Here is a 114,736-nt window from a genome sequence, read left to right as displayed (position 1 = left end):
TGCCGTGAAGGCTGGCTTGCTTAAAGGATACAGCGACAATACGATCCGACCAAATCAAAATGTCAATCGTGCTGAAATGATTACGATTCTCGTCCGTGCTCTTCAGCTTCCGTTGGAAAAAGACCCTGTTCAGTACTCTGACAAAAATCAAATCGCTTCCTGGGCTTTGCCTTATGTACAAACAGCAGTGAAGCATCAGTTGATAAACGGACGTACGGGAAACCGTTTTGCACCACTCGATAACGCAAGAAGAGATGAGGTTGCGGCTGTTCTCTACCGAATTCTTACATCAGATGACACAGTTGAGGATACAGAAATCCCAACTGATGATCCTTCAAATAATACAGAAACAAATTGATTTGCCTGAACAAGAAGTTTGCCTCGCCATGTGCGAGGCTTTTTCTATTTTCATCAAACTTTCACTATTCTCTCGTAAACTTCCTTCATAAGCAAAACAAAGGAGGTTTTGGTAGATGAAATCAAAATGGATTAAGGGTTTGCTGTTCCTAGTAATAGCAATTCTTATCGTTGGAGCTGTAAAGGCAACCATGTTTTACGGCAGTGGGCATCCTTATATGAAACAAATGACGGGTGAATTTAGCCAACTTCAGCAAAAGTTTCATAGTGGTATGGATCAAGTAAGTCCACGAATGGAAATTAGAGGCCAAATGCACGATGGTAAACATCAGATCAGGAAGCAACCTGATGGGCGAGAACACCATTTCGCTGGAAAAGGTCATAGGGGTGGATTTTGGCTAGGCTCCCTTCTAACCATTGCATTCTGGGGAGGTTTGCTGGTTCTCGCTATTGCGTGGTTTAAGAAAAGAAAACAGAAACATGCGGGAAGCAACTTTGCTTTGGAATCACTTTCAGCCGTTCAAATTCCAAGCCAAACTGGAACAAATGCAACATTCTTAGACCAATGGGAAAAAGAGAACACCCAATTAAAGGAGGACAAATAATATGGGAATCTGGAACCGAGTAAAAAACATTGTATCATCGAATACACACGAATTACTTGATCAATTGGAAAACCCGACGCAAAGCTTGAATCGTTCTATTCGCGATCTGGAAAAAGAGATTGAGAAAGGGCAACAGGCGCTGGCAACTCAGCTTTTTCTGGAAAACAAACAAAGGGCATTGATACTAGATGCAGAGCAAGTAATCGCCAAACGGGAACGTCAGGCAGCGCTTGCGGTTGAACTGCAAGATGAACAGGTTGCCAAAATTGCCTTACAGGAGAAGATCCTGCAAGAGAAGAAGAAAACCATTTATCAGGAACAATTCGATGTGATTCAGAATCATACCACACAACTGCAAGAAAAATTGGTTCAGCTTTCTGGTACGCTTGAGGACTGGAAACATAAAAGGCTGTTGCTGGTGTCCAGAGCCAATGTCGCTAAGTCAGTAAGAGAAATTTCTCATACCATTCATTCTTTTTCACCAGAAGATGTCGCAAAGGAATTTGCCATTGTGGAAGATCGTGTGCTATTTCTGGAAGCTAGATTAGAGGCAGCTCAACGATTGAAATCTTCTACTAACTATTATGTCGATCATGCTGTAAGTGGAGAAGTGGAAGAAGAGTTGAATCGACTAAAAGAGGCGAAGAGCACAAACGAACAATAAGAACATACAGCTAAAAGGAAAAAATACCCCAAACGATTCGTCGTCTGGGGTATTCCTATTTCGAGTGTCGAAGCCAATTCATAATAAATCTTTCATTGCAGCTACAAAGTGCTCAAGGGCTTCTTGTGTACCAACTGAAACACGAAGAAATGTCGGAGCACCTTCCACTGTACGCACTACGACGCCTTTTCTGGCAAGCAGATTAAACAGCTCACTTGCATTGCGCCCCGTATCCAGGAGGACAAAATTGGCTTGGGAAGGGGTATAGGTGATGTTTAATTCTTTTAGCTGTTCGTAGAGGTATTGTTTTCCCCGCTCATTCCATTCGACACATTTTTTCAGATATTCCTCATCCTGCAAGCTTGCTAATGCTCCTGCCTGAGCTACTGAACTAATTTGGTACGGTGTACGGATCCGATTAATAAATCCGACGATATCCAGAGAAGTGACCAGATAACCAATGCGTGCACCTGCCAGTCCATACGCTTTGGAAAAGGTTCGGATTACAAGTATTTGAGGATGCTTTTCTACCAGTGACGCTGCGGACGAATAATCAGCAGCCGTAGCATACTCTCCATAGGATTCATCCACTGCCACGATGACTGACGATGGGAGACTTTCCAAGAAGCGAGTCAATTGCACCTCGGTAAAGTATGTTCCTGTGGGATCAAACGGATTCGGCAAGACGATGATCTTGGTTTGTTCGGTCACTCGCTCTCGTATTGCAGAAAAATCGATGGACATCTCGGCAAGCGGAACCATGATTGGAACAGCACCCATGGAAAGGGTAAAGCGTTTGTACCAGTTGGTGGTGAGCTCTGGAATGATCACTTCATCTCCTGCTTCCAGAAATGTTTCTGCCACTAGCTGAAATCCACCTTCTGCTCCAGTAGATAGTACGACATGGCGAGGGTCAAGGTTCACTTTTCGCCCGATCATTCCTCTAAGTGCTCGTGCTGTAGCATCGGGATACAGATTCATGGACCCAATCACTTCAGTCATTGCTGTAATGGCTTTGGGGGATGGGCCGCTTGGATTTTCATTGCAGGACAGCTTGTAAACTTCTTTTAATCCGACCATTTGCTTGATATCTTGAATGGGAACGTCTGCCAGACCAGGAAATTGTGGTGGGAGAGCAACGATGGCGCTTCTCGCCTGAACGGTATCCAACACGACTTTCAACTCCTTGTGATTTAAAATAGCTATGACCATGATAAGAATAATTCTTACTCATTGTTGTGAGACCCATCACAAACGAGCCAAATTTGGGAAAAACCTCTTACTCATATAATTCCTCGGCTAATTTCTCCAACATGCCCCTATCCAGGATTTCAACAGATTTTCTCGTCTTCCGAATGGCGCCTTGCTTCTCCAGGTTCACAAACGTCCGTAGCAGATGACGATAACTCGTTCCTAACAGCTCAGAAACTTCGGTTAAGCTGTCAGTAAAACTTTCGTGACTGGGATCATCGTGAGCAAGGATATAGCTGGCTAACCGATTCTCCAATGGGTACAAAAGATTTATCGAGCTGATCTTTGACAGACGAAAAAGCTTGTCTCCAAGGCTTAAGCACATAAAGCGCAAGAAGGCAGGATCATCGATCATCTGTTTCCGGATGATATCCATAGGAATCGCCAGACAATACGTATCTTCGATGACCTGAATATTGGAATTGGCGTGGTTCATGTAAAGGAATTCGATATCTCCAATGACTTTTAATGGCTTGTAGAACTGAATGAGCAACGACTTGCCATTTTTTAATGTTAAATACACCTTTGCCTTTCCTTCGATCAGGAAAAAAAGGTACTCCAGATTCTCATCCGAGCGACAGATATGTTCACACTTTTTATAGAGAAACAGTTTGATGTGTTCGAGTAGATTCGCATGTAAAAACTCATCGATTCTCAATTTGGTTACATAATGAGAGATTTTTCTTGCATCTTTTACTTCGATCAAAGACGAGGGCCCTCCTTCGCTAACGAGTGATCTGGGTTTCATTATATGACATATGTCCTAATTGATGTTGAAGAAGTTGTGTTAGTGTCAAATTACTGATTTTGAAGTGAGGAGGACAATATGAATAAGGTTTATGCTGCATTTATCGGTTTTTTAATAACCTGCATGATCACTTTCAATGGAGTGTTAGCCAGTTACGTAGGCTACTATTTATCCATTGTAATCATCCATATGGTAGGTCTGGCCGTTGTGATCTGCTTGTTGCTTGTGACAAAGTCCAAAGTCAAACTAACGAGAAGCACACCATTTTATCTCTATCTTGCCGGGGCATTGGGTGTCGGTATGGTTTTGTTTAACAACCTTAACTTTGTTCATCTGGGTGTATCGCTGACGGTTGCTTTAGGTTTATTTGGGCAATCAGTTGCTTCGGGAATCATCGACCACTTTGGGCTGTTTGGGATGAAGCAGAACAAGTTTAATAACCAAAAGCTCTTTGGCATGTCTTTGGTAGCAGCAGGAATATTTTCCATGGTGATGTTCTAAGAAGGAGGGAGAACTTGATGTATATCGCAATGGCTCTCTTAACGGGCGTACTCGTAATCATGTCCTTTATTATCAATTCAAATCTGGCAAAACAAATCGGTGTGTTTCAAGGGACGTTAATTAACTATATTGTCGGATTGATCTGTTCTGTAATTGTGTGGATTATTGCCAGTGGTACCGAATCAGTGAATCTTGGATTGTTTGGCAATGTTCCGATGTGGGCTTTTATCGGTGGTGGAGTAGGGGTGATGATTGTTGTCATCTCCAATATCTTGATTCCAACCATCCCCGCAGTCTACTCGACACTCCTGATCTTTATTGGTCAACTATCGACCAGTGTGGTAATCGATTATTTCGCTGGGAATGAGGTTACAACAGGAAAAATCGTTGGCGGACTGCTGATTCTGAGTGGGCTATTCTATAACTTCATGATCGATAATCGTGCAACCAAGCAAGTAAAAGCTACCTCTCAGGCACCAACCGGATAATCTTGTCATCGCCTTGCATGATTTGCCCTCGTCCGTCCCGATTGTTTGTAAGCAGATAAAGTGAACCATCTGGGCCTTCCACGACGTCTCTGATTCGACCAAGCGTGTCTTGGTAGAATGAATGGATAGACTGAATGGAAGGTTCTTTTCCACTGACAAATTGGATTTTCAGCACCTGTTCTCCTCGTAAATTGCCTACTAACAGTTGATCCTGCCAAACTCCTTTGCTAGCGAATGTCATTCCTGAAGGTGCCCATGTAGTAGTGCCGCTTTCTACAAGTGGGGATTCCATACCAGGACGTTTTTCTGTTCCTCTTATAATCGGCCATCCGTAATTGGCGCCGGCTTTAATCAGATTGATTTCATCGTGTGCTTGGGAACCGTGCTCTGAGCTGTAAAGATTACCTGTACGATTACTCCAGGCCAATCCTTGAGGATTTCGATGACCATAACTGTAGACTTGCGAGTTTGGAAACGGATTATCTTCAGGAATTGTGCCGTCCAGATTCAGCCGAAGAATTTTTCCAGCAAGACTTGATAAATTCTGTGCCAAACCAGAGTTCCCTGAATCTCCAGTAGTAATATACAAACGCTGGTCTGGACCGATTTTTAGCCTTCCGCCGTTGTGAATCGTACTTCCGGGGATTCGATCAAGGAGTACTTTATCGATGGATGACCGGTTATTTTGTTCACGGAGGCGGAGGACACGATTGTAGATTATTCCTTGATCGATATAGCTGTGGTAGGCATACATATAGTGGTTTTGTGCAAAATCAGGGTCAAGTGCAAGTCCCAACAAGCCACCTTCTCCTTCACTGACAAATGGCGAGGGAAAGCTGATAACAGGTTGCGGAAGCACTTTTCCAGCTTGAATCACCTTGATTGTTCCTGGTCTCTGTGTAAAAAAGATACGACCATCTGGTGAAAACGCCATTTCCCAAGGCACATCGAGGTTAGTAGCCACAACTTGTGGTGTGAATGGAATCTTTTCATTCGGTAAAACGAGCGGTTGTTGCGCAGGTGCTTGATCGAATGAACCATTTAGTGGCTTTTCCATGGATGCTTCAGTATTGCAACCAGTGCTCACACCAGATAATAACAGTAGCAACACAACCAAAAATCTGCTCAAACTGATTCAACTCCTTTTGGATTATCCCTACACCTACTATTGACATTTTTGAAGTGGCAAAAAATAGTCTTTGTCTGGAAAGATGGTACATGAGGATAAGTATGTTACAATAATACTAAAATTTCCCAAGCAGGTGTGAACATGACCGTAGATGAAGTGATGCAAAAACTGAAAGAGCTGGGATCGGAACAGACGAAAAAAACGTTTTTCAATCACGGAGCTACAGAGCCGTTTTTTGGAGTAAGAGTGGGCGATCTGAAAAAACTGGTGAAGTTTGTGAAAAAGGATCAGGAATTAGCGCTTGCCTTGTATCAAACAGGGAATCACGATGCCATGTACCTGGCAGGACTCTCTGTTGATCCGAAGAAAATGACCAAAGAAATTCTTCAGGACTGGGTGAAAAAAGCCTATTGGTACATGCTTGCGGAGTATACGGTAGCAAGCGTCGCTGCGGAGAGCACCTTCGCAATTGAATTGGCTCGTGAATGGATCCAATCAGAGGATGAAATCATTGCGACATGTGGCTGGAGCACCTATTCAAATTATCTATCGATTACACCAGACGAAAAACTGGACTTGGGTGAGATTCGAGTGCTTCTGGATCAGGTGGAGCAAACCATCCATCAGGAAAGAAATCGTGTGCGATACACTATGAATAACTTTGTAATTTCTGTTGCTGCGTATGTAGTCGATTTGCATGAAAGAGCGACTGAAGTAGCAGAGCGAATCGGAAAAGTCCATGTCAATGTTGGTAATACCGCCTGTAAAGTACCACTGGCCACGGAATATATTAAAAAAATCGAAGCAAGAGGGAAAATCGGCTCAAAAAGAAAGACTTGTATCTGTTAATAGCTATACTGAAACAATGGGGGAGGAAATCATGGACAAAGAATTAGTGATTACTCATGAATGTGATCCAGAAGAGAGTACTTATATTCGAAATAAATTGATAGAGTTTAATAACTCAAAAGTATCACCAGAATTAAGCAAGACTCCTGTCGAATCGGTGGGACTGTTAATCAAGGGCGATAACGGTGAAATTTTCGGTGGCTTAACAGGTATGATCTATTGGAATCATTTGCGTATCGATATTTTATGGGTAGATGAAAGTTTGAGAGGAAAAGGGTACGGCAAAAAGTTGCTAGATACTGCAGAAGAGGTTGCACGAAGCAAAGGATGCACGCTAATCACTCTCGATACGTTCAGCTTTCAAGCTCCCCAGTTTTATCAATCGCAAGGGTTTGAGATTTTTGGTACACATGAAAATTTTCCAGAAGGGTTTACCCATTACTATTTGACAAAGAAGCTAGAGTAGATTGTTTGGGAGGTATTTATGACTCAATTATACCTGACTCGTCATGGAGAAACCGAGTGGAATGCCCAAAAAAGAATGCAAGGACGCTTGGATTCTGCGTTAACGAAGCATGGCGAAGAACAAGCGAAAAGGTTGGGACAAAGACTTCACACCCATCCACTGGATGTCATCTATTCCAGTACAAGTGGACGAGCTGTGCAAACCTCTCAACTAATTAAAGGGGAAAGAGACATCCCTATCATTTTGGATGCAAATCTGCAAGAGATGAGTTTTGGCCGATGGGAGGGGATGACCTACCATGAAATTCAATCGAACGATGAACCAAATGCATCTCAATACAACCATTTCTGGAACAATCCGCATTTGTTTGAGCCATTCAATGGTGGAGAAACGTTTTCCGATGTTGAACAAAGGGTGCTCACTGTAGTCAAAAGGATTGTTCAGGAGAACTACGGGAAGTCCATATTGCTTGTCTCCCATGCTGTTGTGATCAAGCTTATCTTGGCTTTCTATGAAAAGACTGCTCTCGAAAAATTGTGGGAAGGTCCGTTTTTATACGGTGCCAGTTTAAGCCACATTGATTTTTCAGACCCAGAAGCTCCAAAGGTGATTCTCTACGGAGATTCATCTCACGAAAGAAACACCATCGACCAGTCGTGATGGTGTTTCTTCTTTATCTATTAATCGGATGCAACTGTGCCTAAGCTTTCGCCAAAAAATCTTCTAGCTGATCAAATGTTCCAGAAAAGCCTTGCTGCATACTTGCATGCATGTCCACAAAGGTTTTGAGCTCGTCTTTGTTTGCGTTTAAAGGATACCCTTTCAAAGTGAGAATCGTCTTGTTGTCTCGTTCAACCAACGTCAATGTATTGAGAACCTCCAACGGCCAAGTAGGGCTGAACGGAGAACCAACGATGTTGGCTTCCTTGTCCGAGAAAGAACTGACATAAACCAGTTTTTCTGGTGCAGTAATTTCACGATAAACAAACTTGCCCCACAATTCAAGCCCATCTGGTGACTGCAAATGATAATGAAAAACGCCGTCCGGACGAAGGTCAAATGCAGCAATGATTATTGAGAAGCCTTTTGGGCCCCACCATTGCTTCAAATTCTCAGCATCTGTCCACGCCCTGAAGACAAGTTCACGAGGTGCATCAAAGGTGCGAGTGATGACAAATTCGCCTTGTTTCTCGTTTGATGTGTTGTTGAATGCAGTATTGTGTTCCGTCAAATTGATTCCTCCTTGGCTGTTCGGAAATACTTACATACTCATGTCTTACTATACTCAAAATGCAAATCGCTTACAATAAATTGCAACCGATCACTAGTTTGGCAAAATAGTTAACCGAAAAAGAAAATTTTAATTAAAATAGGCTGATTTCAGAATAGTTGATATACTATAGAAATACTTAACATTATTTATGCTTCAAGAATGGTGGTCTCATCTGTGCCGATAATAAATGAATGGAAACACAATTTACATGGATACAATCGAAATATTAAGCTGTTTTTCATCTTTAACCTGCTTTGGAACACAGGATATGGTGTGTTCGGAGTGATTTACAACTTGTATATTAAAGCATTGGGTTATGAGCAGGCAGCGGTCGGGAATGTGGTTGCGATGACTGCTCTGGCTTCTGCGATCAGTTTGGTGCCTGCCGGATTACTGAGCGATCGGTTGGGGCCGAAACGTGTGGCCTTGGTCGGTCTGGTGTTCGCAACGATTACGCTTGGTTTTCGGGCCGTTGTGACGAGTGAATCGGGCTTGGCTACGACGGCATTTGTGAGCGGATTGTTCCTGGCCTTGCTTACCGTTACCGGGGTTCCTTTTCTGGCGGAAAATTCAAAGTTGGATCAACGTGTCCATTTGTTCAGCTTTAATATGGCCCTCATGATGATTGCCAACTTTCTGGGCAATGTAGGCGGTGGAGCACTCACGGATTTGCTGAATATTGGTTTTGGCTTCACAGAAGTAGATAGCCTGCGGATAACCTTGCTCGTCGGAGTCGGAATAGCTGCCATTGGGATAGTCCCGGTGACGATGTTTGGTCAATCCACGGGGGATGCAATTGAAAAACAGGAGACTCAACCAATTCTCACTCTTTTCAAAACACATCGAGAGTCATTGAAGACGATTGGCTGGTTTACACTGTTGGCGCTAATGACCAGCTCTGCTGGCGGATTGATCGTTCCTTATTTAAATGTGTATTTTGCGGATCGATTTGACGCATCCAAAACATCGATCGGCTTGATCGTCTCACTGGGCCAAGCGGCAACTGCCATTGCATACCTGATCGGTCCTGCTATTGCCCGGAAACTGGGAGAAGTGAAGGCTGTCATTGTCCTCCAGCTTTCGTCCATTCCTTTTTTGTTGCTGACGGCTTTTACGATGAATTTTTATGTGGCTTGTGGAGGGTTTCTGTTCCGGCAGGCCCTGATGAATGCAGCTAATCCATTTCATACGTCGATCAAGATGGCACGAGTGGATCGTTCCATGCGTGGACTCGCAAACAGTGCAGGGGATGCGGCATTTAACCTGGGTTGGTTTATGGTTGCTCCGGTCAGTACCTATCTGGTTCATACCTACGGATCGTACTGGGGATATGCCTATGCTTTCAGCCTGACTGCGACGATGTATTGCATTGTATCGAGTCTGTTTTATATTTTATTTCGCAAGGAGCCGAAAACCCAGGACAAGGGGGTAAATAGTGAATCTTAGTGGGTCTAAGCAGTTAGATAAACGGCAAATCATCACTGGTCTACTCCGAGTGTTTTTCTTTCTTTACTTGCTGTTTTATGCTGTGCTTTTTGCAGGATATTTCGTTTTTGTCGGAATCGTTCACTCATCATTTAGCTTGATCAGTGTTCCGGCGACGATCTTGCCTTATCTTTTTTTGCTCAGTTTGCTTTGGGTACTATGGAAAGGCAAAACAGTAGAAGAACGACAAGCAGCAAGAAAACGAATAAGAATGGTCTCCATCTTGGGGCTGATTCCTGTCGTTTTGTTGTTGGTTGTCCTTGGAAAAAACGAGGTTGAAACAACCTTTGATCCGATTCGTTGGCAAACGCAGCACGACATGAGAGTGTATATGGTAGATGACATGCTGGCAAAACATCATCTGATTGGCCTTCATAAAAAAGAAGTCATTCAATTGTTAGGAGAGACAAAAGCTTGGGAGTACTTTAAAGAAGATAACAACATCGTTTACTATCTGGGGCCAGAACGAGGCCTTGTGCGAATCGATAGTGAATGGCTGGTCATCTGGTTTGACGCTCATGAAAAAGTCACTTCCTATGAATTAAAAAGAGATTAAATCCTGTTGAACATTTCAGCTAATCCATAATAAAGGAGACAACCATGAAAAACTTTGAACAAATGCTTGATCGATATGCCAAACTGGCTGTTCAGGTAGGTGTGAATATTCAGCCGGGGCAGTCACTGATGTTGACTGTACCCATCGCTCATGTCAAATTTGCACGATTGATTGCCAAGTACGCCTACCAGGCGGGAGCTAAACACGTACATATTGATTGGTATGATGATGAGTTAACCCGTTTGACGTACGAGCTTGCACCGGATGAATCGTTTACTGAGTATCCACAATGGAAAGCAAACGGATACGAAGAATTGGCAGAACAAGGAGCTGCTTTCCTTCACATCCGGGCGACTGACCCCAAACTACTCGAGGGGATTGACCCTGTTCGCATAGCCAATGCCAGCAAAGCATACAAAGAAGCTGTATCCAATTTTCGCAGCAAGATCATGTCTGATCGGGTATGCTGGTCCTTAATCGCAATCCCTACACCAGCATGGGCAGCGATGGTTTTTCCTGAATTAGACGAATCGAAGCAAATGGATGCCATGTGGAATGCTATATTCAATATGGTACGGCTTGATCAGGAAAACCCGGTGCAGGCATGGAAAGATCATCACCAATTCTTAACTGCGAAGGCTGATTACTTAAATAAGAAAAAGTATCGCCTCCTTCAATACCGTGCACCAGGTACTGACCTCCAGATTGAACTTCCTCCCGAGCATCTATGGACTGGAGGGGGAAGTATTAGCGAAACAGGAACACTGTTCATGGCCAATATGCCCACAGAAGAAGTGTTTACGGTTCCCTTGAAAAATGGAGTAAATGGGACAGTTCGCAGCTCAAAACCGTTAAGCTACAATGGAGTCCTCATTTCAGACTTCTCTTTTACATTCCGGGATGGTCGTATTATCGAGTTCTCAGCGAAAACTGGGTACGAGACGCTTCTACAATTAGTGGATACAGATGAAGGTGCAAGATATTTGGGAGAGGTCGCTTTGGTCCCGCATAATTCTCCGATTTCATTGATGAATCGCATTTTCTACAACAGCCTGATCGATGAAAATGCTTCCTGTCACTTGGCGATTGGAGATGCCTACACCATTTGTCTGGAGAACGGAAGAGACTTGACACCAGAAGCGGTCAAAGCAACAGGAATCAATTCCAGCCTGGTTCATTGTGATTTTATGATCGGATCAGAAGAAATGGATGTTGATGGTGTGACGGCAGAGGGTGTTGTCGAACCGATCTTCCGCAAGGGGCAGTGGGTATTCTAAACGTAGAGGTAAGTTTAGTGCCTTAATGCACTAAATTTACCGGAGCATCGCTAAAGAAGGATTCGACTGCCGCTTCGAAAGGGCTTCAATAGAAGCTTTTCTTTTCTTCCTTTGAAGGGAGTGCTTGAAGTCAGATGGAAGAGCAACGCACGATATTACTTGCAGATATGAATAGTTTTTTTGCAAGCTGTCATCAGAGTGAGGATTCACAACTCCGTAATAAACCGGTAATCGTCGGTGGAGTGTTGAACAGACCCACTCAGGGGCTGGTTATTGCGGCGAGCTATGAGGCGAAACAACGTGGTGTCTACACGACAATGTCCGTCTACGAAGCACTAAAGCTTTGCCCGGATGCGATAGTAGTACCGAGAAATCATCCGTTATACAGTAGCTATTCGAGTAAAATTATGTCTTTCCTCCGGTTGATTGGGGATACAGAAGTTGCTTCAATCGATGAGGCTTATGTCGATATCACGGCTCGCATCAATGAGGGCGAGACAGCATTGGCGATCGCCAGGTATATTCAACGGACATTATGGAATAAAATTCGTATACCCTGCTCCATCGGGATTGGGCCGAACCGAATCATTGCGAAAATGGCTTCTGAGGTCAAAAAACCGTATGGATATGTCGAGATGGGCATCAAGAAATTCTGTACGTTTTATTATCCGCAGCCCATCGACAAGTTGCATGGGTGCGGGAAGAAAACAGCCGAAAAACTGAACAAGATGGACATTCACACCATTGGTGATCTAGCAAAGGCTAATCTCCTACTAATGAAAAACCTGCTGGGTTCACGAGGGGAAATGCTTGTTCGTTCGGCCAATGGTATTTCTTCCAGTCGAATTAATACAGAACGGGAGAAGGGGGACAAGACAATCGGGAAGGAGTCTACCTTTCGGGAAGCGATTTCCGACCCCGATGCTCATTTGAAGTTGGCAGAAACATTGATTGAGCAACTGGTAAAGCGACTCAAAGCGAAATCACGAAAGGCGAAAACCATTTCGATTGTCTATAAGAAGGAGCGAAACGGCAGCTCATTTTCAAAAAGCTTCACATTGCCCAAGCCGACTGACTCAGCAGAAGAGATGAATGAAATCGTTCAAAAACTGTATACGGAGAACCTTTGGGAGATTCCTTTGTTCCTTTTTGGGGTTCGTTTATCCAATATTGAGGATGTTGTTTATGAACAACTCACTTTGGATGACTTTCATAAAATGCTATAGTGGCGGTTGCTTTCCTGTTTGAGTGGTGCAGAAGTAGTACATACTGCAATCAGGGGGTGCGGATATGTTCGTCCAAATCGCAAATAATCAGGAGAGTGGGTCCCAAGACATCTTTGTACTGGGTGAAAAGTTGCTTCGTGACCAAGAGGGAGTGTACCTACTCCCAGGTCGATTAATCTCAGGGTTGAAGGCAGAGGATTTACCATCGGGATTCCCATTTGGACTACTGGATCAGCTTCCTTCTGGCATTGGTTTTTATCGTGAAGATTCTGTGAAGGTCAGTCGAACCGGAATAAAACAAAGCTTGCACGTGCAGGTAACAACGACATATGTGCGTGCAGAGTGGGATGGTCTCTATTGTGTAGTGTCTACAATGGATACGAGACGTAGAGTGCTGGAAGATGCAGAAGAGTATGTTCTCGAGCAATTCTTGGTCAACGAACAAAAATGTGTACTTGCTTATTCGTTTCATTTTCCATGCGATAAGGAACAAGATCTGGAAGCAGTCATGGAGATGATCGCTGAGCGTGTAAGATGGGTTGAAGAGAAAGGAAATGAACAATTATTGTTTCGTACCTTTCATCCAAAAATACAATAGCACTTGGTAAATAGGCAGGTAGGTAGTGGGGGAGTACTTCAGAATCACTTTCCCACTGCCTTTTTTTGTTGAGGTCCCATGGCTAAAAAATGCTAGGTGGCGAAGACTATCTTTACTGAAAAATGATAAAATCCAGCCTAAGAGAAAGAAAGATGCTCCAATAGCCTGAGGTAGGTAAATATATCTATTGGAAATGCTAAATTTATCCAATTTTCACAAAGTAAAATCCTGATTAAAAATTTTTTATTATATCTAAACTAGATCATTGGAGAGATTTTCATGGGTTCGAAATTTAAGCTAAGAGAACGATGTCGAATAATATGCTAGGACGTAGAATGAAGCCAAGAGATCAGTCGACACGGCAACACTCGCTGAATCTCGATAAAGGCAAAGCTGATGAAAATCAGTGACGCAAAGCTAAAGGGGCTAAGGTGTTTAGGAGAAGCCTGACACTATGCCAGCCAGTTACCGAAAGATTACGGGTGTAGAATATATCTACTAGCAACCCCGCTTTCGGTATAGGCGGGGTTACTCTATGTCTAAAAGGAGGTGCACACCACATGCTGATCAATCTGTCGAACAATCAAATTCTGGCTAGTCAGATCGGACAAGCCTACACCTTCCTAGGAAGGTTGAAAGGGTTAATGTTCACGAAAGAATTGCCGACAGGTTGCGCTCTGCATATTCGACCCTGCCGATCGGTGCACACGTTTTTCATGAATTATTCCATTGATGTACTGTATCTGAATGCCGACTTGAAAATCGTTGCGATTGATGAGCAACTTCGTCCGGGAAAAGTTGGCCCAATCTATGCAGATGCAGTGTCTGTTATCGAACTTCCAGCAGGAGCAGCTCGTCAAACAGAAACTCAAATCGGACATTTCGTCCAACTACGACCATGAATGGATAAGGAGAGAAAGTCATGATGAACAAATTCAAAGGTTTGCTTGTAGAAGAACAAGGTCAAGGTATGACAGAGTACGGGCTAGTACTCGGCATTATTGCAGTGGCAGTAGTTGGAGCACTTGCAACGCTTCGTGGAGAAATTATCGAGATGTACAACAACGTAGTTACTCTAGTAACAAACCGTGAAGATGGTGGCGGAACACCGTAAACTCTAAAACGCAAAAAACTGCCAACGATCAACTTACTTCAATTCACCTAAAATCGACTACTTAAAGGAGAGTTTACTCATGATGAACAAATTCAAGGGCCTATTGGTAGAAGAACACGGACAAGGTATGACAGAATACGGACTCGTACTTGGAATTATCGCAGTGGCAGTTGTCGGAGCACTCGCAACGCTTCGTGGAGAAATTATGGAAATGTACAACAACGTAGTTACTTTGGTAACCAACCGTGAAGATGGTGGCGGAACACCGTAGTAAACCTCGATCAGAAAGCGAGTGATACCCATGCTTGCATCATTGCAACGTTTGTTCATGGACGAGCATGGACAAGGGATGACAGAGTACGGAATTGTGCTTGGTTTTCTCTCCATAGCGGCTTTGATTGCATTAGGCAGCTTGCGTACTGAAGTTGTCGAAATGTTCAGTAACATAACGAATGCACTAATCAGTCGTGATGGTGACGGCCCACAAGTATAGCAATTATTGATACCCTTCCATACAGAGGGCAAAAGATGGTGGCCTTGCGTGATGAACGTAGGGCCTCTCTTTTAACCAGGGGGTTCGGATAGGGGATCCAGGAGGAAATCAGCATGTTGCTTAACGGAGCACTCCTTTTGATTCTTTGTATCTGTTTTATCACCGACGTAGCGAATCGCAAAATTTATAATAAAGTCGTTTTTCCAGGCATTATTCTTGCACTTATCATTCATTTTTTCTCAGATGGATGGGCTGGACTGGGCTTTTCTGTCGGTGGATTTGCCATCGGATTACTACTCTTGCTCATTCCGTATTTATTAGGTGGTATGGGTGCAGGCGACGTAAAGCTGCTGGCATTAATCGGAGCATTCAAAGGGACTATATTTGTAGTTACTACGGCCATATACATGGCATTGCTCGGTGGACTCATCGCATTACTCATACTGATGGTGAAACGAGGGATCGGAAACAGTATTCGTTCCTTGATTATTAATTTCTGGTGTATCCGCAATGGTTGGATCTTGCCTTTTCGCACGGACAAAAGCGCTCTTGCGACAACTTATCCGTACGGTGTAGCTATTGTGGGAGGTGCCTTAATTACCTTGTATGCAAAGGGGATGGAGTACTTATGGTAAAGGATGAACAGGGGCAGTCCATGGTCGAAATGGCACTCCTTCTGCCAGTTATGCTTCTATTACTGGCCGGAATTTTTGACTTCGGCAGAGTGTTCTACTCCTATGTTCACCTGCAAATGGCTTCACAGGAGACAGTTCGTCTGGGTGGCCTGGGTAAACCAGATGCAGAAATCATTTCATTCGCCCGAAACTATGTTCATATTGGCGAGACCGATTTATTACAGGTTCAAGTGAGTCCTACACAAGAAACAAGAACGCCAGGGGGATATGTCACTGTCACTCTTGTGTATCCGGTGGAATTGATGACACCGGTTTTATCCAAGCTTTTTCCCTCACCTATCATTCTATCAGCCAATTCTACGATCAGGGTGGAGTGAGTAATCGATGATTTCATTTTTCAAAGGTCTCCTAAAACAGGAAGAAGGAAATGCGGTTCTTCTCATATCGCTGTCCATGGTGGCACTTCTGACAATGGTTGGGCTTGTCATCGATGGAGGCAATCTCATGTTAAACAGGGCAAAACTGCAAAAAACCGCCAATGCCGCTGTACTTTCAGGTGCACAGGAACTGACCAATACAGAATTAAAAGTAAATGAAGTAATACAAACCATTTTAAGAGAGCACGAAGAAGAAGATAGTTTGCAAGACATTGTAGTGAGTATGGAAGATAAAGTTTCCATTGATCTGGAAAAGCAGGTACCATTAACCTTCTCACGACTATTCGGGAGAGAGACCGCACCTGTTTCGGCACATGCAGCGGCTGAACTGGGAGTGATGGGTCGAGCCAAAGGGGCAGCTCCCTTGGGTATAGATGAATCAATCGAGTTGGAGTATTTCAAAGAGTATAAATTGAAGGTTGATCAGACGGATGTTGATCAAGGTTACTTCGGAGTCCTTGCCTTAGGTGGCACGGGTTCAGAAACCTATGAAGAAAATCTGCGTCACGGGTACCAAAATGAAATCAAAGTAGGCGACGTGCTGGATACACAAACAGGAAATATAGCAGGTAAGACAAGGACAGTGGTGCGTGAGCGTGTAAATGGGTGCTCGGAAAACCCTCGTGATGTAAATGATCGGGATTGTTCACGAGTGATTTTGATTCCTGTCTATGAGGCGTTGGGTGACCCGGACAAACAATTAAAAAGCGTTCGGGTAAAAGGCTTTGCTTATTTCTACATTACGGATCCGATGAGCGCAACGGATACGGCCATCACAGGAATGTTCATCAAACGTGCCGGAACAGGATTCACGAAACCAGACAGTGTTGCACACGGTGCATTTAGCATCAGACTAACAGAGTAGGTGGAAACTATGAGATCCAAAATTATCCTCTTTGTAGCATTAGTTATGGGTGGAATAACAACGTTCCTCTTCTTTCAATACATGAAGCAATACGATCAGGAAGCACTCATAAATGACAGTATGGTGGATGTCGTAGTGGCAGGGCAACCTATCAAGGAAAATGAAAAGCTGAGCAATGGTACGGTGAAGGTTGTCAAAGTACCAGAGAAAGGATTGCATCCAAATGCAATTCGTAGTTTGGGAGATATCAATGGAAAGTTCGCAACGGCTGATTTGGAGACGGGAGAGACACTCCTCAGCCATCATGTGAAAACACAGGCAGAAGAAAATTTGTTTGTCTCCAGAAAAGTAAAAGATGGCTTTCGGGCTGTTTCGGTCGGAGTCAACATCGTGCAATCCGTCTCCAACCTGATTGAGCCAGAAGACACCGTGGATGTCGTATTTAGTGAACATTACAAAGAAGGCAATGAAACCCGTGTAAGAACAGAACAGATTTTATCCAATGTACGTGTGCTGGCTATTGGACGCCGAATTGTAGAGACAACGGGTACAGAAGAGTATGTGGAATACAGTGCAGTAACGCTAGAGCTGCAGCCAAATGATGCAGTGAAACTGATCAATTCAGCAGAGCGAGGAAACATTCAATTGTCCCTCCATACTCGAGTAACGCCGTCTGTGAAGAGAGCGGTTCCTAAGGCGACACCTGCGACCAGTTCCACTCCGAGTCAACCAACCACCCGCAAATAGGGAAGGAGGGAATACCCATGACGAGCAATCAACAGGAAATAAACGATACTAAGAAAAGTAAAAGAGGTGAAATGATTGCTGTCTGCAGTGCCAAAGGTGGCGTTGGTAGAACGTTGCTCAGTGTCAATCTGGCGGTAGCACTCTGCAAGAAAAATATTCAAATCGGCGTAGTAGATGGTGATTTCCAATTCGGTGATGTCAGTTTAGCGATGGATTTACATTCTACTTTTACGATAAAAGATGTCGTGGAAGAAATTGATCGTCTCGATGAATTCAGTCTTGCCAGTTACCTCAGTACCCATGAAAGCGGGGTAAAGGTTCTTGCGGCTCCAGAACGACCGGAATATGCAGACCTGGTAACTGATCAAATGTTGCGGCAAGTGATGGATTTGCTTTTGTTGCAACATGATTATGTAGTCGTAGATACGGGTGTCGGCTTGCAGGAGCGGACACTGGGAATTATTGAAAAGGCGGATCAGATTCTGGTCGTTACCAATTTGGAGATGGCAACGTTGAAGAATACGAAGCTGATGCTCGAAACCCTCGATATGTTGGGACTGCGTGAGAAAGCCCGAATCATTATTAACCGTTCAACGATGGAAAGTGTCATTCAGGCGGCAGATGTACCCGATATTTTGGGGGAAGAAGAGCCGATCTTTATTCCCAATGATTTCACCATCGCCTCTCAATCGTTAAATATTGGAATCCCGTTTGTCATTAATCAAGCGAAAACCGAATTGGCCAAGTCCATTTACAAGTTGGCAGAACAGTTGTCCTCCCGCAGAGAAATTACCTTAATCAAGCCCAAATCCCCTTCCATCTTTTCCAAACTATTCAGCAAGAAACGGGTTAAGGAGGGAACCACATGAGTCTGCTCAATAAAATACAAGCCAAGCATCAAGAGAAACAAACAGACCCTAACCTGATAGAAAATGAGGACGATTTTGTTGATAGAGCGCCGAAGAAAGATTTAATCAGCACGTATAGGGAGTCCAAAAGACAGGAGACATCCCCCAAGCCCAAAGTCCGCTCGGCACCCAATGACAAGCATCAGGAACTGAAAAATCTGATGCATAAACGCATCCTGAACGAATTAAAAGATGACAATGTTGAAGAGATTATCCCCAAGCTGGATGCACTTGCCATCGATATTATCAAAGAAAACGAATCGTTCCGAGGGAAGATCGATCGAAAACGGGTTGTCGATGAATTAATCAATGACTTGACTGGCTTTGGGCCGATCAATCCGCTCTTACTAGATGAAGAAGTATCGGAAGTCATGGTAAATGGCCCGAATCAGGTCTACATTGAGCGCAGCGGTAAAATTGAATTGACGAACATCCAATTCCGGGATAATGAGCATGTCATGAACATCATCGAGAAAATCGTAGCACCTATTGGTCGAAGAATTGATGAAAGCAGTCCCATGGTGGATGCGAGGCTGCCGGACGGTTCTCGTGTAAACGCCATTATTCCGCCACTCGCATTGAATGGCCCAACGGTGACGATACGTAAATTCTCCAAAGATCCGTTTACCATCGAAGATTTGATTGGTTTCGGCACACTGACCAAAGAGATGGCAACTTTTTTGGACGCGTGTGTAAAAGCCCATTTGAACATTTTTGTCAGTGGTGGGACGGGGTCTGGTAAAACGACAACCTTGAATGTTCTGTCCAATTTCATTCCGAACGATGAACGGATATTAACCATAGAAGATGCTGCCGAATTGCAACTGGGGCAAGATCACGTTGTCTCTCTGGAATCTCGCCCGCCTAATATTGAAGGAAAAGGCGGAATCACCATCCGAGACCTGGTACGAAATGCCCTGCGGATGAGACCAGACCGCATTGTAATCGGGGAGGTACGTGGCGGTGAGGCACTCGATATGCTGCAAGCGATGAACACCGGTCATGACGGTTCACTTGCTACAGGTCACTCCAACAGCCCGAGAGATATGATCTCCCGTCTCGAAACAATGGTTCTAATGGCTGGTGTCGAGCTGCCCGTCAAAGCGATTCGTGAACAAATTGCTGGTGCGGTAGATGTCATCATTCAACAATCCCGTCTCAAGGACGGAACTCGCAAAATTGTCAATATCACGGAAGTGCAAGGATTAGAAGGCGATGTCATCGTCTTGCAAGATATTTTCTCTTTTAATCAGCAAGGGGTAGACAGTCAGGGGAAAATCATAGGCAAGCTGGTTCCTACCGGAGTACGTCCGAAGTTTTATGAACGACTCGAGTCTTCCGGCATCCAGATACCGACAAGCGTCTTTATCGAAGAGGAGGAATGGTAGGAATGAAATATTTCATTCTGGTCTTATTTCTCTTTACGTCCTACTTGCTTTTCATTTCAATTTTGCAAATGGTCTTCTTGTCCGATCGCAGACTGACCAAGCGAATGAAGCATTATCTTGATTTGCAAGCAAGCAAAGGACTTGATCGCAAGAAGTTCAGTTTGCTTGTTCAGATGCAAATCACCAAACAGCGAATCCGTACACAATTTTTGACCAAGGACAAGAACCAAAAAATCGAAACGATGCTAAGACGTGCCGGAGTACCGATCAAACCGGAGGAATACGTGCTTTTTCAATGGATTTCAACTGCTTTAGTTGGTGGCATTCTGTTTGTTGTTTCAGGCAATATCGTCGTTTTGTTGATCGGGGCAGGCTTGGGTTTCATGATGCCTAAGTGGTATATGAAGAAAAAAGAAAGAGAACGTATCCAACAGTTTAATGAAAGCCTCGCCGATATGATTACGACCATTGTGGGCTCCTTGCGTGCCGGGTTCAGTTTCCCTCAAGCGTTGAAAACCGTTGTCGAAGAAGCGTCTTCTCCCATTAAAGAAGAAATGGAAACCGTCCTCAAAGAAATGCAATATGGCAGCAGCATTGAAGACTCTTTGCATGATTTGAAAGAACGCATGCCCAGTGAAGACTTGGAATTGATGATCCAGGCGATTTTGATCCAACGACAAGTAGGAGGTAACCTGGCAACCGTTTTGGACAAGATTGTAGAAACGATTCGTGATCGAACGAAGATTCAGCGTCAAATTGTCACGTTGACCGCACAAGGTAAATTGTCGGGTATTGTTATCGGTTTGCTCCCGTTAATCCTTGGTTTTGTCATTTACCTGATTGAGCCGGATTATATTGGTACGTTGTTCTTGCATCCCGTGGGTATCGCCATGATGGGTGGTGGATTGATTTCAGGAATTATCGGATTTGTACTCATCCGCAAAATAACGACGATTGAGGTGTGATTTTATGCTATACATCAGTTTTTTCTTTACCTCAACACTTCTCGTCTATGCACTGATCGTGATGAAAGGGGAAAGAAAGCAGCTAGTAAAAAGGAGAATTTCCACCTTCTTTTCCGACAAGGAGGATGTTGTATACACCAATCCTTTAGAAGAAGAAGCGGAAAAAACGCCATCTCTGTATAAGCGGTTCTTCCTGTTTGGCTGGCGGAAGCTAAAGAGAATCTTTCGTCGAAACATGCAAAACGAAAAGGAAGCAAAGTTGGAAATGAAACTGCTGCAAGCAGGGAATCCGTTTGGGATGACACCTGTAGAGTACCGGTTGTTACAGATTGCTTTCCTGCTGTTGTTTCCGTTGTTTTCGTGGGGATATGCCGCATTACTGCAAATAGGTGCTGGAGTTACCTTTCTTCTCATCGCAGTTAGTATTGTCTTTGCCCTTTATTTTCCGCGATTTTATATTCATCAGAAAATCAAAACACGCAATTATCTGGCATTGAAAGAGCTGCCAGATGTCCTGGATTTGTTAACCGTCAGCCTGGAAGCTGGGCTTGGGTTTGACTCGGCATTGAGCAAACTGGTATCCAAAAAGCAAGGCGTCCTCTCACAGGAGTTCCATCGGTGTCTGGAAGAAATACGACTGGGTAAAACAAGACGGGAAGCTCTCTCAGGCGTGCGAGAACGAGTGACGCAGGAAGAGATCAAGGTATTGATCAGCAGCATCCTGCAAGCGGAGAAATTGGGCATCGGGATGGTACAAGTACTGCGCATTCAGTCGGCGGAAGTGCGTGACCAACGCAAGCAAAGAGCCGAGGAGGAAGCGATGAAAGCACCGATAAAAATGCTTTTTCCACTGGTACTGTTCATTTTCCCCAGCTTGTTCATCGTTCTTTTAGGGCCAGCGATTATTTCGTTCATTCAGGCGTTTAAATAAAATTTGCCAAATGTACAAAAAGATGTAGACTAGGAAAATATAGTTCTGCATCTTTTTTTGCTGTAAAGAAACCAAAGCTTATACGAAAAGAGGGATCAATATGATAATTGATGTTTTTCAGGATACGGTTTGCCCTTGGTGCCGAATCGGCAAGAAGCATTTGCTGGATGCCATTGCGACGTGGAAAGGGGAGGAAATAACGATCAGGTATCGCTCGTTTTTTCTCGATCCAACCTTGCCTGCTGAGGGTCGTCCGTTTCGGGAAACGATGGAGGCTACCAAAGGCGGGAAGCAAGTCGTTGATCAGATGATTCACCATGTGACTGAGGCAGGTAGAAGATCTGGCGTCACGTTCCATTTTGATCATGTGGCAAAGATGCCTAACACTTACAAATCACATACCGTAATCAAGCTGGCATCTGATGATCAAGCTACCCGACTAGTAGAAGCGTTTTATCAGGCGTATTTCGAAGATGGATTGGACATCGGGGATACAGACATTCTGGTTTCCATCGCGACAACTGTAGGACTCGATGCAACTGAAGTTCGAAATGCGATTGAATCAGATGAGAAGCGTGATGAAATCCAGGAAGACCTCGATCTTGCACAACAGCTTCAAATCACTGGAGTGCCGTTTTACGTCTTGGATAATCAGTTAGCCTTATCCGGTGCTCACCCTGTAGAAAATTTTCATAAAGCATTCGAACAGCTTCAAGATGAAAAAAATCAAAATGATTAAGCGAGTTTCTACGTATTAATAGGTAAATACGTTTGGATAAAGGGGTTCAAAGAATGACAGAACAGAGTGTGAATAGGGAACAAGACAAGAAAATGGGCTTTGTTGTTGCAGGATTGTTACTAGGAATTTTGATTGCCTCCATGGATAATACGATTGTGGCAACTGCGATGGGTACGATTGTGTCAGAGTTGGGCGGACTTGATAAGTTCGTCTGGGTCACTTCTGCCTATATGGTCGCTGCGATGGCGGGGATGCCGATTTTTGGCAAGCTGTCTGACATGTACGGGCGCAAATGGTTTTTTCTCATGGGTTTAGTCGTGTTTTTGCTCGGCTCCATCCTCTGTGGCATGGCTCAGAACATTGTTCAACTGAGTATTTTTCGCGCCATTCAAGGGATTGGCGGAGGTGCATTGATGCCGATTGCCTTTACGATTGTATTCGATATCTTCCCACCTGACCGAAGAGGGAAAATGTCGGGGTTGTTCGGTGCGGTGTTTGGATTATCCAGTATTTTTGGGCCACTTCTCGGCGCATACATTACGGAGTATATTGACTGGCGCTGGGTATTTTATATCAACTTGCCATTAGGAATTATCTGTTTTTCACTCATCTGGTTGTTTTATAAAGAATCACCAGTACATACGAAACAAAAGATTGACTGGTGGGGTGCGATCACCATGGTTGGGGCTGTTGTCAGTCTGATGTTTGCACTCGAGCTGGGAGGACACACGTATGCCTGGGATTCAGGAGTGATTCTTTCGTTGTTCCTGTCGTTTGCTGTACTGTTTACTGCGTTTATTATGATTGAGCGCAGGGCAGAGGAGCCAATTATTTCGTTTGCTATGTTCCAGCAGCGACTGTTCGGTACGAGTACATTTGTCTCTTTGTTCTACGGAGCATCGTTCGTCGTTGGCACAGTATACATTCCGATCTTTATCCAAGGTGTACTTGGTGGGTCAGCAACCAACTCAGGACTGATTCTCTTGCCGATGATGCTGGGAAGTGTAGTAGCCAGCCAAACGGGCGGTATGATTGCATCGAAAACCAGTTATCGCAATACGATGTTGATCTCCGGTGTTTTCCTGATCACCGGACTGTATCTGCTCAGTACGATCTCACCTGCAACGACTAAAACAATGATAACGATTTATATGATTATTACAGGTATGGGTGTCGGCTTTTCCTTCTCTGTACTCAGCATGGCATCGATTCATCATTTCGACATTCGCAAGCGTGGATCGGCTAACTCGACCAACACGTTCCTTCGTTCGCTGGGGATGACACTTGGAATTACGGTTTTTGGGATTATGCAACGCAATATTTTTACTCGTGAATTATCGGCCACAATGGGAGGGGCAAGTCAGGGATCACCTATTAGCGATGACCCTCGTGCCTTGCTATCACCGGAGACTAGAGCTCAGATTCCTGCACCCGTGCTCGAGAAGATCACAGATGCACTATCGACTTCCATCGCACAAACCTTCCTGTGGACATTGGTACCTGCCGTTATTGCGGTTGGCATCATTTTGTTCATGAGTAAAGAAGGATTGGGAGATTTAAGAAAAGCAGACAGTCGGGCATAATCTGATCGAAGTATCCACTTATCTTTCGTCGTAATAGATAGTAGAATAGGACAGGAAGAACGATTTTCAGGAGATGACGATATGGACGACGTTATGAAACCAGTGAGCTTTCAACAGATCACAGAAAAGATGCAAAACTACCATCCTGGAATCCTCGGCGAGCAACATTGCCAGAAGTTCAGTGTACTCATCCCCATCCTTCGTACACCGGAGGACAAATTGGTTATTCTGTTTCAAGAACGTGCACATACACTCAGGAGTCAAGCGGGAGAAATCTGTTTTCCAGGTGGTAGGTGGGAGCAGACGGACGCATCCTACTGGGCGACAGCACAAAGAGAGACAAGCGAAGAATTACAGATTCCCATTGAATCCATTCATTATCTGGGGGCATTGGATAAGCTGGTCTCCCATGCCCAACTCATACTGTATCCGTTTGTCGGAATGCTGCAAAATGTAGGTGAAATTCATCCCAATCCTGCAGAAGTAGAGCGGATGATTCCGATTGAACTCGACGTTCTGCTTTCCCTGCAACCAAAAGAATTCAAAGTTGCAATGAAGCCAGAGCCAGGAGAAGATTACCCGTACCACCTCATCCCGAATGGAGAGAACTACGCCTGGCGACAAGCAAAGATTCCTCACTACTTCTATGAGTACGAGGGTGTGACGATCTGGGGACTGACCGCTAAAATTTTGCATCACTTCCTGGAAGTTATCCGCAAATAACATAACCGCTAGAAATGAAAAAAGACCTCTTAGGGTCTTTTTTGCTTTTTAAGGACAAATCCCTTATCTCTCCAAAGAATAAAAACAGTCGTTTACCAGCATGCCGTTGATTTCTGTGCTTTCGGGTACGATTTTATCCAGGGTCATTCCGGCCTTTTCCAATACACGGCGTGATGCGATATGCTCTTCAGAACAAACCGCCGTAAACTTTTTGAAACCAAACGTATCAACTGCATAATCAATCACCAGTTTGATGACTTCGGTAGCATAACCCTTGCCTTTGTACGCTTCTCGAATGATGAAGCCAATTTCCGCAGTGAGGTTTTCACGGTTCCGGGTACAAATGCTGATCAAACCAACTTCATTTCCAGAAGGAGTTTCGCGGATGATCCAGGTTAGCCAATGGGTAGATTCTAGACTCCACGGAGCGAGTTCCTTATCAAAGTTAAGGCGGATTGCTTCATCGCTCATCGTGGTTCCGATGTGTTTCATAAGTGTCGGGTTTGTGTAGATGGAGCGGATCAGTTCCCAATCAGATGAAGCAAGTTTTGTGAGTGTCAGGCGAGGGCTAAGGATTGGATTATTCATGGTATTCTCCTTTGGGGGAAGTGAGTTCAAAATTTTCCAATAATCTTCTTAGAGTTTAGCATGCCTATCAAGTGAGCTCAATTGTTCTGAGAAACTACTGTTCAGAGAAGATAAAGACATACATTCAAATAAAGTATTAAACCGAAAAAATTAGTAATTGATTGGAGTTATTGAACTAATTGAAGAAACCCCTACCTTTTTAATAAAGGGTAGGAGTTGGAGTGCAAGCAACTTCATCAATAAATCTGGGATCGATTCCGTAAAACACCCAATAAAATCCATTCCATCTATAACCCGAAATTTCACCGTACTCTACTCGTGTTGGATAAAACCAAAACCTATCCCCATTGATGAGCCAAACAAAAGTGTATTCGTACAAACAATCTACTATATAAGAACTAGATGGTTTAGGTGGGATAGACCTTGGAGGCGGTGATGTTGGTGCCTGTGATGGATACACCATTTCGTTTCACTCCTTCGTATGTTTTTCTTCAGTAGTCTATTCCGAAAAAAAAATTCGGACATATGAAGGAGTGTACAAAAACGCCTAAAGGCGTCCTCCTAGGTGTATTTTTGAGGATCAATCTCACCAGTCATCAGAAGGACATCAATTTCTTCTTTTGTTAATTCAACTGTGACTGTCTTTTCTGACATGTGAACAAACCTCCGATTACGATTTTTATTCTTTGATTATACGTTTGCACGTTAGAGTTAAACTATTAACGATCTCTGAAGTATAAAAAGAAAGGTAATAGAAAATGTCCCGAAAATTCGGGACATAGAAGTTCAACCTTATGTCGGCTTCACTACAGGCAGGCGTGGCTCTAAAGGTCTATTTCTTTCCTCTAGCATCGTTTGAGTATCATCAACAGGATCTTCTGCTGCAAAACTTACACCCGGCAGGATAAAAGTGAGAACTAGAACAGAGAATAAAATCTTTTTCATAATAATCACCTCCATTTGTTAAGTACATAGAGAAAATAACATTTATTCCCATAATGCTCTGTAGTGCATATTACAAAATAAAACCATATTTTTGCAGTCAGGGAGAAAGTGAATGAAAAGCAAAGGGGATCACCGCTTAATAAAAGAGAAATTCTGTTGATGGAAATACTTTAAAACAAAGCTCAAAACCTGCTTCTGTGACGAAATGCTGAGCCTTCTTTAGAAATTGCTCTGCTATCTCAGGAAGGTCATGAGCAAAGTAAATCATAAAACTAATGTTTCTACCTTTAGCTTGTGAATATGTTTCGAAAATTTCTCCACTTTCGACAAAAGCAAGATATGAGTTCAGTTTTTCTTGTAACAAATACAAGTGAAATAACTCATCTTCCCAATCCAAATGGTCTGAGATAGTCAAAATACAATTACCGGTTTGATTGTCTATACCTATTAAATCAATAACTCTGGTTTGCTCAATCGTCATTAGTTCTCACCTTTAGCAAAGCTTTAGTAGATTCCCATCAACATCAGCTTAACATAATATGACTTGTGATAAATTGACTTATTCAGCTAAAGGGAATCTATAGTTCAAAACGGTTGCCGTAGAAGCAACCGTTTTCCTGTTTCTCAACTATTAGGAAGTAATTTGGAATAAACATTTGATTTAGCACAGTTTCAATTTTGATAAATAGGCTATTTTGTTCCGAAGAAAAAGACAAATGAAAATACTAACCATCCCAGTGCAATAGAGCCCCACAAGACATCGGTTTCATATTTTTCACCTTATTATTGTTTTGAGAATGGTTGTAAAGTTAACGAAAAACCATATTGCAATAAATGGATTGAGATAAAGTGCTAAAAATGCGATGTATAAAAGAATTTTAATATTTATTCTATTGGCTATGGTTGTTGTAGGTTGTTCAACTAGTAAATCCGTTATAAAACCAGAAGATGTCGACAAAATAAAAATTGAGCTAAGAGATTTGGATGAAACTGATAAACAACTTGTTTATTCCTTAGTATTGAAAAACAACAGTTCTCATGTTATCAAACAAAATTCAGTTTACATGGGATACGAAGTTAAAATTGATAACGGAACAAAAGGAAGTAACTTTTTATTTAAAGCACAAGGAAATAAATTAGATATACAGCCCAACGAAGAAGTCGGATTAACTGTTCTTGTCCCCAAAGATGAATTGCCATCCCAAGAAAAGTTTTATAAAAATATACTTTCTTTTGAAATCAGTGGATTCTTGAACGAAGTTAAGCAAGAAAACAGTTTCGGCAAAGGGCAATCAATTAATATCAACAAATAATTATCTAGAATAAGTCGTGAATCAAGAAAGAGCAGGACTCAATCTCTCAGAGCCCAGCTTTTTCCACCTGCTTCAAATAATTTTGACAGTGAACAATAAACTCTGCGGCCACTGGTGAAACGTACTGATAGTCACGTACGACCAGCACAAGATCACGTGTTATGGCAGGTCGTAGGGGTACAGCCGTTACTTTTGGCAATACCTCCGGAATGTACAGTTCAGGCAGTATGGTGACTCCGACTCTTTCTTGCACCATGGAGAGGATCGTGGCCGGGTCCCTTACTTCGAAGGTGACATTCGGTGTAATCCCATGTTCTCGAAGTAGTTTTTGGATGCTGCAATCTTTAACCATGATAAAGCATTTACCCTTGAGTTGGTCGAAAGTGAGAAACGGTTCGTGCTTCAGCGGACTATCGTTTGAAACGAACACCTTCATTCGATCCTGAAGCAACGGAAACGCCTGTAGCTCTTTGTCAGGCATGGTAGTAAAGCCGACATCTACTACGGAGCCAGAGATCCAGTTGTGTATCTCTTCGTAGCTCCCCTCAAACAAGACAATCTCAATCTGAGGAAACAGCTTCCGAAACGAACCAATTAAACCAGGAAGCACCTTAGCGGAAACGCTAGGAATGGCGCCTATGCGAAGTGTTCCCGTTTCCAATCCCAAGGAAGCTAGTGATTCCTCTCTCATGCAAGAAGTAATATGCAAAATTTCTCGTGCGTGCTGAATCATCCTTTCACCGATGTAGGTCGTGGAGATGCCGCCCCTGCTACGGTGAAACAGCAAGATTCCCAATTCCTTCTCCAGACTGTTGACCATCTGCGACACCGCCGACTGGGTAAACCCCAAAAATTCTGCCGCTTTAGTAAAACTTTTGTGCTCCGATACTGCAATCAGGACTTGCAACTGCGTCAGTGTCATGTCTCCTCCTTAAACCATTAGAAAATACTAATTAATTACATAATAAAGCATAATTTTACTTACTGTATACTGCGCCGTATACTCTACCTTGCAAGCAGTGAATCAACAGGTAAAAGGGAGAGGAATATTTCATGCATCCTGAGTGGAAGAGAATCTGTAATGAATTTATCCATGCAACATCTTACGCTGTCGGCGATTTGGAAAAAGGTTGGGCTGCGAAGTACGACTTTTCCAAAGCTCCGCCTACGTATTTGCGATATGAAGACGCTATTGTGCATATCCCGTTGGGAAAACCGGACTTTCCAGCAACTCCGGATCTCTGGGAACTTCTGAAAAACCGCCGTACCAAGCGTAATTTCACCAATGAACCACTTTCTTTGAACGAATTAAACATACTGCTCTGGGGAACACAGGGAATCACTGCAAATATGGAGGGTTATCAGCTTCGGACAACGCCTTCCGCTGGAGCCCTGTACCCCATTGAAACCTACCTACTGGTGAATAACGTGGATGGGTTGGAAAAAGGTCTGTATCACCTAGATGTAGAGCGCTGGACCTTGGAAGGGTTAAAACTAGAGGACGTATCACAGGTCGCCTATCTGTTTACAGAGGAACAGGAGATGACTCGCCGTTCCGCTGTTAACTTTGTTTGGACTGCTGTGGTTGGACGTACAGAAGATAAGTACAAAGAACGGGCGTATCGGTACATATGGTGGGACGGGGGTCATGTCGCACAAAATCTTCACACTGTCGGGAACGGGTTGGGATTGGGAGTAGCCACCATCGGCCATTGGTTCGACAAAAACATGAACGAGTATCTGAATATTGACGGGACCAGTCATCTCTCGGTTTTGATGGCATCCGTCGGCAAAATAACCGGAAAAGGTTGGAAGCACGATAGACGACCTAGATAAGTAGCGTAAGGAGAAAATGATATTACTTACGCTAGTTGGACAACATTTGGCTTAAGTTAATCCTTAGCTATTTCCATTAGCTATAATTTATAAATTGATATTAGATTAGTTATTCAATTATTGGGAATCAATAGCTCATAGGAAGCCGGACAATCGGCTGCTTTTCTTCGCTTACGGGTAGTTAGTTTGAGTAGACCAAGATAAATTCATGCTAATATTAGGTAAATTGGGATGTTGGGGGACTAAGTATGAGAAAAATTACACTCGCCAATGGGCACACAGTAGAAGTGGAGTGCCTAAGTTGTGCAGTAACTGGTGGATTAGTTGAACCAACTGGGGGTGTAATTTACGAAGATGAGTATTTCCATACTCATCAGGATGTGGCTTATCCTATCCCCGGTTTGGTTATCTTAGCATCAAAGCGACATTTTTATTGTATGGATGAATTAAATGAGGAAGAATCCCACAGGTACATACAACTAATACGAAAAATTCGCGAGGCTCAAAGAGCAGAACTCGGAATTGAACACGTTTATTATTTTTACAATGAAGATACTTCACATCATTTTCATCTTTGGATGGTTCCACGGTATGACTGGATGAAGCAATTCGGTAAGTCGGTTGAGTCTTTAAGACCAATACTGCTCCATGCAAGAAACTCTATGAATGATGGTGAGAGTATAAAGTATGTAATTAATTGCATAGAGAGGTTGCGAAAAGCTTTGTTAAGCTAACGAGGATCGATAGCGCAATAACGTGATAAGTAGGCGGCCATCACACGCAATCCGAGGATGGCCGCTTTTTTTAAGACATATTTGCCAGAAGCTCTTCAAGACGATCCATGGTCTGTTCGGCACCTGGGACGGCATATGTTTTCACCTTATCGAATACAGCGGCAGTTTCTTCAAAAACTGTGCTATAAGTGAGTTTAGTCTTATTATCCAAGTCCTCAAAGATTGCTGTCGCCAGAAAATGGGGAAACACAGCATGTTTGATGACGATTCGCTCGGGTTTTACGATCTCGACAAAGATGTTGGTGTTGGGATAGTCTACGCCATCAGGACCGTGCATGATAAACTGCCATGTACCGCCCGGCTTCATATCAAACTTCTGAAAAGTCGATGTAAAACTTCGAGGTCCCCACCACTTCGACAGGTACTCCTCTTTCGTCCAAGCATCAAACACGAGATCGCGTGGAGCATCAATTACGCGGGTGATTACAATCTCGCGTTCACCTACTTGCGTTGCGATTTTGTTTGTTGCGTTGTTTTGGTTCATGTCCATCCCTCCAAAATGAATTTCATTTTGATATGTTACAAACCTAAATCACTAAGTATGCGAGGATGTTTGGAAGCTTGCGGCTGGCTTAGCTCCATCGATTTACAATCTCTCCCACTGATCATAACATATAACACAATTCAGTGTTTCATCAGACACTATTGAGAGTCAGGCGAGGACTGTTCAGAGAGGTTACAGTTATGGAGTTGTACTTCATGAGTATCAACGGTAAAATTGGATATGGTATTACTTTACAGCAACATCTTCATTTAAGGAGGTTATGTAATGGGAAAAGGTAATCCGGCAACGATAACAGTAGAAACGATCGTTCATTCCCCCGTTGAAAACGTGTGGAAATATTGGACGGAACCGAAGCATATCATGCAATGGAATAATGCCTCCGATGACTGGCACACACCATATGCCGAGAATGATCTGAGGGTCGGTGGTAAATTCGTCTCCAGAATGGAAGCCAAAGACGGCAGCTTTGGATTTGACTTTGGCGGAGTATACGACGAGGTGAGCATTTACGAGAGAATCTCTTATTCGATCGCCGACGGTAGAAAAGTGAAGATTGATTTTATTCGCCAAGATAACGACACAAAAATCATCGAATCATTCGAAGCTGAAGAGACCAACGCCATCGAGATGCAGCAAGCAGGATGGCAAGCGATTTTAAATAATTTCAAAAAATATGCAGAAACTGCGAAAGAAGAATAAGAAACTTTCGCAGCCTTACAAAGCGCATGCCGATATCGGCATGCGCTTTGCAATGTACGCCAAGCAGGGCATACGTGATTTAGAATAGATGAAAGCATCGTCGAATGAGAGAGCAACATTCCGAAATCCACCTTGTGATACGATTTACATGAATTTCAAACAAGGAGATGAGGGAATGAGTAGGTTGAAAGGTAAAATTGCTTTAGTAACAGGGGCAAGCCGAGGGATCGGTCGAGGTATAGCGTTACGTCTGGCACATGAGGGCGCGTTAGTCGCAGTCCACTATGGAAGAAGACAAAATGAAGCTGAGGAAGTCGTTCATGAGATTAAGCATAGTGGAGGAGCCGCATTCACAATTGGTACTGACTTGCGTACGCTAAACGGCATTCGCGATTTATATACTGCATTGGATGAAGCTCTACAGAAACGGACAGGGGATAATCGTTTTGATATTCTTGTGAACAATGCTGGAATTGGGCAAATTTTGACCTTGGAGGATGCTACAGAAGAATCTTTTGACGAGGTCATGAACATTAATGTCAAAGCACCGCTTTTTGTTATCCAACATGCTTTGCCACGCTTAAAAGATGAGGGCCGGATCATCAATATCTCGTCGTTTGTTACACGTGCGGCCTCGCCAAGTGTTTTCACCTACAGCATATCGAAGGGAGCAATTAACACACTTACACTTGCCTTGGCCAAGCAACTCGGAAGCCGTAACATTACGGTAAACGCTATCCTGCCAGGCATTATAAACACGGAGATGAATGCAGGTACATTGCAAAATCCCGATGGACAGAAGTACGCTGCAGGACTTTCCACCTTCAACAGATGGGGAGAACCTGAAGATGTGGCGGGAATTGCGGCTTTTCTTGCCTCGCCGGATAGTAGGTGGGTAACCGGTCAGTTGATTGATGCAAGTGGTGGATCGAAACTGTAGTTTAACGGGTTCAAAAATCTAGCATTAGAGCTAGGCTTTTGAACCCTTTTTTAGAAGACTGCCCAAAAATGCAACGACCGCATACAAACTTCCAAATATCATCCACGCATCAATGTTTGCTATGAAAGTTTCTCAGTTGGGTGTCGTGTAGAGCAAAGGCAAGAAAAATGAAATAACAGATCTGAGATACTTTTTGCGAAAGAAAAAAAGAACAAACTATAAAGCAAGCTTAGTCATTTTGAATAGCATAAAAAAGTAGTAAAAATTATTGGTACCCCCTGAAAAAATACGATTAAGGATGAAGTTGTTGACCGATGTGTGTAATGATTCCATCCATGCTTTTAGCGTTTTTTTCTTTACGATACTCTGTAAGAGCTTGCTCTCCCTTGGTAGTAGCCCATTTTTGCAGTGAATTGCGCTCCCCCTCAAATGAGTAGAAAGGTACACTATAACCACAAGAGGTTTTCACTGCATGCAAGTTCACGTAAATAATTTGGCGTGTGCCAGGAAGAAGAGAAAATTGTTTAGAGATACTTTCCCATTCCGGCATCTCTGGTAAGATAGATCGGCCCTTTCCATAAAGTCGCAAGATCATTGGCGGACCTTCGAAAGCAATAAACATGAGGGTGATTCTATCATTTTCAAGAATATGTGCGCTTGTTTCATTCCCACTGCCGGTAAGGTCCAAATAGGCAACTTCTGTCGTCGAGAAAATGCGGAACACATCATATCCCTTTGGAGAAATATTGATGTGACCTTCCTTATCAAGTGGAGCGGACCCAACAAAAAATATTCGTTGCTTAGTAATAAATTCTTCATGTTCAGGCAGCAAAGAAGGAAAAAGCTTACCCATCATAAATCACCTCTTCTGTAGCTTATTGATTGATGTGTTATCTAATGACCAACGGGGTGTGATTGATCTGCGAAGAATGTAAAAAAACCAAAAATGCTAAAAAAAATAACAGAGACGATTAGTACGTACCTTAACCAACTAGGTTGAACTGACTTCAATAGGAGGATCCAAGTCCACACGAGTACAATTACAAATAATATGATATCACTGGATTCTATAAAGTTGGACATTTCTGTTCACTCCTTTTGAATGTAGAGACGCATTTGGCAGAGATTGGTTACACGCAATGGAGAGATTAAAAGTTAGTAAAACACAGTAAATTTGTGTTTTGACTGGCTTTTTTCTGTAGATAGGCGAAAAAACAATCTAAAAAATGATGAAGGGAAATTGTGGATAATAAACATTTTTTTGTGAACTGAACTACTGAATTAACTCCCTAATCGCTGTTATTCTTCATTTACGTCAAAAACTTCAGGTGGAAAAAATGAAGAAATTGGAATCAGGAGCACTTAGGAGGTATTCAGGGTGAGTCAGCACCAAATTGACATTGCCATCGTGGGATTGGGATGTATTCTCCCGGATGCATGTTCACCAACACAATTCTGGGAAAACAATATCAACGGACATACGGCATTACGGCCACTCGATATTCATAACCGATGGGACTGGAACATGTTTTACAGCAAAGACAAAAATGAGGCGGATAAGTCTTACACCATAACAGCAGGAGCGATCAAGAATTATGAATTTGACTGGAAACGATTCCGCATTCCGCCATCCGAAGTAAAAACAAGCAACCCGATGCAGTTCATGATCCTCGATGCGGGAACACAGGCATTGGAGAAGCTCAAGGTTTTGCCGAAACAACGGACGGGGATCTACATTGGATCGAATGGCTCCAGTTGGCAAAAAGATACCTGCATCCAAATTCATAAGGATGCCATGCTTCACGCTTTGACGACGAGTTCTGGATTTCAGTCTTTACCCGTAGATTTGCAAGAACGAGTCATTGAATCGATTGAAGAGAAATTGAATCGAAATTTGCGTTCAGCAGCCGATGAAAACATTATTGTGCAGTCTCTGGCAAGTGTAGCTTGTGGACGGATTGCTCAATACTTCGATATCAGAGGTCCGCATGTCTCGATTGATGCCGGCTATTCATCCTCGCTTGCAGCTCTGGACGTTGGCGTTCGATCTTTGGTGGAGGGAAGTGTAGATGTTGCCCTTGTCGGTGGAGCCAGCGAGATTCTCACACCACTCAATTTGATTGCTTTTGCCAAATTGGGGAGCCTCTCACAATCAATTCTTCGTTCATTTGACGCTGCTGCCGATGGAACGCTTCTCGGTGAAGGAACAGCCATGTTTGCCTTAAAACGATTAGAAGATGCGATACGAGACGACGAACAAATCTACGCTGTCATTAAAGGAATCGGCAGTTCCTCTGACGGCAGCGGGAAGTCTATGGTGGCGCCCGATCATGTCGGCCAATCACTCGCAATGAAACGTGCGTATGAGGAAGCAGGAATCGATCCAAAAACGATCAGCTATATTGAGTGTCATGCCACAGGGACACAAGTCGGAGATGTCAGTGAAATTAAGGCATTAGCCAGTTTTCATCAACAACCAGCATCCTGTCAAATTGCGCTTGGATCAGTAAAAGCAAACATTGGACATTTGGGAGCTGCAGCAGGAGCAGCAGGACTTTTGCGAGCCGTATTGACCCTTCATCAACGTCAAATTCCACCACAAATCCACTTTGATACGCCGAATCCACTGATGAACTTACAAGAAACACCCTTTATGATTCCAACTAAACCGATAAACCTGGCAGCACATGACAAGGCAACCGCAAGTCGTGCAGCAGTAAGTTCATTTGGATTTGGTGGAACGAATTATCATGCGGTCTTGGAAGCCTATTCTCAGGAGTATGCGATTAGTAAGGCTCATCGGTACACAACAGATGACAACGAGCCTATTGCAATTATTGGAATGTCGGGTATGTTTCCTGACGCAAAAGATGAGCACGCCTTTTGGTCAAATCTGTTGCAAGGGAAGGATTCCATCATCGATATTCCAATCGAACGATTTGATTCCAGCTACTATTACGACGATTCCAAAACAAACCCGAAGAAAACGTATTCCACGAAGGGTGGATTCCTATCCCTTGAAGATCACAATCCTTTCAAATGGAAAATCCCGCCGAAGTCGGCAGCTTCGATCGATCAATCTCATTATCTTGCATTGATTTCGGCGGAGCATGCGCTTCAGGATGCCGGTTATGATCCAGAAAACTGGAACCGGGAGAAAGTTTCTGTGATGGTTGGATTTTTGCCTTATCAAAACAAAAAACTTGCGGCAGATATACGAGTGAATTATCAGGAAGTTCACGATGTGATATCGGATGCGCTCAATGAGATGGCATATGCAACACCAACCACTGTACGAAAAGCGATTCTTGATGAAGCTAAACAGCAATTTCTATCCAAACTTCCTGAAATAACAGAAGATACACTGCAAGGCTATCTGGGTGGGCTTACTGCTGGACGAATCACCAAGCACTTTGATTTTAAAGGAAGCCAACTAACGACTGATTCTGCTTGCTGTTCGACACACTCATCTTTCCTGGTCGGAGTTCAATCGCTTCGCCACAAGAAAAGCGATGTTGTCTTGGTAGGTGGCATTAACGCGGATATGACTCCTGAGTTTTATGTAGGTGGATGTGGAATTCAAGCATTATCAGCCGAGCGCATTCGGCCGTTCGATGCTCATGCCGATGGTTTTGTCCCTGGTGAAGGAGTTGGATTCTTTGTTCTTCGCCGCTTGTCAGACGCAGTTCGAGATGGTCAAAAGATTCATGCACTGATTCGTTCTGTCGCCAGTACATCAGATGGCAAAAGCGGGTCCATCCTCGCCCCGTCACTCGATGGGGAATCCAGTGCAATGATTCAAGCTTTGCAGCAGGCAGGAATTAGCCCTGACCAAGTAGATTACGTAGAGTGCCATGGAACTGGCACGACGATGGGCGATGCAGTTGAAGTAGAAGCGATCGAAAGGGCATACGGCGCCAATCGGATCAGACCCGTGCGAATCGGTTCTGTGAAATCAAATATTGGGCACCTGTTGGCTGCGGCTGCGGTACCTGCTGTGATCAAGACAGTGTTTGCACTGCGAGAAGGAATCATTCCGCCATCAATCAATGTGGAAATTCTAAATCCGAAAATCGAGGGCACGAACGGAAGCATCAAGGTTGTCACTCAATGTGAAGAGTGGCAGACCTCTGACGGCCAACCTCGTAGAGCAGGTGTAAGCGGCTTTGGATTAGGTGGGGCAAACAGTCACATGATTCTGGAGGAATATCGCCCTGCTCAATCTGTGATAGAGAGTGACTCAAGTAAACAACAACTGCCTGATAGGTTGCCAATTGCAACAGTTGAGGGAGCCTGTATTGGTGAGTGTGTGGATCAAATGCTCTCACTTGCAAAAGACATAGAAAAGGTATCGGACGAAAGCTATTTCACTAGACTCAAGGAAATGCAAGATGCCATCAATCTGGATAAGTGTGATGGTTACCGTGTAGCCATCGTTGCTAATCATCCGCAGGAATTGGCACGCAAGGCGAAGCTCCTTGCGACAGCGATCTCCAAGGGGATCAGCCCTGATTTTCTACGACAACAGGGTGTATTCACAGGGAAAGTTGACCCGCATGCAAAAGTAGGGGTGGTTTTTCCAGGGCAGGGTGTTCAATATCCCAACATGATCAGAGACGTCATGAAACGGTTCCCTGTAGTTGCAGAATTCATGAAAGAGGTTGACGAAAAATACCGAGCTTTAAGTGGCAAATCGCTGACAGCAACCTTTTTCACCGATTCACCAGAACAATTCCAGCAAACGGATGAAGATATTCATTGCGCCGTGTTTGCCGTAAATTGTGCCATTTTTACCCTATTGCGATCTTACGGTCTGAATTTCGATACAGCCATCGGTCAAAGTGCGGGAGAATTAGCTGCGTTGGTCGCTGTAGAAGCACTGTCGCTTCAAGATGCGCTGAAAGCAGTACGTGAGCGGACGATGTCTGTACTTTCCTTGCAAACGGCAGACCCAGGCAAAATGATGACCATTTATTGTTCGGCTGAAAAAGCCAGGAAGTATTTCAGAGAAGTGGACGGTTATTGTGAAATATCCGCAGATAACAGTCCGAAGATGTGCATTGTCTCAGGAGAAACAACAACTGTACAGGAACTACGTCGAATCTATCAAAAAAATGGGATTCAGGCAGATTTACTTCCCGTATCTCATGGATATCATTCGATGATGATTTCCCATGCTCGCAAACAGTACCGACTAACGCTTGATGCATGTAAATTTAATCAACCGAAATACAATCTGATTTCAACCATTACTGGAAACGATCTGCGAAATTTGCCTGTGCAAGACTATCCAATGCTCTTGGAAAGCCAGTTTGTGGAACCCGTTCGGCTTAGGCAAGCGGTTGGAACTGCTTATGAAAGTGGTGTCAGTCTCTTTGTAGAATGCGGGCCAAAGTGGGCCGTTAGCTCTTTCATTGCCGAAACATTGGAAGGAAAAGATTTCTTTGTGCAAGCATCACTGCATCCCAAAATTGGAGAAATTGAGCAAGTCTATCGAGTCCTTGCGTTTCTGTTCGTACACGGAAAAGGACAATTAACCCCAATAAAATCACAAGAGAAGAGAGTAGGAGAAGAAATGAAACTTGTAAATGAAATGAATAAAGAGATAGCAACTGCTGATTTGTTATTTTTGAAATCGCTGAGAGATATGATCGATGCATTCTTGCAGACAAAATCCCTAGAGAATATGGAAACACCTGTAAGACAAATTGTGGAAACACTGCAGCAGGTTCAAGTTCCCGTACCGAATCAAGTACCAGTATCAAATCATCATGCAGAACCAGTAGTCATGCAGAACCAAATCCATCAGCCAAAACCAGTCGCTGTTCCTGAGCCAACCCAACAACCGCAGCCTCAACTTCGTGATGAGAACAGTATCCGTGAAGAGGTAACCAAAGTATTGCTTTCTCTGATGGTGCAACGTACTGGGTATCCAGAAGATATGCTTGACCTCGATTTGGATATGGAAGCCGATCTTGGGATCGATACCGTAAAGCAAGTTGCAATATTGGCAGATGCGAGACAACACTTTGGGTTGGAGCAGGAGGAAGGCTTCCGAGTTCGAGATTATCATACGTTGGGCAAAGTCATCAGCTACTTTACAAAACGTATGGTGGAAGTTCAGTCTGGAGCGAAACAACCAGCTTTTTTCAGATAAAGCCCCCTACGCTCCTGGCCGGATTGGATGAATGGGTTGTTATGTCTCTACCTGTAGACAATCGTTTTTGCTTCGATATGGCAGAAACGATTCGATATATGGATCAACAAGTCAACCGGGATCATCTGCCTTTGGAAAAAGAGTATAGCGGGGCATCAGTGAATCACCCGTTCGTCTTGGAATGGATTGAACCTGATGGTACCCAAAATTGGCTGGCAAAAGTCAAATACACCGGAAGTACGGTTGCACCGCTCAGTGAACGTTTTCAAAATATATCGGAAGCTGTTTGTTTTGTGGCAGCTTCTGTCTGGATGGAACAGTACGGGCGAACAACGAGTGTAAGCAGTATTCAACAGATCGAGTGTTTGTGTGATTGGGATGAAATAGATGAGTTTTTCGTACTCTTCGAACGCTTATCAGCTACACACAATCAATATCGTGGTGATGCGATTCTCCATGCCCGAGATGGGCGGTTGCTTGCTCGTTGGGAAGACATAAGAGGCGAACGATTCTTTAATTAAAGCAGGATCAGGGAAAGAAGGTACAAAAGTGAGTGTTCAAAGTAGAATCGGCATTGTCGGTATGGCTTGTAAAGTACCTGGTGCAAGTACGTTGCAGGAGTTCTGGGAGTTGGTTTCTACCGGCAGGGATGAGCTCGAACCTATTCCAACAGAACGATTTGATACAGAGCTTTACCGAACATGCTGGGATATCGAGGTAAAAGGGCAACTACGTGGTGGTTTTGTTGAGGTTCCCAAAATCAATTTTCGAGAGTTGCCCATTCCCCCGGATCAGATAAGGCATATGCATCCAATGGAAAAGGTGGGGCTTTGTATCATGCACGAAGCCCTGCAAGAAGCTGGCATTATGATTGGATCGAGGCTTGCTTCACAAGGAAGAATTTATGTGGCCTCCAACACCCTTGGTCCGTCACCAGACACCGATCATGGGCCAAGAATCAGGCAAGGAGAGTTTAGCCGCATTTTGGAGAATGTATTGAACCGATCTCATGCGGATAAAACGAATGAAATCTGTGAAAAAGTATCGTCTATACATGAAGCAATGACGCCGCCCATTCTTCCTGACACCATGACTACTTCAGCAAGTATTGTTGCAGGAAGAATTGCCAACCTGTATGACATGCAGGGAGGACATCTTGCCATCGATGCCGGGATTTGCAGTTCACTGGCAGCAATCGAAGAAGCAGTTCTCGCACTGCAACAAAAATCTTGTGAATTTGCATTGGTTGCGGGTCTATCCCCACTAATAACAGCAGCTACGATACTGGATTATGTCGGTGAAGCCACCTTTGCCAAACAAATTCCTTCCTTAGGGGAGGGAGGGGTGGCACTCGTACTCATGCGAGAAGACGACATCGGTGAGCGAAGAGTATATGGATTTATCGACGGAATCGCTTCTGCGATGATACCAGACCTCACCAACGAACAACATATTACAAATGCCACAGTATTTGCAGCCACACAAGCATTGCAGCAAGCTGGGACAAATGCTACTCAAGTGAAGATGATCGAAACCAGAAATGCTGGTCTGAACTTTTGGGAAAAAGCTGAATTACAAGGGCTTTCCCATGTATATCGAACAAATCGATCAGAAGCAGCAATCCCAGTAACATCCGTTGTCCCGCATATTGGATTTTTACAGGCAGCATCAGGAATGATTGCCCTTGTCAAAGCACTTCTCACATTTCAGAACGGATCAGGTGAATCAGGCTTTCATGCAATCAGTGACGTTGGGATCGCTCCGCTTGCCTTTCATGCCATATTGAGTAATTCACCAAAAAGAAAGATTCCCACTTCAGCCTCTTTCTCTGAACCAATAGCCATTGTCGGTATGGGAGCAATCGTCCCAGGCGCAAAAGACAGCAGCACTTTTTGGAAGCACACGAAATTGGGTTATCGAAGCATTGGCGATATGCCGAAGTGGAAGTGGAGTTATGACGAGGTAATCGGCACGAGTGAAAAACTCCGCTCCTATGCTCCGTCGAAACTGGCAGGAGTAGTACAGGTACCTGAATACGATCCTGAAGCATGGGGACTTTGCCGAGAGGAAGTCAAACGGTTGGATGGAGGAGTGATTTTCTCCATCCTGAGCAGTGTAGAGGCGGCAGAACAAGCAGGTCTTATCAAATCAAATGGCAGCAAAAGACGAATCAGCGTCATTAGCGGGCAATTGCCTGTTCGTGAAGTTGAGATTACCAGAAACAAGCTGACGTTTTTCACAGATTATATCAAGCGAGTTCGAAGTGTTCTTGTGCAGCAAAATCTATCGAATCAAGAAATCTTTGCGATCGTTGATGGTCTATTAACCCAGTTCAAACAGGAAAACAGGCTTGATTACGATTTTCTGTTAGCAAGTTCAGGTATTACCAATGCACACTATACGGCAAAAGCACTCGGTCTTGAAGGGCAAATCCTTTCAGTAGATGCTGCATGTGCTTCTTCCCTTGCAGCAGTTGAAATGGGTATCCGACGATTGCGTGCGAATCAGGCAGAAGCAGTAATAGTTGGAGGCGTCGCCCATCATCTGGTGCCTGAATACAATCTCTCTCTGGGTATTTTAGGAGCGCTCTCAACGAACGGAGTTCCTCCCTTCCATCAGGATTCCAACGGATTCGTCCCTTCGGAAGGTGCGGGAGCCGTTGTACTCAAACGATTGTCGGATGCTGTTCGGGATCAAGACCAGATTTATGCTGTCGTTCGAGGGATCGGTTGTTCCAGCGATGGGAAGGGAACGTCAGTGCTTGCGCCTAGTACGAAAGGGCAGGTACGTGCCATCGAGAAGGCTTTATGGCAGGCAGATATCAGACCAGATGAACTTGATCATGTAGAAGCTCACGGCACGGGAACTCGTGTTGGCGATGATACGGAAATCCAAACCTATCAAACGGTCTTTGGTCAACGGCATGCATATACCCCGTATTCCATCGGTGCGGTCAAATCTCAAATCGGCCACCTCAGCTCTGCCGCAGGAATGGTTGGCTTAATCAAAACCGCATTTTCACTACATGAAAAAATTATTCCTCCAAGCAATACAGATGCTCGATCAAAACGATTACTTCCCAATCTCGCAACGGAATCAAGAATTTGGAGCAGTCCGCAAGACCGAATACGAAGATCTGGTGTGAGCTCATTTGGGATGGGTGGAATTAACTATTTTCTTGTGATGGAGGAATGGCAGGAAAATAACAAAGAGTTGCCAGCTCTATTAACCCAACCCTTGCTTCGTCCTCTACATCATCAGCGATCAGATCGGTTTACCGTGGAGTTAATCCCCGTATCGTTACCAAAGAGAAAGGCATTGTTTCCTTTGCGTGGAAAACGACTCCTGCTTATTCAGGATTCAACCGATAAATGGATTTCCTGTAAAAGTGCGTTGGAAGAGCGTGGAGCCACAGTTTTGACGATACACCAAGCTTTGGAAATTACTGAAGATGTATTTACTGCGAACCTCCAGAAGTGGGAACAAAAAAATGGTGAATTAGCTGGAGTCATTGATCTTCGTATGCTTGAAGAAAGACCCGGGATTGTCGGGTTTTCGGCTGAGCAAGTTGCCAGTGAGATTGATCGGGCAAGTGATTTCACCTATATGATTCTGCGGTATTTTTATGATCGCTTCGAACAGGCAGAACCCTTATCGACCTGCTACATTGCTGTTACTTGTCTGGGAGGAAATCTCGGACTAACCGATTGCGACGAAGGGAATGTCCTGGGTGCGTTCACGCAAGGATTATTAAAATCACTCAAACATGAACTTCCTGCTGTTTTGGCAAAAATCATAGATTTCCCTGCACATGAATCAACAGACAACGTATTATCACTTGTTGTGCAAGAAATCGAGGACGGTAATGAGAGAGTTGAAGTAGCATATACTGACAGACGCTTCGTTGTTCATCATAAAAACGCCAACTTTCACGAGCAAACTCCATTGGCTCGCAAGATTCAAAAGGGAGACGTCTATCTTTTCTCAGGCGGCGGTCGAGGGGTTGTGTTAGAGTGCGCAACTGCTTTATCCCTTTTGGGAGCAAAGGTCATTGTCTGTGGACGGACACAAATACAGGATCCGACAGCCCCATGGCTGGAATTGACTCAGATCGAATTTGCAGCTTTTGAACGAGAACAAATGGTAAAGCAGCGTCAGACAGACCCGTCTATGAACCTTGCGCAATTCAGGAAAACATTCAGTCGGATGGCGAATGAACGAGAGCTCTATCAGAATTTGCGCAAAATGAAAGAAATGGGCATCTCTTATGAGGTTTGTGATATTACGAATGCCAGCCAAGTAAAAGGTTTAATCAATCAGATCATGCAGAAGCATGGTCGATTGGATGGAATTATTCATGGGGCTATGGTGGAGTGGTCAACAATTATCCCCAAAAAGACCAAGGAAATGATTACAAACACGGTAAACACAAAGGTAATTGGGTTGTGCAATTTACTGGAGGCAACCGAAGATATTCCGTTGCGTTCAATTGTTTGCTTTGGTTCAGGTGCAGGTCGATTTGGTAATAAAGGTCAGTCAGATTATAGTGCTGCCAATGCCTTGATGTCAGCGCTGTTGGTTGCGAAATGCAGACAAAGAAAACATCCCGTCCATCATGTAACTCTTAACTGGACAGCATGGGAGTCAGTCGGGGCAGCCGTTTCTGACACGGCAATTACGTACGTATTGAAAGAAAATGGGGTGCCGTTTACCACACCAGAAGAAGGGGTACATTGGTTCATCAGCGAGTTGACTGTTGGGCGGGACAAAGAATGCCTGAATGTTCGGGAAGACTTCCTGAGAAAATGGCCATTTGAGGGAGCAGAAGCAGATGGAAAAGAAGAGCGTTCTCTGCCATTTCGAGATAATGGTATTCCGGTCAGCGCTGGCGATTGGCCGCTTATCGACCGATTGGTTGAAAAAACTCCGGAGAAGGTAGTGGTTGAACGTACGGTCGCTGGTCAAAAGGATCGTTATTTGGAGCAGCACTGTCTTGACCAAATTCCGATACTCCCCATGGTCTGCTATCTGGAACTACTCGCAGAAACCGCTGCTATTGCTTCCCCAGGGTGGTCGCTTCAACAGATTCAGGATTTTGAAGTCATTCACGCGGCGAAATTGTTTGACGCACGACCAGTCGTTCTTCGAGCAGAAGCCGATGTGATAGAAACCAACGAGAATACGAGGAAACTATACGTTAAAGCACTTACTGATGTGAAAGCCAAAGGAAGAATTCTGCAAAAAGATCGAGTGAACGCCCAAGCGAACTTTGTCTTTACCAAACAGCAGCCAAACCTTAGCAAAAGGCAATTTCCTGTGGTTGAGGGTGCTTCCTACTCTAGCATTAATTACAGCGTGCGTCGTGATTCCTTGCAAATTGGGCCGCTCTTTTGCCGGGGCAGTGAGTACAAGATGAACGAGAACGAATGTATGGCTGTCGCTGCACCGCCAAACAATCGCAAGCTGTTTTCCTTTACCAGTGACCCTCATTTTCAGGTCGATCCGTTCCTGGTCGATATCGCTATGCAAATTCCCTCAAGCATGGATTCCTTTCATACAGCACAGGTAAGCTTGCCTATCTCCATCGGAACGGTACTGCTTGGTAGAAAAAGAGGTGCTGAAGAACAGGTGAAAGTTTACGGTAAGATTATGCATCAAGAAGGTACAGACATCACCTTTGATATTTTTGTCAGTGGAGAAAATGGGGATACGATTATGGAACTGAAAAGCTTCCTTTCGAGAAGGATCGACCGATGAGTACGGATTATTCACTTGCTTATTGTCAGGTGGTGCAAATAATAGATGCTTATCGATACCTGACAGAACAAGAGTTGGCATTGCTCGGGAATAAAGCAACGCAAAAAAGAATGGATGATTTCGTTGCTGGGAGAATCGCCGCAAAACAGGCGATCCGCACGTATTTGTCGCTTGCAGATCATGTTGTGCCATCCATTTTTCGGAATGAAATGGGAGAAGAAGCAGGGAAGCCTTTTGTTCATTTGGATGAAGGGGCAGCACTCAGTCTGCCCTCTGATTCCTCATTACACGTATCAATAACCCATGCAGATCAAAAGGCATATGCCGCAGTTTCGCGAATCCGAATCGGAATCGATAATGTCACGATTGAACCATACAGCAATGCCTTTATTGCGGAAGTATTTCATAAAGAAGAACTGTACAGATGGGCAGAGTGGCTTGGGGTTGAGCATACTCATCCTCTTGCTATTTGCTCTGGATTCGCTGCAAAAGAAGCTTTTCTCAAATGGATGGGTGTCGGATTACGTCAGGCACTCCCTATGCTACAAATTATTCCGTTAAGACATCGACAACCAGATCAAAAAATTGGTTTCTTCCAACAGCAATTTCAGGCAGTATGTCGTATCACTAAGGATAACAGTGGACAGTCAAAACAATGGATTTTGGATGGTTATTTTTCCATAGAATCAGGGCAGGTTATCATCATGTTACTGGGAGAGTGACACTTTTTGGAAAGCGTATCAGGGATTGAACTTCTCGTTCGCCAACTTGAAGCAGAAGGTGTGGAATACGTGTTTGGCATTCCGGGAGGTCCTCTAATGCCGCTGTATGAAGCGCTTTTTGCACGTAATCGGATTCAGCCGATTCTCACGAAGCACGAAGAAGGGGCAGCATTCATGGCGGACGGCTATGCTCGTGTTAGAGGTTCTCTTGGTGTGTGCTGTGCGACAACAGGCCCGGGAGCAACCAATGCGCTGACGGGTATTGCCTGTTCGTATAGTGATTCGACACCTGTGATGCTATTGACGGCACAGGTAGCAACAGCAGCATTTGGTAAAGGTGCTTTGCAGGAAAGTACGGCGCAAGGAGTAGACATTGTCTCAATCTACTCACCTGTGACCAAATTTTCTGCCATGATCCCTTCTGCCGAGAAAACGGGCGAAATGACACGCAGAGCCTTGCGCACGGCTTTATCTGGTCGTCCTGGGCCTGTTCATATCAATATTCCGGCAGACATTGCCAAAAAGTCGGTACCACTCGAGATTCTACCACCCAATCGATATCGAGGTAGCCGTCCGACAATTGCACTGTCAGAGGTTGCGGAGGCAGTCAATTGGATTCTTAACGCTAAACATCCAGTAATTCTTGCGGGTCATGGTATTGAATGTTCTGGTGCTTGGGAAGAGTTGAAGCGGTTTGCTGAAATGACGAATATCCCAGTGGCAACTACACCTAAAGGAAAAGGTGTATTCCCTGAAAATCACAGACTCTCCCTGGGTGTTTTTGGCTTTGCTGGGCATCAGAGGGCAATGAATTATCTTTTATCAGATGAAGTGGATGTACTGATCGTCATTGGTAGCAGTCTTGGTGACTGGCAGACGAACTCTTGGGACCCACGTTTGCAGCCGAGCAAAGCACTTATTCAAATTGATATTGATCCTCTGGAAATCGGCAAGAACTACCCTGTAGAAATAGGGATTGTTGCCGACGCTCGTGAAACACTTCTATCGCTTACTACTTTCATCCAGTCGTCAGCGAAAACGATGATCAGCAGCTTTGAGGCAAAATTTGACGATGAGGAATTACTGGATACTCAGCCATCGACCGGTAAGAGATTGCACCCTGCTGAACTCATGGTATTGATGCAAGATGTCTTGCCTGAGGATACAATCCTGTTCGTAGACAATGGCAGTTGCATCAACTGGGGGATTCACTGCTATCAGGCGAAACGACCGGGGTCATTTCAGATTGGCTTAGGAATGGCCTCAATGGGTCACGCCGTTGCAGCAGCCATCGGAGGCAAACTCGCTGCCCCTGATCGGCCCGTTGTTGCTCTCGTAGGCGATGGTGCTTTCGCCATGAACGGTATGGAAATCCATACAGCAGCCGAATACAACATTCCTGTCATCTGGATTGTGCTTAACAATGCAGGACATGGCCTGGTTCATCTGGGAGAGCGCTATCAGTTCGGAAGCAAGTTCGATATTTCCAGTTTTCGCAAACCTGTTGATTTTTGCAAACTGGCTGAAAGCCTGGGTGTAAAAGCATTCCATGCAGAAACGGCCAACATGTTTGCAAAAGCTCTACGGGAAGCACTCGCGTCCAATGAGCCTTGTGTGATCGATGCCCAAGTCGATATTGATGTTCTTCCTCCAGGCATGAAAAGTCGGTTTGCGATGTTAGATAAGTCGTACACAGGTGAGCATCTGTTTACTCCGCTCGGTTAGGAGGTTTTCTTTGTTATGCATCAAGCAATCGGTTTGTTAGGGTACGGGTATGCACTTCCCGATAGTGTCCGTAAAAATGACGATCCTATTTTCAGCCAGATTCGTACCTCAGCAAATTCACAGGGAGTATCCGAGCATACGCTTTTTACGGGAGTGAGAGAACGCAGAGTGCTGCAGCAAGGAGAGTCATTATCTGATCTGATGGTAGCTGCTGCACAAGAGGCGCTTATCAATGCTGGCATCAAGCTTGATGAGATTGATAGACTGTACGGTTATGGCTCTGTCTCTGAATTTATCACTCCCAATGTTCTCTATAAAGTACACCGTGATTTGGGACTTCTCCCGTCTACACTGGTAGTGCCGATTCACAGTGATTTCAGTAATTTTCCACTCAGTCTGATCCAAGCGTGGGAAGCGATACTAGCAGGTCATTGTCGCTATGCACTGATTGTGACGGGGGGTAATTTTAGTCGGCATGGTGATTACACTGCCGGACATTCGTTAAGTTTAGGGGATGGGGCTGGTGCAGCAGTTGTTGGTCCCGAGGCACCTTTTGTGATGCAGGATTTTATCAGTGAAACGTGGAGCAACGAGTACGGCTATATGACCATCCAGAATCGCCAGACTGTGCACAACGGTATCCGAGCAGTAGTGGTTGACGAACAAAACCGTCCGATTCCGACATTCGGTATCGATCAGGAAGAGGGGGTACACTCTTTTTTGACTACGGGAATGGACGCACCACCCCGGATGATCAAGCAGCTTTTGGAACGAAATGGTATTACAGGCAATCAAATTACTATGATCAGCCATCAGGCAAGCCGCAAACTGATTGATCATTGGACTGAATTGATCAAACCCAAAGCTTATTTTGATACGTTAGCCGATTTGGGAAACATGGCTCTTGCTTCTGTCTCCGTCACATTGGCTCATTTCCACGAAAAAGTGGAGACGGACTACCTGCTGTTGCATTCATTAGGACTTGGCTTTCATCACACGGCAGTTCTCTTTAGGCGCAATTCGCAACATAGAAATAGGTAGAAGACCGATTAGCTAATTATCGGTCTTTCCGTGTGCAAGTAAAGTTGTCATAATATAGGAGAAAGAACTAGAGGGTGAGGGGTAGTATGAGTACGTATACAGTGAAAGAGTCGAAGGAGATCGAAGCAGAGCCACAATTCATTTACAATCTGTTACGCAACTATGTAGATGGGCATCCAAAAATTTTACCTCCCAAATATTTTGATTCATTAGAGATCGAACAGGGAGGATATGGAGAAGGTACAGTCATCAAAGTTCAAACAAAAGCGTTGGGCTTAAAGCAACAAATGCGGTTGACTGTTACTGAACCAGTGCCAGGCGAAGTGTTACAGGAAGAAGATGCTGATCTGGGGCTCGTCACTCACTTTCATGTCATTCCGCTCGTCGCCAATAAAACCAGTGTTACCATACAAACAACATGGAAGCAAAAAAACGGGCTCATGGGAAGTATCGAAAAATGGTTTATTCAACGGATTGCCAAGCAAATGTACCAGGAAGAACTGGAAATGATTAATAACTACTGCTCAGAAAATAGAAAGATAAACTAATATAGTGCCACTGGTGACGAAAAGAGAGGCCTAACCTATCGAAAAGGTTAGGCTCTTGTTATTTCAACTGCATTTCTTATATCATCTGCATATCGCAGCTTCTGTAAAAAGATAAGTCTCGCCGACAGAAATACTCCTGCCACTAATAGTCCGGCTGTTAATCCAATCCAATAGCTTGTAGCCCCTATATTTGTGTAATGGGCCAAAAGATAACCGACGGGCAAGCAGATGAGCCAGTAGGCGATCAGCGTGATGATGAATGGCATGTTCACATCCTTATAGCCCCTTAATGCTGCAAGGGCAGTTGCCTGGATGGCATCGGCAATCATAAAAAAGAGCGCATAGATGAGAAAGTCGCCAGCCATGGTAATAACAGCAGGTTCGTTTGAATAAAAACTCGCAACATCATAACGGAAAAATACCACAAGCAAGCCAGCCACAAGCGCAATGACAACAGAGAGTTGAATTCCAAGCCAACTGTAAGCTTTAGCATCTTTATATCTGCCTGCTCCCACTTCAAAACCGACTAAAACGGTTTGTGCCATGGAAATGCTTAACGGAATCATGTACAGAAACGAGACAATATTCAACGCCGTCTGATAGGACGCAATGGTGGTAATGTTAAATTTGCTAATTAAAATCGTCACAACAGCAAACATGCTCGTTTCAAAAAAGATGGAAAGTCCCATTGGAACACCAATTTTGAGAATCTCCTTGCACTTTTCTCCGGAAAACGTTTTAAAATTTTCGAGTTGGAAAAATTCCGAGAAAGGCTGTCGAGTAATGATAATAAATGCCGTCAAACCAGCAATTACAAAGTAGGTAACGGATGTGGCATAGCCTGCTCCAGCCCCGCCAAGCTCAGGGAATCCCCAATATCCGAAGATCAGCACATAGTTTAAAAAGAAGTTGATCGGTAAAGCAGACAGCAAAATGTACATAACGATTCTTGTTTTACCCAGTGCATAGATAAACGAACGCAACACGTTGAAAATAAAAAGGGGAATGATTCCAAAGCTTAATCCGACGAGATAGTCGTGAGCGGTATGATGTACACTCTCTGGCAATTTCATGGCTGTCAAAACCGGATTTAGCAAGAAAAAACCTAAGACGATGACCAGCGAGGCAATCATAATGGCGAGATAGATTCCATGTGACAGAATCGAAGAAACTTCCTTTCCGTTTTTCTCGCCAAAACGTTGGGCAGCGATGGGTGAGACGGCTAGTAAAATTCCGCTCAAGCCGGTAAAAATCGGATTCCAAATCGATGAGCCAATCGCAACACCAGCAAGATCTGAAGAATTGTACTTACCTGACAGTATCGTATTGAAAAATACCATGGAAAACATGCCGAGCTGTGTGATTAATATCGGCACGATCATCCATAATATTTGTTTTATCTTTTCGCTGATGGTATAGGTTTGGTACATAGGAGTACTCCTTTAACTTAATAATCTAATCATTATAACAAAAAGGAGACGAAACAAAAGATAAAGAATAATCAAAAATCACATGAAATAGTTTGAAACATTGAACTTCTACACTACAATTGGAGTATAAAAAAACGTAGTGTAATCGAGAAATCAGCAAATGGCTGTCATTGTTATTCAGGAGGTTAACAAATTGTTTGAGAACGTAACTAATCATCCCGATCCTAACTGCAACAGTAATCATAACCAATTAAGTGCAGACTGTGAGAAGTGCTTTGGTTTGTGCTGTGTCGCTCTACCATTCGCAGCATCGGCAGATTTTGCTATTGATAAAGCTTCGGGAATACCCTGTTCCAATCTGCAACAGGACTTTCGCTGCAAAATTCACCCTACCCTCAGACAAAAAGGCTTTAAAGGCTGTACGGTTTTTGACTGCTTTGGGGCCGGGCAAAAAGTCTCCCAAGACACGTTCGAAGGCATGGATTGGCGCAAGAGTCCGGAAATTGCAAAGAAAATGTACAATGTGTTCCCGATCATGCACCAACTCCATGAGATGCTCTGGTATCTGACCGAAGCACTGACACTGGATGCGACTAGGCCCATACATAAAGAGCTTACCCTTCTACTTAACGAGACAGAACAGCTTTCTCACCAGAGTCCCGAAGCATTGCTGGCTCTGGACGTTTCTTCTCAACGAGCAAAAGTAAATGTTCTGCTGTTACAAACAGGCGATCTGGTGTGGACAAAAGTAAGTAAAGAGCAGAGTCTCAAAAACAAAAAGAGAGTCGATCATCGTAGAGCGGATCTGATGGGGGCAAATCTAAGGGGAAAGGATCTTCGAGGTGCAAACTTTCGAGGAGCTTTTCTGATTGCCGCTGACCTGAGAGATGCCAATTTGAGTGGGGCAGATATGATCGGTGCGGATTTACGTGATGCCAATCTAAGCGGAGCAGATCTTGGAACGAGCATTTTTCTTACACAAGCGCAGATTAACTCAGCAAAGGGCGATTCACAAACAAATCTACCTCATATGCTTTCTCGCCCTCCGCACTGGTCTTAGTACAAACGAGACGAAGGATGAGAGTTGTGCATGTTAAAAAATTGTAGAGAAAATCAAGAAATGAAGAATATTCTAATTGTCGGCGGCAGTGGAATGCTGCGAGGAACATGTCTTTCTCTGAATCAATTGGGGTATTTCGTTACTGTTATTGGAAGGGAACGAAGCAAACTAGAAAATTTGCAGAGAGCTTGTGTGAATCCAGAGAGAATGAGCCTTTTTGCAGTAGATTATCGAAAGACAACCGCCTTTCAAGAAATACTTCAACATCTGCAAGAAACCACCCCTTTATCAGCGATGATCTTATGGATTCGTACTGATGCAGTAGAAACACTTCACATGTGCTTGGAGGTTGGCGTAGATACCCTTCATATACGTGGAATAGCTGGCTACAAAGAGCCATGGATAGAAGAAAAATGGATGAATACCTATCGCCGGGTGGTGTTAGGTTACAAAAGGGAAAAAGGCTCATCCCGCTGGTTAACGAATGCAGAAATTGCCGAGGGAGTTCAACAGGCCTACCTTAGCAAACAAAACTTGACTTATATCGGTGAAGTGGAGCCTTACGATCAAAAGCCACAATAATCCTTAAAACAATCTCGCTAATAAGTATAGTAGGTGATTTTTTCCAATTGGAGAAAATCACCTTTTTTGTTTTTGGATCGCCTCGTCAATGTGGCGGAGTGCACGAAGATAGCTCATCTCAGTAATCGTTTCTTTTTCATAAAGCCAATGAATATAGTTGCGAAAAGAAAGCAGGTCGACCCATGCTTCTTTTGACTGAGGATTATCGTCTGAAACTTCTCCTGTAATTTCGCCTTCTTTTACAGCTTTCGCCAGTTCTTTGGGATGCATTCCGATCTTATATGCAATCTGGTAAATTGCAATCTTCATTCCTTTCACCTCTCTGTACTTTTTACCATGATCTGCAGTGATGATCAAGTTTTGAAGTAGCTCATTATCTCACCTTTGTTCACGGACACGGTGCGGTGATGTGAGTTTACGGTATGGTAGGAGCTGGTGAGCTATCCTTTGTGACTCTTCGACATAATGACACTACGAACAAGAAGCTACCCAATAAGGATAGCTTCTTCTATTATAGTGGCGGTTACATGATAAATGAGCGAAGAACGATGTGAAGCAGGAACCTAATCCTAAGAAAATGATGGATAGGATAACGAAATCAGCACTCATACCGCCAATCCCAACGAGCCAAGAAGGAAGAAACCCTCTAGTTATACCCTGTTTGATAAGTTCAATATTCACAGGACCAATGGAAATGGCTAAAGAAATGCCAAACACGATATATTGAAAGAACATTGTACTTTAAATTCTCCTTATCTATTAATTCTCTTCTTAAGAGGATGATATGATACAACTAGTTATAAGTAAAATCAAAAGACCTGATTATTATATTTAGATCATCAGAATTTCACGTATGTCTTGTTCCGTTAACGTGGACAATGCTTCTTGACCTGGTTGAATGACTTCCTCAATCAGGTTTTTCTTTCTTTGCTGAAGTTCAATCATCTTTTCTTCCACGGTACCTTGTGTGACAAGTCGGATCACCTGAACGACGTTTTTTTGTCCGATGCGGTGGGCACGGTCGGCAGCTTGCTGTTCTACAGCCGGATTCCACCAGAGGTCATAGAGGATCACGGTATCGGCTCCCGTCAAGTTCAAGCCTGTACCTCCAGCCTTTAAAGAAACGAGGAACAGGTCACGCTCGCCGTCGTTAAATCGATTGCATAATTCCACTCGCTCGGAGGCAGGTGTCTGTCCGTCCAGATAGAAAAACGGAATCCCTAAATATCCCAGTTCCTTGCCAATCATGCCCAACATCTCGGTAAATTGGGAGAAAATCAGCATTCGCTTGCCTGCGCTCCGGCAATCATCCACAATCTCCAGAAGCTGTTCGAATTTGGCTGAACTTCCCCTGTATTCTTCGACGAACAGAGAGGGATGACAGCATAACTGGCGGAGACGGGTTAAACCAGCAAGAATTTTGATTTTGTTTTTATCGAATGTTTCCTTATCCAGATGCTTGAGTGTTTCCTCTCGAAGTTTAGCAAGATAGGCAGCATACAGTTTCTTTTGCTCCGGTAACAGTTCAGATGCTTGGATCGACTCAATTTTTTCAGGCAGCTCCGTTAGTACATCTGTTTTCAACCTGCGAAGCAGAAAGGGACGTGACCGTTTGGCTACGATTTCACGAGGCAATTCATTAAATTGTCTTCGATTCGGGAACAAATCTGGAAAGACCGCATCATATATGGACCACAATTCTTCGAGCCTGTTCTCCACCGGAGTACCCGTTAAGGCAAAACGGTAGGTTGCTTGAATTTCTTTCACTACCTGCGCGGTCTGGGTATGGTGGTTTTTGAAAACTTGCGCTTCATCCAGGATCAATGTGTGGAAGAAGTGCTCTTGGTACATCTGAATATCTCTGCGCAAAAGTGGGTAAGACGTGATGATCACATCGACCTCGGCTGCTGCATTCAAGAGCGTATTACGTTCTGTCCTGGTACCATCGATAATCATGGAACGAATTTCTGGAGCGAACTTGTTTATTTCATTTCGCCAATTATATAGAAGAGAGGCGGGAGAAACGATAATCGCTGGCTGTTTTTGCTCCCTGATCTCAGACAATACAGAAACGATAAAAGCGATACTTTGCAACGTCTTTCCAAGTCCCATATCATCAGCAAGAATTCCACCGAAATGGTAGTGGGCAAGCGTCTTAAGCCATTGGTAGCCATATTTCTGGTAGTCTCTTAAAATTGGTTCCAATTTCTCGGGTACTGGGAAATCCAGATGATCCGGATTCCGCATATTTTCGAGTAGCTGGCGGAAGGATTTGCCTAGCTTAATGGAGTTTCTCGTTTGCTCGGTATGGATCAAGCGAAGTCCGCGAGCAACAGGAATACGGATTTCTCTGCCTTCCACGTTATCCGAGTCGATGCCGATTTCATCCATGAAATTATGAATATCCTGGAACTCGCTGCTTTCAAGTGGCAATAAAGCACCATTGGGTAAACGGTAATACCTGCGTTTTTCTTCGAGCGACTTCAAGATTTTGCGGATATCTGATTCCCGGATTCCATCCATTTGAAATTGTAGTTCCAGCCAGTTCATTCGATCATTTAGACTGACACTTACCTTTGGTGGAGTATGTCCGGTGTGAAGGCGCTCCTTTACTGCAGAGGTAGCATAAACCTTAACCATCTTTTCCAATTGGGGGACGATGTGGTAAAGGAAATCATATTCGGCTTCCTCGTCACTTAGATAGTAGCCGCCTTCTGTTTTAGTAAACGAACTTTGCTCCATCAGTTCCATGATCTTTCGTTCCTGATCTCCATCTCGCATGAGAATCCGGTCGGTACTGCGTTTCACATTGCTTTCATCCAAAGGGTTAATGATTATATCACCGTACTGAAACTCCAATCCGGCTAATAAACGATCCCTTATCCGATCCAAATACAGATTTGCCTTCAATTGTGTTTGCAAAATGCGATTCGAAACTGCCTGGGCAATCTGTACACGCCCCAGTTTCATCAGGCCAGGAACTACTTTTTCCATGAACGGTTCCATCTGTTCTTGGGTTATTTGAATCTGGTGCTTTTTTGAGCTTTCCAATATCTGTTTCAGTTCCGTAAGACGCTTGCATTGATCGACGGGAAGAGAAAAAATCTTTCCTTCATAATGAGCTATGCTGTACGGCTCCAGGATGGCAAGCTCATCCAGACCGTGAACCTCCAACTGATAACCTTTTTTGTCCGCTTGATCGAATTGAAATTGTAGTGGAATCGGTTCGTCGGCTAAGTGAATCCCATGATAGGATTTGTCTCCAATTACAAGCTGTACAGAAGGAGCATTCGTGAGTAATGGCAATAGTGCCGGCCATGTAGAAGGGGGCACAAGAAGGGCCCGATCTTCGTTTGATCGACTGACAGAAGTGGAATAGCTGTTCGACGTCTCCAGATACATCCGTTCGTTCTGGCAAATATGGATTAATTGACGGATAACTTGATCATTTTCCTGATGGAAGCTGTGAAGCTCAGGATCATAGGTAAAATGCTTGGAAAACACATACGTTTTTTTCCGTTCGACATGATCAAGAAATTCCCTGATCTTTTGAACGACATATATCCGTTTTGGCCCTACCTTGAGTTCAATGCCAAACAACTGTTTTTTATAACCGAGAGTGATCAGTTTGCAAATAATTTCTACCTCAAGCGGTGAACGCGTATCGAAGTAACGTCGTGTACCACTGGGTGGCTGCGGACTAACATGGAATAAACTAAGCAATCGACTGGTCAGTTCGGCATCATTCGTCGGATAGGAGGGTTTGGGGGAAGTCGGACGAAAAGACAAACCATCCTCATTCTGAATCTCCTTGATACTAAACAAAACCGCAGCGATATGCTGGCAGAAGTAGTTGTACGAACCAAGGGAGGGGCACGTGCACTCTGCCCCAACATCACCATTCTCATCCAGATCGATCGTTACCTGGTGGATACTAATCCCTTTGACGGTTGCTTCGAAATGAGATGTTTCGGGATCGCAGAGCGTAAAAGTCACTTTTCGCGAACGAAAATAAGCTTCGCCTTTTTTGTAGGAAGCTTCACCGCATAGCATTTTAATGACCTTGTGGGTCAACTGAAAGCTCATTTCTCTGATCCTTTCTTTGGACAAATTGGACTAACTCAGAAAATTATTACGCTTGAAAGCCTCTCATAATATGAGTCAGCAGCGCTTTGTCCAAATGCAGCTCACGCTTGTTCACTTTCTTCAACAGATTTCGTGTGTTGTCGCTGGTGAATGTGATGCTGCGGTTCAAGTATTTTTTGAAGACACTCATTGCGTGGTGAAAGGACTTCTCTTGCTCGGTTAATTGTTGCTCCGAATCAAGCGGTACTGTTTCCAGATTGGGAAAATCCAGAACTTCCTTCATACATTCAATGATCAGCATTTGGGTAGGTGGTGCAGGATTCGTTATGTTATAAATCTTGTTCTTTTCTGCGTGAGTTAATGCTGTTGTCAGGACAAATGATACATAATCAACTGGAACAAGGTTAGTCGTTTCATGTACATCAGCTACAATCCGGCACTGCTTGGCTTCCCAATCTTTTGCCCGGGAAACTCTTCTTTTCAATACACTGAGACCTTTCAGGAACCCGTACATACCAAAGTTCGTCTCTGCTTGTCCTGTTTGAGAGTCTCCGATGATTATCGATGGTCGCAAAATGACAACATCCATTTTACCCTGATAGGACAAAACGAGATGTTCTGCCAGACATTTGCTCTCTTCATAGTGATTGACGAACGGACGGTCTGGATTGTACAGTTCTTCTTTCCCTTCCAAAGTATCACCTAACGTATAGGCAGTGCTGACGTATAAAAAGCGGGGACAACCGATTGCGTGAGAAAATGCAAGCGTGTGTTTGGTTCCTTCTACGTTTACTTTAAACGTATGGGTTTTCTGATTGTCATCAAAAGAAAGAAAAGCAGCCAGATGATAGACAGCGTCAATTTGCTGGTTCAACTGACGGACTGATTCTTCGGAGATTCCTAAACCTTCTTCTGAAACGTCGCCTAATAGTATGGAGATGTTGTTTTGTTCGTTTGGAGTAAACAAATCCAAGTATTGAGTTGCCCTCTGTTCATTACGAACCAGTACAAACAAGCGATGGCCTTCGTTTAGCAATTCTTGTGAAAGCCGTTTTCCGAGAAACCCGGTCGCACCTGTTATTAGTACATTCATTTTGACTGACCGCCTTTGTTCATTCTAGTTTCTATTAAAAGGGATTTTTACCCAGTAGTTCTTGTATAATGGAAATGCTAAGTGAAAATTAGACCATTAGTTGATTATACGACAAGGAGTGTCTGAAAAACTATGAGTTATCTTGACACTTTTATACAAGTTGCACCCGACTGTCCTGTAACCAGCAGCGTCATTCCCGCAGCCCGCAATGAAAAAAAGCCAATGCACGTCATTCAATACGAATTGCTCGCCCAGCATCCATATGAATATACACACGAAGATTTGTTGTTTGAGGTGCATATTCGCCGCAAGGAATTTTCCCGTGAAGATTTAGCCAACCGTGGAGAAGAGATTCGAGCCGAGCTGTTTCAGAAGAAGCATCCTTGCCTTAGAGCTTCGTCGCTTCCCAAAAAGTATGGGTGGGGAGTTCACTACAACTCTGAGGGTAAAATTGCTCTTTATGGAATGGAAACGGACGAATACAAGAAGTTTGTTGAAGGAGTACAAGACGGTAACACTCAGTTGTTGTATGCGTTAAAAAGCAAACGAGGATAAGATCGATGGATGAAGGTGAGTATGGAATGAAAACGCCGAAAATCGTTGTAACAGCCGGAGCAATTATCAGAGATGCAGAGGGGCGTGTATTGCTGCAGAAAAGATCTGACGATGGCAAATGGGGCTTTCCGGGAGGAGCACTGGAGCCAGGAGAAACGATTGAACAGGCCATGCTCCGAGAGGTATGGGAAGAAACAGGCTTAACTCTGCAAGACTATCGTTTTTACACTGTATATAGTGGGCCGCGCATGAATTATATTTATCCAGACGGCAATCATGTTACGTTTATCATGTTTATCTTTGAAGCTACTTTTGATTTTACCGGGTTACTCGAAGGGAGTACGCTTCCTTTTCAAGATCAAAATAACGAATCGCTTTGTTTGCGCTTGTTTCATTTGGAAGAAATTACTCCTGATATGATTACAGAGGCCAATATACCAGTTTTAATAGATTTACAGCAAAACAATTGTACGCTACTGCGTTCCTAGCTAGGAGGATGTATGAGTAGATATACATTTATTGCTTCAGATAACCAATTACCAGAGATTGATCAAAGCGGATTTATCAAACGAAAAGTGAAAGATATCAAAAAGATGACTCCCCTTCCAAGGGGACCGGTCGATTGGGATGAATTGGACGACGAGGCAGACGTTCTCTATGCTGAAAGCGAATCTGATCTTGGTGGCTTGCAAGTTTCATTGTGCAACAACACGCCATACGACTTGGAACACTATATCCAGAAAAATTATGTATACTGGCTCGGAGGCAATTTTCAATCGAAATGTGTACAGCAATTACTGGATTATCTTCAGGCAAATGTCTCTAAGGAAGATAAGGTAGAGTTGTGGTCCATCTGGTTTGGAGATGGGATTCAAAAAATAAAGCGCAAAATGATTCCGCTGGAGGCAATCACGGGGAATGATTTGGAGTTACTCGGAAATATAGATTGTTGTATTTCAATTGCAGGTTGACTTTTTCAAAAAAGAAGACAGAAAGACTAAGCATTACTGCCTAGTCTAAAGTAATTCTAGTTTTTTGATGATTTCTAAGTACATCCGCAAGCCCATAGACCACCCTGTTTTACGCAACATTGAGAATTAACTGCTGAAGCACTTGGAATTACACTGAAAAGGCTACCAATGACAACAGACAAAATGATTAACTTTTTCACGAATTTCACCTCCTTTTCTATAAGGAGAAAATAACATATATTCCCAAATGAGTATGTAGTGCAGTTCACAGAATGAAAATATGAGTTAATCGAACTGATTTCACCGTTTGGTTTTAATAAAGAACGCTTAGTGGAGGAATTTAGTCAGATAAAATGGGAATTTGATGCATCATTTATCCCAAATCACTTTAGTGATGAATATAGCAATATAGTTGAAGAACTATTTTTCTATAAAAAATGGGAGAAGGGGTTATTTTTAGCTCGCAAAGTTGCTTGGATAGATGAACCGTAGTTTTATTCAAAAGGGAATTAAGACGATGTGAAATGAAATAAGATCTATTTTGGGAATAGGTGAATACATACTCTATAAACTGTAAAGTTCTTAGGCGAAGTGGGAACAGGAATGCGAGAAATGAGGTATATTAATGAAATTCCCAATTCATTTATTTAAAGAATCTACAGACGATTTAAAGATCGTTTATGAGTACACAAATTTTGAAAAATTACCAAATGGATATCTCCGAATATCAAAAGACAGGGAATGCGTTTTTGATAATAATATTCCTAATATTAAAAACGGTGTTGAGTTTGGTCTAGAGGTTGAAGCACAGCTATTGCCTCTGGTAATAAGTAGAGACCTTCCGACATATTTTACGATGTTAGTAGATCAGCCCTTTGAAAGTGCATTTATTTGCAAAGCGAACATATATGAAAATACTCAATTGTTCGCCTATTCTCTTGAAGGTCCTGAATTAGGACGTGTCCAACTTGGACTTAATACAGATGGAAGTATTGATTCGATAACTCATTTGAAAATCTATAATAACGAAGTTGAAAATACCGTTGATAAATATTTGCGAAATAAGAAGGGCTTGGTTTTTGATGAGTTAATTGTAGTAAATGAAAACTTCGAAGAAATGAAAAAGAGAGTGCTTAATAAGATTTCTAATCAAGATCTTACTTTAGAGGATATTCCAACTCCTTATGATAACTGGAATAATATAAACAAATTTGCTCTGACATTCTTTCCTAAGGGTGGTATTCAAGAAGCTATAAATATAAAAGAGAAATTAAGGAATGCATTTAGTAATAAGGTAAGTTTAACATCCTTTTCTTTTAATGATCTTAGAACTCATTTGTTTGGGGAACAAAGAGGTAGCAACCATAGGGGTGATTCTCCATCAAAGCAAAATATGGTTCTAGTTTACGAAATTATTAAAGCAATTCGTGAAAAGGTACAACTCGGTCATAAAGAATAAGTGAAGTTTCATCCAAGTAGACCTTACAATAGTGGCTGGATATATACAATCATTGCTAGATGTAATCTTACTTTAGGTAATGAATGTCAAAGTGTCTTCGAGAAATGGATAAAGAAAATAAAGAAAGAATACGATCCCTTCAATGAAATGAGTTCTCATATTGAGTATGTATATTTGTAGGAAAACAATATTTTGTCGAGAGTTGTACAGCAATATAGTTCAAAAGAAGAATAAGGTATATCAAATTTCCTCAATAGTTAGAAAAACAAAGGCAATAAATGAACAACAACACCCAGGATAAAGAGAATAAGAAGTATTTGGTGCACTTTCTCTTTAAGATTATAGAAATAAATTTGTGCAATCGTACGAACAAACCAAAATAATGCCATTCCTAGCAATAACGCTTGACCAATTCTTGTAGAGATGACTTCACCAGAATAGAAGAAGTAAATACAACCTACGAGTAGAAAAATGAAAGTCAGGCAAATGTTCAGTGTTTGCATAACGGCTCGATTAACTGCTGACACATGTTTTAGCTGCTCATTCCATTTTAGTAAACGCCAAAAGAAAAGGTGAAATAATCCAAAGGCGAAGTTAAAAACAGCTGCAGCTTTAATCACCAACATCGCTATCAACCCCTTAATTTTGTAGCTCTGCTCTAAATGGAGGATATCAATAACATGAAGAAATTCACAGTTATATTTTTACTATTTATTATTTGCCTTACCGTAGGTTGCAGTACCAAGATGTCCAGCTCTCCTTCTGAAAGCATACCGCTGTCATCATCGTTGACTACAGACCCTTCTTCTATTACGTCAACCAGTTTAAAAACGTCAAATAATAATTCAGTTATCTTTTTATATGATTTCATCTTCTGAACTCTATGTGAGAGATAATGGAAAGCCGTATTTTGGACACAACGTTTTCGTAGATGGTACTTATTCTCTTCAGAAATGAAGAATACGAATTTCAGAGGAAGTGATATGGTATGAGTTATGATCTTCATATTACCAAAGCAGATCATTGGATTTTTAGCGACAAAAATCCGATTACCGAAGAAGAGTTAGAAAAAGTAGCTGATCTTTTAGAGACTTACAGGGGTATTCCTTTTCTGTATCAAGATGGCAGAATCACTTTATGCCGTGCAGATGAAAGGGTAATCGGTCTTATGATTGATATAGCTAATAGATTAGATGCGCGAGTACAAGGGGATGAAGGCGAATACTACAACAATGACGATAATAAATATCCACATCCACCAGATTATCTGCGAGAAGATTTAGGTGAACCTGAAATAGAAATCCCTGAAGAAAAACAACGATTTGTTGAAACTCTCCAAATCAATGATGAGATCTATCACCGTAAATATGGAAAAGGGCAAATTATTGAGGTATTGGGCGAAGGTTTGGACACAGAACTCAAAGTAATGTTTCTAGAAGGGCAAAGACCAAAAAGGTTACTTGCTTATTTCGCACCAATTGAACCATATAAACAAGTATAGAATGGCATTCTAACGAAATCGCCAATTTGAGAGGGATGTAGAGGTGGCATGATGAGAGATAGAGATAGTACTTCATTACCAACGTATTTAGTAGGAGTCTGGTCGTCATGCGTTTTTTACTATGATGCTTTTGAAGACTTGCTTCTAACTTTTGATGAGAATGAAAACGGGTTTTATGCTTATTTAAGACCTTGGTATTCTGATATTACCTTATTTCATTGGAAGGTTATGGAGAATAATGTGATTTCTATTGTTGGGCAAAAAAATTATGTGGTGGATGAAAAAAGAAATTCCATTGAAGAGAATATTGTAACGAAGAGTTTCAAGGTAAATATTAAGAATATTGGTACGGGTACGGATTTATCTGGATCCATTATCGATATTTTTGAATTGGAAAGCCCTCTGTTTAATTGGATGACTTCTGATAAATTTGGTCGTATTGAAAAAGACTTACATACTAACTCCATACATCGAGCAATAAAATGTGGTGATCTTAAAAGTTTAATGTCAGAGTAGATCTTGTTGTTATTGATATGATCAGCTTTGCCGTTTTGGAAAAAGTGAATAAACAAACTGAATCAATCGGGTTCATTTTTGATGAGAATCAACAGATTTCAGGTTTTGTTAAGACAGGTTTTGCGCCGAATGAGATTCATGAACAGGTGGCCAAGCTCTTTTATGAGTTAAAACCATTGATGAAAAAGCTATCTTACCAATTGAAGATTGGATAAAGAATGTAGAGTATTTAATCCATCTTGCAACGTTGTGGGCTTGGTTACATTCGTCTGAGATGAAACCTACAAAGATCAAAAGAAATAAATGCATTGCTTTTGGATGGGTAGTAGCACGAGGATATCATGGATTTGGTGGTGGTATTATTAACCAAACTCATCGTCGCGCTCAAACAGCCATTGATATGTTAGAAGAGACTGAAAGTGGAGCAAGTCCACTAAGAAGTTTAGAAATTCTATACGGATTATATGATTTTTGTGGTTTGAATGAGAAGTAAAAAGAGGGGATAGCCATGAAAGGGTTAGATGAACTTGTTTATGATGATTCTGCATTGAAAATAATTACTCAGTGGATTTTTGAATCAAATAATAAAAATGATGCAGTTATTCTTCCTCCTACTAAAGAGTTTGGTGAAAAAGAATTAATGGAACTTCAAGTCACTACCAAATCTACCCTGGGCGCTATTGCCTACTACACTGGAGGAATTTTACTCCAACATGGTTGGCTCCGTATTTTGGGGTCAGGCCATGAAAAGTTACCGAGAACAATTACATCATGGAGTAAAGAGTGTGAGGTTAAACAAGCCTTGCTAGTAGCCGATGATGTAGTTGGAGGTTTTTTTGCTTTAAATGGGGGATTTATTGAAGAAGGAATTGGTCAAATTTTTTACTTTGCCCCTGACAGCTTAGAATGGGAAGGTCTTGAGATGGGGTATACAGACTTTCTAAATTGGGCTTGCACCGGGGATGTAAATAAATTTTATGAAACGATGAGGTGGAGTGGCTGGGAGAGCTACGTTGCCAATATGAATGGAGATCAAGCTATCTCGATATATCCACCTCTATTTTCAAAAGAAGCACAATCAGCGATAGAAAAATGTTCAAAGAAACCTGTCCCAATCAAAGAGATTTGGGGTATAAATAATCAATTTAGAAAGCGATTTAAATTGGAACTCTAAAGATTGAGAGTAAAATGACAATGATTCTATTAAAACATGTAATGATAAGGTTTGGTTCATCGATAATCGCATTTATGGTCTATACAATCCTATTATCTTTATTTTTTTCATCTGGATTGGCTGAATTTTTTAGAGCATTTGTGTTTTACTTTGTTTTTGGCTTTTTTGTTGGATATAAAGGTGTTGTAATTTTACCATTCTTATCATTATTTTTAGATATTCCTATAGATAACATACTTTCAAGAACTAAGTTTCCTGGTTTTATTATTTTGTTCGTAAAAACTATTCTATATTTTATTTGTGGAGCTTTGATTGCATTTTTTGTATATGGAAATGAAAGCTTTTTGATTGCATCTGGGGCTATAGTATCTACACTCTTTCTCATAATTTTTACGGTTTTATGGAAATTAAATAAGGATTAAAGAAAGGTGCAGAGAAAGCTAGTTAAAACTGCAAAAATATTCAGATTCACTGGAATCCCAAAACAAGGAGAACGCTATGGAAGAAAAAGTTAGAAAACCAATAACCTATTTTGTTGCAATCAAGGTCAGCTTTCGATTATATGCCTTGTATTTGCTGATTAATGGACTACTGTCCGCTCTTTTTTTGATTCCTTTTGTATTTATGGAAGACAACTTTTTTATTATCTTAAAAAAAGCTGATGAAATGTTTATAGGTATACTTGATTTACTGATGGGAATAGCACTATTAATGTTTACAAATAAGTTTACCAGTAGAGTAGTAGATGACATGGATAGAGAGTTTACTCTTGAAATGGATGAAGTACCATATATTGTCCAGTGTGTATTAAAATTAATTCTTATTGTTTTTCTCATTACATCTGCTATTGATGTCCTTGGTTCTATAGGGTTTGTGGTGTTTTTACAACTAACAGAAATGGAATGGCCAAGTTCCAATATTTATAGTCTTGCCGTATTTTCAGTGGTATCTTTCATTTTTACCTTATTGGTATGGATGAATACGAAGAGAATCGTTCGAATGATTATTCGATAAGCTATAGATATGATAGAGGATATAATGCGAGAAAATAATACCTTAAACATAGGAGGTATAAAAATGTTCAAGTTTTTCGCAAACAAGAATAAGAAACAAGATAGCTACTCACTCGAAGAGCAGATCCTTACTCTCAAACAACTCGGTTTTACTTTTAACGTCGAAGATAATCAGTTAATAGACTCATTACTAGATCAAATTGAAAGAGATGAATTTGAAGAAGACCCTTTTTACGATGCTTCTAACTATTAGTGGCGCTGAACTTTTTGATGAAGACGATAAGGAAATTCGTTTATCAAATGATATATGGAGTTTTGATACTGAATGTGTAGAAGATGAAAAAATTTATGAACATATCGTAGTTCAGTTTACTCAACTGTCCAAAGGCAAATTTGTTATAACCAAAGCAGAAAGTGATGTTGACTTTGATAATGAGCTAGCAAAGATATCATTCGAATATAACGGAATAAATTATAATTGGGACATCGTGTTCGCTGATGACTGGGCAGATTTTGACCTGCTACGAAAGTTAGGAAATTTGGCTAATTCAAATATGGATTCAAAACAATATTACTATTTTCATGATGGGCAACAGCTAACCTTAATCTGCTGTGATCTTGAATCCATAAAAAAGCTAAATAATTTGGTGAAAAATCCTTATACTTTACTATGCTAGTATACACGTGTGTGCTTGAATATCTCGGTGCCATAGAGCCATTGAGTGAATGAGTGAGAACCACCTTGTTACTGAAATAGAGCCACGATGTTAATCGTGAAAAGTTACGTCAAGAGAAAAAGAAAGAGAGTACCTCATCGTGGCACTCTCTCGGGAATACTTGAAGCCTTAGCTCAAGTATTCCTTTTTTTTTATCGTCCAAAGGAATCGTGGAAAGATCCATGTTCACGTCTCAATGATTTAAAATATTGTCCTCCAATACGGTGAACTTATCGCCGTATTCTTTGATAATATGGCGCTCTCCCCAGTTGCAAAGCGCATCCAGAATCGGCTTGAGACTCCATCCGTATTCGCTCAGCTCGTATTCGACCTTGGGAGGCACTTGATGATACGTAATCCGGTTGACGATCCCGTCCGCCTCCAGTTCCCGCAGTTGCTGGGTTAGCATCTTTTGCGTAATGCTGGGCATAATACGCTTGAGATCACTAGTCCGCTTCTTTCCACGCGTCAAGTGACAGAGAATCACGCACTTCCACTTTCCTCCGATGACTTCCAAGGTCGCTTCCACCGAAATATTATACTTCTTATTTGTTCCTATACTCATGCGAAGCCCTCCAATTGATATAGGCACTTTTTAGTACCTATCGTACTTTGAAGTGCGTACTAGCTAAAAATGCTTGATCATCTCATAATAGCATGTATCGGCCGATGATTACCACGAATAGAGGGGAGAAAACATGCAATTGGATCAAAAACGGAGTATACTCGCGCTTCTGGCTCTGGCCATCAGCGCCTATGCGATCGGAACTACCGAGTTTATCAGCGTGGGGCTGCTGCCCCTGATCGCCGAAAACCTTCATATATCTGTCACAACGGCAGGACTGACCGTGACACTGTATGCGCTCGGTGTCACCTTCGGGGCTCCCGTGCTGACCTCACTCACCACAGGAATATCTCGCAAGTCTCTGCTGATTGCCATCATGGTCGTTTTTATCGCCGGCAACAGTCTGGCGGCGGCTTCCGGAAGCATCGGCGTCCTGTTGACGGCCCGCGTGCTATCCGCTTTGTCGCACGGTGTATTTATGTCGATCGCATCGACCATCGCCGCCGACCTCGTGCCGGAGAACAAACGGGCAAGTGCGATCTCCATGATGTTCTCAGGGCTGACGGTCGCCATCGTGACCGGCGTGCCGCTTGGTACCTGGATCGGGCAGCAGCTGGGCTGGCGGGCGGCCTTCGTCACCATCGCCGTTATCGGCCTGGTCGCGCTGATCGCCAACCTGATCTTGATCCCCGCCTCACTGCGTAAGGGCGTTCCGACCCCGGTGCGTGAGCAGGTGAAGCTGGTGACGAATGGCAGGCTGCTGCTTGCGTTCGCCATCACGGCTCTCGGGTATGGAGGCACCTTTGTCGTATTTACTTATTTATCCCCATTGCTGCATGAGATAACCGGATTTGCCGAAAGCACGGTTGCGGTCATCCTGCTAATTTACGGCGTTGCGATTGCGATCGGCAATGTCATCGGGGGAAAGGTTGCCAACCACCGGCCGCTCAATGCTCTGTTCTATATGTTCATCCTGCAGGCGATCGTGCTGCTGGTGTTGATGGTGACCGCACCATTCAAGGTAGCCGGGTTGATCACGATTTTTTTCATGGGCCTGCTGGCCTTCATGAACGTTCCCGGGCTGCAGATTTATGTCGTCATGCTGGCCGAACGCTTCACGCCGGGAGCTAAGGATGTAGCTTCCGCCGTCAACATCGCGGCATTCAATGCTGGCATCGCAATTGGGGCCTATCTGGGTGGTGTGGTCACCGATTCGATGGGATTGATTCATACAACCTGGATCGGCGCTGTCATGGTCTTAGCAGCGGTTTTACTGACCGGCTGGAGCATGGCACTGGAACGCAAGGGTGGACGGGGTCGCGCTGTGCAGGCGGGGCCTGCTCGGTCCTGACTGTCGAGCTCTTGTTTCCGCTATCTGGGCATCATCAAAGCAGACACGCTCAAAATGGCTAGGGCCGCTACCAGCTCCAAAAAGCCATCATATATTCAATTCTACCATTGGAGGTTTTATCTATGACAACGCATCTGCAAGCAACAACGACTCTAAATAATGGAAAGGCAATGCCATGGTTCGGCATCGGTGTATTCAAAGTCGAGAACGGTCCCGAGCTCGTGGACGCGGTCAAAGCGGCTGTCGCTCATGGCTACCGCAGCATCGACACGGCGGCCATCTATGACAACGAGCGCAGCGTAGGCCAGGCTATCCGCGAAGCCCTCCAAGAAACGGGACTCTCCCGCGAAAACCTGTTCGTCACTTCCAAGGTATGGAACGCCGATCTCGGCTATGAAGCGACGCTCGCCGCCTATGAGACCAGCTTGGAGAAGCTGGGGCTGGATTATCTTGATTTGTACCTGATTCACTGGCCGGTAGCCGGCAAGTACAAGGACGCTTGGCGTGCGCTCGAAGCGCTGTACAAGGCCGGACGCATCAAAGCGATCGGTGTCAGCAATTTCCAGATTCATCACCTGGAGGACCTGATGAAAGATGCAGAAATCAAGCCGATGGTGAACCAGGTCGAGCTCCATCCGCGGCTCAGTCAGCAAGCACTGCGCGACTTCTGCGCCCAGCATGACATTCAGATCGAGGCATGGTCGCCTCTGATGCAGGGCCAGCTGCTGGACAACCCAGTGCTGCAGGAAATCGGCGCCCGTCACGGCAAATCGGTCGCCCAAGTCATTCTGCGCTGGGATCTGCAGCACGGCATCGTAACGATTCCCAAGTCGACGAAGGCTCCCCGGATTATCGAGAACGCCTCGGTGTTCGACTTCGAGCTGACGAGTGAAGAGATGGCCCGCATTGATGCGCTGAACCAGAACCTGCGGGTTGGACCTGACCCTGACAATTTTGACTTTTAAGTCTGGCCCGGCCATAACAAAGAACGCCAGTTTCCCTAGCAGGGAGCTGGTCAGCCTGTTGAAAACCTCAACAGGCTATTTCTTTTTTTGTTATATATCTATTCACCGCGTTAATATGGGAGTGGTTACATAGCATTCATGCAGGGAATGTAGATCTTGCGGAGGAGGAGCTGTGCAGGGCAATAGCCGTTAGAATCTATCCTTTGGCATCGAGCTATACTCTAGCGTTTTGACAGATTCAGTTGCCATGAAACCCCATACTTATCTGCAACCCATGCGAATTTTTCGCTAAATGGAGAAGGGGACAGCGGCATTAGTACTGCGCCTTCTTGAGATAACCTCTCGAAAACCCGATCAATTTCTTCTTCAGAATCACAGGTTACGAATAGAGACATGGCCGGAGTAAATGCATGATGATCTCCATTTGTATTGTCGATGCACATAAATTGCTGCCCTTTTAGCGTGAAAATTGCATGCAAAACTTTTCCGTCTGGATGATGCACAATACTGATAACCTCGGAACGGTCAAATAGTGAAATGTAATTATTCATTGCTTCTTCTGCATGACCAGAGAACATCAAGAAGGTAGTAATTGTTTGTGAGGAATTAACCATTTCCAAACAGCTCCTTTACCAATCAATCTATTTCAACATGCCGATTTAAAAGTTTGCACGTTCACTTACGATTTTAAACTTCTTCTCCAAAGAAAAAACACTCTCACAAAGAAGAGTGCTTTTTTGCATGGTCTTCGCCGAAGTAGTGATCCGGGCGGACAAACTGATGAAATTGCAAGTATGGCAGTCCCTTCATTTGCATAATCGCACGGTAATAACCATATGCCTTGAACAAATGTTTGTGCATCCGATCTTCATACTCCTGGATAGTGGATGAATCGAATCGTAACGGCTGGTACTTCATCCCATTTCCTCCCGTTAGAACATCAATAAACGTCTGCAATAGCATATGTTTCTGTAATTTAGAAGGGAATAGGCCTGATTTATTCCATAAGATTAACTACTTTTACGAGTATTGCTGTATCCATGATTTCCTTGTGTTGATGATTCAGTCGGTAATCCTTGATCACAATGGTTGCTCTACCTTCTGCGGCATAGTCAGGGTTTCCTAGCATCGCAAGGAGTTCATCTTGATTTTCATTTTCAAGGATAAACCCTCTCGATTCTCTCTCGTCACTTGCAAGTAAGGGGAGATTGTTAGTTGACTCCGGGTCCACAGTAAATAAAATACCTGAGAAAAATTCATGATCTTCTGAAAATCGTGTGAATGTGCCAGTCAGCGTTGTTTCTCCCTCAAACTGTGCTGTGACATCGTTCGTTTCCAGATTGTAATCAATAGAAGTCAGTCTCATACCTGCATAGACATCGCCAATTTTCGCAGAGTCGGCATAAAAGATTTGGGGGGACGCTTTCTGGTGTACCTGCGACATGGGCAAAAAAAAGCCTGTCAAAACGAGCAAAATGGCGAGCATTTTCATTATCGTTCCATACCTCCTGCAGTAGCTTTACATGCTTAATTCCTCGACATTTTTACCCGATTGCTTTTTCCGTGCAAAAGGAGCATACAGCAAATAGAACAGGAACAAAGCGACCAGTTCTAGAGAAACGATGTACCACGGATAAGGTCCTAGATAATCAAACAGGCTCGGATTGCTTGGTTTTTGGGAGACAAATAAGTAATTTCCGCCCGTAAGCCAGTTCGTTACGAGTGCAACAGGTAGCAGTAAATTTAGAAACCCCATAGATTTCCACAAGGATTTATGTGTAGGTTGAGCCTGTTCAATCCACGTCATATACAAGCACGCTAGGATGATGCAAATATGTGCGATAAAGAAATGAAAGAAACGAAAATGCGGATAAGGATAAAATAACTCCGGTGTGATCATCGCTTGTGCTGCACCGCCTAAACCCCAGAAAAACGTTATTTCATATATGCCATAACTTTTACGCAATAGCATAAATACGGACAACACTAGCGAGACACTGCATAGTTGCAAGGGAAGCATATATGCGGCCGACCAGGTCCCGGTCGCGATATGCCAATATTGAAAAGAAATTTCCGTCAAAACCAGCAATCCGGCAAGCCCATAGCGAATGTACTGTTTGATCGGATGCTGCCTGATTTTTGTGCGAAAAGAATAGATAAGGACAATCAATCCCAAGAGTATACCTAGTACCATCAGATGGGATAATGAAAAGAGTTGAAAGGGTTCGCCGCTGATCGTGAATGCCAAATAAGGTGAATTCATCATCAAACCTCCACAAAAAAATCCAGCAGGATCACCAAAGCCTATGAAAAGGAACAGACCACCGGGAAGCAATAATTGCCTGGTGGTCTTTCTTGTGAATCAAGACTCGATGTTTTACTTATGTATTCCTTACATTTTCCATTCCAATTGACGGCCACCGATGATGTGATAGTGCAAATGAAAGACCGTTTGTTGTCCGTGCTGGCCGGTATTCGTAACTACGCGGAATCCGGTTTCAGTCAAGCCCATCTCCTGTGCCACTTTTTGGATGGACAGGTGAAGATGACCAATGAGTTCTTTGTCTTCTTCTTTCACGTCAAGTACAGACGAAATATGCTTTTTCGGGATAATCAACACATGGACAGGAGCAATCGGGTTGATGTCATGGAAGGCAAGTACATGCTCGTCTTCGTAGACCTTTTTGGACGGAATATCGTTGTTGATGATCTTGCAGAAAAGACAATCCATTGGAAAACACTTCCTCATCGTAAATTTACTTCTATTCTAGTTGAAAACGAAGTCGTAGCCAAGTACAAAACGGCAGTTGCCGTTTTGTCGACCGCAAGCGGTCAAATCAGGTTTTATGAAAAACGTCAAGACGTTTTTCACATAAAAAACGGTCAAGACGTTTTTTACATAAAAGTATTTCCGACTAGGTAGATGCTGTGTCAAAAGGTGGATGCTCGGATATATTGACAAAGATAGCATGAATGTAAAGGGAGAATGAGCCGATGCCGATCCCGTCCTCAAAGTGGAGTCTGCACAAGTTTTACCGGAAACATGCTGATCTTTGCAAGTATTTACCGCCAACTACGATTCTAAGCAAAACTTCCTTTCGCTCGTACTTGTCTTCTTTTCACTCTGTTTACGTGAAGCCAGATCGGGAACATCGGGGAAAAGGGATATTTAAAGTTTGGAAAGCTGATCGTGGGTACGGCGTCGTTCACGAAAAAGGAAAGCCTCGCTTCTATCGCTCGAAGCAGGATGCGTACCACTATATTCGAAAAAGAAGTTTCAACCAGCGTTATATCGTACAAAAGTCCATCCCGCTTGCCAAAATTCAGGGACGCATTATTGATGTGCGTGTGATGATGATGCGCAATGGGCAAGGGGCATGGGAATATGCAGGGATGATCGCCAAAGTGGCAGGGAATCGGAGCATCATCAGTAATGTGGCAAGAGGAAAAGGATATGCTTTGCCCGTAGGAACAGCCCTGCGTCGTTCCGGAAGGTTTACGGATGGACAAATCAAACAGCTCAAGTCAGCAATGGAGAGGCTAAGCTACCAGGTAGTCTATCATTTCAATCGCTACAAGTACTCAGCCCAAATTGGTGTTGATTATGGCATTGATCAGAAGGGAAACATTTCCATCATTGAGGTGAATTTCGATTTTCCATCGCATTCTCTGTTTGCTAAACTGCAGGACAAAACATTTTATCATCGCATCCGCTATTTAGCGAAGTCATTTAAAACCAGGGTAAGACGCTGAACGAACACTGAACCTACCCTTATAGATGAAAGGATGGTTCTCATTGAATCATGCGCTTCGATTTGACTGGATGAAACTTCAAGAGGCATGTGCTGCCATATTGGAACGAAATGGAGTTCCGCTAAAACATGCTGCAGTGGTAGCCGAATCTCTTGTACATGCTGATTTACGTGGAATTGAATCGCATGGCGTGTCCCGTCTGCCTATTTATGTGGAGCGAATCAAAAAGAAATTGATAGAACCAGATCAGGAAGTTGCCATGCTGCTGGATAACGGCTCAACGATTTTGCTCGATGGTAGGAACCAGTTAGGAGCTGTCGTCGGTGATGCAGCATTACGAGAAGTGCTGACAAGAGCCGCACAAACAGGAATCGCCATGGTGGGAGTGAGGCACTCCAATCATTTTGGTGCTTGTTCCTTCTATGCAGAGAAAGCTATTCATGCTCGACAAATCCTGATCGTTCTATCGAATGCACCGCAATCCATGGCGCCAATCGGTGGTTCTCGTCCATTCTTGGGTTCCAATCCATTAGCCATTGGCATTCCAAGTAAATATGAGGCTCCGTTCCTGCTTGATATGGCTACTAGTACGGTAGCGAGGGGCAAGATCGTCCTCGCTGAAAAGGAAGGCAAGTCAATCCCAGAAGGCTGGGCAATTGGGGCGGATGGTCAACCAACAACCAATCCGGCAGAAGCGTTACTCGGTTCGATTCTTCCGGTTGGGGGAGCCAAAGGATACGGTTTGGCACTGTTTATCGATATTCTCTGTGGTCTGTTGACTGGTGCTGGCTTTGCCGATCAGGTGTACAGCTTATATGATAATTGGGATCATCCCCAGAATATTGGCCATATTTTCATTGCAATTCATATCGATCATTTTGTTTCTTATGAAAAATTTACACAAAGCATGGAGCAATACTGCCTACAGTTGAAAGCTGAGCCAACTGCTGTCGGTGTATCAGAAATATTGATTCCAGGTGAACGAGAGTATCGATGTATGATCGCATGCAAACAAGAAGGGATTCCGCTCGGGCACGCCACCGTTGCGGAGTTGCAAAACCTTGCCAAAGCTCATCAGGTCGATCTGAATCAATCCATTATTCATCCACAGAAACCATAAGCTTTCCTTCGTGAAAGGAGAAGATGTATGCAGCGATACATGTGTAAAGGAAAAATACATCGTGCGACTGTTACGCAGGCAGAACTCAATTATGTCGGAAGTATTACCATCGATGAAAAATTAATGCGGGAAGCCGATATCAAGCCTTACGAAGTCGTACAGATCACCAGCTTGCGCAACGCTACAAGATGGAAGACCTACGCACTACCGGCACCTGCTGGATCAGGAAAAATCTGTTTGAATGGTCCGCCAGCCCATTTGTTTCAGCCGGGTGATCTTGTGATTATTCTCAGTGTCGGCTTGTTTGATGAGGAAGAAGTGGCATCACTTATACCTCGCGTTGTGTTTGTTGACGAGCAAAACCAGATTACGAAAATTGAAGAGCATCATTTGATTCGTAATGAAGAAAGACATTGATTGATAATATAGAGTAGAGTATGGTAAAATACATGTGAATGTAAATTAATGAACGGAGTTGAAAAGGATGTAATTTTTTCTTGCTAATAAAAAAATAAAACAAAGATAGCGATTATTTCGCCTGTTTTATTCTTTATATGCAAGAAAGTTACTACATCTTTTCACTCAATCAATATATCCTTATCTAACTCTGGCTTGAGTTGGATTTGCTGTATATTTATTTTGAGCTACAAGAAAGTAACTTTCTTGTAGCTTTTACTATTTATACAGGGGGATTGTTTTATGTCGTTAATCAACGTGACAAACCTGACGTTTGCCTATGATGGCAGTTACGATAACATTTTCGAAAACGTAAATTTTCAAATCGATACTGATTGGAAACTTGGTTTTACAGGAAGAAATGGCAGAGGAAAGACAACATTTCTTAATCTCTTGCTAGGTAAATACGATTATAGTGGGAAGATTTCTGCCACTGTCAATTTTGAGTATTTCCCTTTCCCAGTAGAAAACAAGGAATATCATACCCTTGATGTAATCAGCGACATCGTTCCAGACTATCTTCACTGGGAATTGCTACGTGAACTGTCCTTGTTACAGGTGTCTGAGGATGTTTTATATCGTCCATTTGAAACATTGTCTAACGGAGAACAAACAAAAGTTTTGTTGGCTGCATTATTTCTGAAAGAAAACAGCTTCCTTTTAATCGATGAACCAACCAATCATCTGGACATGAAAGCAAGAAAGCTTGTCAGTGACTATCTTCGTTCCAAAAGCGGATTTATTTTGGTATCCCACGACAGAGCATTTCTTGATAACTGTGTCGATCACATACTGTCAATTAATAAGACCAGCATCGACATTCAGAAAGGCAATTTCTCTGATTGGTGGGAAAATAAACAGAGGCAAGATAACTTCGAGCTTGGTGAGAATGAAAAGCTAAAGAAAGACATTAAACGCCTGGCGGATGCTTCAAAACGAACGAGCAACTGGTCACACGAAGTAGAAAAAACGAAAAACGGCACAAGAAATTCCGGTTCCAAACTAGATAAAGGATATGTTGGCCACAAGGCTGCGAAAATGATGAAACGCTCCAAATCAATGGAGCAAAGACAGCAATCTGCTATGGAGGAAAAGTCCAAGCTCCTGAAAAATATCGAAACCTCTGACAGCTTGAAGATTTCACAGCTTTCATTTCACAAAAGCCGTCTCGTTGAACTTGATCATGTTTCGATATTTTACGGTGAAAAGATGGTTTGCGACGATGTGAGTTTCACAATCGAGCAAGGAGAGCGAATTGCACTTTCAGGTAAAAACGGATCGGGAAAATCAAGTATCCTGAAACTGATTTGCGGGGAGAACAATAACTACACGGGCACTCTAAGAAAAGGGAGTCAACTGAAAATATCCTATGTCTCTCAGGATACGTCATTTTTGCGAGGCAATTTAACTGATTACGCGAGACAGAGTGGGATTGATGAAAGCCTCTTTAAATCGATTTTACGAAAACTTGATTTTTCCAGAGTTCAATTTGAAAAGGATATGTCTGCATTCAGCGGTGGGCAAAAGAAAAAAGTGCTGATTGCCAAAAGTCTTTGCGAAAACGTTCATTTGCATATTTGGGATGAACCGCTAAATTTTATTGATGTTATTTCACGCATGCAAATTGAAGAGCTGCTGCTAGAATACTCACCAACCATTCTTTTTGTTGAGCATGACAGTGAATTTTGCAAAAATATTGCTACAAAGATAATTGAACTGTAATGTGAAAGCCCTTTTACTTCCTTTGAGAGGTAAAAGGGTTTTTGCATGTTTGTGAACAATTTTGAAAGAAAGTGACTGAATGTAATTGTTTTTGATTATTTATGATTGATTATGATCGATTTTTTGTATACAATCAAAAGTAACCAAGGATCATATTCTTGAATGGGATGGAAGGTGAGATGCTCGTGTTAACACCTGAGCGCCATCAATTAATTTTGACACTGTTAAAGGATAAAGATATCATACGCATCCACGAACTGGTTGAAGCAACAGGTGCTTCTGAATCAACAATCAGGAGAGATTTGAGTGAGCTAGAAGAAATGCACGCCTTGCGAAGAGTACATGGTGGAGCAGCTTCCATTCAAAACAAAATTGAAGAACCGACTATTCTTGAAAAAGCAGTCAAGCATGAAAAAGAAAAGATGGCGATCGCAAAGTTTGCATCCAGTTTGGTGAACGAACGAGACTCCATCTTTATCGATGCAGGAACGACTACCTTTCATATGATTCCCTTTTTGCCTGAAAACATCATTGTTGTAACCAATGGGGTTGATCTGGCGCTGCAACTAATGAAAAGACAACTCAAGACCATTCTGGTTGGAGGAGAATTGAAAGCGGCAACATTATCCTTGGTAGGTCGTGATGCAGTCAGAAGTATTAGCCAGTACCGTTTTGACAAGTGCTTTCTCGGCATGAACGGAATTGATAAAGTGCATGGACTAACTACTCCTGATCCTGATGAAGCGTATGTAAAGCAGTTGGTATTGCAGTACTCCGATCAATCATTCATTCTCTGTGATTCAAACAAGTTTTCACGTGTCACTTTTGCCAAAGTAGGAGATTTGAATCAGGTGAACGTCATTACCGACGATGGTTTGGATGAAGAAGAACAGCACGTCTATCAAAAAATAACCAAACTTAAAGTGGTGAAAGCATGATATACACAGTTACCCTCAATCCTTCGATCGACTACCATGTGTGGATACCTGCGATACAAGAAGGAACGATTCATCAAGTACAAAAAGAGTGGAAAGATGCCGGAGGAAAAGGACTAAATGTATCCAAAGTACTCAAGATTCTTGGAATGGAAAGCACAGCATTGGGATTTGTAGGAGGCTTCACCGGCGATTTTATTAAAAAGCAGATCATACAGGCTGAAATCATACAAGAGTTCATCCCGATAGAACAAGATTCTCGCATCAATCTCAAGATCAAGGCTGAGAATGAGACAGATATCAGCGGAGTTTCCCCGGAGATTCCTGCCGACGCCCTGCACAAACTTCTCGCGCAAATTGATCAATTGGTCGAAGATGATTCTCTCGTATTAGCTGGTAGTGTTCCTGCGAGTGTACCCGAAGATATTTATCAGGTGATCATGAGACGAATTTCCGGCAAGGGAATCAATGTATTTCTCGATGCAAAGGGAGACGCACTACTGGATGGACTCAGTGAAAAGCCGTTTCTGATCAAACCGAATCATCACGAACTGGGCGAGATTTTTGGCGTTACCATTTCATCAGAGATGGAAGCGATTACGTATGGCCGTAAAGCAGTAGAGTTGGGAGCACAACAAGTGATCGTTTCATTGGCAGGTGAAGGCGCCGTTTATGTGAACGCAGAAGAAGCGTATATTGCTACGTTTCCAAATGGTGAACCGGTCAATTCGATTGGTGCTGGTGATTCGATGGTAGCCGGGTTTCTCTACTCTCACACAGTAACCCGGAATCCAGAAGAAGCTTTTCGCTTTGCCGTTGCGGCGGGGAGCACAACCGCACTCTCCGAAGGGTTCTGCACACATGAAAAAATCAAGCGTTTCTTGCCTTCTTTGACTATAAAAAAAGAAAGATTTGAGAGGGGGAACTAGTATGAGCAATATCCGTATTGCCGACTTATTAAAAGAAGATACGATTATCACCAAACTGACAGCTACTAACAAAGGTGATGCGCTGGATGAACTGATCGGGGTGTTGGATCGGGCAGGACGATTGCGTGATAAGGCAAAAATGAAAGAGGCAATCCTTGCTCGTGAAGCCCAAGGATCAACGGGGATCGGCGAAGGAATTGCAATTCCGCACGCCAAAACAGCAGCAGTCAAAATTCCAAGTATCGCTTTTGGGTTATCTTCCGAAGGCGTTGATTTCGAATCGCTAGACGGTCAAAAAGCACATCTGTTTTTCATGATTGCGGCAACAGAGGATGCCAATCAGGCTCATCTGGAGACTCTCGCTCTGCTCTCACAAATGTTAATGGATGAGAGTTTCCGTGGGCAATTGTTGCAGGCTAACAGCAAGGAACAAATTCTGTCCATTATTGGTGCGAAAGAAAAAGAATTGCGTTCAGAGGAAGAACCAGCTTCACAGACTGAACCAGTTTCACAGAATGAAACACAAGGCAGGAAAAAAGTAGTTGCAGTAACAGCGTGTCCGACAGGAATTGCTCACACGTATATGGCTGCCGATGCTTTGAAGAAAAAAGCGGATGAGCTGGGAATCCAGATCAAAGTGGAAACAAACGGGTCTGGTGGGGTGAAAAACCTGCTCACGGCTGATGATATCCGTGATGCCGAGGCAGTCATTGTTGCAGCGGATAAACAGGTGGATATGGAGCGTTTTGCCGGTAAAGTTGTTATTGAAGTACCTGTAGCCGAGGGAATTCGCAATACAGAAAGCCTTTTGACTCGTGCTGTGAAACAAGATGGCCCTGTGTTCCAGGTGTCTCAATCTTATAAAGAGAAAATGCAACAGGGAAAGGAAACAAACAAGGGCAAACAACCAGCGTTCTATAAGCATTTGATGAACGGTGTGTCCAACATGCTCCCGTTTGTAGTCGGTGGTGGTATTATCATCGCCATCAGCTTTATGTTCGGGATAAATGCCTCAGATCCCAAAGATCCGTCCTTCCATCCACTTGCAAAAGCATTGATGGATATTGGTGGGGGCTCAGCCTTCAAATTGATGATCCCGGTACTTGCTGGTTTTATTGCGATGAGTATTGCGGATCGCCCTGGATTCGCTCCCGGGATGGTGGGTGGATTAATCGCAGCAAATTCAGGGTCAGGTTTCCTCGGCGGGATCATCGCAGGTTTCCTTGCCGGATATATCCTGGTGGGCTTGCGTAAAGCTTTTTCCGGTTTGCCAGAATCACTCGAAGGTATCAAACCGATGCTGCTGTACCCCTTATTTGGCATTCTGCTTACCGGTCTTGTCATGATTTATATCATTTCCGATCCTGTAGCTTCCGCCAATGCCGCACTAGGTGAATGGCTGAAGAATATGAATGCTGGTAATGCGGTAGTTTTAGGAATTGTCCTCGGTGCCATGATGGCGTTTGATATGGGGGGGCCTGTAAACAAGGCGGCGTTTACCTTTGGTATTGCCATGATTGCAGAAGGAAATCTCATGCCGCATGCAGCAATTATGGCTGCTGGTATGACACCTCCATTAGGGATTGCGTTGGCTACCACACTGTTCAAGAAGAAATTCACTACAGAAGAACGCCAGGCAGGGAAAACTGCTTATGTACTGGGAGCATCCTTTATTACAGAAGGTGCGATTCCTTTTGCAGCAGCAGACCCAAGCCGAGTGATTCCATCCATTGTGGCAGGTTCAGCAGTGGCTGGCGGACTCTCGATGCTTTTCGGTTGTACTTTACCAGCACCACATGGCGGATTGTTCGTTTTGCCGGTAGTAGGTAATTGGGCGATGTATCTTGTATCAATCGTAGTAGGAACGCTCGTAACGGCAATACTGTTAAATATATTGAAAAAGGAAGTCACAGAGTAACCCAAAATGATCGAGGAGATGAATCCACATGGCTAGCAAATCATTTACCGTACAAAATCCTCAAGGACTTCATGCACGTCCGGCAAGTTTATTCGTTCAAAAAGCAGCAGCATTTCCTTGCGAAATTCACGTCACCAAAGGCGGAAAATCGGTTAATGGAAAAAGTATTATGGGATTGATGTCACTTGCTATTGCAAGAGGCGATGAAATAACCATTGAAACAAACGGTGAAAAAGAAGCTGAGGCTCTTGCGGAGCTTGGCAAGGTACTTGAAATGGTTCACGAGTAATAAGGAGCGATCAAGATGCAGCTTACAGGAATCGCTGCCGCTCCGGGTATCGTCATCGGGCGAGCAGTTGTAAAGAAAGAAACAACGATCCAGATTACACGCAAAAACGTAGAAGACGAACATGTACAACCGGAGCTGGTGCGATTGCGTGAAGCATTGCTCGCATCAGAACAAGACCTGGAAGCAATCAAAGAGAAGGCTAGACGTGACATTGGCGAGCATGAGGCACAGATCTTTGAGGCACACCAGATGTTTCTTCGTGATCCGGAATTTGTCGGAGGAATCGAAACCAAAATTCAACAAGAAAAAGTGAATGCAGAGGCAGCCGTAGAAGAGGTAAGAGATCTTTTTGTCTCGCTTTTTGAAGGCATGGATAATGAGTATATGCGGGAACGGGCAGCGGATTTGCGTGATGTTAGTTCGAGAGTTTTGAAAAAGCTGCTGAAGATAGAAGAGGCGGATACAGCATTTGCTGAGCCAACGATCCTTGTCATTCATGATTTGACCCCGTCTGACACGGCGCAATTGGATAAAGAGAAAGTGATCGGGTTTCTCACCAATATCGGCGGGCGCACATCCCATTCGGCAATCATGGCAAGAACGATGGAAATTCCAGCGGTTGTGGGACTGTCGAGCATCACAGAAGTGGTGAAGACAGGTGACTTGGTTATCGTCGATGGGCTGACGGGTGATGTCTTTGTCAATCCAGAGCAAGCAAAAGTGAAACAGTTTGAAGAGAAGAGAAATGCCTTTCAGCAACAAAAGGCAGAGTGGAGCAAGCTTGTAAAAGAGGCGACGATTACAAGAGATGGGCATCATGTTGAATTGGCAGCTAATATCGGCAACCCGGAAGATGCTGCACAAGCACTGGCCAATGGGGCGGAGGGAATCGGGCTTTTCCGCACAGAATTCCTGTACATGGGACGTGATCAATTCCCAGAAGAGGAAGAACAGTTTGAAGCATATAAAGCGGTGGCACTGACCATGGGTAAAGAGCGTTCCATCGTGATCCGCACGCTTGATATTGGTGGCGATAAAGAGCTTCCATATCTGCCCCTGCCAAAAGAATTGAATCCATTCCTCGGCTATCGGGCGATCCGCCTTTGCCTGGATCGAGTGGATCTCTTCCAAACACAGCTTCGAGCGTTACTTCGTGCAAGCGCTTTTGGGAATATCAAAATTATGTATCCCATGATCGCTACTTTAAAAGAGTTGCGACAAGCCAATAACATTCTTGAGGAAGTCAAAGCTGACTTGCGTCAAAGACATATTTCGTTTAACGAAGAAATCGAAGTCGGAATCATGATCGAAATTCCTTCCGCAGCCATGATTGCTGACCAATTAGCGAAAGAAGCTGATTTCTTCAGTATCGGTACAAATGACTTGATCCAGTATACAATGGCAGCAGATCGGATGAACGAGCAAGTATCCTACTTGTATGAACCGTACAATCCTGCCGTTCTTCGCTTGATCAATCAGGTGATTGAAGCAGCACATGCAAAAGGAAAATGGGTAGGCATGTGCGGTGAGATGGCTGGAGAAGAAACGGCAATTCCGATTCTGCTAGGGATGGGGCTCGATGAATTCAGTATGAGTGCTAGTTCCATTCTTCGGGCGAGAAGCTTGATCAAACATTTGGATAAAGACAAGCTGAAAGAGCTGGCAAAGCATGTTCTCACCCTGGAAAGCGGCGAGGAGATCAAAGCTTACGTGAGCCAGACAATTGTTGAAACCGTGAAGTGATGTAAAAAAGAAGGTTGTCGGATGAACTTCCCGACAACCTTCTTGATTTTTATTTGCTGAGCAAGCTGTTGCGGTAAGCCCCATGATTGGTTGGACCAACAAAGGAGTTTAACGGGAAAGAGTGGCGAATCGCTTCTGTGATAAATGCTTTTGCTACCTGAACCGCTTCACGTACAGACTTTCCTTTTGCCAGTTCAGCCGCAATCGCAGCCGAATAGGTGCAACCCGCACCGTGAATGTAAGGTGTGTCAATTCGTTCTGCTTCGATAAGTTCGAAAGTTTCTCCATCGAACAACAAATCAACAGCTTTCTCGTGTTGCAGTTTGCTTCCGCCTTTGATCAGCACGTATTTTGCGCCAAGGGCATGAATTTTTTGAGCGGCTTCCTTCATTTGCTCGATAGTCGTAATTGGTGACATACCGCTTAATTTCGCAGCTTCAAACAAGTTTGGAGTCACAACGGTTGCTATAGGGACCAATACATCACGAAGGCTTGCCGTTGATTCAGGATGTAGCTCTTCATCAACACCTTTACAGACCATTACCGGGTCAACTACAACATTTTTTACTTGATACTGTGCAAGCTTGCGAGCAGCCAATTCAATTAGTTCAGGTGAACCCAGCATCCCGGTTTTCGCAGCATCGACACCGATACCTCCTAATACCGTATCGATTTGAGCTTCCAAAACGTTGGCTTCAACAGGGTACACGGCATGGAACCAGTTATTGTTAGGATCTTGCGCAACGATGACTGTCAATGAGGTCATTCCGAATACGCCTAGTTCTTGGAATGTTTTGAGGTCTGCTTGGATTCCTGCACCACCACTGGTATCAGATCCGGCAATTGTTAAAGCTTTGTTCATGGTCATCGTAACAATCTCCTTATAATCGCAAGTGATATAACTATCGCTAATTGTCACTCGCAGTCATTTGTAATTTACTAATCATATTGAAAAGTAAAAAAATGTGGGTGTCAATAGGAAGAGTTCTGTTAGAATGAAAAGATCATTTATTTCATGGATAAGATCATTCGGGGAACAGCTAGGAGAATAAAAATGAAAATAATGGAGACGTTCCTTGTTGCACTTGTGGGAGCTGTTTTCTTTACATGGCTTCATATACCGCTGGCATGGACATTAGGTCCAATCGCTGCAGTTATTGGCTGGCGAACGGCAACGAAGAGGGAGCTGCAAGTACCATCTTTCTTTGTACAACTAGCTTCCGTGCTGTTCGGGTATATGTTGGGGACTTCCTTTACCAGAGAAACAGCGTGGCAAATCCTGCAACAGTTGCCGCTTATGCTCATTACAACCATTTCAGTTATCATTGTCAGTCTCGGATTAGGATATCTCGTATCCAGAAAAAATCAAATTGACTTTGCAACTGGGCTGTTTGGAAGCGTCCCTGGCGGTCTCACACAAATGATTGTCGCCGCCGAGGAAGTCCGAGGTGTAGATATTTCTGTTGTTTCTTTTATGCAGACGATCCGGTTGCTTTCCGTTATCTTCGTCATACCGTTTGTAACCGTGCACGGGTTGGCGACAGAGATCGGTGAAGGAACTGCTGCTCTTCACTCACCAGTCATCTCTGCTGGGGGAGTACAAGAGAGTGGGTGGATCGTTGGACTTCTGTTTACTGTTGCGTGTGTCGTTGGGCTTGGGGTAGGCAAAAAGCTGCATCTACCTGCCTTCACGATCACAGGGCCTTTACTGGGTACAGCCATTCTAGCGATTGTACTTCACATACATGCTCCTCCTTTACCTCATGTGTTGTTGCTGCTGTCGCAACTGATTTTTGGTGCCTATATAGGATTGCTGTTGCAATTTCAACAGAAGAGAAATTATGTGAAACTTGGTTTGTTTACAATTACCAGCAGTTTGATTCTTTTAGTAGGTGCTTTGGTCATTAGCAATGTTCTTTCTTATACAACAGGGTCATCCCTGACAACTACTTTTCTCAGTGCAGCACCTGGCGGAATGGCTGAGATGGGGTTAACAGCGACTTTGGTTCATGCAGACCTGTCAACGGTGAGCAGTTATCAGATGTTTCGCTTATTTTTCATTATGTTTGCCGTCCCACCCGTGTTGAAATGGTGGATCTTACGGCAGAGAAACAAGCAAAAAGCAATTTCTTAGGAAAGAAGGTACCAGTATGAATAAAGGCTTTATTTATGCAATTGTTGCTTATCTGACATGGGGACTGTTGCCGCTTTACTGGAAGTTGTTTCAAACCATGTCGGCCATGGAAATCCTTGCTCATCGGATTGTTTGGTCATTTGTGTTTGTTGCCGGAATTTTGGTGATTAGCCGGAAGTGGAAACAATTGCGTGCGGCCGTTAACGAATCGAAGAAGCTCTTTGCTGTTTTTATATGCTCGATTCTAATCAGTTCTAACTGGCTGATTTTTATCTGGGCAGTCAACGCTGGACATGTGATTGAGACAAGCCTGGGCTATTATATTAATCCACTGATTAACGTACTTTTTGGTGTGGCCGTCTTAAAAGAGAGACTTCATAAAGGTCAATGGGTATCCATTGGACTAGCTTTGATTGGTGTTTCCATGATTACTTTTCAATATGGTCAAGTACCGTGGATTGCTCTGTCACTTGCACTTACTTTTTCTATGTACGGTTTAGCGAAGAAAATGGTAAGCATGGACTCGATGATTGGACTCGCATGGGAAACGATTTTCGTTGCACCGATCGCCTTTTTCTATCTCGTCTTTATTCAGGTGAATCATACTTCCACGATCATGAATCTGTCCTGGGTACAAATTGTGCTGTTGTTATTGGCAGGAGCAGCTACTGCGATGCCTCTGTACTGGTTTGCACAAGCGACGAAGCTGTTGCCATTCTCCACAGTCGGCTTCATTCAATACTTGGCGCCGAGTACAAGCTTGCTTTTAGCCATTTTTGTCTTTCATGAAACATTTACCTCCACTCACTTTATCAGTTTTGCATTTATTTGGGCGGCCCTGATCGTATTTACGTTTACTTCGATCAAAAGAAAGGCCAAACCTGATGTAATCGCTACACAACCGATTGCGGAACAGTCATAAGTCTTAGTTAAGGGCATACTCCTGGCCAGTTCTACGAATACTAGAAGTTGGCATCTGTTGATAGATAAAAGAACTGACAGGAGGATGCAGAATGAATCAGGACAAAAACTTCGAGCAAATTTATGAGCAATACAAAAGTCAAGGGGAACAAAGTGCGCTACAAGAGTCAAATTCCACTTTTGCTTCGTCAGACGGAAAAGAACAAATTGTTGCCGTGCGAAAAAATGATGATGGAGACCTGATTGCCTTTAAAACCAATTCGGGGAGAGAACTGGATTATCTGACGGCACTCTCGGAAGCAAAGGCAGGAAATCTTGCGCACGTTGATGTGTTTCACAAGTACGGCAGAGATATTCTGCGCAGTGAGCCTGACGGGATTAAAGAGAACAATTTGGATCGTTTGCCCGAATTTTAGAGAATGGGAAGTCCGACTGTTGAGTCGGACTTTTCTTATTTTGGCAGGATTATTTCGGAATTTGGCGAAAAATGGTGGAGAGAAGAATGGCAAAGAGATGAGGGTGTTGCATGAAACTAATATCGAAAATCGGATTATTATTGATGATAACATTCCTTGTGGGCTCTACCTGTTTCAACGAAGAAAGTTTAGCTAAACAACGCATCAAACCCTTGGAGATCAGTGATTTACCGAATGATATGAAGGAAGCTCTCAATCAGATCAAGACATTGCTTCCTGAGTTAAAAGATCTGAAAGTAAATTATGCCTCCATCGAGGAAGAGAATGCCAATCATCCTGAACAATGGAATTTTGATTTATCGAATGAGAGATCAGGTAAATCAGCCCCAATTTATGCCGAACTTACTATTGATGCCAAGAAGAAAACACTAATTCAATATGATTACTATCATGGTGAGTGGGACAGTGATGATGCTCCTACTGAAAAAGAGGCAAAGAAAGCAGCTGATCGATTTCTCGAAACCATATACGGAGAGATGGCTAAAAACTATAAACTGGCAAAAGTAAAGATTCCAGATGATGAGGATGAAGCAGGAGAAGCAAATGTGATTTATGATTTGTATGTCAATGATATTTTAGTGGAAGATTTTGATATAAGAATAACTGTTGATGGAGAAGGACATATTTTGGAACTGGATAATCAAGCGAATGCCAGTGTACAGTTGGACAAATTTCCTGATCCCAAAAAAGTGGTTTCTGTTAGTAAAGCAAAGAGCTATTTTTCAGAACTGTTGCGTATGTCGCTGGCTTACGAATCATTTGAAGAGAAAAATGATGAAAAGGAAGTGCAAGTGAAGCTTGTCTACGAACCCAATTTTTATGGGGCTATTGACGCTTACACGGGTAAGGTATCAAAAGATGCCTATTCGAATACTTATATGAAGCCAATCAGTTACAAACTTCAGGGCAAAGGGACGAAATTAGTAGTGACATCTCGTGAGGAAGCCGAGAAACTGATTAAAGGCGAATTTGGTTCTTCTATTGAAGGGTATGTTTTTATAGAAGAAAAGAAAGATGATGAGAAGAGATTTCCCAACCGCATATACCGTTGGGAAATTGATGAGGATGGGAAAAAATATCAATCGATAACGCTTCGAGTCAATCGGGAAACGGGAGAGTTTGTCGAGTTTGAATACTACCAAATATTTGATTATATTGAAAATCCACCCTTTTCACTAGATCAAGCAAAGCAAATTGCCATTGACACGATTGAGAAATACGTTCCTGAATCAAAAAAGGATATTTTGCTGAGTTCCGTGCATTCGCCCTATTCTTCCTTTGATGAATATCCGGAATGGGTTGATGACCCTGAGCAATATGAAAAACACTATCATGATTTCAATAATTATACCTTTTGGTTTCATGATCAGCACCAAGGCGTGATTACGAATACCAGTGGTTATTACGTGAAGGTTAGTCCAGAAACAGGCAAAGTTGTGGAATTCTCTTATTACGCAGATGAAGATTTCTCCAGCTACCCTGACAAAGCAAAATTAATATCCTCCAGCAAGGCAACGAAAGCTTATCTCAAGGAATTTCCTATGAAACTAACCTATGTATGGCCGACCTATTTTGACCAAAAGCGTTCCGAACCTGTGTTGTTATATATTCTCGAAGGGGAAGAATATGGTGTCATTGATGCGGTTACCGGCGAGTTCATAAAATATGATTGAACTTACGAATTTACAGCAGAACAAACGGAGGCACCATGTTTGAAAAACTTATACTAAACTGGTTTACCATTCTGAAATTCGGACTCTTGATAGTCTTATTAGTAGCAGTTTATTCTACGCTAATTGAGCGATACTGGGTAGAAATCAAACAAGTCACAGTCAATCTCGACAAGTTTCCAGATGACCAGAAAGGATTGCGCCTGGTGCTGTTTAGTGATACCCATTTGGGTTTTTTCTTTAACGAGAATGATTTGAGGGAAACGGTTGAAAAAATTAATCAGTTAAATCCGGATGTCATTTGTTTTACGGGAGATTTCCTGGATTCACGTGATTCTCTTTCCTTGCTTGAACCTGCGTCTGAAATCCTGCAAATATTGCATGCACCACTTGGGAAGTATGCTATCCTGGGAAATCACGACTATCGCTCTCATGAGGGGAAAATTAGGGAAGCCTTGCAAGCTGGTGGCTTTCAGGTACTAATCAATCAATCCGTTACAATTCAAAAAGAAAACCAGCAATTAGCCTTTATTGGTTTGGATGATGTGCTGCATGGTAATCCAGATTTCGATCAGGCGATGAAGAGTGTGCAAAGGGAAAGCACGAAAATATTACTTGTCCACGAACCGGATGTTTCTGAGCGGATTCAGGTGAGTGGAGTCGATCTGCAACTCTCCGGCCATAGCCATGCAGGGCAAGTCAGATTTCCTTTTGTGGGGCCCGTGCTTACTTCTACCCTAGGGAAAACTTACAACGCTGGATTATACCAGACAGGCAGTACAACGGTTTATACCAATCGAGGGTTGGGAACAACAATTTTACCTGTTCGCTTGTTTGCCCGCCCAGAAATAACCGTCCTAACGATACAATAGCAACAAACGATAAAAGGAGAGGTTCCAAGTGGATTTGAAAATACTTTCTGAAACATATTGCGTTATGAAGCTTCCCTCTGAGCAAGCAATACCTGATTGGGCTTTAGCAGACAAGGAGTTTTTCTCGATTACAGGTACACCAGAAGAGTTATCCATTGTTTGCTCTCAAAAACTTGTGCCTTCGGAAGTAACGGACATCGTTGTGGAGAGTGATTGGCGGTGTATCAAAGTGGAAGGCCAACTTGATTTTTCTTTGACGGGAATCTTGTCGTCACTAGCCAATCCTCTTGCTCAAAATAAGGTAAGTATTTTTGCGATTTCTACCTTCAACACAGACTATTTGCTCGTCAAGCAAGCTGTTCTGGAAAAAACTGTACACGTTCTACAGCAAGAAGGTCACAACTTCCTTCCTTAAATCACATCCATAATTGAAAAAATATAACTGGAAACCTCTGCTAAATGTAAGCATATGATGAAAAGTACATGTAAAAAAGTACGGATTTTGATCATTTGCGATTGGAGAAAGCAGGGGCTGTTAATGAGTGAACGGAACTACTTTGTACATGAAACTGCCTGTGTTGAAGAGGGAGCAATTATTGGTGACTGGACTAAGATCTGGCACTTTTCGCAGGTAATGAACGGTGCAAAAATAGGGGAGAACTGCTTTTTCGGACAAAACATTTTTGTAGACAAAAATGTAAGCATCGGTAATCATGTTACAATCCAAAATATCGTTTCGGAAAAAAGAATCAGTAAAAAGGACGACGTGTTCTGTGGACATCAAATGGTGTTTGTGAATGAACATTCGCTTGGTGAGCAATTGCCACGCATTTTTGGGGCTGATCAGGCCATTACCGTGATACAGCAAGGAGCGTCTATTGAAGATCATGTACTAATCACGTGCGGAGTAACGATTGGCAAACATGCTGTTATTGTTGCAGGCTCAGAAGTGATACAGGACGTACCTGCTTATGCTATATTTGCGGGATCTCCTGCTAGACATATCGGATGGTCCTGCATCTGTGGAACTAAATTGGTGTTTAAAGCTGAACATACTGTATGCCTGAATTGTCATCGAAACTATCATCAGAAAAATGAGAGACATATCGTAAAATGTGAAGCAATATAAATCAGTATTGCATGATGGACCAAGCGACGAAAAGGTCGCTTTTTTTTTACTCATTTTTATCGTTGTTTTACTGTTCATTTTGCTATATGTATTCAACTTATCAAACGTGTAAATAGACATATATTACTGTTACGGTCTTATATGGTTTTCGTATATACTGATTTAGAGATGAATTGAAAATATACAGAAAAAAGAGAGGTAACTGATGGCACTGTTGAAAGAACAAGTTAATTGGAAAAAGAGTATAGCTCCCTATGAAAAATCACATATTAATCGCAGCATTTGGCAGCTTGCCAATACATTGATACCGTTTGTAGCTCTTTGGTATCTTGCGTATCTTAGTTTGTCTGTTTCGTATTGGCTATCGCTCGTATTTATTATACCGGCTGCGGGTTTTCTGATTCGAATCTTCATTATTTTTCATGACTGCTGCCATCACTCTTTCTTTAGCAATCGCAAGGCTAATGCCATTGTCGGAACAATCACTGGAATATTAACTTGCTGCCCCTATAACCAATGGAGATATTCGCACAACGTACATCATGCGACTAGCGGCAACTTAAATAAAAGGGGAACTGGGGATATTTGGACATTAACCGTTGATGAATACATGAGCTTGTCACCCATGCGCAGGTTCGCTTACCAATTATATCGAAATCCGTTTGTGATGTTTGTGATTGGACCGATCTACATTTTCCTGATCGATTACCGTTTTAACAGAAAACGTGCGCCAAAGCAGGAGCGTTTCAACACGTATTTGACCAACCTCGGTATAGTCGGAATTGCAGGTTTGCTAAGCTGGACGATTGGCTGGCAAGAGTTCTTGATGATTCAAGGACCGATCTTTTTGCTCTCAGGTATGGCTGGAGTCTGGTTGTTTTACGTACAGCACCAGTTTGAAAACACGTATTTTGAGAAGGAAGAGGAATGGGATTATGTAAGTGCTGCGCTGGAAGGAAGCTCATTTTATAATCTTCCGAAAATTTTGCACTGGATTACAGGCAACATCGGCTTCCATCATATTCACCATTTGAGTCCCAAAGTACCAAACTACAATCTGCCGAAAGCCCACAAAAATACGCCATTTCTGCAAAAAGTACCTTCCATCGGGTTGCTTTCCAGTCTTCGCTCACTTCGTTACCGAGTCTGGAGTGAACAGCGTAAAAAGTTCATTGGTTTTGGGGAAATCAAAGACAGTCAATAATTAAAGCTAAGGGTCGTCTCAATTGGGACGGCCCTTTTCGTATTGTAAGAACGAGTTGAATCATCTATTGAATTCTACATAATGGCGTACGCAGGAGAATGGCAACGATCAGTAAATTCCATACGGCAGAGCTGATAAAGATGGATGACGTACCCCACCATAAGATCATCCAACCTGAAAAGTACATGGTGATCGGCATACCGATTCGAAAAAGCGTACCCGTAATTCCGCTGATTCTTCCCATTAGATGGGCAGGTGTCTGTTCATGCCGGAAAGTATAGACCGATATACTGTGCAAAGAGATGGCTATACCGATGACAAACAGTGAGCTGATAAACATGGGCAGACTGGAATTTACATAAAGCCCAAGATAGGCGAGACCATTCAGAAATCCACCCAGAACAAAGATTTTTCCAAGGCCGATTTTCTGTCTGAGCCAGTTCATACACAAGCTTCCCAGCATGCCACCAATGCCTGAAGCTGACAAAACAACAGCCAGAAATGAAGTAGAAAGCAACAGTTCGTCTCGAGCATAGAAAATAATCGTCGTGCTAATTACCGTCATGGTACAATTTAGAAAAATGACAAAAATCGTAATCATCCAAAGCATGCGATTACAGGTGAAAGCTGTCCAGCCCTCCTGTAAATCCTTCCAGAAATGACCCTTTTGAACCGCAGTGTCAGGCTCATTGACAGAAAGCTGCTGCAAAAAGAACAAGCAAATCAGGTAGGCAAAAGCTGTAATCAGTATGCCATCCGATAAATCAGCCAAGAGAAATATCAAGCTGGATAGTGCAGGACCCATAATACTGACCAGAGTCTCTACCAGACTGAATTTGGCATTCGCTGAGGTCAAGTGATGCGTCGGAACGCTTAGCTTGGTCAAGCTCATCTGGGCATTAAAAAAACCGTAGTTACAGGTCATCAATAAAAAACTGACCAAATAATAAAGCCCCATGGTTTGATTGTGCGACTTGAACAGGAATACCAGTATGAACAGTAGGAGTGCTTGGGTACCAACCATTCCCAACACCCATTTTTTCTTGTTTACCCGATCGACGAGTACACCAATGAAAACGGCAAAAAAGAAGTTCGGCAGCAGTTCCGCTGTTCGCATAGATGCCATGGTGACTGATGAGTGGGTAAGCTCATACATAATTAACGGCAACACAATCTCATACATTTTATTTCCAACCGTTAGCAACAGACTGCTCGTTAATAGCAGCGTGAACGTTTTACTTCGCCAGATGGATTCAGGTTTAGCGACAGATGTGGACGAAGCGATGTACGACATATGATTTCCCTCCTGCAAGTGAACTTGTGTTTTATTGTAGAGGGAATCAAGCAGGGTAAAAATGGTAGAAATGCATGTGAGTTTTTCACCTTTTCTCTGTCGAGAGTAACCGTCGAAAGTGAGGATCACCCCATTGAAACTAGCGAACGACTATCTACGTCTGCGAAAATGCTTTGCACATGTAACGGAAGAAACAGCCTTTCCCGTTACGATGAATCACATTGCCGAGGCGCTGTTCTGTACACCACGGAACGCCAAGCTAATTTTAAACAAGCTGATTGAGTTAAATTGGCTGCATTTCACACCGGGAAAAGGAAGAGGGCATACCTCGGAGTTAACGTTTCTCAAGAGAAAACAGGACATTTTACAAATAGAAGCAACAGAGTTGATTAAAACGGGGAATACGCAAGAGGCTTTTGAGCTGGTTGCCCATTATGGAGATGGAGCGGCAGATCGAGAGCGCTTTGTAGAATGGTTGACGAATTATTTTGGCTATCAAGTGGAGAGCACGGAGAATCAGTACGTAGAGACACTGAAGCTTCCGATATTTCGCTCGATCAACACCCTTGATCCAAAGGACGTTTTCTACGCATTGGACTCCCATCTCGTGCAACAAATCTTTCGACCGTTAGTAGAATACGATTTTCAATCGGGAGAAATCAGAGGAAGTATTGCTCACCATTGGAGCAGGAATGAAGAGGCTACGGAATGGACGTTTTATTTGCGTAAAGGTGTGCTGTTTCACCATGGAAGGGAACTGATTGCCCACGATGTCAAGTTTTCACTGGAAAGATTACAGTCGCCTGACAGTAAACAACAGTGGCTTGTACAGGTGATCGAAGCAATTGAGATCATTACCCCTTATGTGATTCGAGTGAAATGCAAGCGGAGCAATTATCTTTTGTTACATTTTCTCAGCTTCACTCCAATGTCCATTGTTCCAAAAGACAGGTATGAACAGCCGATAGAAAACCGTCCTGCTTTACCAATAGGGTGCGGACCATATAAAGTCGATACCCTAAAGCCTGGAATGTATGCTTTGGAGGCTTTTTCAGCCTATTTTCAAGGCAGGGCATTTATCGATCGAATCGAGATTTTAATTGTTCCTGAACTGCAGGGTGAATTTATTTTTGAGCCGAAATCAGAATATTTGATGGTTCATTCAGGTGAAACGGCGAAGCAATCGGTGGAGAATTGGCAAGAAGATGTGGGATTGCGGGGGACGAGTGCCTTTTCGATTAATATTCGCAAGCCAGGCGTACTACAGGATGTTTCGCTTCGAAAAGCGTTAACCTGGGCAATCGATCGGCAAAAGCTGGTTACTGAGCTGGGGGAATCAAGACACTATCCGTCACGGAGTTTGCAGAAGCTGGGTGAGCCCGTTTTGCATGATCCTGACTGGAAGTACGCTGAAGCACGTCAAGCACTTCAACAATCGTCCTATCAGGGTGAAAAGTTGAAATTGTACACCTACGCCAGACATGCTCCCGATGCGTACTGGTTGCAAAAGGAGTATGCCAAAATCGGAATTCAGCTTGAAGTAAACATTGTTGCTTGGGCTGATATGCTGCTTGATTCTTATAAGGATCAGGCGGACTTAATTCTTTTTGAAGCCATGGTGAGTGAAGGAATTATGCGGAATCTGGAGACGTATCAATCCCCATACAGTTTTGTCCGATCACATCTGAGTGAAGGGCTCGCAGCAACAGTTGATCTTCTGATTGAGGATTTACTCGCTCAACCAGACGAAAGAATCCGGGTAGAACAGTTAAATCACATAGAACAACTGCTGTTGGATGAATTTGCGATGGTTTTCCTGGTCTATAAATCAATAAGCACCCTTTCGCCACCGACAATGCAAGGTGTGCAAATGAGCTCCAACGGTTGGGTGAATTTCAAGGACATCTGGTACTTAATTACCGATTAACTTTTTACCACATGATGGACAGAACCTGTACTCATCTGTCATCTTTGTACCACAGGAAGGACAATAGGAGAATTTTGTACCGAAATGCTTGTTGAGAGGGTCACCTTCTTCTTTGGAGTCCGTGATGTAATGTTGCCTCAATAACAAATTGTGTAAAATCACTCGAAATGTTCCATGTATTTCCTTTATAATCTAATTACTCGATGGTCGGAAGCACATTTTATAACAGGAGATACGATAATGAAAATACGAAATTCTGCAAGAATTATCTTACTGGACGAAACGAATCGAATCTTCTTGTTTCGTTTTACTGATACGTACAATCCTGAAATTGGCGAATTCTGGGTTACCCCAGGAGGGGGCGTCGATGATGGGGAGAGCTTTGAAGATGCGGTTAAAAGGGAATTGTGGGAAGAGACCGGAATTGAGGCAGGCGAAATTGGACCTTGGATCTGGACAAGAGAGGCACAATTTAACTGGGAAGATGATTTGATTACATCCCATGAACGGTATTTTCTTGTGCGAGTCAATCAGACAGTTTCGATTCATCTCAATAATTTTACCCAACTGGAAAAGGATAACTATCGTTCACACAAGTGGTGGGGGATAGAAGAGCTGGCAAAAACCAATGATTTGATTTTTCCTAGACAATTAGTTCCCAAATTGCGTGAAGTTCTGAATGGCAATGTACCACCTGTACCAGTAATGATTGATTAACTAATTAAAGCAATGAAATTAGGAAGGGGAACATGCAAATGTCGAAGCCGCTCATTATGCTACAGTTTACAGATGAAATGGAAACAGAACGACTGCTATTACGCAAACCATTACCAGGAGACGGTAAAGAAGTAAACCAAGCTATTCGTGAAAGCTGGGAAGACCTCCAACAATGGATGCCGTGGGCGCAACAATTACCTTCTGAATGTGAGACAGAAGAGAACATCAGACATGCCTATCTTCAGTTTTTGGATCGATCCGACCTGCGTTTTCATGGGTACGATAAACAGACAGGTGAAATGGTTCTGTGTACTGGTTTTCATCGGATTGACTGGAAAATTCGCAAGTTTGAAATTGGTTATTGGATTCGGAAAAAGTATATGGGTCAGGGTCTGGTAACAGAAGCCGTTCGAGCATTGGAGAATCTGCTCATCAAGGAATTAGTGGCAAATCGGATCGAGATTCGCTGTGATGCTGGCAATGATCGAAGTGCGAACGTTGCAAAAAGACTCGGATATACCTTGGAGGGCACACTGCGCCTAAATGCACTGGATGCTTCATCTGAGAAAATGAGAGATACACTGGTTTTTGCAAAAGTAAGAGGAATTGAGTACTAAATGATCGATGGGGGTGACCAGGCATGCACCATGAATTAACTATCTCTCAAATTGATGACTTATCAGTAGAATTTATAGAAGAGTTATCAACATTACTTATCGATGTCGTTCAAGATGGTGCTTCTATCGGTTTCTTACCCCCACTGGAGCATGAAGTTGCATCGAGGTACTGGTATCAAGTGTTATCACCAGAAGTTTTACTGTGGGTTGTCAGATGGAAGGGAGAAGTAGTGGGTAGCGTCCAACTTCATCTATGTACGAAACAAAACGGTCAGCACCGGGCAGAAATTGCGAAATTAATGGTTCATCCAAGTGCCAGAAGATTAGGAATTGGGCGAGCACTTATGGAGGTAGCTGAGAAAAAGGCAGTCGATGAAAAGCGCACACTGTTAGTGCTGGATACTCGGGAAGGTGATCCTTCCAATCAGCTCTATCTTTCTCTCGGTTATCAGGTGGCTGGTCGGATTCCACAATATGCCCAATCGGCAGATGGAAGGCTCGATGGGACGGTTTTCTATTATAAGCAGTTATAATAACTTCCTTACGTAATAGATAATGGGAACTATACCTTGTGTAAAATAACCAAAGAGATTTATTCCGCAAGCCCGTTCGTCCAAAACAAGATTTCCGATTTTTGACCTGATGTGGATGATTTTTTACAAAGGGATTTGGATTTTGCATCAAGCTCATGGCATCGATATCGAGACGAAGAAAGAATACAGAAGAATGCAGCTTGGACTTACGAAAGAATTCAGCTATCGGCTGTATGAATTCTCAATTGCACGGTAAATGAGAAAGGCTAGGGCAAGCTCACATGGATACATTTACTGAGAGAGCGATATCAATCATCAAAGGAATTCCTGCTGGAAAAGTAATGACATATGGTCAAATTGCTCGTCTGGCTGGAAGTCCAAGGGGAGCAAGACAGGTTGTACGAATTCTTCATTCGATGACCAAAAAGCATTCGCTTCCATGGCACCGAGTGATTAATTCGGCTGGAAAAATTGGGTTTACGGAAGAAGAGCAGGTTGTGAATCAACGACTCATGCTGGAGAGTGAAGGCGTCCAGTTTTTGAATGAACGTACAATTGATCTCACCGAGTACCAATACCATCCTTAATCGAAAGAGGTGGGGGTCATGAAGGAACTCATACGTTTTTTCCTGGAAATCTTACGAATCATCATTTTTCTATGCGTGGGCAGCGCTGTTCTATTCTTCATTGAGAATACGGTTTGGGAATGGATTGGAATTGACGGGAATAATGTTGATTTTTTACTTCCAGCATTGGCTAATCTAATCTTTTTGTTCGTATTTTATCGAAACTACCTGCAAGCAAATGGGTGGTATTCTAGTAAAAAAAATCAACCGTTAGGAATCAGGTTAACCGTTATTTTGGTACTTATTGCTTCGATTTTGCTGATTTCTGCTACCTTTGTTACTTTGAATTATTGAGGAGGAATGATGAATGATTCGCAAAGTAACCCAAAAAGACCATAAGCAGATAATTGCTTTTCTGCAAGAAGACAAATCATTTAACTTGTTTATAATCGGCGATATTGAGAATTTTGGCTACGAACAAGACTTTCAGGAACTATGGGGTGAATATGACGAGGATGGAGAACTGAGAGCCGTCCTTCTTCGTTATTATCACAGTTATCTCCCCTATGCCAAAGGTGAGTTCGATGTCGAAGGGTTCGTCTCTATCATTCAAAAGGATGAGAACGCCGAGATTCTGTCAGGGAAAAAAGAAGTGGTTGAGCGGTTCGGGCCCTATCTTCCTTTTAAGAAACAAAAACAACAGTTCTTCGCCGAAATAACGGAAATGGCGGTTTTCGATAAGAATAAAATAACCCTTCCAATAGAGAAGGCAACCATTGGAGACTGTGATTCTATTTTTGCACTGAAAGAACAGATTAAAGAATTCGAAATCGGAACCACTGCTCGAGAAAGTTTTCGAAAAACTATTAGCTCAGGAACAGGGCGTACATATTTCTACAAAGAAGACAATAACATTATCGCCTGCGCATCAACCACAGCAGAGAATTCATTCTCGGGTATGGTCGTAGGAGTTTGTACGCATCCGGATGCTAGAAGAAGAGGCATGGCCACAGCATGTGTGCAAAAATTATGCGAAGACCTGCTTCAACAGGGTAAAACACTTTGCTTATTCTACGATAATCCTGCTGCTGGCTCTATTTATCGTCGAATCGGGTTCAAAGAGATTGGTCAGTGGTGTATGAACTACTTGTAAATCGCGAAGGAGAAACATATGCAACAGGTTACATTTACGAATTCACGCAACGGTCGTATTGTAGGGACACTTTACCCTGGTCATTTCAATACATTGATCATCATGGCCCATGGATTCACGAACAATCAATCTTCACAAGGAAGGTTCGAAAAGCTTGCACAATCTTTTCAACATGCTGGTTTTTCGGCCCTGACCTTTGACTTCAGTGGTTGTGGTAAGAGCGTTGATGATAGGATCACAGCCAGCAAACAGGTTGATGATCTGAAATGCGCCATAGCATTCGCCATATCCAAAGGTTATCAGCAAATCGCATTGTACGGCCACAGTTTAGGGAGTCTGATCTGTTTGCGAAGCTTTTCCCCTGAGATTAAGACAATGGTGTTATCGGGCGCATTAACCGGACCGATGTACTATGATTGGTCAGCGTACTATTCTACTGAGCAAATGGATGAGCTTGCCGAAAAAGGCTATATCACGGTACCAAAAAGCGAGGGAACAAGAAAGCAGGTCCTGATTGATAAGCAGATGCTCGCAGATTTTGCTGAAATCGATCAAAAAGAACTGTTACAACCTGTTACCTGTCCCGTTCTGATCATTCATGGAAACCATGTAGAGGATGAAGAAGAGAATCTCTTGTGCCAACATTCCATGGCAGGAATGAAGTATCTTTCTTCAGATTCGAAGTTGGAAATTATCGATGGAGCTACACACCGTTTCAGTGAGCATATCGATATACTGTGTGAGATGGCTACGGCATGGTTCGACAAGTATCTTTCTTGAACTTTTAATGAACTGGTAACGAGAGCATTCATTATCTGCTACAATAAATCGTAATTGTGGGAGGGAAAATGGATGGATAATGAGAATAATCGCATAGATGATATAGATGCGTTTGCGCCAAGAGAGGTAGTAGAATCCTCAGAAAAGCGTAAGTTTTTTGATGTAAAGTGGTTTTGGGTAATAATAGTACTTAGCGCCATTACGTTTATCGTGTTTGATATCTACATAATTATTAACATAATAAAAGTTATGTAAACTAACGTTTGTATCTGTGAGCCTTACTACGCAATCGGAAAGGAATGAACGATTACATCATGCAGACAATTGCTACGCCAGATCTTTCACGACGTCCGTTTCATTTCACAGTCGAGCGAGCAATGGATTCATCACCTGAGGCATTATTCCGTGCCTGGACAGAACAAATCGATTATTGGTTTGCTGCACCCGGAACTGTGATAATGAAGGGGCAAGTGAACGAAGTATTCTTTTTTGAAGTACAGCATGAAGGGAATAGACACCCTCATTATGGTAGATTTCTCCGACTGGAACAAGATCGTCTGGTTGAGTTGACATGGCTTACCTCTGGCACCAAAGGAGCAGAAACCGTTGTCACTATTGAACTTATAGTCCAGGGAAGTCGGTCACTACTTCGTCTTACGCACGCAGGGTTTCCAGATGAGGAGTCGAAGAACCAGCACGAACAAGCCTGGCCTCATGTGCTAGCACAGTTAGATAAGCAGATGATCGCTAATTCATAATTTGATAACACCTCATCATGCTGACTATGATTCGTGCGATTCTGTCAGTGGGTGAGGTGTTTTATACTTGGAGGACTTAATGAAATCAAAAATATCGTACCTATCAACTGGTGAACCACTAATTATTCGCATAGGAGACCCAGAAGATGCATCTGCCTATGTGGGTTACCTGCATCAAATTTCTGGTGAAAGTGACAACTTAGCATTTGGTGTTGGCGAAGTCTCGATTACACCGGACGAGCAAAAAGTGATTATCAATAAAATGAAGGAAGAAAACAATCAACTATTTTTGATTGCGGAAGTGAAGGGAACAATTGCAGGAAATCTAATCTTCAGAGGGGGAGTTCGGGTAAGAACTCAGCATGTTGGTGAGTTTGGGGTAAGTATTCTAAAAGAGTATTGGGGATTTGGCATCGGTAAATTATTGATCGAAGAACTGCTTGAGTGGGCTAGAGAAGGCGGAATAATCAAGAAAATCAACCTGAAAGTTCGCACCGACAATCATTCAGCCATCCATTTATATAAAAAGATGGGGTTTCAAGATGAAGGATTGCTTACGAGGGAATTTTTGATTGACGGTGAATTTGTTGACTGTTTTCAGATGGGGCTTCAGATTGATTAAAATAATAATCTATAGCAATTCTTGCATCCAGCATTCAACTGTCTTCTGAATGACAAAACGGTTCATACTGTTGATTTGTTTCACTTCTTTCCAACTATGATCTTCTTTTACTAAAACTAGTTGTAAGCAATAAATTCCGGAGGGATCAGAGTCAGGATACCTGCCTAAATCGATAAGATTTATAATCAACATATTTAAGGAAACAAAATCTTGCCAATAACAAAATACAACACATAGATAACCAAAGAAACCAAAATTGCATACAACGGCTTCATCCAATTGGTTAAAAGGAAAACGCAAAATACAAACACAGCCAGGCCAATCGCACCAATAATTCCATTCTTTTGTGCAAATCGGAATTCGTCGATGGACAAATATTTCATTTGTAGTGTCATATTGGCAAGCGTCATCAGTGGAAGCAAAGTAATAATACCGGATAAAAACAGATTTTTCGATTTGCTGAGGTAAGTTGCAAGAGCAAGGATGCAACCGCCTAAGATGAACTTTGATACGTACTCAAACATGATGTGACACTTCCCTCGTATGAAATAAGAGTTTAGCAGCAATAAACAACTATCAATATCCCATAAAAACGAAGGCTAGTAAATACAAAAATAAATCCATAGATTTCCTAATGTTACGGAATCAGAAAAAGTCATATGATAAGGTTTATGTTTCCTGTTTAGCAGGAATAGATAAAATATATGTGCTTCAATAGTCGAGATGACATAAATACCATTTGTTATAGGGTGAAAGAATTATTTAATATAGGAACGAAGAACTATATAATACTTGATGGTATACTTAAAAAGATCATTTTTTTCCAGAATTGTGTTCCCGGAACTAGGAGGGCAGCCGATGCCTAATCTACTTAAAATTCGAACAAGCCATCGGAATAAGATTAGTCTGACTACACTTTTGACTGGACTGGTCTGTTTATCCGTTGTTCTGACAATGACAATCTTACTTATAGCTTCCTATGAATCGCAAAAATCAGCACTGATCGATACTACACTCACGTTGAACTATTCTAGTGCTGTAAAAATGAGTCAAACGGTTGACTCTCTGTTTAAATCCATGCGGAGCAGCTTGCATTATTCTGCGAGCAGCCTAGCTCAAATGAGCCAACCGTCTCAGCAATTAGGAAATATTAATATAGAATTACAACGTCAAAGTAGTAATTACTTTAATTCACTTGTCATTGTTGATGAAAACGGGATTGTGCGGCAAGTGGCTCCAAAATCAAATTCGGTAGGGAATCATATTACTACGAAAGAGGCAAAAACAGCATTAGCCATAAAAAAACCTTACATTTCAAAACCTTACATTACAGTAAAATCTAAACGTCTAATCGTATTTATGAGCGAGCCCATATTTGATAAGCATGGAGTTTATCGTGGTTTTATTGGGGGAACCATCTATCTTCAGGAAGATAACATATTGAACATGATTTTCGGTAGTAATCCGCATGATACAGTAGGTTCGTCTTTTTACATTGTGGATTCCAGCGGTCATTTACTGTATCATCCTGACAAAAACCGATTAGGTGAGGATATTAGCGCTAATCAAGTTGTTAGTAAACTTATTCAAGGAAACAGTGGATCTGAGCAGTTGGTGAATTTACGGGGAGAGGCTCAACTCGCAGGATATGTAAAAGTCCCGGAAAACCAGTGGGGTGTCGTAGTGGTTTCACCAATCAGTGTGGTCTATGATCAATTAACACGTCATATTAAGACCATTCTGTTGTATATGCTGCTTCCGTTTGTGGTATTGATGCTTCTTGTCATTAAGTTAGCACGTAAACTAGCAAAGCCTTTTGTAAACCTGGCAGACCTAGTGAACAAAAATGGTAAAGAAAATATAGAACTTCCTGAGGAAGAGCATCATTGGAACAGAGAGGCTGATTTATTAACAGTTGCCATCAGGTACGCACTGACAGAATTTAAAATACAGACGGATCAACTAACTCTTGATGCAACAACAGATCCACTCACAGGATTAACCAATCGCCGAACACTCGAAAAAATCATGCTGAAATGGATCGAAGCGAGCACTCCATTTTCTGTTATTATTATGGATATTGATCGATTCAAAGCCATCAATGACAACTATGGCCATCTGATGGGGGACGAAGTTTTGAAGCATTTTGCAAACATTATTACGACGTCTGTACGATCAGGAGATATATGTTGTCGTTACGGCGGTGAAGAATTCATTGCGCTTGCAGCTAATACAACTGGTGATGAAGCGTATCGATTAGCCGAACGTATTCGAAATACACTTGAAAAAAGTGTAAATCCGCTAGGACAAACCATTACTGTCTCACTGGGTATTGCGAACCATACACTACACTCAGAGTCACCAGAAGAACTGATTCAATTGGCAGACCAAGCTCTGTATAAGGCGAAGGAATCGGGAAGAAACCAGACGATTATTGCAGAAAGGCTAAAGGTAATCAATTAGAATGGAGGGTAGTTGTGTCGATACAGGAAAATGACAATTTTCTACAAGTAGGAACTGTCTTGCACGGATCTTATCGGATTGAAGAGCTTACTTCCTCTAGTGAATTGTCTCATGTCTATCTTTGCTCTCATTTTGGGAAAGAAGAGCACTATATTATCAAAGAATTTTTCCCGCGATTACTTGCCATGCGTGATCTGGATAATAAGACTACACTTTGTCGGCGCCCTAGCATGAAGGCAAAGTTCGAACAGATGAAAGAAAGTTTCTCAAAAGAGGCATTAATCCTAAAAGAATTATCTCATCCACATATCGTGCAATACTTCGACCATTTCCAGGAGAATGGGACAAGCTATATTGTTATGAAATATTGCAAAGGAAGCAGACTTGATCATTATGTTAAAGAAGGAATCAACCCGGATTTTTATAAAAAGACTGTTCTTCCCTTGATAGGAGCTTTGAAATACTGTCATAGGAAAGGCGTCATCCACAGGGATATCAAGCCTAGTAATGTAATCATAAATGAGAATGGTAGCCCAACACTGATCGACTTTGGTTCAGCGGTATCCCTAAGAGAAAGTAAGCACAAACATATCGTCACATCGAACGGATATTCACCCATTGAATTCTATTCAGAAAAATCCCAACAGGGTAGTTATTCTGACCTCTATTCTCTTGCAGCCACACTCTACTATTGCATGAACGGGAAACCGCCAATCGATGTATCTGAGAGAATCATTGTTGACAAGTTAGAGCATGTTAGACAAGATAAAAAGCGAGTTTCCTTTTTCTTTTCACAGCTTATCATGTGGGGGCTTGCGATATCTCACAAAAAAAGATGCCCTTCCATAACCCTGTTTCAGATCGCAGGTTATCTAGAGCATCTTTTCCATCGAAGGTAAAGGTTTTTATCGGTATGTTTCCGCCTGCACCCATTCTGTGTAACTGGTAGCAAAGCTCTGAGTATCTTCATAACGTAAATAAATTTCGGTCAGACCGTCCTCGAACACGATGTTCACTACATCGTTATGTTTGAGGATTTCTTTTTTGTACGTAGATTGATTGGAATTTCTTTTGGTTATGATGCATTCTGTCTTGTTTATCAGTAGAATTGTTCCTTTTTTTCCGGGAATTAAATAGATATTCTCGGTTTCGGGTAAATGTTCGAAGACATCAAGACTCAGAAATAGCTCATGAAGGGTGATTTTTCTCTTATGGGAAAACGAATTAAGCGGCCAATATTTTACAGGCATCTCATTTCCACTTGCTGTTTGCAAGAAATAGGCTTCCAAGCGTCCTGTAAACTGCGGTCTACGAATCACTCCATACGCAATACGGATCAACACCAAGCCAAGTAGTACGAACACCCCAATCAAAAAGTATCGATCCCATATCGAATGGACAGTGATTTCAAGAGTAGTAGATGCTGCGGCTCCCTCCTGATCAGTTGCTTTAATCGGAATCGATATTTTTCCTGTATGTAGTGGTGTTATCGATAAGAGATTTTGAGCCAAATCGACACGAATGTTTTCGGGAGCATTGCCCGGTAAAACAGAGTAGGCAAGAACATCATGATTCTGGTCCGTGAACAGTTTGTCCAAATCAACTTGATAAGTTCCGTCCTCTTTAGCAACGCTTACTGTTCCCGGTCCGATAAAGCTCGGTAAAGAATTGGTTATTTTCAGCGGAATCGGAGAACTTTCTGTATGCAAGAATGGTCCTGAAACAATAACCTGTCCCTCATATTCCCCAGAGGTTGGAAACTCATGGTTTACAAGGAATTGTGATCCATCTTTTTGCATGGTGATTTTCTGCGCTGATTTGGTTTTCATGTCCGCAAGTAATAACTCGGCCGTTAGTCCTTCGATCAATTTTTCGTCTGCTATTGGTTCTGCATTCGTTTCACTTATAAGAGTGGCCGTAATAGGTACTAAGTCCCCTTTTAGCAAGGGTGCAGCAGGCAGGTGAAGTACCGCTTCTAACTGAGTCGTGCTAATCATACTTACAGTGACAGCTTCGCCAGGATTCGCTCTAATCAGTAGGTCGAGAGTACCTTGTTGTGGTTTTTCTGATCGTATCATTGTATATTTTCTCGACTGTGTGAGACTGCTCTGGTTGGCAGTTTGCACAAGTTGTGGTTTTTGTATGGACCCTTTTGACCATAAAACGATTTTTCCCACACGCATACTCGAATGAGGAATGGGTACAGTGACCTTCTGCTGTTTTCCCGTTCCCATTACTGTTGAGAGGGGAGAAAACACACTGTTCGTTTCCTTTGCATAGATCTTTTGTAAAATGGTTGCCATTTCATCTGCATGTTTTGTGAAATACAAAGCGCCACCCGACTCAGATGTAATTTGTTCGAATAGAGCCTGATTGTCAGAACCGGTTTGTTGAAGCCCAATGGTATAGATCGGATAACCAATCGCTTTTGCTTGGTCGAGTACCTGTGTGATATCGCGATGGGAGTCAGAGATTTTCCTTTGTTTTTTTTGGGGATTCAGATGAATCCCTCCATCGGTTAGCAGGATCATGATTTGCTTCCTGGAGGCTTCTTTTTCTTGAGTGAGAAGCTCGTTCCCTTTACGCAAACCTAGCCCTAAATCCGAGTACCCATAGTAGCGTATGTCCTGAATAACTTGTTTGATTTTACTCGTATTCTGTTTATCTGCTAGTGAAGTTAAGGGATGAGAAGCAATGATTTCGTCGTTATACTCAACAAGGCCAAGCCTGATGGAGTTGGATTCACTGAGGTCAACGAACATCTTGACTGCTTCTGTTACCGTTTTGTCTTCGTCTGCTTGGTTCATCGAATTACTGTTATCTACCACGACAACCACATCCAAGTCATACTTGGCATTCGATTGGGCAGCAGAGATGGGAGGTACAAATTGTGTAAATGATAGAGTACAAGCCAATGAAATGATGCCAGCTACTAAAGGAAAATACTTTCTCTTTTTTTGTTTACTCATCGATATGCAGTTCACCCTTTATCTAGTTAATAAAAATAATACAAAAGTCCGTAGTGCTATTCACCTCCAATAACTGGAAAAATGGGTCTGGAGTACGATGGAACTATTTGTAAAAAATTGATCCTATTAATGAGGTGTTACTTGATCAATAAATAAAACGATAGTATTCATCCTTCAATTAGCATGAGTAAATACCGGCAATGCAATTGAATGTATACAGTATTTACACAGTGTTTAAAGTCAGTTTTTGATAAGGTGATCAGTGTATTTTACTCAATTATTAGAAGAGGAAACTGAATGGATAACCAACCCAATTATTTCCAACATAAAATAGAAATCCAATAAAATAAAGGGGTTACAGAGAAAATAGGACAAATTTCCGTGGCAGAAAGGCTTAGAATTAGGAAAATTTTCCTGCGTGCGCCAGCATTGACAAAAATATACAAAAAGAGATAAGTTTAGTGCAAGAGAAATTTCTGAACAGCAAGTGATTAATAAGTCTTGATCGGTAAGGCTCATTTTTTTTGTTGTTTTACAATGGAATTTTATGGTATTAGTAGTAAGAAAAAGGAAATAAGCGGCAGGAAGGAGGATGCTGTAAACAAGTGAAATAAAATGCTCACTTCGTTTGCAGCTCGAAAACATGGACATTATTAGCCAGACCAACCGAACGATGCTTTTCGAAGAATTCAATCCAGAGAAGCTTGATCTGCTCACAATTGTGGGAGATGTTAAGGGGATTGACAGCTTAAGCGACGACAAGATTAAAGAGATTAACGAACATTTGTTAGTGAAAACCTTCGATGAATTTTTGGACAAATTTACTCCTGTCGTCTATTCGTTTTACAACGCAGTTAACCAGAGAGTGATGTATTCGCTGAAAAAGCCAGAGGGAATACCGGAGGAGTGTATCTCTGAGATTCACATCAATCAAAACAATGATTTTCTCAAAATGCTTTTTACATTGATCGATACCAAACGCAGTCAAGGAATAACAAACGTTGATTTCAAGTTTGAGAATTTATTGGACATGATCTCGCCCAAAAAAGTAATGGATGACATACGACAGGTGAGAAAAGAGATTCACTATGTATTTAGCCAATATGAGAGTCTGGAAGAAGGCGATCCCAAGAAACTGGATATTGGAGACAAACTGAATCTCCTGTTTGAGGATGCGAGTCGCAATTACAACAACGTCATGGCCATGCTTCCCCTAGCCATCGAAGATATCAAAACGAGGCTCTTACTGGGAGGATCACAAGAGGAAAAGCAATCCGAAGCGATCCAAATCGGAATGCTTACTATCGGGGAAAAAGGTGAATTGAAGATCATCGAAGCCCCTCGAAGCGAAGGTAACGAACTCATGCTGCTCGATGATCACGGTGAGACCGGGTTGGCGTCTGTATTCGGTGAGGACTATGACTCGGTTACAGAGACTCCTTCCGCATACGTCAAAGATCTCGTAGTTCGTACCTTCTGCCCACTGCCAGCAATTCAAACCCAGGTAGATATTGAAGTGGAAGTTCAGAATTATAACACTTATCTGGAATTTTATAAAAATGCAAAGGACGAGTTCGTCAAAACGGTCAAGCCTCTAGTAGAAAAAATTCTTGGTGTGAAGATGTTTTTCGATCAGTACACAACCAAGAACAAAGGGATGCAACCAACGCTTCTCGTGACGAATACCAAACTGGATATGATGGTCAAGAGCAACAATATTCCGAGACTGGAGACCTACCTTAACACAGTCAACTCCAAAAATGAGTTTTCGGACACCGTTTGGTTCGGTATTGTTCCCTCGGTAGAAATGGAAGCTGCCGGCAAAGCTCGTGTCAGTCGGGAGCGCTTCAAGGGTAACGAAAAAGTAACCAAGCAGGAAGGAAACACCATGGAATCCCTGACAATGCTTCTTCAGGTTGTGAAGGACTATAAGGTACAGATCTTCTTCAGTTTTGTAACAGGAGAAGAGACAACCTTCAATAGCATGGCAACTTCCGGTATTGATAAATTTATGGATAAATGCGCAGGGCTGGTTCGCAAAGATTATAGCGAATTCGCCATCCCTTGTGTTCCTAATTTTACGATCATTCCGAAAGATAAATCGGGAGTGGTTATCGACAGCAAGATGCTCCAAACCGAAGACGGTGTCAAGCTTTCCAAAGAAAAAGAAGACATTCTCAAGCTATGGATTGAAGGCGTTTATGTTGGAGCGAGTTACGTTGCAGCAGGACTGGTAGCAGCAAGTCAATGTCCGGAATTCTTGAGAGAATCGTTCAAAAATGTTAGCAGAGAGTATCCGGGTGTGCGCTTTGATATTGAAGCAGGAGACAACAGTCTTCGGATCGTGACGACCATGGCGAAGGAGATTTCTGGATTCACCAACAATATCAAAGACGCTATTAACCGACGAAACTTTGGATTTGTGTTCTCATCTGAGAATGCACAGATTCAAGGCAAGGATGTCAAACGAATCACGGTTTATAAAGCAAGAAGTCTATCGATGACAGAAGACGGATATGATTCCCTTTTCAAAACATTGGTAAGCACATATATCGAGCGAATTCTCCGATTCCAGACGGGTGACTTCAAACACGACAATATTGTCAGGTTCTTTAGTAACAATCCAAGCTCTCAAAAGAGCAAATGGATCGGAAATCGAGGCTTTGTTAATTCCATCGTCCAAGATGGTGATGATATCAGCTACATAATCGACGAGAAGAGTAATCTTTGCCATATTGATCTGGTATTCAATGGCAATGTGAAGAACCTTGAGGTGACCATCACCAAAGGTGCCACTATGGCGAAAGCTTAGAAATCCGGGTGCTACGTGGTGCGCCCTAAATAAGTGCACCACTTATCATCAGCCTCGGGAACATCTAGTTCTTGAGAGCTCGAAATATATAGGGAGGTATTTTTACATGGGCTTCAGACTCAAGGTAGAGGGAGCAGAAACAATCGAATTAGGGATGGACAACATCAAGACAGTAGCATACGAAACTGACACTCCAAATGACTCCAACGCTAGATCAACAGATGTAGGTGCTACTCTCAAATTGACTGGCAAAATCATTACTGCAACAGATGGTGATAATGCCGACGACACCATGAAACTGGCAACTTGGTCGTTAGTACCTGCTGAAAAAGCGGATTGTTATCGCAAAGTTACTCTTGAAGTAATTGCTGCCGATCAAGTCATCAGAAAAATTCACTTCCCAAATGCATTTGTCGTGGATTATACCGAACGTTTTGGTGACACCGAGGGCGTCGGTACATTCGAACTACTGATCAAGCAGAAGAAAGACAAGACAGAAATGGCCAAAATCGAAGGCGGATATGCTGTCTAGATAAAGCCATGACGGACTTATAGCATCACAACATCACCAATGGCCGTATCTTGAAGTGATTCAAGGTACGGTCCTCCCATCCAAATTTACTAATCAAAAGCAGGGATCACGTACATGAAAAATTACTATGAAATCCTTGGTGTCAATCGAGATGCTTCTCGTGATGAGATCAAACAAGCATTTCGAAAGCTGGCGAAAAAATACCATCCCGATGTTAATGCAGGAAGTACTGAGTCAGAGATTCGGTTCAAAGAGATCAACGAAGCTTACAACACGTTGATCGATGAAAACATGCGAGCTGATTACGATACACGTCAAGACGGAACAAAAAATCATCAACGAATGAATCACACCAACACTTCCAAATCTGGAAATGCCAAAAACAGTTCAGCATTTACTGGATTCGATCCAAATGAGTTTGAAAAGAACTTTGAGCAGTTTTTTGGATTTCACCCCAAGAACAAAAATACGTCATCAATGCAGAAAGATGGTTCGGGAAACCGAGATCCTTTCCAGTCAAACGAGCTTTTCAACCGTTATTTCAGCATGAAGAAAAAGTGAGCCGAGGCTTTAGGTGAGTCATCAGGGACGCTTTTTTATTTTAGCTTTTATCGGAGGTGTGAATATGCAAGACGTAGCGAGAACCTATCAAAAATCTGGTTGGATCATTGTACTGGAATTATTAATCATCATCGTATCGATCATCGGACTTATTTATGTGTATGGCATCAATGATAATACCAACGTGAAGATAGGCGTAGGAATCCTGTTGGTTGTAGGTCTGATTGGCGTCTTCGTGGTAAAAGGCAGAGCGGCAAATCCAGTGATAGAAAGAGCAACGGGGATAACGAAAGTAGTTCTTCTGGATGAGGATGGGGAGAGCACGAAGGAATGGTATATCCACGGCGGAACATCTCTGCTCATCGGAAAAAGCACCCCTGAACATGAAGTAGATATTGATTTGGCAGATACGGAATATGCAGCTTTAATCAGTAAACAACACGCAGTATTGAACCATGCATCCGGTCAATGGTACATCGAGGATGTCGATTCTCGAAATGGTACAGGAATACAAAAATCAAATCATAAGTCCAGGAGCAAGCTGGAGCAGGAAAATCCGCAGAAGCTGGAATCCGGTGATATTATCTATATCGCCAGTACACGTCTGATGATCAAATAAGATTGATTTTGAACAGAATGAAACGGGGGATTATGGGATGAGTTTGTCGAGATGCACGAATGGACACATGTTTAGTACAAGAAAACACGGGAGCACATGCCCATATTGCAACATTGTCGTAGAACCTTCCGTGAAAAATGACCGAGTTAGGGTAATGGATGATGAGAAGACCATGCCTTATCTGGGTGAAGCAGATGGGATCGACCCCGTTACAGGATGGCTCGTCTGCATCGAAGGTCCACAGCTTGGTCAAGATTACCGAATCATGGCGGAGAAAAACTTCATCGGACGTGCAGAAGATATGCATATTCGCATTGTAGGTGACAATACCGTTTCGAGACGTAATCATGCTGTTATCGTATACGACCCGAAAAAACGAAGCTTTTTCCTCTTGCCTGGGGATGCATCGGGTCTTGCCTATCATAACAATGAAGCCGTCTATTCACCACAAGAATTAACCGCCTATGATGTCATTCAGTTGGGCAAAAGCAAATTCATCTTCATTCCTCTTTGTGGTGTCCATTTTGAATGGGAAAACACCAAGGTTATGGCGTGATGAATGTGGTCGGAGTGCAAACCCTGTTACCGTATGGGATCGTCATGGCTTGCATGGTGTTGCTTTTGTCTCTGTTTCGCCTGCGAAAAAGCTTGCTGGGCAGATTGTCTGTAAAAGGAATCAGCATCGGAAATGGGCAGACGATGGGGAGACGGGAAGAACAGGATGACTACTTTTCTACAGCAACCACATTGAACGGAACGATTGCAGTGCTAGCCGATGGGATCAGTGGACTTTCCAACGGAAGAATGGCAAGCACGATTGCTGTTACGACGTTTATACGTCAGTTTTTAAAAGTAGAAAAAATACAACAGATACCCGCTTTTTTCACCAAATCCGCCCGGTTGAGCAATCAGGAGATTCTTGAGCAGTTGCGAGGATCAAGAGGCGGAACAACGCTCGTTGCAGCCGTCATCACCCAAGGGAATCTCTATTGGGGGGCAGTAGGAGATAGCATCCTGATGGTTTATCGAAATGGTGACTTTATCCAAATGAATTCGAAAGATACATATGAACTAATCTTGGAACAACGGTATCTAGCCGGACAAATAACCAGGGCAGACGCCATCTCTGATCCTCAAAAAAAAAGGCTTATCAACTATTTGGGCTTCGAGGGGTTCCGCAATATGGAAGTATGTCGTGAACCATATCGACTGCAAAAAGGGGACAAAGTCATTCTTTGCAGTGACGGTGTATATGAAACGTTGACGGAAATCGAAATCGAACGGATTCTCACTCAAAGCAGATCCACTCAAGATGCGGCACAAGCAATCATTGAAGCTGTGGAACACAAAAATAAGAAAAATCAAGACAACGCCACGGTTGTAATTTTGGAAAATGGCTGGTGACATGCTTTTGGATAAGGAGCAATCCATTAGAAAGGAGCGGGAGTACAGATGAGAAAGGATAACAGCACATTTGTGACATCATTCCTGTCCGAAGCTGGCACTTTTCTTCACAACCATGACTACTTCGCCTACACAGAACTCGATGATATGGCTTTCTGGGTCATTGCTCGAGGGCTTGATTCGGATAAAGAAGCGAATAGTGCTGAATTAGCTGTGAAGAGTATCTTGGGAAACTTCATGGAGAACCCCACCATGTCCCGCATCAAAATCCGCTCTTACCTGCAACAAGCCCATGAAGTATTACAGGCCGAAAGCCAACGAGTCCGCCTAAAAGCAAGCCTTACCTTGGTTGTCACAGACTATTCCAAGATCGTCTATGCGGTTGCAGGTAATGCCCGCATCTATCTTTTCCGCAATGGACGGTTCCATGCAAGAAGCAGCGACCAGAGCTTGTCTCAACTCATGGTAAGCGATCAAAAAATACCAGAGCATCGTCTGGACCATCATGAAGAGCGCCACAATCTGACGAATTACCTAGGCAAGCCCAACGAGTTCACCCCCTACGTATCGAAAAAATTCCCGTTGTCTGACGGGGATGTCATGCTCTTGTGTACACCAGGTTTATGGGAGAATATCTCAACTCCAGAGATGACGGATGCGCTGGCAGAAGCAAATGAACCAACTGCGTTGGTGGATACGCTGGAAGAGGTGCTTTTAAGTAAGCAAAGCAAGGTAGTTGACAATTACACGGCTGCAGCCATATTCGCAGACAAGGTGTTCATGGAAGATCCCTATCGGAAATGGCAAATCGTGAAGAAAGTGGCGATAGCCGTATTTCTGTTCCTGTTGCTTGGCGGAGGGACATATGTCTATATGGCAAGACAAGCTGCCGTCCAGGCAGAAGCCGCAGCAAGCATCCTTGAACACGAGAAAAACGGAGATACATACATAACTGATGGCAATTATCCACTCGCATTGAAGGAATATAGTGAAGCCCGCAATGCATCGATCAAGGTAAAAGATAAAGTCCATGCGGAGTTGATTGGACGAAAACAACGGATTGTTCAGTTAATTGTCGATGGAGACAGCAACGTCAAGGATAATGACTTTGTCAAAGCGCTTGATAAATATCAAAAAGCACTGCAAGAGGCGAAAAAACGTTCTGATTTTAACATTGCAGAGTTGGAAGCCAAGATTCGTGACGCCCAGACCTATAAACAGATTATGGTGCTGATGAAGGATGGAGATTTACGCTTCGAAGCGCAGGACTATCTTGGCGCCAAAGACTTATACCAGAAGGCAAGAAAAGCAGCGATACTCTCATCCTTTAGCGCTGGTGAGAAAGAACTCCGGGTGAAGCTGGATGAAGTGGAAGACAAAATAACAAGTCTCCAAAAGGAAATCAAAATGGTGAATGGCGATAAAATGGAAAAAATCGGGGATAACCAGCTTGAGGCACAGGACCTTGTAGGGGCAATCGAATCTTATTCTCTCGCTCGGGATGCTTATCAAGAAATTGGCATGCTGGAGAAAGTCCTCACGATGGAGCGAAAAATTGCCAAAGCAGAGGAAGAGCTAGATGCGATGACAGTAGAGGGTATGCCAGTACCCGATATCCCGGTACCCGATATGCCAGCCCAGGGAGGAAGTCCAGTTCCAGCCAGCACTCCCGAGGAGGTGGCCAGTTCACAGCCATGAGAGATATCATACTTGACCGACTAAGCAAAATGGATGATTTGGAGCAACGAAAACTTCTCAAGCAAATGATGACAGGAGTGTTTCTTCATCTGATAGATTACCAGCAAGAGATGAACCAGAAGCTGGAGGATCGCGTCTTCAGCGAGATAACAGGCGAAGAAAACAGGCATGACATCTATGTCACCATTTGTTCCAGAGAAAATGTAGACCCGATCCATGAGTTTTTGTATCCCATGATCCCTGAAGATATCAAGATGAAAAAATGGGATAGCAGGAAGCTTCTGACCCAATTAAGCCAAAGAGAAGAAGCAAAGTTGATGACGATTTTTTTGGAATGCGAGCATGCCAAATTGATGCCACTTTTTACATCCCAACGGACATTTTCCGCAGAGATGGTAACTGCCACTGGTAAAAAGCAGCTAGAGGTTCGACTACAGCAGAATCGTTCGTATTTAGAAGAAATTGAGCGGCTGTATCACGTATTTCTTCTCAACAGCATCCCATGGAAAACGTTGAATCATCCGTATGCGATGAAGTTTTTTGATGTGATTCTCGTTCGATCCGAAAGCCAACTGGACGAAGAGGATGAAATCGTTGAAATCAATATCCATTTGGAGGAATTCGAGCCATTCAAAAAAACAGACATCATTCCTTTGTGGAACATCGAGCGATTAGCTCTCAAAAACATCGGTTTCCCCATTCCCGCGATGGATAGAGTCAACTTTGAGCATGTGCTGTCCCTTCGAAGCACGGGTACTCAACACGGCTATCTCATTGATGGCGAAGAAGACCTGATTCGCTATATCAAGCGAACGCCGGAAGAAGTCACCATTGTTTCCCCACGTGAGAAAGCGGATGTGTGGAATGTACTGAAAATCACCAAGCCAGCTCAAACGTCCATTGGCAGATTCGACTATGAACTTTTGTCCAACAAACGGAAAGAAAGCTTTATCAGTGCATATGCTCGCAAGCAGGCGATGGTTGTTAGAGCCAAGGGTGAAATCACTCGGATGATTCACTCCTTCGATGCCTCCCGCTATCTTGATCTGGAGCATGTGGAGATTTTGGACTCAGCGACGCAGTCACCACTGACCTATGAAATGAATCCATTCATTAGTGATAACATTCGAATCCAACACGACAAGAAAATCATGAAGCTGGCATTTCGTCCATTGGTCAAAAACGGCTTTCTTTTACAAGATATCATGAGTTTTCTCGTGTCCGAAGTGCAACTCTATTTTCCTGAATATAAGTGTGAAGGAGAATGGGCTTGAATTATATATGGGACGTGATTATTAAGGCGAAGCAAGCAGGTCTTGACAAAAAGGATATCCATTTCTTAGCAGCCAAATCGTTCTCGCCCTATATGGAAATCAGTAAGGAAATTCTCAATGCCAAAGACATTGATCCAAAGGTCGAGATCAACCCTTTCTATCGCTTTTCTGCTATTTTTCAAGACCTCCTCAATGTGAACGATACAGGCAACAGGGAGCTGCGATCAACGGTTTTGGATATTCTCATTCATTTTCTTGCTGAAATTGACTTGATGCAAGGGATGAACAAAAAAGAATACTACATCCGCTTTGTCTTAAAGGATCTGGAAGCAGGTTCTTTCGGCAAGAGAGCACAACAGGCAATCATGCTGTTCGACCAGAAGGAAAGAGAGACAATCGCTCGCAATATCCTGAGATTGTACGAGACGGGTGAAGAGATATTTCTCCTGAAAGATACACTGCGAACGATTTTCCATCATTCGATCATTTATGCGAATTGTGAAGAAAAGGACGAATTGCTGATCTATGTCGGCCAAGAGCAAACGGAGAACGATCGCACAAAAATCGAAATGATACTTGAGATTTTTGTACCTGTGCGTTTTCATACGGAGATTTACTGGCAAGCTCATTTTGGCATTATCGATGTAGAAGAAACCATGCGGATAGATACGATTGCCATTTACTGATCGGCAAGGAAGGAGATGAATCATGCATACATACTCTTATAAGCTGTATCTCGATGGAAGAGAAGAGTCAGGCAATCATAAGTTTCCTCGTTATACACGAGATGAGCTTACCGAGATGACCACCTATCAGCTGCGAAACATCTGTTATATAGAAAAATTGGTTCCAGCGTTAATCAATACGTTGGATCGAGAAGCGCTGATTGAAACAATTTTGAAATTCCGCGGTGCAGTGACTCATCAACTGATCCAGGAAAACGTCACTGGTGGATACGAGCGAGTGGAAGCTGTAATTAAGAAATATTTGCGCACACCCTTTCCCGATAACGGGAGTATTAAAGTGCCAGCCCGTATGACGCTTTATTCAGGCTTATCCATTAACAAGCGTGACAACTATCGCGTCAAGGCTGAGAACGGCATTGTAGAATCCAATGTTCTCATCGTCAATGATTCCCTGGAACTGTGTGGAATCCTGAATCTCATCCAGGACAGCACACAATCAGGACACTTCTATCTTTCATCAGCCCAGTCGATTCCTTTTCGAAAGACCGCCAATCGCAACTACAGCTATTTGTTTTTCCGCAAACAGGATTCCGATTATCTGTATAAAGTCTACACGCAAGACAAACCAATGCCACCTGCCAATCTGCATTATTACAAAATACCGGCGACCGATTTGGAAATTCGTCAATTAGAAGAAACAGATGCGATTTTAGCGATTGATTTTGGTACGACCAATACGACGGCTGGTGCCTATCTCGATCAAGCGTATATCTCTCAACCGTGCGATAACGACATTCTCAATGGGAGAGTACGAATCGGTGCAATCAATTATGTCGCTTTTCCAGATGCGACACAGAAGGAAGAGGATTGGATTGAGATACTGCCCACGGTCGTAAGTGTTGCAGATGCTTCTGATCCGCTTCACATCAAGTTTCATTTTGGCTATGATGCGGTTGCTTCCACAAGAAAAAACGGGTACAGCAGCCATGCATCGGTCTTTCACGGGATGAAAAGATGGGTCAACAGCTACACCCAAATGGAAGAGGTAATGGACGGACAGGGCAATTCAGCAATGACCAAGCGAAGTGATATTCTTCGTTCCTATCTCATCTATTGTATACAAATGGCAGAGCAGCAATACAAATGTCGGTTCAAGAACCTGCATATCTCGAGTCCAGTGAAACTGAAATCGCAGTTCATAGACATGTTTACCGAAATATTGCCAGAGTACCATATCGAGACAGAGCATTCGTTAGATGAAGGAATGGCTGTTTTGTATAACACCATTGCTGATCAGATTGATAAGAACAGTTTTTTGGATGGAGAAGAGTACAACGCACTGGTCATCGATTGCGGTGGCGGAACAACGGACTTATCTTCCTGCCGTTTCAGAATTCGAGACGGTAAGATTTCATACCAGATTGATATACAGACCACCTATGAGAATGGAGATACCAATTTTGGCGGCAATAATCTGACGTATCGAATTATGCAGTACATCAAGATTGTTTTTGCGGATTACTACTCCAGGGTAAAGCATATTCGTGTCATTGACGACCTGATCGACATCCCAGGTTCTGAAGTTTTTCGTCATGTAGATGAGCAGGGAATACGCTCGGTCTATCAGCAGTTGGAACAGAGTTATCAGGAAGCCGAGGCTTATCTGCCAACACGGTACAAGGAATACGAAAACCGAAGCCGTGATGAATATCAGCGGGTTCGCAACAACTATCACTTCCTGTGGGATCTTGCAGAGAACATGAAAAAAGAATTCTTCCGCAAAACAGGCATGCTGCGAAATCGATTCCATGCGGAAAGCAATGATCAAAGAAATAACGATCTCAAAATTACAGCAGTCGAACGGTGGGCTTT

Annotated in this window: 124 protein-coding genes and 1 riboswitch (1 of these 125 cut by a window edge); of the genes, 97 read left to right on the top strand and 27 right to left on the bottom strand. The window is 43.0% G+C overall.

Annotation, left to right across the window (positions count from 1 at the left end):
- The 3 genes from ACPW7N_RS08250 to ACPW7N_RS08240 all read left to right on the top strand — a co-directional run.
- Positions 1-358: the 3' portion of an S-layer homology domain-containing protein gene (locus ACPW7N_RS08250; RefSeq protein WP_425650576.1), read on the top strand. The gene continues 1,319 nt to the left of window position 1, outside the view; only the last 358 of its 1,677 coding nucleotides appear in the window; the start codon falls outside the window, past its left edge; its stop codon occupies positions 356-358.
- Between the two features lie 115 nt (positions 359-473).
- A complete protein-coding gene (locus ACPW7N_RS08245; protein ID WP_425650575.1) occupies positions 474-962 on the top strand; it encodes a hypothetical protein in 489 nt (162 codons plus the stop codon).
- Position 963: 1 nt separating this feature from the next.
- Complete coding sequence (locus ACPW7N_RS08240; RefSeq protein ID WP_425650574.1) at positions 964-1,626, top strand: PspA/IM30 family protein; 663 nt, start codon at positions 964-966, stop codon at positions 1,624-1,626.
- Positions 1,627-1,704: 78 nt separating this feature from the next.
- Here the strand turns inward: ACPW7N_RS08240 and hisC are convergent, their stop codons facing one another.
- Positions 1,705-2,799: a histidinol-phosphate transaminase gene (gene hisC / locus ACPW7N_RS08235; RefSeq protein ID WP_425650573.1), complete on the bottom strand. Its 1,095-nt coding sequence runs from the start codon at positions 2,797-2,799 to the stop codon at positions 1,705-1,707.
- A gap of 106 nt (positions 2,800-2,905) precedes the next feature.
- Positions 2,906-3,583: a transcriptional regulator YeiL gene (gene yeiL, locus ACPW7N_RS08230; protein WP_425650572.1), complete on the bottom strand. Its 678-nt coding sequence runs from the start codon at positions 3,581-3,583 to the stop codon at positions 2,906-2,908.
- 120 nt (positions 3,584-3,703) lie between these two features.
- On the opposite strand from yeiL, the gene ACPW7N_RS08225 reads away from it, so the two are divergent.
- Positions 3,704-4,126, top strand: coding sequence for a DMT family transporter (locus ACPW7N_RS08225; protein WP_425650571.1), 423 nt, complete (start codon positions 3,704-3,706; stop codon positions 4,124-4,126).
- A gap of 17 nt (positions 4,127-4,143) precedes the next feature.
- Positions 4,144-4,614 (top strand): DMT family transporter, encoded by a 471-nt coding sequence (locus tag ACPW7N_RS08220; RefSeq protein WP_425650570.1) that lies wholly within the window; start codon positions 4,144-4,146, stop codon positions 4,612-4,614.
- On the opposite strand, the gene ACPW7N_RS08215 is transcribed toward ACPW7N_RS08220, so the two are convergent.
- Positions 4,589-5,743 (bottom strand): PQQ-dependent sugar dehydrogenase, encoded by a 1,155-nt coding sequence (locus ACPW7N_RS08215; RefSeq protein WP_425650569.1) that lies wholly within the window; start codon positions 5,741-5,743, stop codon positions 4,589-4,591. The genes ACPW7N_RS08220 and ACPW7N_RS08215 overlap by 26 nt on opposite strands.
- A gap of 141 nt (positions 5,744-5,884) precedes the next feature.
- Between ACPW7N_RS08215 and ACPW7N_RS08210 the strand changes: the two genes are divergently transcribed.
- Genes ACPW7N_RS08210 through ACPW7N_RS08200 form a run of 3 tightly spaced genes read left to right on the top strand, consistent with a single transcriptional unit; the run spans position 5,885 to position 7,718 of the window.
- The gene (locus tag ACPW7N_RS08210) at positions 5,885-6,592 is read left to right on the top strand and encodes a DNA alkylation repair protein (RefSeq protein ID WP_425650568.1); all 708 of its coding nucleotides are present in this window, start codon (positions 5,885-5,887) and stop codon (positions 6,590-6,592) included.
- A gap of 31 nt (positions 6,593-6,623) precedes the next feature.
- A complete protein-coding gene (locus tag ACPW7N_RS08205; protein WP_425650567.1) occupies positions 6,624-7,058 on the top strand; it encodes a GNAT family N-acetyltransferase in 435 nt (144 codons plus the stop codon).
- Positions 7,059-7,076: 18 nt separating this feature from the next.
- The gene (locus ACPW7N_RS08200) at positions 7,077-7,718 is read left to right on the top strand and encodes a histidine phosphatase family protein (protein ID WP_425650566.1); all 642 of its coding nucleotides are present in this window, start codon (positions 7,077-7,079) and stop codon (positions 7,716-7,718) included.
- A 40-nt stretch (positions 7,719-7,758) separates the two neighbouring features.
- Here ACPW7N_RS08200 and ACPW7N_RS08195 read toward each other — a convergent pair whose 3' ends face one another.
- Positions 7,759-8,289, bottom strand: coding sequence for an SRPBCC family protein (locus ACPW7N_RS08195; protein WP_425650565.1), 531 nt, complete (start codon positions 8,287-8,289; stop codon positions 7,759-7,761).
- 216 nt (positions 8,290-8,505) lie between these two features.
- Between ACPW7N_RS08195 and ACPW7N_RS08190 the strand changes: the two genes are divergently transcribed.
- From ACPW7N_RS08190 to ACPW7N_RS08095, 20 genes are all read left to right on the top strand, one after another.
- Positions 8,506-9,777: an MFS transporter gene (locus ACPW7N_RS08190; RefSeq protein ID WP_425650564.1), complete on the top strand. Its 1,272-nt coding sequence runs from the start codon at positions 8,506-8,508 to the stop codon at positions 9,775-9,777.
- Positions 9,767-10,372: a hypothetical protein gene (locus ACPW7N_RS08185; protein WP_425650563.1), complete on the top strand. Its 606-nt coding sequence runs from the start codon at positions 9,767-9,769 to the stop codon at positions 10,370-10,372. The genes ACPW7N_RS08190 and ACPW7N_RS08185 overlap by 11 nt, the downstream gene beginning before the upstream one ends.
- Before the next feature lie 44 nt (positions 10,373-10,416).
- Positions 10,417-11,649, top strand: a complete 1,233-nt coding sequence (locus ACPW7N_RS08180; RefSeq protein ID WP_425650562.1) for an aminopeptidase — start codon at positions 10,417-10,419, stop codon at positions 11,647-11,649.
- A 134-nt stretch (positions 11,650-11,783) separates the two neighbouring features.
- Positions 11,784-12,875 carry a Y-family DNA polymerase gene (locus ACPW7N_RS08175; RefSeq protein ID WP_425650561.1) on the top strand — a complete coding sequence of 364 codons (1,092 nt, stop codon included), beginning with the start codon at positions 11,784-11,786 and terminating at the stop codon, positions 12,873-12,875.
- A gap of 64 nt (positions 12,876-12,939) precedes the next feature.
- Positions 12,940-13,473 (top strand): hypothetical protein, encoded by a 534-nt coding sequence (locus tag ACPW7N_RS08170; RefSeq protein WP_425650560.1) that lies wholly within the window; start codon positions 12,940-12,942, stop codon positions 13,471-13,473.
- Between the two features lie 376 nt (positions 13,474-13,849).
- A riboswitch (cyclic di-GMP riboswitch) is annotated at positions 13,850-13,946 on the top strand.
- Between the two features lie 87 nt (positions 13,947-14,033).
- Entirely contained in the window at positions 14,034-14,375 is a 342-nt protein-coding gene (locus ACPW7N_RS08165) for a DUF192 domain-containing protein (RefSeq protein ID WP_425650559.1), read from the top strand.
- Between the two features lie 20 nt (positions 14,376-14,395).
- Positions 14,396-14,587, top strand: a complete 192-nt coding sequence (locus tag ACPW7N_RS08160; protein WP_425650558.1) for a Flp family type IVb pilin — start codon at positions 14,396-14,398, stop codon at positions 14,585-14,587.
- Positions 14,588-14,666: 79 nt separating this feature from the next.
- The gene (locus ACPW7N_RS08155) at positions 14,667-14,858 is read left to right on the top strand and encodes a Flp family type IVb pilin (RefSeq protein ID WP_425650557.1); all 192 of its coding nucleotides are present in this window, start codon (positions 14,667-14,669) and stop codon (positions 14,856-14,858) included.
- Positions 14,859-14,888: 30 nt separating this feature from the next.
- Positions 14,889-15,080 carry a Flp family type IVb pilin gene (locus ACPW7N_RS08150; protein WP_425650556.1) on the top strand — a complete coding sequence of 64 codons (192 nt, stop codon included), beginning with the start codon at positions 14,889-14,891 and terminating at the stop codon, positions 15,078-15,080.
- Between the two features lie 113 nt (positions 15,081-15,193).
- Positions 15,194-15,715, top strand: a complete 522-nt coding sequence (locus ACPW7N_RS08145) for an A24 family peptidase (protein ID WP_425650555.1) — start codon at positions 15,194-15,196, stop codon at positions 15,713-15,715.
- Positions 15,709-16,092: a TadE/TadG family type IV pilus assembly protein gene (locus ACPW7N_RS08140; protein WP_425650554.1), complete on the top strand. Its 384-nt coding sequence runs from the start codon at positions 15,709-15,711 to the stop codon at positions 16,090-16,092. The genes ACPW7N_RS08145 and ACPW7N_RS08140 overlap by 7 nt, the downstream gene beginning before the upstream one ends.
- 7 nt (positions 16,093-16,099) lie before the next feature.
- Complete coding sequence (locus tag ACPW7N_RS08135; protein ID WP_425650553.1) at positions 16,100-17,017, top strand: Tad domain-containing protein; 918 nt, start codon at positions 16,100-16,102, stop codon at positions 17,015-17,017.
- A gap of 9 nt (positions 17,018-17,026) precedes the next feature.
- A complete protein-coding gene (gene cpaB / locus ACPW7N_RS08130; RefSeq protein WP_425650552.1) occupies positions 17,027-17,764 on the top strand; it encodes a Flp pilus assembly protein CpaB in 738 nt (245 codons plus the stop codon).
- Positions 17,765-17,781: 17 nt separating this feature from the next.
- Positions 17,782-18,633: a CpaE/TadZ family protein gene (locus ACPW7N_RS08125; protein WP_425650551.1), complete on the top strand. Its 852-nt coding sequence runs from the start codon at positions 17,782-17,784 to the stop codon at positions 18,631-18,633.
- Positions 18,630-20,060, top strand: a complete 1,431-nt coding sequence (locus ACPW7N_RS08120; RefSeq protein WP_425650550.1) for a TadA family conjugal transfer-associated ATPase — start codon at positions 18,630-18,632, stop codon at positions 20,058-20,060. The genes ACPW7N_RS08125 and ACPW7N_RS08120 overlap by 4 nt, the downstream gene beginning before the upstream one ends.
- A 2-nt stretch (positions 20,061-20,062) precedes the next feature.
- Positions 20,063-21,025 (top strand): type II secretion system F family protein, encoded by a 963-nt coding sequence (locus tag ACPW7N_RS08115; protein ID WP_425650549.1) that lies wholly within the window; start codon positions 20,063-20,065, stop codon positions 21,023-21,025.
- A gap of 4 nt (positions 21,026-21,029) precedes the next feature.
- Positions 21,030-21,956: a type II secretion system F family protein gene (locus ACPW7N_RS08110; RefSeq protein ID WP_425650548.1), complete on the top strand. Its 927-nt coding sequence runs from the start codon at positions 21,030-21,032 to the stop codon at positions 21,954-21,956.
- Positions 21,957-22,056: 100 nt separating this feature from the next.
- Positions 22,057-22,695, top strand: coding sequence for a DsbA family oxidoreductase (locus tag ACPW7N_RS08105; RefSeq protein WP_425650547.1), 639 nt, complete (start codon positions 22,057-22,059; stop codon positions 22,693-22,695).
- 53 nt (positions 22,696-22,748) lie between these two features.
- Entirely contained in the window at positions 22,749-24,278 is a 1,530-nt protein-coding gene (locus ACPW7N_RS08100; protein WP_425650546.1) for an MDR family MFS transporter, read from the top strand.
- A gap of 81 nt (positions 24,279-24,359) precedes the next feature.
- Positions 24,360-25,001: an NUDIX hydrolase gene (locus ACPW7N_RS08095; RefSeq protein WP_425650545.1), complete on the top strand. Its 642-nt coding sequence runs from the start codon at positions 24,360-24,362 to the stop codon at positions 24,999-25,001.
- Positions 25,002-25,064: 63 nt separating this feature from the next.
- Here the strand turns inward: ACPW7N_RS08095 and ACPW7N_RS08090 are convergent, their stop codons facing one another.
- The 3 genes from ACPW7N_RS08090 to ACPW7N_RS08080 all read right to left on the bottom strand — a co-directional run bounded on the left by ACPW7N_RS08090 (position 25,065) and on the right by ACPW7N_RS08080 (position 27,015).
- On the bottom strand, positions 25,065-25,589 hold the full coding sequence (locus ACPW7N_RS08090; RefSeq protein WP_425650544.1) for a GNAT family N-acetyltransferase: 525 nt from the start codon (positions 25,587-25,589) through the stop codon (positions 25,065-25,067).
- Between the two features lie 792 nt (positions 25,590-26,381).
- Positions 26,382-26,534 (bottom strand): hypothetical protein, encoded by a 153-nt coding sequence (locus ACPW7N_RS08085; RefSeq protein WP_425650543.1) that lies wholly within the window; start codon positions 26,532-26,534, stop codon positions 26,382-26,384.
- A gap of 136 nt (positions 26,535-26,670) precedes the next feature.
- Complete coding sequence (locus tag ACPW7N_RS08080) at positions 26,671-27,015, bottom strand: DUF6572 domain-containing protein (RefSeq protein WP_425650542.1); 345 nt, start codon at positions 27,013-27,015, stop codon at positions 26,671-26,673.
- A gap of 382 nt (positions 27,016-27,397) precedes the next feature.
- Here ACPW7N_RS08080 and ACPW7N_RS08075 point away from each other — a divergent pair, with 382 nt between their 5' ends.
- On the top strand, positions 27,398-27,847 hold the full coding sequence (locus tag ACPW7N_RS08075; RefSeq protein ID WP_425650541.1) for a hypothetical protein: 450 nt from the start codon (positions 27,398-27,400) through the stop codon (positions 27,845-27,847).
- Between the two features lie 46 nt (positions 27,848-27,893).
- Here ACPW7N_RS08075 and ACPW7N_RS08070 read toward each other — a convergent pair whose 3' ends face one another.
- Positions 27,894-28,769 (bottom strand): LysR family transcriptional regulator, encoded by an 876-nt coding sequence (locus tag ACPW7N_RS08070; protein WP_425650540.1) that lies wholly within the window; start codon positions 28,767-28,769, stop codon positions 27,894-27,896.
- Between the two features lie 131 nt (positions 28,770-28,900).
- On the opposite strand from ACPW7N_RS08070, the gene ACPW7N_RS08065 reads away from it, so the two are divergent.
- The gene (locus ACPW7N_RS08065; RefSeq protein ID WP_425650539.1) at positions 28,901-29,683 is read left to right on the top strand and encodes a SagB/ThcOx family dehydrogenase; all 783 of its coding nucleotides are present in this window, start codon (positions 28,901-28,903) and stop codon (positions 29,681-29,683) included.
- 248 nt (positions 29,684-29,931) lie between these two features.
- Entirely contained in the window at positions 29,932-30,417 is a 486-nt protein-coding gene (locus ACPW7N_RS08060) for an HIT family protein (RefSeq protein ID WP_425650538.1), read from the top strand.
- 70 nt (positions 30,418-30,487) lie between these two features.
- On the opposite strand, the gene ACPW7N_RS08055 is transcribed toward ACPW7N_RS08060, so the two are convergent.
- A complete protein-coding gene (locus tag ACPW7N_RS08055) occupies positions 30,488-30,961 on the bottom strand; it encodes an SRPBCC family protein (RefSeq protein ID WP_425650537.1) in 474 nt (157 codons plus the stop codon).
- Positions 30,962-31,246: 285 nt separating this feature from the next.
- On the opposite strand from ACPW7N_RS08055, the gene ACPW7N_RS08050 reads away from it, so the two are divergent.
- Complete coding sequence (locus ACPW7N_RS08050) at positions 31,247-31,681, top strand: SRPBCC family protein (RefSeq protein WP_425650536.1); 435 nt, start codon at positions 31,247-31,249, stop codon at positions 31,679-31,681.
- Positions 31,682-31,856: 175 nt separating this feature from the next.
- Positions 31,857-32,621, top strand: coding sequence for an SDR family oxidoreductase (locus ACPW7N_RS08045; protein ID WP_425650535.1), 765 nt, complete (start codon positions 31,857-31,859; stop codon positions 32,619-32,621).
- A 292-nt stretch (positions 32,622-32,913) separates the two neighbouring features.
- On the opposite strand, the gene ACPW7N_RS08040 is transcribed toward ACPW7N_RS08045, so the two are convergent.
- Positions 32,914-33,474 carry a pyridoxamine 5'-phosphate oxidase family protein gene (locus tag ACPW7N_RS08040; RefSeq protein ID WP_425650622.1) on the bottom strand — a complete coding sequence of 187 codons (561 nt, stop codon included), beginning with the start codon at positions 33,472-33,474 and terminating at the stop codon, positions 32,914-32,916.
- 525 nt (positions 33,475-33,999) lie between these two features.
- On the opposite strand from ACPW7N_RS08040, the gene ACPW7N_RS08035 reads away from it, so the two are divergent.
- The 7 genes from ACPW7N_RS08035 to ACPW7N_RS08005 all read left to right on the top strand — a co-directional run bounded on the left by ACPW7N_RS08035 (position 34,000) and on the right by ACPW7N_RS08005 (position 48,571).
- Positions 34,000-38,778, top strand: a complete 4,779-nt coding sequence (locus ACPW7N_RS08035) for a beta-ketoacyl synthase N-terminal-like domain-containing protein (RefSeq protein WP_425650534.1) — start codon at positions 34,000-34,002, stop codon at positions 38,776-38,778.
- A gap of 41 nt (positions 38,779-38,819) precedes the next feature.
- Positions 38,820-39,299, top strand: coding sequence for a hypothetical protein (locus ACPW7N_RS08030; RefSeq protein ID WP_425650533.1), 480 nt, complete (start codon positions 38,820-38,822; stop codon positions 39,297-39,299).
- Positions 39,300-39,327: 28 nt separating this feature from the next.
- Complete coding sequence (locus ACPW7N_RS08025; RefSeq protein WP_425650532.1) at positions 39,328-44,535, top strand: SDR family NAD(P)-dependent oxidoreductase; 5,208 nt, start codon at positions 39,328-39,330, stop codon at positions 44,533-44,535.
- A complete protein-coding gene (locus ACPW7N_RS08020; RefSeq protein WP_425650531.1) occupies positions 44,532-45,257 on the top strand; it encodes a 4'-phosphopantetheinyl transferase family protein in 726 nt (241 codons plus the stop codon). The genes ACPW7N_RS08025 and ACPW7N_RS08020 overlap by 4 nt, the downstream gene beginning before the upstream one ends.
- 6 nt (positions 45,258-45,263) lie before the next feature.
- The gene (locus ACPW7N_RS08015; protein ID WP_425650530.1) at positions 45,264-46,982 is read left to right on the top strand and encodes a thiamine pyrophosphate-binding protein; all 1,719 of its coding nucleotides are present in this window, start codon (positions 45,264-45,266) and stop codon (positions 46,980-46,982) included.
- Positions 46,983-46,997: 15 nt separating this feature from the next.
- Positions 46,998-48,023 (top strand): 3-oxoacyl-ACP synthase III family protein, encoded by a 1,026-nt coding sequence (locus tag ACPW7N_RS08010; RefSeq protein ID WP_425650529.1) that lies wholly within the window; start codon positions 46,998-47,000, stop codon positions 48,021-48,023.
- An 86-nt stretch (positions 48,024-48,109) separates the two neighbouring features.
- Positions 48,110-48,571 (top strand): hypothetical protein, encoded by a 462-nt coding sequence (locus tag ACPW7N_RS08005; RefSeq protein ID WP_425650528.1) that lies wholly within the window; start codon positions 48,110-48,112, stop codon positions 48,569-48,571.
- Positions 48,572-48,618: 47 nt separating this feature from the next.
- On the opposite strand, the gene ACPW7N_RS08000 is transcribed toward ACPW7N_RS08005, so the two are convergent.
- Positions 48,619-50,001, bottom strand: coding sequence for an MATE family efflux transporter (locus tag ACPW7N_RS08000; RefSeq protein ID WP_425650527.1), 1,383 nt, complete (start codon positions 49,999-50,001; stop codon positions 48,619-48,621).
- Between the two features lie 193 nt (positions 50,002-50,194).
- On the opposite strand from ACPW7N_RS08000, the gene ACPW7N_RS07995 reads away from it, so the two are divergent.
- Together ACPW7N_RS07995 and ACPW7N_RS07990 are read left to right on the top strand one after the other, a co-directional pair.
- Positions 50,195-51,061, top strand: coding sequence for a pentapeptide repeat-containing protein (locus ACPW7N_RS07995; protein ID WP_425650526.1), 867 nt, complete (start codon positions 50,195-50,197; stop codon positions 51,059-51,061).
- 30 nt (positions 51,062-51,091) lie between these two features.
- The gene (locus ACPW7N_RS07990; RefSeq protein WP_425650525.1) at positions 51,092-51,643 is read left to right on the top strand and encodes a Rossmann-fold NAD(P)-binding domain-containing protein; all 552 of its coding nucleotides are present in this window, start codon (positions 51,092-51,094) and stop codon (positions 51,641-51,643) included.
- A 57-nt stretch (positions 51,644-51,700) separates the two neighbouring features.
- On the opposite strand, the gene ACPW7N_RS07985 is transcribed toward ACPW7N_RS07990, so the two are convergent.
- The 4 genes from ACPW7N_RS07985 to ACPW7N_RS07970 all read right to left on the bottom strand — a co-directional run bounded on the left by ACPW7N_RS07985 (position 51,701) and on the right by ACPW7N_RS07970 (position 56,822).
- Positions 51,701-51,952, bottom strand: a complete 252-nt coding sequence (locus ACPW7N_RS07985; protein ID WP_425650524.1) for a hypothetical protein — start codon at positions 51,950-51,952, stop codon at positions 51,701-51,703.
- 162 nt (positions 51,953-52,114) lie between these two features.
- Positions 52,115-52,378, bottom strand: coding sequence for a LysE family transporter (locus tag ACPW7N_RS07980; RefSeq protein WP_425650523.1), 264 nt, complete (start codon positions 52,376-52,378; stop codon positions 52,115-52,117).
- Between the two features lie 96 nt (positions 52,379-52,474).
- On the bottom strand, positions 52,475-55,729 hold the full coding sequence (locus tag ACPW7N_RS07975; protein ID WP_425650522.1) for an SNF2 helicase associated domain-containing protein: 3,255 nt from the start codon (positions 55,727-55,729) through the stop codon (positions 52,475-52,477).
- A gap of 46 nt (positions 55,730-55,775) precedes the next feature.
- Positions 55,776-56,822, bottom strand: a complete 1,047-nt coding sequence (locus ACPW7N_RS07970) for an SDR family oxidoreductase (RefSeq protein WP_425650521.1) — start codon at positions 56,820-56,822, stop codon at positions 55,776-55,778.
- Positions 56,823-56,954: 132 nt separating this feature from the next.
- Between ACPW7N_RS07970 and ACPW7N_RS07965 the strand changes: the two genes are divergently transcribed.
- The 4 genes from ACPW7N_RS07965 to ACPW7N_RS07950 all read left to right on the top strand — a co-directional run bounded on the left by ACPW7N_RS07965 (position 56,955) and on the right by ACPW7N_RS07950 (position 59,807).
- Positions 56,955-57,377 carry a DUF6157 family protein gene (locus ACPW7N_RS07965; protein WP_425650520.1) on the top strand — a complete coding sequence of 141 codons (423 nt, stop codon included), beginning with the start codon at positions 56,955-56,957 and terminating at the stop codon, positions 57,375-57,377.
- A gap of 26 nt (positions 57,378-57,403) precedes the next feature.
- Positions 57,404-57,865 carry an NUDIX domain-containing protein gene (locus ACPW7N_RS07960; protein ID WP_425650519.1) on the top strand — a complete coding sequence of 154 codons (462 nt, stop codon included), beginning with the start codon at positions 57,404-57,406 and terminating at the stop codon, positions 57,863-57,865.
- A 12-nt stretch (positions 57,866-57,877) separates the two neighbouring features.
- On the top strand, positions 57,878-58,348 hold the full coding sequence (locus ACPW7N_RS07955) for a hypothetical protein (RefSeq protein WP_425650518.1): 471 nt from the start codon (positions 57,878-57,880) through the stop codon (positions 58,346-58,348).
- A gap of 625 nt (positions 58,349-58,973) precedes the next feature.
- The gene (locus tag ACPW7N_RS07950; RefSeq protein WP_425650517.1) at positions 58,974-59,807 is read left to right on the top strand and encodes a hypothetical protein; all 834 of its coding nucleotides are present in this window, start codon (positions 58,974-58,976) and stop codon (positions 59,805-59,807) included.
- A 257-nt stretch (positions 59,808-60,064) separates the two neighbouring features.
- Here the strand turns inward: ACPW7N_RS07950 and ACPW7N_RS07945 are convergent, their stop codons facing one another.
- Positions 60,065-60,433, bottom strand: coding sequence for a hypothetical protein (locus ACPW7N_RS07945; RefSeq protein ID WP_425650516.1), 369 nt, complete (start codon positions 60,431-60,433; stop codon positions 60,065-60,067).
- 362 nt (positions 60,434-60,795) lie between these two features.
- Between ACPW7N_RS07945 and ACPW7N_RS07940 the strand changes: the two genes are divergently transcribed.
- From ACPW7N_RS07940 to ACPW7N_RS07900, 9 genes are all read left to right on the top strand, one after another.
- The gene (locus ACPW7N_RS07940) at positions 60,796-61,308 is read left to right on the top strand and encodes a hypothetical protein (protein WP_425650515.1); all 513 of its coding nucleotides are present in this window, start codon (positions 60,796-60,798) and stop codon (positions 61,306-61,308) included.
- A 48-nt stretch (positions 61,309-61,356) separates the two neighbouring features.
- Entirely contained in the window at positions 61,357-61,824 is a 468-nt protein-coding gene (locus ACPW7N_RS07935; RefSeq protein ID WP_425650514.1) for a hypothetical protein, read from the top strand.
- A gap of 17 nt (positions 61,825-61,841) precedes the next feature.
- The gene (locus ACPW7N_RS07930) at positions 61,842-62,039 is read left to right on the top strand and encodes a hypothetical protein (RefSeq protein ID WP_425650513.1); all 198 of its coding nucleotides are present in this window, start codon (positions 61,842-61,844) and stop codon (positions 62,037-62,039) included.
- Between the two features lie 59 nt (positions 62,040-62,098).
- Positions 62,099-62,317 carry a hypothetical protein gene (locus ACPW7N_RS07925; protein WP_425650512.1) on the top strand — a complete coding sequence of 73 codons (219 nt, stop codon included), beginning with the start codon at positions 62,099-62,101 and terminating at the stop codon, positions 62,315-62,317.
- Positions 62,318-62,332: 15 nt separating this feature from the next.
- Positions 62,333-62,998: a DUF2625 family protein gene (locus ACPW7N_RS07920; RefSeq protein ID WP_425650511.1), complete on the top strand. Its 666-nt coding sequence runs from the start codon at positions 62,333-62,335 to the stop codon at positions 62,996-62,998.
- A gap of 20 nt (positions 62,999-63,018) precedes the next feature.
- Entirely contained in the window at positions 63,019-63,420 is a 402-nt protein-coding gene (locus tag ACPW7N_RS07915) for a hypothetical protein (protein ID WP_425650510.1), read from the top strand.
- 76 nt (positions 63,421-63,496) lie between these two features.
- Positions 63,497-64,012, top strand: a complete 516-nt coding sequence (locus ACPW7N_RS07910; protein WP_425650509.1) for a hypothetical protein — start codon at positions 63,497-63,499, stop codon at positions 64,010-64,012.
- A gap of 63 nt (positions 64,013-64,075) precedes the next feature.
- Positions 64,076-64,264: a hypothetical protein gene (locus ACPW7N_RS07905; RefSeq protein ID WP_425650508.1), complete on the top strand. Its 189-nt coding sequence runs from the start codon at positions 64,076-64,078 to the stop codon at positions 64,262-64,264.
- The gene (locus ACPW7N_RS07900; RefSeq protein ID WP_425650507.1) at positions 64,248-64,688 is read left to right on the top strand and encodes a hypothetical protein; all 441 of its coding nucleotides are present in this window, start codon (positions 64,248-64,250) and stop codon (positions 64,686-64,688) included. The genes ACPW7N_RS07905 and ACPW7N_RS07900 overlap by 17 nt, the downstream gene beginning before the upstream one ends.
- A 232-nt stretch (positions 64,689-64,920) precedes the next feature.
- Here the strand turns inward: ACPW7N_RS07900 and ACPW7N_RS07895 are convergent, their stop codons facing one another.
- Positions 64,921-65,292 carry a winged helix-turn-helix transcriptional regulator gene (locus tag ACPW7N_RS07895; protein ID WP_425650506.1) on the bottom strand — a complete coding sequence of 124 codons (372 nt, stop codon included), beginning with the start codon at positions 65,290-65,292 and terminating at the stop codon, positions 64,921-64,923.
- Positions 65,293-65,425: 133 nt separating this feature from the next.
- Here ACPW7N_RS07895 and ACPW7N_RS07890 point away from each other — a divergent pair, with 133 nt between their 5' ends.
- Together ACPW7N_RS07890 and ACPW7N_RS07885 are read left to right on the top strand one after the other, a co-directional pair.
- Entirely contained in the window at positions 65,426-66,643 is a 1,218-nt protein-coding gene (locus tag ACPW7N_RS07890; protein ID WP_425650505.1) for an MFS transporter, read from the top strand.
- A gap of 122 nt (positions 66,644-66,765) precedes the next feature.
- Positions 66,766-67,608, top strand: a complete 843-nt coding sequence (locus ACPW7N_RS07885; RefSeq protein WP_425650504.1) for an aldo/keto reductase — start codon at positions 66,766-66,768, stop codon at positions 67,606-67,608.
- A gap of 221 nt (positions 67,609-67,829) precedes the next feature.
- Here the strand turns inward: ACPW7N_RS07885 and ACPW7N_RS07880 are convergent, their stop codons facing one another.
- The 5 genes from ACPW7N_RS07880 to ACPW7N_RS07860 form a co-directional block, all read right to left on the bottom strand.
- Positions 67,830-68,222, bottom strand: a complete 393-nt coding sequence (locus ACPW7N_RS07880; RefSeq protein ID WP_425650503.1) for a VOC family protein — start codon at positions 68,220-68,222, stop codon at positions 67,830-67,832.
- A gap of 103 nt (positions 68,223-68,325) precedes the next feature.
- A complete protein-coding gene (locus ACPW7N_RS07875; protein WP_425650502.1) occupies positions 68,326-68,526 on the bottom strand; it encodes a hypothetical protein in 201 nt (66 codons plus the stop codon).
- Positions 68,527-68,605: 79 nt separating this feature from the next.
- On the bottom strand, positions 68,606-69,100 hold the full coding sequence (locus tag ACPW7N_RS07870; protein ID WP_425650501.1) for a hypothetical protein: 495 nt from the start codon (positions 69,098-69,100) through the stop codon (positions 68,606-68,608).
- A gap of 27 nt (positions 69,101-69,127) precedes the next feature.
- Positions 69,128-69,871, bottom strand: coding sequence for a YwaF family protein (locus ACPW7N_RS07865; RefSeq protein WP_425650500.1), 744 nt, complete (start codon positions 69,869-69,871; stop codon positions 69,128-69,130).
- A gap of 129 nt (positions 69,872-70,000) precedes the next feature.
- Positions 70,001-70,339, bottom strand: a complete 339-nt coding sequence (locus tag ACPW7N_RS07860) for a histidine triad nucleotide-binding protein (protein WP_425650499.1) — start codon at positions 70,337-70,339, stop codon at positions 70,001-70,003.
- Positions 70,340-70,602: 263 nt separating this feature from the next.
- On the opposite strand from ACPW7N_RS07860, the gene ACPW7N_RS07855 reads away from it, so the two are divergent.
- From ACPW7N_RS07855 to ptsP, 9 genes are all read left to right on the top strand, one after another.
- Positions 70,603-71,361 carry a YheC/YheD family protein gene (locus ACPW7N_RS07855; protein ID WP_425650498.1) on the top strand — a complete coding sequence of 253 codons (759 nt, stop codon included), beginning with the start codon at positions 70,603-70,605 and terminating at the stop codon, positions 71,359-71,361.
- A 43-nt stretch (positions 71,362-71,404) separates the two neighbouring features.
- Positions 71,405-72,481, top strand: a complete 1,077-nt coding sequence (locus tag ACPW7N_RS07850; RefSeq protein WP_425650497.1) for an Ldh family oxidoreductase — start codon at positions 71,405-71,407, stop codon at positions 72,479-72,481.
- A 27-nt stretch (positions 72,482-72,508) separates the two neighbouring features.
- Positions 72,509-72,898 (top strand): aspartate 1-decarboxylase, encoded by a 390-nt coding sequence (gene panD, locus ACPW7N_RS07845; protein ID WP_425650496.1) that lies wholly within the window; start codon positions 72,509-72,511, stop codon positions 72,896-72,898.
- Between the two features lie 282 nt (positions 72,899-73,180).
- Positions 73,181-74,659: an Lsa family ABC-F type ribosomal protection protein gene (locus ACPW7N_RS07840; RefSeq protein WP_425650495.1), complete on the top strand. Its 1,479-nt coding sequence runs from the start codon at positions 73,181-73,183 to the stop codon at positions 74,657-74,659.
- A gap of 185 nt (positions 74,660-74,844) precedes the next feature.
- The gene (locus tag ACPW7N_RS07835; protein ID WP_425650621.1) at positions 74,845-75,597 is read left to right on the top strand and encodes a DeoR/GlpR family DNA-binding transcription regulator; all 753 of its coding nucleotides are present in this window, start codon (positions 74,845-74,847) and stop codon (positions 75,595-75,597) included.
- The gene (gene pfkB / locus ACPW7N_RS07830) at positions 75,594-76,523 is read left to right on the top strand and encodes a 1-phosphofructokinase (RefSeq protein ID WP_425650494.1); all 930 of its coding nucleotides are present in this window, start codon (positions 75,594-75,596) and stop codon (positions 76,521-76,523) included. The genes ACPW7N_RS07835 and pfkB overlap by 4 nt, the downstream gene beginning before the upstream one ends.
- A 1-nt stretch (position 76,524) precedes the next feature.
- Positions 76,525-78,441 carry a PTS fructose transporter subunit IIABC gene (locus tag ACPW7N_RS07825; protein WP_425650493.1) on the top strand — a complete coding sequence of 639 codons (1,917 nt, stop codon included), beginning with the start codon at positions 76,525-76,527 and terminating at the stop codon, positions 78,439-78,441.
- A 28-nt stretch (positions 78,442-78,469) separates the two neighbouring features.
- Complete coding sequence (locus ACPW7N_RS07820) at positions 78,470-78,730, top strand: HPr family phosphocarrier protein (RefSeq protein WP_425650492.1); 261 nt, start codon at positions 78,470-78,472, stop codon at positions 78,728-78,730.
- A gap of 15 nt (positions 78,731-78,745) precedes the next feature.
- Complete coding sequence (gene ptsP, locus ACPW7N_RS07815; protein WP_425650491.1) at positions 78,746-80,473, top strand: phosphoenolpyruvate--protein phosphotransferase; 1,728 nt, start codon at positions 78,746-78,748, stop codon at positions 80,471-80,473.
- Between the two features lie 49 nt (positions 80,474-80,522).
- Here ptsP and pdxK read toward each other — a convergent pair whose 3' ends face one another.
- Positions 80,523-81,341 carry a pyridoxine/pyridoxal/pyridoxamine kinase gene (gene pdxK / locus ACPW7N_RS07810; protein ID WP_425650490.1) on the bottom strand — a complete coding sequence of 273 codons (819 nt, stop codon included), beginning with the start codon at positions 81,339-81,341 and terminating at the stop codon, positions 80,523-80,525.
- A gap of 186 nt (positions 81,342-81,527) precedes the next feature.
- On the opposite strand from pdxK, the gene ACPW7N_RS07805 reads away from it, so the two are divergent.
- From ACPW7N_RS07805 to desA, 8 genes are all read left to right on the top strand, one after another.
- Positions 81,528-82,607: an AbrB family transcriptional regulator gene (locus tag ACPW7N_RS07805; protein ID WP_425650489.1), complete on the top strand. Its 1,080-nt coding sequence runs from the start codon at positions 81,528-81,530 to the stop codon at positions 82,605-82,607.
- Between the two features lie 16 nt (positions 82,608-82,623).
- Positions 82,624-83,529, top strand: a complete 906-nt coding sequence (rarD, locus tag ACPW7N_RS07800; protein WP_425650488.1) for an EamA family transporter RarD — start codon at positions 82,624-82,626, stop codon at positions 83,527-83,529.
- Positions 83,530-83,620: 91 nt separating this feature from the next.
- Positions 83,621-83,944 carry a DUF3892 domain-containing protein gene (locus tag ACPW7N_RS07795; protein ID WP_425650486.1) on the top strand — a complete coding sequence of 108 codons (324 nt, stop codon included), beginning with the start codon at positions 83,621-83,623 and terminating at the stop codon, positions 83,942-83,944.
- Positions 83,945-84,054: 110 nt separating this feature from the next.
- On the top strand, positions 84,055-85,677 hold the full coding sequence (locus ACPW7N_RS07790; protein ID WP_425650485.1) for a YcdB/YcdC domain-containing protein: 1,623 nt from the start codon (positions 84,055-84,057) through the stop codon (positions 85,675-85,677).
- Positions 85,678-85,712: 35 nt separating this feature from the next.
- On the top strand, positions 85,713-86,546 hold the full coding sequence (locus ACPW7N_RS07785) for a metallophosphoesterase (protein ID WP_425650484.1): 834 nt from the start codon (positions 85,713-85,715) through the stop codon (positions 86,544-86,546).
- 28 nt (positions 86,547-86,574) lie between these two features.
- Positions 86,575-86,961 carry an ACT domain-containing protein gene (locus tag ACPW7N_RS07780; protein ID WP_425650483.1) on the top strand — a complete coding sequence of 129 codons (387 nt, stop codon included), beginning with the start codon at positions 86,575-86,577 and terminating at the stop codon, positions 86,959-86,961.
- A 123-nt stretch (positions 86,962-87,084) separates the two neighbouring features.
- Entirely contained in the window at positions 87,085-87,675 is a 591-nt protein-coding gene (locus ACPW7N_RS07775; protein ID WP_425650482.1) for an acyltransferase, read from the top strand.
- Positions 87,676-87,880: 205 nt separating this feature from the next.
- Positions 87,881-88,879 (top strand): Delta(5) desaturase DesA, encoded by a 999-nt coding sequence (gene desA, locus ACPW7N_RS07770; RefSeq protein WP_425650481.1) that lies wholly within the window; start codon positions 87,881-87,883, stop codon positions 88,877-88,879.
- A gap of 64 nt (positions 88,880-88,943) precedes the next feature.
- Here the strand turns inward: desA and ACPW7N_RS07765 are convergent, their stop codons facing one another.
- Entirely contained in the window at positions 88,944-90,173 is a 1,230-nt protein-coding gene (locus ACPW7N_RS07765; RefSeq protein ID WP_425650480.1) for an MFS transporter, read from the bottom strand.
- Between the two features lie 133 nt (positions 90,174-90,306).
- On the opposite strand from ACPW7N_RS07765, the gene ACPW7N_RS07760 reads away from it, so the two are divergent.
- Positions 90,307-92,100: an ABC transporter substrate-binding protein gene (locus ACPW7N_RS07760; protein WP_425650478.1), complete on the top strand. Its 1,794-nt coding sequence runs from the start codon at positions 90,307-90,309 to the stop codon at positions 92,098-92,100.
- On the opposite strand, the gene ACPW7N_RS07755 is transcribed toward ACPW7N_RS07760, so the two are convergent.
- Positions 92,086-92,262: a zinc-ribbon domain-containing protein gene (locus ACPW7N_RS07755; protein ID WP_425650477.1), complete on the bottom strand. Its 177-nt coding sequence runs from the start codon at positions 92,260-92,262 to the stop codon at positions 92,086-92,088. The genes ACPW7N_RS07760 and ACPW7N_RS07755 overlap by 15 nt on opposite strands.
- Before the next feature lie 78 nt (positions 92,263-92,340).
- Here ACPW7N_RS07755 and ACPW7N_RS07750 point away from each other — a divergent pair, with 78 nt between their 5' ends.
- The 10 genes from ACPW7N_RS07750 (at position 92,341) to ACPW7N_RS07705 (ending at position 97,846) form a co-directional block, all read left to right on the top strand.
- Positions 92,341-92,817 carry an NUDIX hydrolase gene (locus ACPW7N_RS07750; protein WP_425650476.1) on the top strand — a complete coding sequence of 159 codons (477 nt, stop codon included), beginning with the start codon at positions 92,341-92,343 and terminating at the stop codon, positions 92,815-92,817.
- Positions 92,818-92,855: 38 nt separating this feature from the next.
- A complete protein-coding gene (locus ACPW7N_RS07745; RefSeq protein ID WP_425650475.1) occupies positions 92,856-93,434 on the top strand; it encodes a GNAT family N-acetyltransferase in 579 nt (192 codons plus the stop codon).
- 23 nt (positions 93,435-93,457) lie between these two features.
- A complete protein-coding gene (locus ACPW7N_RS07740; RefSeq protein ID WP_425650474.1) occupies positions 93,458-93,967 on the top strand; it encodes a GNAT family N-acetyltransferase in 510 nt (169 codons plus the stop codon).
- Positions 93,968-94,248: 281 nt separating this feature from the next.
- Positions 94,249-94,554: an MGMT family protein gene (locus ACPW7N_RS07735; protein WP_425650473.1), complete on the top strand. Its 306-nt coding sequence runs from the start codon at positions 94,249-94,251 to the stop codon at positions 94,552-94,554.
- Between the two features lie 18 nt (positions 94,555-94,572).
- Positions 94,573-94,887: a hypothetical protein gene (locus tag ACPW7N_RS07730; protein ID WP_425650472.1), complete on the top strand. Its 315-nt coding sequence runs from the start codon at positions 94,573-94,575 to the stop codon at positions 94,885-94,887.
- Positions 94,888-94,900: 13 nt separating this feature from the next.
- Positions 94,901-95,686: a GNAT family N-acetyltransferase gene (locus ACPW7N_RS07725; RefSeq protein WP_425650471.1), complete on the top strand. Its 786-nt coding sequence runs from the start codon at positions 94,901-94,903 to the stop codon at positions 95,684-95,686.
- A gap of 18 nt (positions 95,687-95,704) precedes the next feature.
- Positions 95,705-96,466, top strand: a complete 762-nt coding sequence (locus ACPW7N_RS07720; protein WP_425650469.1) for an alpha/beta hydrolase family protein — start codon at positions 95,705-95,707, stop codon at positions 96,464-96,466.
- Between the two features lie 72 nt (positions 96,467-96,538).
- On the top strand, positions 96,539-96,721 hold the full coding sequence (locus tag ACPW7N_RS07715; RefSeq protein ID WP_425650468.1) for a hypothetical protein: 183 nt from the start codon (positions 96,539-96,541) through the stop codon (positions 96,719-96,721).
- 59 nt (positions 96,722-96,780) lie between these two features.
- Entirely contained in the window at positions 96,781-97,224 is a 444-nt protein-coding gene (locus ACPW7N_RS07710) for an SRPBCC family protein (RefSeq protein WP_425650467.1), read from the top strand.
- Positions 97,225-97,303: 79 nt separating this feature from the next.
- Positions 97,304-97,846, top strand: a complete 543-nt coding sequence (locus ACPW7N_RS07705; protein ID WP_425650465.1) for a GNAT family N-acetyltransferase — start codon at positions 97,304-97,306, stop codon at positions 97,844-97,846.
- A 194-nt stretch (positions 97,847-98,040) separates the two neighbouring features.
- Here the strand turns inward: ACPW7N_RS07705 and ACPW7N_RS07700 are convergent, their stop codons facing one another.
- Complete coding sequence (locus ACPW7N_RS07700; RefSeq protein ID WP_425650464.1) at positions 98,041-98,370, bottom strand: GlpM family protein; 330 nt, start codon at positions 98,368-98,370, stop codon at positions 98,041-98,043.
- A gap of 334 nt (positions 98,371-98,704) precedes the next feature.
- Between ACPW7N_RS07700 and ACPW7N_RS07695 the strand changes: the two genes are divergently transcribed.
- Both ACPW7N_RS07695 and ACPW7N_RS07690 read left to right on the top strand, forming a co-directional pair.
- On the top strand, positions 98,705-100,309 hold the full coding sequence (locus ACPW7N_RS07695; RefSeq protein WP_425650462.1) for a sensor domain-containing diguanylate cyclase: 1,605 nt from the start codon (positions 98,705-98,707) through the stop codon (positions 100,307-100,309).
- 14 nt (positions 100,310-100,323) lie between these two features.
- Entirely contained in the window at positions 100,324-101,208 is an 885-nt protein-coding gene (locus ACPW7N_RS07690; RefSeq protein WP_425650461.1) for a serine/threonine protein kinase, read from the top strand.
- A gap of 6 nt (positions 101,209-101,214) precedes the next feature.
- On the opposite strand, the gene ACPW7N_RS07685 is transcribed toward ACPW7N_RS07690, so the two are convergent.
- Positions 101,215-103,278: a VWA domain-containing protein gene (locus ACPW7N_RS07685; RefSeq protein ID WP_425650460.1), complete on the bottom strand. Its 2,064-nt coding sequence runs from the start codon at positions 103,276-103,278 to the stop codon at positions 101,215-101,217.
- Positions 103,279-103,921: 643 nt separating this feature from the next.
- Here ACPW7N_RS07685 and ACPW7N_RS07680 point away from each other — a divergent pair.
- The 10 genes from ACPW7N_RS07680 to ACPW7N_RS07635 all read left to right on the top strand — a co-directional run.
- Positions 103,922-106,090 carry a transcriptional regulator gene (locus tag ACPW7N_RS07680; protein ID WP_425650459.1) on the top strand — a complete coding sequence of 723 codons (2,169 nt, stop codon included), beginning with the start codon at positions 103,922-103,924 and terminating at the stop codon, positions 106,088-106,090.
- 106 nt (positions 106,091-106,196) lie between these two features.
- Positions 106,197-106,622, top strand: coding sequence for a membrane-associated protease 1 (locus ACPW7N_RS07675; protein ID WP_425650458.1), 426 nt, complete (start codon positions 106,197-106,199; stop codon positions 106,620-106,622).
- A gap of 114 nt (positions 106,623-106,736) precedes the next feature.
- Positions 106,737-107,183, top strand: a complete 447-nt coding sequence (locus tag ACPW7N_RS07670) for a J domain-containing protein (protein WP_425650456.1) — start codon at positions 106,737-106,739, stop codon at positions 107,181-107,183.
- 64 nt (positions 107,184-107,247) lie between these two features.
- Positions 107,248-107,802: an FHA domain-containing protein gene (locus ACPW7N_RS07665; RefSeq protein WP_425650454.1), complete on the top strand. Its 555-nt coding sequence runs from the start codon at positions 107,248-107,250 to the stop codon at positions 107,800-107,802.
- A 37-nt stretch (positions 107,803-107,839) separates the two neighbouring features.
- Positions 107,840-108,358 (top strand): FHA domain-containing protein, encoded by a 519-nt coding sequence (locus tag ACPW7N_RS07660; RefSeq protein WP_425650453.1) that lies wholly within the window; start codon positions 107,840-107,842, stop codon positions 108,356-108,358.
- Positions 108,331-109,206 (top strand): PP2C family protein-serine/threonine phosphatase, encoded by an 876-nt coding sequence (locus ACPW7N_RS07655; protein WP_425650451.1) that lies wholly within the window; start codon positions 108,331-108,333, stop codon positions 109,204-109,206. The genes ACPW7N_RS07660 and ACPW7N_RS07655 overlap by 28 nt, the downstream gene beginning before the upstream one ends.
- A gap of 48 nt (positions 109,207-109,254) precedes the next feature.
- Positions 109,255-110,904: a PP2C family protein-serine/threonine phosphatase gene (locus ACPW7N_RS07650; protein WP_425650449.1), complete on the top strand. Its 1,650-nt coding sequence runs from the start codon at positions 109,255-109,257 to the stop codon at positions 110,902-110,904.
- Positions 110,901-112,178, top strand: coding sequence for a normocyte-binding protein (locus ACPW7N_RS07645; RefSeq protein WP_425650448.1), 1,278 nt, complete (start codon positions 110,901-110,903; stop codon positions 112,176-112,178). The genes ACPW7N_RS07650 and ACPW7N_RS07645 overlap by 4 nt, the downstream gene beginning before the upstream one ends.
- Complete coding sequence (locus tag ACPW7N_RS07640; protein ID WP_425650447.1) at positions 112,169-112,864, top strand: iron-dependent peroxidase; 696 nt, start codon at positions 112,169-112,171, stop codon at positions 112,862-112,864. Before ACPW7N_RS07645 ends, ACPW7N_RS07640 begins: the two co-directional genes overlap by 10 nt.
- A gap of 22 nt (positions 112,865-112,886) precedes the next feature.
- Positions 112,887-114,736: molecular chaperone (locus tag ACPW7N_RS07635; RefSeq protein ID WP_425650446.1), on the top strand; the 1,850-nt coding region annotated here is incomplete at its 3' end.

The sequence above is a fragment of the Brevibacillus nigriterrae genome (genome assembly GCF_049846925.1).
In the GTDB taxonomy this organism is placed as follows: domain Bacteria; phylum Bacillota; class Bacilli; order Brevibacillales; family Brevibacillaceae; genus Brevibacillus_H.
This window is presented reverse-complemented; position numbering and strand designations above follow the sequence as displayed.

Coding starts and splice junctions, on each gene's coding strand:
- ACPW7N_RS07975 (WP_425650522.1), bottom strand. CDS start 55,729: ATGAGCTTTCAGTTGACCCACAAGGTCATTAAAATGCTATGCGGTGAA.
- ACPW7N_RS08020 (WP_425650531.1), top strand. CDS start 44,532: ATGAGTACGGATTATTCACTTGCTTATTGTCAGGTGGTGCAAATAATA.
- ACPW7N_RS08005 (WP_425650528.1), top strand. CDS start 48,110: ATGAGTACGTATACAGTGAAAGAGTCGAAGGAGATCGAAGCAGAGCCA.
- ACPW7N_RS07705 (WP_425650465.1), top strand. CDS start 97,304: ATGAAATCAAAAATATCGTACCTATCAACTGGTGAACCACTAATTATT.
- ACPW7N_RS07775 (WP_425650482.1), top strand. CDS start 87,085: ATGAGTGAACGGAACTACTTTGTACATGAAACTGCCTGTGTTGAAGAG.
- ACPW7N_RS07655 (WP_425650451.1), top strand. CDS start 108,331: ATGGGAAAACACCAAGGTTATGGCGTGATGAATGTGGTCGGAGTGCAA.
- ACPW7N_RS08040 (WP_425650622.1), bottom strand. CDS start 33,474: ATGGGTAAGCTTTTTCCTTCTTTGCTGCCTGAACATGAAGAATTTATT.
- ACPW7N_RS07795 (WP_425650486.1), top strand. CDS start 83,621: ATGAATCAGGACAAAAACTTCGAGCAAATTTATGAGCAATACAAAAGT.
- ACPW7N_RS08100 (WP_425650546.1), top strand. CDS start 22,749: ATGACAGAACAGAGTGTGAATAGGGAACAAGACAAGAAAATGGGCTTT.
- ACPW7N_RS08180 (WP_425650562.1), top strand. CDS start 10,417: ATGAAAAACTTTGAACAAATGCTTGATCGATATGCCAAACTGGCTGTT.
- ACPW7N_RS07930 (WP_425650513.1), top strand. CDS start 61,842: ATGATCAGCTTTGCCGTTTTGGAAAAAGTGAATAAACAAACTGAATCA.
- ACPW7N_RS08060 (WP_425650538.1), top strand. CDS start 29,932: ATGAGAAAAATTACACTCGCCAATGGGCACACAGTAGAAGTGGAGTGC.
- ACPW7N_RS07875 (WP_425650502.1), bottom strand. CDS start 68,526: ATGAAGTACCAGCCGTTACGATTCGATTCATCCACTATCCAGGAGTAT.
- ACPW7N_RS07940 (WP_425650515.1), top strand. CDS start 60,796: ATGAGTTATGATCTTCATATTACCAAAGCAGATCATTGGATTTTTAGC.
- ACPW7N_RS08115 (WP_425650549.1), top strand. CDS start 20,063: ATGAAATATTTCATTCTGGTCTTATTTCTCTTTACGTCCTACTTGCTT.
- ACPW7N_RS07680 (WP_425650459.1), top strand. CDS start 103,922: ATGGACATTATTAGCCAGACCAACCGAACGATGCTTTTCGAAGAATTC.
- ACPW7N_RS08200 (WP_425650566.1), top strand. CDS start 7,077: ATGACTCAATTATACCTGACTCGTCATGGAGAAACCGAGTGGAATGCC.
- ACPW7N_RS08165 (WP_425650559.1), top strand. CDS start 14,034: ATGCTGATCAATCTGTCGAACAATCAAATTCTGGCTAGTCAGATCGGA.
- ACPW7N_RS08240 (WP_425650574.1), top strand. CDS start 964: ATGGGAATCTGGAACCGAGTAAAAAACATTGTATCATCGAATACACAC.
- ACPW7N_RS07645 (WP_425650448.1), top strand. CDS start 110,901: ATGAGAGATATCATACTTGACCGACTAAGCAAAATGGATGATTTGGAG.
- ACPW7N_RS07715 (WP_425650468.1), top strand. CDS start 96,539: ATGGATAATGAGAATAATCGCATAGATGATATAGATGCGTTTGCGCCA.
- ACPW7N_RS07915 (WP_425650510.1), top strand. CDS start 63,019: ATGATTCTATTAAAACATGTAATGATAAGGTTTGGTTCATCGATAATC.
- ACPW7N_RS07820 (WP_425650492.1), top strand. CDS start 78,470: ATGGCTAGCAAATCATTTACCGTACAAAATCCTCAAGGACTTCATGCA.
- ACPW7N_RS07670 (WP_425650456.1), top strand. CDS start 106,737: ATGAAAAATTACTATGAAATCCTTGGTGTCAATCGAGATGCTTCTCGT.
- ACPW7N_RS08045 (WP_425650535.1), top strand. CDS start 31,857: ATGAGTAGGTTGAAAGGTAAAATTGCTTTAGTAACAGGGGCAAGCCGA.
- ACPW7N_RS07720 (WP_425650469.1), top strand. CDS start 95,705: ATGCAACAGGTTACATTTACGAATTCACGCAACGGTCGTATTGTAGGG.
- ACPW7N_RS08075 (WP_425650541.1), top strand. CDS start 27,398: ATGTATAAAAGAATTTTAATATTTATTCTATTGGCTATGGTTGTTGTA.
- ACPW7N_RS08125 (WP_425650551.1), top strand. CDS start 17,782: ATGACGAGCAATCAACAGGAAATAAACGATACTAAGAAAAGTAAAAGA.
- ACPW7N_RS08145 (WP_425650555.1), top strand. CDS start 15,194: ATGTTGCTTAACGGAGCACTCCTTTTGATTCTTTGTATCTGTTTTATC.
- ACPW7N_RS07695 (WP_425650462.1), top strand. CDS start 98,705: ATGCCTAATCTACTTAAAATTCGAACAAGCCATCGGAATAAGATTAGT.
- ACPW7N_RS08150 (WP_425650556.1), top strand. CDS start 14,889: ATGCTTGCATCATTGCAACGTTTGTTCATGGACGAGCATGGACAAGGG.
- ACPW7N_RS07805 (WP_425650489.1), top strand. CDS start 81,528: ATGAAAATAATGGAGACGTTCCTTGTTGCACTTGTGGGAGCTGTTTTC.
- pdxK (WP_425650490.1), bottom strand. CDS start 81,341: ATGACCATGAACAAAGCTTTAACAATTGCCGGATCTGATACCAGTGGT.
- ACPW7N_RS07750 (WP_425650476.1), top strand. CDS start 92,341: ATGAAAATACGAAATTCTGCAAGAATTATCTTACTGGACGAAACGAAT.
- ACPW7N_RS07955 (WP_425650518.1), top strand. CDS start 57,878: ATGAGTAGATATACATTTATTGCTTCAGATAACCAATTACCAGAGATT.
- ACPW7N_RS07700 (WP_425650464.1), bottom strand. CDS start 98,370: ATGTTTGAGTACGTATCAAAGTTCATCTTAGGCGGTTGCATCCTTGCT.
- ptsP (WP_425650491.1), top strand. CDS start 78,746: ATGCAGCTTACAGGAATCGCTGCCGCTCCGGGTATCGTCATCGGGCGA.
- ACPW7N_RS08120 (WP_425650550.1), top strand. CDS start 18,630: ATGAGTCTGCTCAATAAAATACAAGCCAAGCATCAAGAGAAACAAACA.
- ACPW7N_RS07895 (WP_425650506.1), bottom strand. CDS start 65,292: ATGAGTATAGGAACAAATAAGAAGTATAATATTTCGGTGGAAGCGACC.
- ACPW7N_RS07890 (WP_425650505.1), top strand. CDS start 65,426: ATGCAATTGGATCAAAAACGGAGTATACTCGCGCTTCTGGCTCTGGCC.
- pfkB (WP_425650494.1), top strand. CDS start 75,594: ATGATATACACAGTTACCCTCAATCCTTCGATCGACTACCATGTGTGG.
- cpaB (WP_425650552.1), top strand. CDS start 17,027: ATGAGATCCAAAATTATCCTCTTTGTAGCATTAGTTATGGGTGGAATA.
- ACPW7N_RS08105 (WP_425650547.1), top strand. CDS start 22,057: ATGATAATTGATGTTTTTCAGGATACGGTTTGCCCTTGGTGCCGAATC.
- ACPW7N_RS07980 (WP_425650523.1), bottom strand. CDS start 52,378: ATGTTCTTTCAATATATCGTGTTTGGCATTTCTTTAGCCATTTCCATT.
- ACPW7N_RS07885 (WP_425650504.1), top strand. CDS start 66,766: ATGACAACGCATCTGCAAGCAACAACGACTCTAAATAATGGAAAGGCA.
- ACPW7N_RS07790 (WP_425650485.1), top strand. CDS start 84,055: ATGAAACTAATATCGAAAATCGGATTATTATTGATGATAACATTCCTT.
- ACPW7N_RS07970 (WP_425650521.1), bottom strand. CDS start 56,822: ATGAATGTACTAATAACAGGTGCGACCGGGTTTCTCGGAAAACGGCTT.
- ACPW7N_RS07860 (WP_425650499.1), bottom strand. CDS start 70,339: ATGGATTGTCTTTTCTGCAAGATCATCAACAACGATATTCCGTCCAAA.
- ACPW7N_RS07785 (WP_425650484.1), top strand. CDS start 85,713: ATGTTTGAAAAACTTATACTAAACTGGTTTACCATTCTGAAATTCGGA.
- ACPW7N_RS08220 (WP_425650570.1), top strand. CDS start 4,144: ATGTATATCGCAATGGCTCTCTTAACGGGCGTACTCGTAATCATGTCC.
- ACPW7N_RS07825 (WP_425650493.1), top strand. CDS start 76,525: ATGAGCAATATCCGTATTGCCGACTTATTAAAAGAAGATACGATTATC.
- ACPW7N_RS07935 (WP_425650514.1), top strand. CDS start 61,357: ATGATGAGAGATAGAGATAGTACTTCATTACCAACGTATTTAGTAGGA.
- ACPW7N_RS07675 (WP_425650458.1), top strand. CDS start 106,197: ATGGGCTTCAGACTCAAGGTAGAGGGAGCAGAAACAATCGAATTAGGG.
- ACPW7N_RS07650 (WP_425650449.1), top strand. CDS start 109,255: ATGAGAAAGGATAACAGCACATTTGTGACATCATTCCTGTCCGAAGCT.
- ACPW7N_RS08055 (WP_425650537.1), bottom strand. CDS start 30,961: ATGAACCAAAACAACGCAACAAACAAAATCGCAACGCAAGTAGGTGAA.
- ACPW7N_RS07925 (WP_425650512.1), top strand. CDS start 62,099: ATGAAACCTACAAAGATCAAAAGAAATAAATGCATTGCTTTTGGATGG.
- ACPW7N_RS07990 (WP_425650525.1), top strand. CDS start 51,092: ATGTTAAAAAATTGTAGAGAAAATCAAGAAATGAAGAATATTCTAATT.
- ACPW7N_RS08225 (WP_425650571.1), top strand. CDS start 3,704: ATGAATAAGGTTTATGCTGCATTTATCGGTTTTTTAATAACCTGCATG.
- ACPW7N_RS07905 (WP_425650508.1), top strand. CDS start 64,076: ATGTTCAAGTTTTTCGCAAACAAGAATAAGAAACAAGATAGCTACTCA.
- ACPW7N_RS07880 (WP_425650503.1), bottom strand. CDS start 68,222: ATGGTTAATTCCTCACAAACAATTACTACCTTCTTGATGTTCTCTGGT.
- ACPW7N_RS08090 (WP_425650544.1), bottom strand. CDS start 25,589: ATGAATAATCCAATCCTTAGCCCTCGCCTGACACTCACAAAACTTGCT.
- ACPW7N_RS07745 (WP_425650475.1), top strand. CDS start 92,856: ATGTCGAAGCCGCTCATTATGCTACAGTTTACAGATGAAATGGAAACA.
- ACPW7N_RS08110 (WP_425650548.1), top strand. CDS start 21,030: ATGCTATACATCAGTTTTTTCTTTACCTCAACACTTCTCGTCTATGCA.
- ACPW7N_RS07735 (WP_425650473.1), top strand. CDS start 94,249: ATGGATACATTTACTGAGAGAGCGATATCAATCATCAAAGGAATTCCT.
- ACPW7N_RS08095 (WP_425650545.1), top strand. CDS start 24,360: ATGGACGACGTTATGAAACCAGTGAGCTTTCAACAGATCACAGAAAAG.
- ACPW7N_RS07725 (WP_425650471.1), top strand. CDS start 94,901: ATGATTCGCAAAGTAACCCAAAAAGACCATAAGCAGATAATTGCTTTT.
- ACPW7N_RS08170 (WP_425650560.1), top strand. CDS start 12,940: ATGTTCGTCCAAATCGCAAATAATCAGGAGAGTGGGTCCCAAGACATC.
- ACPW7N_RS08160 (WP_425650558.1), top strand. CDS start 14,396: ATGATGAACAAATTCAAAGGTTTGCTTGTAGAAGAACAAGGTCAAGGT.
- ACPW7N_RS08245 (WP_425650575.1), top strand. CDS start 474: ATGAAATCAAAATGGATTAAGGGTTTGCTGTTCCTAGTAATAGCAATT.
- ACPW7N_RS08135 (WP_425650553.1), top strand. CDS start 16,100: ATGATTTCATTTTTCAAAGGTCTCCTAAAACAGGAAGAAGGAAATGCG.
- ACPW7N_RS07865 (WP_425650500.1), bottom strand. CDS start 69,871: ATGAATTCACCTTATTTGGCATTCACGATCAGCGGCGAACCCTTTCAA.
- ACPW7N_RS07730 (WP_425650472.1), top strand. CDS start 94,573: ATGAAGGAACTCATACGTTTTTTCCTGGAAATCTTACGAATCATCATT.
- ACPW7N_RS07870 (WP_425650501.1), bottom strand. CDS start 69,100: ATGAAAATGCTCGCCATTTTGCTCGTTTTGACAGGCTTTTTTTTGCCC.
- ACPW7N_RS08065 (WP_425650539.1), top strand. CDS start 28,901: ATGCATCCTGAGTGGAAGAGAATCTGTAATGAATTTATCCATGCAACA.
- ACPW7N_RS08205 (WP_425650567.1), top strand. CDS start 6,624: ATGGACAAAGAATTAGTGATTACTCATGAATGTGATCCAGAAGAGAGT.
- ACPW7N_RS08080 (WP_425650542.1), bottom strand. CDS start 27,015: ATGACGATTGAGCAAACCAGAGTTATTGATTTAATAGGTATAGACAAT.
- ACPW7N_RS08140 (WP_425650554.1), top strand. CDS start 15,709: ATGGTAAAGGATGAACAGGGGCAGTCCATGGTCGAAATGGCACTCCTT.
- ACPW7N_RS08050 (WP_425650536.1), top strand. CDS start 31,247: ATGGGAAAAGGTAATCCGGCAACGATAACAGTAGAAACGATCGTTCAT.
- ACPW7N_RS07765 (WP_425650480.1), bottom strand. CDS start 90,173: ATGTCGTACATCGCTTCGTCCACATCTGTCGCTAAACCTGAATCCATC.
- ACPW7N_RS07840 (WP_425650495.1), top strand. CDS start 73,181: ATGTCGTTAATCAACGTGACAAACCTGACGTTTGCCTATGATGGCAGT.
- ACPW7N_RS07710 (WP_425650467.1), top strand. CDS start 96,781: ATGCAGACAATTGCTACGCCAGATCTTTCACGACGTCCGTTTCATTTC.
- rarD (WP_425650488.1), top strand. CDS start 82,624: ATGAATAAAGGCTTTATTTATGCAATTGTTGCTTATCTGACATGGGGA.
- ACPW7N_RS07950 (WP_425650517.1), top strand. CDS start 58,974: ATGAAATTCCCAATTCATTTATTTAAAGAATCTACAGACGATTTAAAG.
- ACPW7N_RS07660 (WP_425650453.1), top strand. CDS start 107,840: ATGAGTTTGTCGAGATGCACGAATGGACACATGTTTAGTACAAGAAAA.
- ACPW7N_RS07665 (WP_425650454.1), top strand. CDS start 107,248: ATGCAAGACGTAGCGAGAACCTATCAAAAATCTGGTTGGATCATTGTA.
- ACPW7N_RS08030 (WP_425650533.1), top strand. CDS start 38,820: ATGTCTCTACCTGTAGACAATCGTTTTTGCTTCGATATGGCAGAAACG.
- ACPW7N_RS08085 (WP_425650543.1), bottom strand. CDS start 26,534: ATGAAAAAGATTTTATTCTCTGTTCTAGTTCTCACTTTTATCCTGCCG.
- ACPW7N_RS07960 (WP_425650519.1), top strand. CDS start 57,404: ATGAAAACGCCGAAAATCGTTGTAACAGCCGGAGCAATTATCAGAGAT.
- ACPW7N_RS08175 (WP_425650561.1), top strand. CDS start 11,784: ATGGAAGAGCAACGCACGATATTACTTGCAGATATGAATAGTTTTTTT.
- ACPW7N_RS08000 (WP_425650527.1), bottom strand. CDS start 50,001: ATGTACCAAACCTATACCATCAGCGAAAAGATAAAACAAATATTATGG.
- ACPW7N_RS07740 (WP_425650474.1), top strand. CDS start 93,458: ATGCACCATGAATTAACTATCTCTCAAATTGATGACTTATCAGTAGAA.
- ACPW7N_RS07685 (WP_425650460.1), bottom strand. CDS start 103,278: ATGAGTAAACAAAAAAAGAGAAAGTATTTTCCTTTAGTAGCTGGCATC.
- ACPW7N_RS07945 (WP_425650516.1), bottom strand. CDS start 60,433: ATGTTGGTGATTAAAGCTGCAGCTGTTTTTAACTTCGCCTTTGGATTA.
- ACPW7N_RS07855 (WP_425650498.1), top strand. CDS start 70,603: ATGCCGATCCCGTCCTCAAAGTGGAGTCTGCACAAGTTTTACCGGAAA.
- ACPW7N_RS07900 (WP_425650507.1), top strand. CDS start 64,248: ATGCTTCTAACTATTAGTGGCGCTGAACTTTTTGATGAAGACGATAAG.
- ACPW7N_RS07965 (WP_425650520.1), top strand. CDS start 56,955: ATGAGTTATCTTGACACTTTTATACAAGTTGCACCCGACTGTCCTGTA.
- panD (WP_425650496.1), top strand. CDS start 72,509: ATGCAGCGATACATGTGTAAAGGAAAAATACATCGTGCGACTGTTACG.
- ACPW7N_RS07910 (WP_425650509.1), top strand. CDS start 63,497: ATGGAAGAAAAAGTTAGAAAACCAATAACCTATTTTGTTGCAATCAAG.
- ACPW7N_RS08210 (WP_425650568.1), top strand. CDS start 5,885: ATGACCGTAGATGAAGTGATGCAAAAACTGAAAGAGCTGGGATCGGAA.
- ACPW7N_RS08010 (WP_425650529.1), top strand. CDS start 46,998: ATGCATCAAGCAATCGGTTTGTTAGGGTACGGGTATGCACTTCCCGAT.
- ACPW7N_RS08070 (WP_425650540.1), bottom strand. CDS start 28,769: ATGACACTGACGCAGTTGCAAGTCCTGATTGCAGTATCGGAGCACAAA.
- ACPW7N_RS08155 (WP_425650557.1), top strand. CDS start 14,667: ATGATGAACAAATTCAAGGGCCTATTGGTAGAAGAACACGGACAAGGT.
- ACPW7N_RS07985 (WP_425650524.1), bottom strand. CDS start 51,952: ATGAAGATTGCAATTTACCAGATTGCATATAAGATCGGAATGCATCCC.
- desA (WP_425650481.1), top strand. CDS start 87,881: ATGGCACTGTTGAAAGAACAAGTTAATTGGAAAAAGAGTATAGCTCCC.
- ACPW7N_RS07640 (WP_425650447.1), top strand. CDS start 112,169: ATGGGCTTGAATTATATATGGGACGTGATTATTAAGGCGAAGCAAGCA.
- ACPW7N_RS07920 (WP_425650511.1), top strand. CDS start 62,333: ATGAAAGGGTTAGATGAACTTGTTTATGATGATTCTGCATTGAAAATA.